Here is a 115,343-nt window from a genome sequence, read left to right on the forward strand (position 1 = left end):
GGAAAAATTTGAACGTAATAAACCCCACGTAAACGTGGGAACCATTGGCCACGTTGACCATGGTAAAACCACCCTGACTGCGGCCATGTGTACCGTATTGTCCAAGAAATTTGGCGGTGCAGCGAAAAACTTCGCAGAAATCGACAATGCGCCAGAAGAGAAAGAGCGTGGTATCACCATCTCTACATCACACGTAGAGTACGAAACAGAAGCGCGTCACTACGCCCACGTTGATTGCCCGGGCCACGCCGATTATGTAAAAAACATGATCACCGGTGCGGCACAGATGGACGGCGCAATCCTTGTTTGTTCAGCGGCGGATGGCCCAATGCCACAAACCCGTGAGCACATCCTGTTATCACGTCAGGTAGGTGTACCAAAAATCGTTGTATTCTTAAACAAATGCGACATGGTAGACGACGAAGAGCTGTTAGAGCTGGTTGAAATGGAAGTGCGTGAGTTATTAGACGCTTACGAATTCCCAGGCGACGACACACCTGTTATTCAAGGTTCAGCGCTTAAAGCGTTAGAAGGCGACGCCGCTTACGAAGAAAAAATCGTAGAATTAGCGTTAGCGCTTGACGAGTACATTCCAGAGCCAGAGCGTGCGGTAGACCAACCGTTCTTGTTACCCATCGAAGACGTCTTCTCAATCTCAGGTCGTGGAACGGTTGTGACCGGACGTGTTGAGAGCGGTATCGTAAAAGTTGGCGAAGAAATCGAAATCGTGGGCATGAAAGACACCACCAAAACAACGGTAACCGGTGTTGAAATGTTCCGTAAACTTCTTGACGAAGGCCGTGCTGGCGACAACGTAGGTGTACTTTTACGTGGAACCAAGCGTGAAGACGTAGAGCGTGGTCAGGTATTGGCGCACACAGGTACCATTACGCCACACACCAAGTTCGAATCAGAAGTTTATGTATTATCAAAAGATGAAGGTGGTCGTCACACACCATTCTTCAAAGGGTATCGTCCACAGTTCTACTTCCGTACAACGGATGTGACTGGTGCGGTAGAATTACCCGAAGGCGTTGAAATGGTAATGCCTGGTGATAACATCAAAATGGTTGTTGAGCTTATTGCTCCAATCGCAATGGACGAAGGTCTTCGCTTTGCAATTCGCGAAGGTGGTCGTACTGTTGGTGCTGGTGTTGTTGCTAAAATTCTCGATTAAGACGTTTTAGTAAGACCTTCCGGTACTTGTGCCGGAAACAACAGGCCAGTAGCTCAATTGGCAGAGCAGCGGTCTCCAAAACCGCAGGTTGGGGGTTCGATTCCCTCCTGGCCTGCCAAATTCGCAAGGCTTAGTCTGAACCTTGAAAGAGGTGAAACAGACTACGGCCTTGCTTTGTATATATTAAAGGTAAATCAGACGTGAGTACTGAAGCAAATAATACATCATCTGGATTAGACGGAATAAAGTGGCTAGTTACGGTTCTACTGATTGGTGGAGCGATTTATGGTAACCACTATTTATCCCAGTTAGACTCAGTTTCTCTAATAATCCGAGTGGCTGTGGTTCTTGCTGCAATGATCCTTGCGTTAGTGGTTGCATCTACAACCGGAAAAGGCAAAACAGCGGTTAATTTTGCACGTGAGTCTCGAATGGAAATTCGAAAGGTTGTTTGGCCGACTCGTCAGGAAGCCATACAAACCACTTTGGTGATCGTGTTGTTTGTTGTTGTTGTCTCATTGTTTCTCTGGGGTGTTGATGCATTACTCGCCTGGGGCGTTAATTCAGTTATGAGCCTTTAGGGAGTTATCTATGTCAAAGCGATGGTATGTGGTTCAAGCGTATTCTGGCTATGAGTCTAAAGTTAAGATCATGCTTGAAGAACGGATCAAATTACACGAACTGGAAGATCGGTTTGGTGAGATTTTGGTTCCGACCGAAGAAGTCGTTGAGATGCGCGCTGGGCAAAAACGTAAGAGTGAACGTAAGTTTTTTCCAGGCTATGTTCTGGTTGAAATGGATATGGATGATGACTCTTGGCACTTGGTTCGTGAAACGCCTCGCGTCATGGGCTTTATCGGTGGAACATCGGATCGTCCTGCGCCTATTTCTGAGCGTGAAGCAAACGCAATATTACAACGCGTTGAAGACAGCAGTGATAAGCCTAAGCCTAAAACATTATTTGAGCCAGGTGAAGTTATCCGTGTGACTGACGGACCTTTTGCCGACTTTAATGCAACGGTTGAGTCGGTTAATTATGAAAAAAGCCGTCTTCAGGTATCCGTATTGATTTTTGGTCGTTCTACACCGGTCGAACTGGAGTTTGGTCAGGTCGAGAAAGGCTAGTAATTCGTTGGTTGGCCGTTTGAAATAAGCGGCGAGCAACAATGTGAACTAAACGGGGAGCCGAAAGGCGCTATTACCCAAATTGAGGTGAAACATGGCAAAGAAAGTACAAGCTTATATTAAGCTACAGGTTGCTGCCGGCATGGCCAACCCTAGTCCACCAGTTGGTCCTGCTTTGGGTCAACATGGTGTAAACATCATGGAATTTTGTAAAGCGTTCAACGCCGAAACAGACAAAGTTGAAAAAGGCTTACCTATTCCAGTTGTTATCACTGTTTATAACGATCGTAGTTTTACATTCGTTACTAAAACTCCACCAGCATCAGTGCTTATCAAGAAAGCATTGAACCTGAAATCTGGTAGTTCTCGTCCAAACACTGAAAAAGTGGGCAAGATCACTCGTGCGCAATTAGAAGAAATTGCCAAAATGAAAGAACCAGATCTAACGGCTGCCGATATGGACGCCGCCGTCAATACAATTGCTGGTACTGCGCGCTCAATGGGCGTAGATGTGGAGGGTTAGATAATGACTAAGTTAACAAAACGCGCTCGTTTGATTAAAGATAAAGTCGATAGCACTAAAATCTACGCAATAGAAGAAGCGATTGATTTATTAAAAGACGTTTCCAGTGTTAAGTTTGCTGAAAGTGTTGAAATTGCGATTAATCTTGGTATCGATCCTCGTAAATCGGATCAGGTAGTACGTGGTGCAACAGTACTTCCAAATGGTACGGGTAAAGATGTTCGTGTTGCAGTATTTACTCAGGGTGCAAACGCTGACGCTGCTAAAGAAGCCGGTGCTGACATCGTTGGTATGGATGATCTTGCTGACGAAGTTAAAAAAGGCAACATGGATTTTGACGTTGTTATTGCAAGCCCCGACGCCATGCGAGTGGTTGGTCAGTTAGGTCAAATCTTAGGCCCACGTGGTTTAATGCCAAATCCTAAAGTTGGAACGGTAACCCCAGATGTCGCGACTGCTGTTCAAAACGCAAAAGCGGGTCAGGTTCAGTATCGTGCCGACAAAAACGGTATCGTTCATGCGGCTATCGGTAAAATCAGTTTTGAAACCAATGCGATTAAAGAGAATATCGGTACTTTGATTTCTGCATTGAAAAAGGCTAAGCCTGCTTCGGCAAAAGGCACCTACATGAAGAAAATTTCATTATCTTCAACCATGGGCCCAGGCTTAACCATCGACCAAGCAACGATTGAAGTTGCGAAAGATTAAGCTTTTGACTCGCGAGAGCGAGACGGAGCTTGGGTTTCGGTCTTTTAATACGAAAGTTTAAAAGTCCGGAACCGTCAAAGACCGTAGGTGAGTATCAACAATTTGTTGTTTATTCTTAATCTTCCTGCGTAGACGGTGTAACCCGACTCAGACTTCTGGGACGGTTCATCGTATCGAATTTCAATTATTGATGTTTAATAATTGAAAAAATGTTAACCCTGACTTTTGCAGTTTAAAAGACAGGAAACACTGGAGGTGAACGAAAGTGGCACTTGGACTTGAAGGCAAAAAAGCGATAGTGGAAGAAGTAAGTGAAGTTGCTTCTAAAGCTTTATCTGCTGTTACTGCCGAGTACCGCGGAATGACAGTTGAGCAAATGACTGCATTACGTGTAAAAGCCCGTGAAACTAACGTCTATCTGAAAGTTATCAGAAATACGTTAGCAAAACGCGCTATTGAAGGTACCGAGTTCGCCTGCATGACTGATTCTTTAGTTGGTCCGGTAATTTGTGCATTTTCTTTGGAAGAACCTGGTGCTGCGGCACGATTAATTCATGAGTTCTCTAAAGAAGCGGACGCTTTAGTGGCTACATCTGTAGCTATTGGCGGACAATTACACGGTGCTGAGCAGCTTGAAGCTGTATCTAAACTACCAACCAAAGACGAAGCAATTGCTTCACTGATGCTCGTAATGAACGGACCAGTTACCAAACTGGCACGTACTTTAAACGAGTTCCCATCGCGCATTACTCGAGTAATCGCAGCGGTGAAAGATCAGAAGCAAGCGGCGTAATTTTTCGGTATTTCGAAAAGATTTGTTTTAAATTCAATTTTACCCAGGAGAAAGAGTCATGGCTCTATCTAAAGACGATATTTTAAATGCAATTGCTGACATGAGCGTAATGGAAGTTGTTGAGCTTGTTGAAGCAATGGAAGAGAAATTTGGCGTATCTGCGCAAGCGGCTGTTGCTGCTGCTCCAGCTGCTGGCGGTGACGCTGGTGCGGCTGCTGAAGAACAAACTGAGTTCGACGTAGTAATGAAAAGCTTTGGCGGTAACAAAGTTGCTGTTATCAAAGCTGTTCGTGGTGCGACTGGTCTTGGTCTTAAAGAAGCGAAAGATATGGTTGAAGGCGCGCCTGCAACTATTAAAGAAGCCGCTTCTAAAGAAGAAGCTGAAGAACTTAAAAAGCAGCTTGAAGAAGCAGGTGCTGAAGTCGAACTTAAGTAATTTAAGTTTGGCTATGGCGAGTTAAAGTCGCCAGACATTATCGGCTGAGTGCTGTTTTAGCGCTCGGCCGTTTTGCCGTTTTAAAAAAAGGCAATTTTTCAGATTGATACGGGCTTTACTAAAGGCACAAGATCTGAATTCATGCAGTCGACATCTTCGTATCAAATGTTGATTGATTGTATTACCCATGTAAGCTAACTGAGGAACCCAGATGGCGTATTCATACACAGAGAAAAAGCGTATCCGTAAGGATTTCGGGACTCGTAAGAAAATTCTTGATGTCCCTTACTTGCTTGCCACTCAGCTGGACTCTTATCGCTCATTTATAAATGAAGCGGATAAGACGGCCGACTCCGGACTGGATCAGGCGTTTAGATCTGTTTTTCCTATCGCTTCTTACTCCGGCTCTGCCGCACTAGAGTATGTAAGCTATCGACTAGGTGAACCTGTTTTTGATGTTAAAGAATGTCAGGTTCGAGGTGTTACTTACGCAGCACCATTGCGCGTAAAAATTCGCCTGGTTATTTATGATAAAGAATCAAAGACCGGTGCTGTAAAAGACATTCGTGAACAGGAAGTTTACATGGGCGAAATGCCGTTAATGACAGAAAACGGTACTTTTGTCATCAATGGCACCGAGCGAGTAATTGTATCTCAATTACATCGCTCTCCTGGTGTGTTCTTTGATTCCGATAAAGGAAAAACTCACTCTTCTGGTAAGTTACTGTATAACGCGCGTGTTATTCCTTATCGTGGGTCATGGTTAGATTTTGAGTTTGATCCAAAAGACGCGGTATTTGTTCGAATTGATCGACGTCGTAAACTACCGGCAACCATTTTATTACGTGCACTTGGTTACAATACCGAAGAGATCCTTGATATCTTCTTTGAAACCGACACGGTTAAAATTGATAAAGAAGGCAATGCCAAACTGGAGTTGATACCCGAGCGTTTACGCGGTGAAACACCAAGTTTTGATATTAAAGACAAAAAAGGGAAAGTCATTGTTGAAGAAGGCCGTCGGATAACCGTACGCCATATCAAACAAATGGAAAAGCAGGGGCTTAAACACCTTGATGTACCGACTGACTTTTTACTCGGTAAAGCCATTGCTAAAAACATCATCGATAAAGAAACCGGTGAGTTAGTGGTTGAAGCGAATGCTGAAATCACCGAAGAGTTGTTGGCCACCTTGGTTGAAAATTCAATTGATACGATTGAAACCTTATACACCAATGATCTGGACAGAGGTTCCTATATTTCAGATACATTGCGTGTTGATCCAACTCGTGAGCCATTAGACGCACTGGTTGAGATTTATCGAATGATGCGTCCTGGTGAGCCGCCTACAAAAGAAGCCGCTGAAGCATTATTCCATAATTTATTCTTCACCGAAGATCGATACGACCTGTCATCAGTCGGTCGAATGAAATTCAATCGTCGTGTGGATCGCGATGAGCTGGTTGGTCCGGGTGTGCTGTTTGACGGCAAATATTTCTCGGGCTTGAAAGATCAGTTTTCAAAAGAGTTAGTAGAAAAGCATAAAGATGAGTCTGACATCATCGAAGTTATTAAGACTTTGGTAGATATCCGAAACGGTATCGGTGTGGTCGATGATATCGATCATCTGGGCAACCGACGTATTCGAAGTGTTGGTGAGATGGCGGAGAATCAATTCCGTGTTGGTCTAGTTCGTGTTGAGCGTGCCGTTAAAGAGCGTTTGTCACAAGCTGAATCAGAAAACCTGATGCCACAAGACTTGATCAATGCAAAACCTGTGTCAGCCGCAATCAAAGAGTTCTTTGGTTCGTCTCAGTTGTCACAGTTTATGGATCAAAACAATCCTCTTTCTGAAGTGACCCATAAGCGTCGTGTCTCTGCATTAGGCCCTGGCGGTTTGACCCGTGAGCGAGCAGGCTTTGAAGTTCGTGACGTACATCCTACCCATTACGGTCGAGTTTGTCCTATCGAAACACCCGAAGGTCCAAACATTGGTTTGATTAACTCTCTGGCCTGTTATGCACGAACCAATGACTATGGTTTTCTTGAAAGTCCATATCGCCGAGTGGTTAACGGTAAGACAACAGAAGACGTTGATTATTTATCTGCCATCGACGAAGGCAAGTTTGTGGTTGCACAGGCTAATGCTAAAACCGATGACAAAGGCAATCTGAAAGACGATTTAGTGCCTTGCCGACATCAGGGTGAGTTTACTCTGACAACTCCGGACAAGGTTGAGTACATGGACGTTTCTCCGCAACAGATTGTTTCGGTTGCAGCGTCTATGATTCCGTTCCTTGAGCACGATGATGCGAACCGTGCATTGATGGGATCAAACATGCAACGTCAGGCTGTGCCAACGTTACGTGCTGAGAAACCATTAGTGGGTACCGGTATGGAACGTACCGTTGCCGTGGATTCCGGTGTGACCGTTAAAGCCAATCGTGGCGGCATCATCGACTCAGTTGATGCATCACGAATTGTTGTTCGCGTGCACGATGATGAAACTTCAACGGGTGATTCCGGTGTTGATATTTACAACCTGACCAAATACACCCGTTCAAATCAGAACACCTGTATCAATCAACGACCCATCGTTAGCCCGGGTGATGTGGTTGAGCGTGGCGATGTATTGGCCGATGGTCCATCAACCGACTTAGGTGAACTGGCTTTAGGTCAAAACCTTCTTGTGGCGTTTATGCCCTGGAATGGTTATAACTTTGAGGATTCCATCCTTATTTCTGAGCGTGTTGTTGAGGAAGACCGATTCACCAGCATTCACATTCAAGAACTGACCTGTATTGCTCGTGATACCAAACTTGGACCAGAAGAGATCACTGCTGACATTCCTAATGTTGGTGAGAGTGCTCTGTCTAAACTCGATGAAGCCGGTATCGTTTATATCGGTGCTGAAGTTAAGCCGGGCGATATTCTGGTGGGTAAAGTAACGCCTAAGGGTGAAACGCAATTAACCCCAGAAGAAAAACTTCTCAGAGCAATATTCGGTGAGAAAGCGAGTGATGTTAAAGATACGTCTTTACGCGTTTCTTCTGGCACCGTGGGTACTGTTATTGATGTACAGGTATTCACTCGTGACGGCGTTGATAAAGATTCTCGCGCCACAGAAATCGAAAACAGTGAAATCATTGCTGCGAAGAAAGATTTAAACGATCAGTTCCGTATCTTGGAAGGCAACATACATCAACGTGCTTATACTTTATTGGTTGGCGGCACGGTTGAAAAAGGACCTAACCGAATTAAGAAAGGTTCCAAGATCACCGAAGATTATTTGAAAGAGCTTGAAGCGTCACAGTGGTTAGAAGTTCAACTGCGTGATGAAGAGAAGCAACAGAAGCTTGAAGAGTTAACTCAGTACCTTGAAGAGCAACGCAAAGAGTTTGAAAAGAAACTTGAAATCAAGCGTATGAAAATCACTCAGGGTGATGATCTGGCTCCGGGCGTACTTAAGATAGTTAAAGTTTACATGGCGGTTAAACGTCGCGTACAACCCGGTGACAAAATGGCAGGACGTCATGGTAACAAAGGTGTTATCTCTAACATTGTTCCCGTAGAAGACATGCCATACCGTGACACGGGTGAGCCGGTTGATATTGTGCTTAACCCGTTGGGTGTACCGTCGCGTATGAACATCGGTCAGATTCTGGAAACCCACTTAGGTTGGGCTGCCAAAGGTCTTGGGCACAAAATTGGTGCGATGATGCAAGAAAAACAGGAAGTCGCAAAAATGCGCGAGTTCCTGGGTCAAGTGTACAACCATCGTGAAGAGCCGACAGTTGATCTGGACGCTATGACCGATGATGAAATTATGACCATGGCCAACAACCTGAAACTTGGTGTGCCAATGGCAACGCCGGTGTTCGATGGCGCAGCAGAAACCGAAATCAAGCACATGCTTGAACTGGCAGACTTGCCATCGTCGGGTCAAACCGATTTATACGACGGTCGAACTGGCGATAAGTTTGATCGCCCGGTTACCGTTGGCTATATGTACATGTTGAAACTGAATCATCTGGTTGATGACAAGATGCATGCGCGTTCAACGGGCTCTTACAGCCTGGTCACGCAGCAACCATTGGGCGGTAAAGCTCAGTTTGGTGGCCAGCGATTTGGTGAGATGGAAGTTTGGGCATTAGAAGCATACGGAGCGGCATATACGCTTCAGGAAATGCTTACGGTTAAATCCGATGATGTGAACGGTCGTACACGTATGTATAAAAACATCGTAGACGGTGATCATCGTATGGAGCCGGGAATGCCAGAATCCTTCAACGTACTGGTGAAGGAAATCCGCTCATTGGGTATCGACATTGAGCTCGAGGTCGAATAGGGAGTTTGAACTTTGATTGAGCCGCTAGAGCGGCTCACAACAAACTCTTAGTAACATTAACTCCCTAAAGGAGAATTGCTTTGAAAGACTTACTGAATTTCATTAAACAGCAAAACCAAACTCAAGAATTTGACCGAATTCGAATCGGTCTTGCGTCACCAGAAATGATCCGCAGCTGGTCATTTGGTGAGGTGAAAAAACCAGAAACCATCAACTACCGAACCTTCAAGCCGGAGCGTGATGGTTTATTCTGTGCCAAAATTTTTGGTCCAGTAAAAGATTACGAATGTTTGTGCGGTAAGTACAAACGAATGAAGCACCGCGGTGTGATCTGTGAAAAGTGTGGCGTTGAAGTCACCTTGGCAAAAGTTCGTCGTGATCGTATGGGTCATATTGAACTGGCGTGTCCGGTTGCACATATCTGGTTCTTAAAATCGTTACCATCTCGTATCGGTTTGTTAATGGACATGACCCTGCGCGATATCGAACGTGTGCTTTATTTTGAAGCCTTTGTGGTTATCGAACCCGGCATGACAACGCTTGAAAGCGGTCAGTTACTTACTGAAGAAGCCTACCTTGATGCGTTAGAAGAATTTGGTGATGAATTTGAAGCCAAAATGGGTGCCGAGGCGGTTCAAGAATTATTATCCAAGATTGATTTGGAAGAAGAAGCCGCATCACTGCGCGAAGAGATCCCGAATACCAATTCAGAAACCAAACTGAAAAAGTTAGGCAAGCGTCTGAAGTTACTGGAAGCCTTTCTGGATTCTGGCAACAATCCACAATGGATGATTATGACGGTTCTGCCAGTATTGCCACCTGATTTGCGTCCATTGGTTCCGCTGGAAGGTGGTCGATTTGCAACCTCTGATCTAAATGACTTGTATCGCCGGGTTATTAACCGTAATAACCGTTTGAAGCGTCTGTTGGACTTGAATGCACCAGACATCATTGTGCGCAATGAAAAGCGTATGCTGCAAGAAGCCGTGGATGCGTTACTGGATAATGGTCGTCGTGGCCGAGCCATCACCGGCTCCAATAAACGCCCATTAAAATCTTTGGCCGATATGATCAAAGGTAAACAGGGTCGTTTCCGTCAAAACTTGCTTGGTAAGCGTGTTGATTACTCAGGCCGTTCGGTAATCGTTGTTGGCCCAACCCTTAAATTGCATCAATGCGGTTTACCGAAAAAAATGGCGCTTGAATTATTCAAACCATTTATTTTTGGTAAGTTGGAATTGCGCGGTCTTGCGACAACGATCAAAGCAGCCAAGAAAATGGTTGAGCGCGAAGAAGCCGTGGTCTGGGATATTCTTGAAGAAGTCATCCGAGAGCATCCGGTGATGCTGAATCGTGCACCAACGCTTCACCGTTTAGGTATCCAGGCTTTTGAGCCGGTACTGATTGAAGGTAAAGCCATTCAGTTACACCCACTCGTATGTACGGCTTACAACGCCGACTTTGACGGTGACCAAATGGCGGTACACGTACCATTGACCATTGAAGCACAGCTTGAAGCGCGTGCGTTAATGATGTCCACCAACAATGTATTGTCACCCGCAAACGGTGAACCCATCATTGTTCCGACTCAGGACGTTGTACTTGGTTTGTACTTCATGACCCGTGACAAAGTTAATGTTACCGGTGAAGGGATGGTGTTTGCCGATACAGCCGAAGTATTGCGCGCCTATTCTTGTGGCAAAGCTGAATTGCACGCCAAAATTAAAGTACGCATTAACGAAACCACCATCGACGACGATGGCAATAAAACCACCGCTAATATACTGGTTGATACAACCGTTGGACGTTCTCTACTTTGGGAAATTGTACCGGCGGGCTTACCGTTTGAACTGATTAATCAGGCAATGACGAAAAAGACCATCTCTCGTCTGGTCAACGCTTGTTATCGTCAACTGGGTTTAAAAACCTCGGTTATCTTTGCCGATCACTTGATGTACACCGGTTATAAATACGCCACGCGTTCTGGTGCATCGGTTGGTATTAACGATATGGAAGTACCTGCTGTTAAAACTGAAATTATCGGAAAAGCAGAAGCCGAAGTTCGTGAAATTGAAGATCAATACGCCTCGGGTCTGGTAACACAGGGTGAGCGTTACAATAAAGTTGTTGATATCTGGTCTCACACCAATGAACAGGTCGCGAAAGCGATGATGGATAACCTTGCGATCGACAAAGTCGAAGACGCCGAAGGCAACATTGTTGACCAACCTTCGTTTAACTCCATCTTTATGATGGCGGACTCGGGCGCTCGTGGTAGTGCCGCACAGATTCGTCAGCTAGCGGGTATGCGTGGTTTGATGGCGAAACCGGATGGTTCCATCATCGAAAGTCCGATTAAAGCAAACTTCCGTGAAGGTCTTAACGTACTTGAATACTTCATCTCGACCCACGGTGCACGTAAAGGTTTGGCCGATACGGCATTGAAAACCGCTAACTCCGGTTATCTGACCCGTCGTCTGGTTGACGTGGCACAAGATCTGGTTATCACACAGGTTGACTGTGGCACCGAAGACGGTGTCGAAATGAAACCGCTTATTGAAGGCGGCGATGTTGTTGAGCCATTGCGTGAGCGTGTATTGGGACGAGTTGTTGCAGACCACGTTTACGTACCCGGTACCGATGACATCTTATGTGAAGCCAATACACTGCTTGATGAAGCCTGGGTTGAAGTGTTGGAAGAGCACAGTGTCGATCAGGTAAAAGTTCGCTCGGTCATCACCTGTGATACTCGCTACGGTGTTTGTGCCATGTGTTACGGTCGTGATTTGGCCCGTGGTCATATCATCAACCAGGGTGAGTCAGTCGGTGTTATTGCGGCACAGTCTATCGGTGAGCCAGGCACACAGTTAACCATGCGTACCTTCCACATTGGTGGAGCGGCTTCTCGGCAGTCAGCAGAGAATAACGTACAGGTTAAAAACGACGGTGTACTGAAACTGCACAATGCGAAAACCGTAACCCGTGACGATGGCCGACTGGTGATTGTATCGCGTTCCGCTGAGATCAATCTGATTGATGAATACGGTCGTGAGCGTGAGCGTTATAAAGTCCCTTATGGTGCTGTTTTAGAACATAAAGAAGGCAGCAAAGTCACCGGTGGTGAAGTTGTTGCTAACTGGGATCCGCATACGCACCCCATTATCACTGAGCTTAAAGGTAAAATTAAGTTCAAAGATTTGGTGGAAGGCGTCAACATGGATCGCCAGACCGATGAACTGACAGGCCTGAGCTCCATTGTGGTTACCGAGTCTAAAGCGCGTGGTAAAGGGGCCGATCTCAAGCCTATGATTTACCTGCTGGATACCGACGGCAACGAAATGAACTTGCCAAGCACGGACATTCCAGCGCAATACCTGTTACCGCCTAACTCTCTGGTTAACCTGGAAGATGGCGCTGAAGTAGGTATTGGTGATGCGATTGCCCGTATTCCTCAGGAAAGTTCTAAAACAAAAGATATTACCGGTGGTCTGCCACGGGTTGCTGACTTGTTCGAAGCGCGTAAGCCAAAAGAACCAGCTATTCTGGCGGAAATTTCCGGTACTGTGAGCTTTGGTAAAGAGACCAAAGGCAAGCGCCGTCTGGTGATTACACCACAAGAAGGCGATGTCTATGAAGAACTTATCCCGAAATGGCGTCACCTGAATGTGTTTGAAGGTGAAAAAGTCGAAAAAGGTGAGGTTGTGTCAGATGGCGCGGATAATCCTCATGACATTCTTCGTCTTAAAGGTATTCACGCTGTGGCAAACTATATCGTTAACGAAGTGCAGGAGGTTTACCGACTGCAAGGTGTTGGCATTAACGATAAACACATTGAAGTTATTATTCGTCAGATGCTGCGTAAATGTACCATTGCAGCACCGGGCGACAGTCGTTTCTTACAGGGCGAGCAATTAGAGTTTGTCCGTGTGCTTGAAGCAAATGATGCGCTAATCAAAGAAGGCAAAGAGCCTGCGGCGATCACCCGTGATCTGATGGGGATCACCAAAGCGTCATTGGCCACTGAGTCCTTTATTTCAGCGGCATCCTTCCAGGAAACCACACGGGTTCTTACGGAAGCGGCTGTAAGCGGAAAAGTCGATGACTTACGCGGTCTCAAAGAGAACGTTATCGTAGGTCGTCTGATTCCGGCGGGTACTGGTTTGAGTTATCACCAGGAACGTCGTAAACAATATCTGGAACAATCCTCTGACGATGCTCAGTCTTCGCTATCTGCTTCAGACGCAGAAAAAGCCCTGACTGAAGCGTTAAGCGGCAGCGATTCGGATATGTAATCGAGCAATGGGCGTGCTGCATTTGCGGCTCGCCTGATTGTTTATAAGACAGGGGCGGTCACTTTGTAACCGTATCGCCTTGACACAAATTGGCGCTCTCTATACAATGCCCGCCCTCAAAGGCAGGGCTCATAGGGGGTTTTGTCTTTTTGTAGTCTAGTTTTAAATCTAGGAGCTGGAGTTTAATTAATGGCAACTGTTAATCAGCTGGTACGCAAACCTCGTAAAAAGGTTATCAAGAAAAGTAACGTACCTGCACTTGAAGCTTGCCCGCAGAAGCGTGGTGTATGTACTCGTGTTTACACGACTACTCCGAAGAAACCAAATTCGGCACTTCGTAAAGTCGCTCGTGTGCGTTTAACAAACGGATACGAAGTAACGTCTTATATCGGCGGTGAAGGTCACAATTTGCAGGAACACAGTGTTGTAATGATCCGTGGTGGTCGTGTTAAAGACTTACCAGGTGTTCGTTATCACTGCGTACGTGGAACGCTTGACCTTGCAGGGGTTAAAGACCGCAAACAAGGTCGCTCGAAGTACGGAGCAAAACGACCTAAGTAATGCTTTGCATTATCTGGGACGTACCTAACTTATCCAGATTGTGAATCAATCTGAAACATAACATTCCATTCTTACAATTTGTTCGAATGTGAGTAAGGCCGGGCTAAACCGATATCCATCGTCAGTCCCGGGTTAACCTGAAGGAGCACATAAGATGCCAAGAAGACGCGTTATCGCAGCACGCGAAATCCTTCCTGATCCGAAGTTTGGATCACAGTTATTAGCAAAATTCATCAACATCATTATGGTTGACGGCAAGAAATCTGTTGCCGAGCGAATCGTATACGGTGCGATGGATATTATAGCTGAGAAGAAAAAAACGGAAGGACTGCCTGCTTTTGAAGAAGGTCTGGATAAAATCCGCCCTCTTGTTGAAGTTAAATCACGCCGTGTAGGTGGTTCCACCTATCAGGTGCCGGTTGAAGTTCGTCCAGCTCGTCAAACGGCGCTTGCAATGCGTTGGTTGGTTGAAGCTTCACGTAAGCGTGGCGAAAAATCCATGAAAGAGCGCTTAGCAAACGAATTGTTGGATGCGATGGAAAATCGTGGTTCAGCGGTTAAAAAGCGTGAAGATGTTCACCGTATGGCAGAAGCAAATAAAGCATTTGCTCACTACCGTTGGTAAGCGATCGCTTTTGCGATCGGTAATCGTTTTGGTTATTACCACTTTGATGACTATGGTTACAGCAGCACACATAATGACGAGAGGTTTCTGTCGTGGCGCGTAAAACTCCCATTGAGCGATATCGTAATATAGGAATTTGTGCCCACGTGGATGCGGGTAAAACCACCACCACTGAACGCGTTCTGTTTTATACCGGTCTGTCACATAAGATCGGTGAAGTCCATGATGGCGCTGCCACCATGGACTGGATGGAGCAAGAGCAGGAACGTGGTATTACCATTACCTCGGCAGCGACCACGACATTTTGGCGTGGTATGGATGCTCAGTACCCTGAACACCGCATCAATATTATTGATACTCCGGGACACGTTGACTTCACTATCGAAGTTGAACGTTCGTTGCGAGTACTCGATGGTGCGGTAGTGGTTTTCTGTGGCTCATCAGGTGTTGAGCCTCAGTCCGAAACGGTTTGGCGACAAGCCGATAAATACTCAGTTCCGCGCATGGTCTTTGTGAATAAGATGGACCGTGCCGGCGCTGATTTTTTGCGTGTGGTCGATCAAATAAAAAATCGATTAGGCGCACGTCCGGTTCCGGTGCAATTACCCATTGGCGCAGAAGATGAGTTTGAAGGGGTCGTAGACCTGCTGAAAATGAAAGCCATTTACTGGAGCGAAGACGACAAAGGCATGACCTTTGAATACCGTGACATTCCAGAAAACATGCAAAGTGAATGTGATGAGTGGCGTAGCCACATGGTTGAAGCTGCGGCTGAAGCCTCAGAAGAATTAATGGACAAATACCTGGACTCAGGCGAGCTGTCCGAAGATGAGATTAAAAAAGGATTGCGCATTCAAACATTGGCGAATGAGCTGGTGATTGCCATGTGCGGTTCTGCGTTTAAAAATAAAGGTGTGCAGGCGGTATTAGATGGCGTAATTGATTATATGCCCGCGCCTGTGGATGTAAAAGCAATAACCGGTGTGCTGGAAGATGGCGAAACCCTTGAAGAACGTCCGGCCGACGACAAGGCTCCTTTTGCTGCATTAGCGTTTAAAATAGCCACCGATCCGTTTGTTGGAACCTTAACCTTTTTCCGAGTGTATTCTGGTACGTTAAAAAGTGGCGATCAGGTTTTTAACTCCGTAAAAGAGAAAAAAGAGCGCATTGGCCGAATCGTTCAAATGCACTCCAACAGTCGAGAAGAATTAAAAGAAGTACTTGCCGGTGATATTGCCGCAGGCATTGGCTTAAAAGATGTCACCACCGGCGAAACTCTCTGCTCGATGGATCATAAAATTATCCTTGAGCGTATGGAGTTTCCTGAACCGGTAATATCGGTCGCCGTGGAACCTAAAACCATCGCCGATCAAGATAAAATGAGCATGGCGCTTAGCAAGTTAGCGCAAGAAGATCCATCATTCCGTGTCGAGACCGATGAAGAGTCCGGGCAAACGATTATTTCTGGCATGGGTGAGTTACATCTGGATATTATCGTTGATCGAATGAAGCGAGAATTTAATGTTGTTGCCAATATCGGTAAGCCTCAAGTGGCGTACCGGGAATGTTTGCGACAAGCGGTCGAACAAGAAGGCAAGTTTGTTCGTCAGTCAGGCGGTCGTGGTCAGTACGGTCATGTCTGGTTGAAAATAGAGCCACAAGAATCTGGCTTTGGTTACGAATTTGTTAATGAAATTGTGGGTGGTTCGGTACCCAAAGAATACATTCCGGCTGTCGATAAAGGCATTCAGGAACAAATGCAAAACGGCGTGCTGGCCGGTTATCCCGTGCTGGACGTAAAAGTTACCTTATTTGACGGCTCCTATCACGATGTCGACTCGAATGAAATGGCATTTAAAATAGCAGGCTCCATGGGGTTCCGGGCGGGTGCGTTAAAAGCAAAACCAGCATTGCTCGAACCGATGATGAAAGTTGAAGTGGTTTCCCCAGAAGATTACATGGGAGACGTTATGGGCGACTTAAACCGTCGTCGTGGAATGGTGCAAGGTATGGACGACGGTGTCGGCGGCATAAAAATAATCCGTGCTGAAGTGCCCTTGTCAGAAATGTTCGGCTACGCCACTGATTTACGCAGTGCGACACAGGGGCGAGCCAGTTACTCGATGGAATTCTTCAAGTACGCAGAAGCGCCATCGAACATCGCAGAATCAATCATTAACGGTTAACTTTTACTTTTAATATTAAAACACACACAGAGGGTATCTCATGTCTAAAGAAAAATTTGAACGTAATAAACCCCACGTAAACGTGGGAACCATTGGCCACGTTGACCATGGTAAAACCACCCTGACTGCGGCCATGTGTACCGTATTGTCCAAGAAATTTGGCGGTGCAGCGAAAAACTTCGCAGAAATCGACAATGCGCCAGAAGAGAAAGAGCGTGGTATCACCATCTCTACATCACACGTAGAGTACGAAACAGAAGCGCGTCACTACGCCCACGTTGATTGCCCGGGCCACGCCGATTATGTAAAAAACATGATCACCGGTGCGGCACAGATGGACGGCGCAATCCTTGTTTGTTCAGCGGCGGATGGCCCAATGCCACAAACCCGTGAGCACATCCTGTTATCACGTCAGGTAGGTGTACCAAAAATCGTTGTATTCTTAAACAAATGCGACATGGTAGACGACGAAGAGTTGTTAGAGTTGGTTGAAATGGAAGTGCGTGAGTTATTAGACGCTTACGAATTCCCAGGCGACGACACACCTGTTATTCAAGGTTCAGCGCTTAAAGCGTTAGAAGGCGACGCCGCTTACGAAGAAAAAATCGTAGAATTAGCGTTAGCGCTTGACGAGTACATTCCAGAGCCAGAGCGTGCGGTAGACCAACCGTTCTTGTTACCCATCGAAGACGTCTTCTCAATCTCAGGTCGTGGAACGGTTGTGACCGGACGTGTTGAGAGCGGTATCGTAAAAGTTGGCGAAGAAATCGAAATCGTGGGCATGAAAGACACCACCAAAACAACGGTAACCGGTGTTGAAATGTTCCGTAAACTTCTTGACGAAGGCCGTGCTGGCGACAACGTAGGTGTACTTCTACGTGGAACCAAGCGTGAAGACGTAGAGCGTGGTCAGGTATTGGCGCACACAGGTACGATTACGCCACACACCAAGTTCGAGTCAGAAGTTTATGTATTATCAAAAGATGAAGGTGGTCGTCACACACCATTCTTCAAAGGGTATCGTCCACAGTTCTACTTCCGTACAACGGATGTGACTGGTGCGGTAGAATTACCCGAAGGCGTTGAAATGGTAATGCCTGGTGATAACATCAAAATGGTTGTTGAGCTTATTGCTCCAATCGCAATGGACGAAGGTCTTCGCTTTGCAATTCGCGAAGGTGGTCGTACTGTTGGTGCTGGTGTTGTTGCTAAAATTCTGGACTAATTTATTTAGCTCGAAAATTTATCAGTATATAAAAGGGCGCTCATTGAGCGCCCTTTTTTATGGTTTGTATTAAGTCTGCTTTTTTAAACAGTAAATCTATAGTAATTAATAGTTAACCTTTCTTCGATCAAAGCTCTGGCCCTTTCTATTTGTAAAAATTACAGTTTCAGCAATTAAAACTTTAAATATCTCAAAAAGTAGGTATTATTGCGTTTTTTTGGACATCTATCTTATTTGAATGGAGTTATAAAAATATGAAACTAAAAATATTTATATCTATTGTTGCTATTGTCATTCTTTCTGGCTGCAGTACGTTAACACCGGAACAGCGTTTTCCAAACTTTGCCAAGCAAGTCGGTACAGTTAAATCTATCGATGTAGTCGTTGATGCGACAGTTTTATCTGATATTAATGGCGATAATATTGGTTTTAATTTAAAGAAAAATCAAATCGCGCGGGAGCAGGTTGCAACTTCAATTCGTTCAGAGTTTAACAAAAAGGGCATTGAGGCAAACATTATTTTTGCCAGTAGTGGACTATTTATAGAGCCCTCAAAAGAAGAAAGTGAGACAAAGTTTGTATTGTCTGATGATTGGAAAGAGACCGGAGAAGTATTTGTCGAACCTGTTGCAAGTAACAGTGAGTCAGTCTGGTTAACAGAGAAAGGGAAGAAGCTACTTAAAAAGATCAGCTCTCGTGGATTAGTTGAAAATAAGTCGGAGAAAAGCGACAAGGCGGAGAAGCGCTATAAAGAAAAAGTAGCGAGTACACCAAAGGTGACGGCTGCAGATATCCCAGAGTCAGTGAGCTTGCTATCTTCAGATTTATTAGCGGTTATTCGTTATTCTGCGAATGAAGTGAGTACAGGGAAAAGTGTAGGCGCTGGAATTGCGACAGGAATTTTAACGGCGGTTCTAACGGGTGGAATGTATGTAAGTGTCTCCATGCCAGTTTCATCGATGAATATTGATGCAACTCTGTTTGATCTGAGTAAGAGTGATGTTGTTTGGAGTAATAATCTCTATTTACAAGGTGCGCAAGTTGATACAGAAGTGGTAAGTCCAAATGTAGTTACTCTGTTAGGGCCATTACCTTCTGCAATTGCAGATACGGCATTAGAAAAAACTGATTTGGAAGCTAATCGCTAGAGTTCAAAGGGCAGGTTAAAAAGTCCTGATATTTTAAATTATGGAGTAAAATTTCATTAGTAGCTATTTTGCTCAATAGCTTAAAACAGGAAAGTAACAAAATAGCCCTCCCGAATAATATTAAGGTAGGGCTTATAATTCTACACTGTTATTACAAGTTTGAAATTTAAGTTAAGAAGAGAAAGGAAATGAGAAATATTGTTTTTGTTATATTAGCAACTGCTCTTGCTCAACCCGTGTTAGCAGAGAATTCGAGCTCGTTTAGCGCTGGCTGGTATGGTGATATTCACCTAGGGCAAACCGGCACGTCTTTAAAGCAAGGAGAGCAAAGCTTTGATTTTTTATCCATCGGTGGTTCCTATGGTTATCAATATAATGAGTATTTTGCCGCTGAATTTTTTGGTTCTTTTGCTACTGATGGCGAGCATGACGATATCATGAGTGCAATCCTCGGACAGGAAGCTAAGGTGAAATTCGATGCTATTGGTGCATACTTGGTGGGCAAAACTCATGGGAAATATTATTTAAAAGCTCGAGTTGGGTTAATTAATTCAAGATTCACATATTCCGCGGGAGGTTTTGAGGATGAAACTGGTAGTGATACCGGCTTTTCCTACGGATTTGGAGCCGGAGTAAGCCTAGAGAAGGTTAATATCGAGCTTAATTATCTTCAATTTCCGGATGTGGACGATCCTCTTTTTAACTCAACAAGCTATGAATCGGATCAGCTTACAATTTCTATCGGAACACAATTTTAAAATACAATAAATAAATTCTACTAGCTCAGATTTAAACCGACAGTTACCCGTTTCATTTATCGTTGTCTGTCATTTTAAATCTGAGCTAAATTTTTCTCATCCGAAATTTCTTCTCATCCTTTTGTATTTCAACAGCCATTCGATTGCAGTTCACTTACCTTGACGGGTGCGTTCATTATTGTAGTAGTTCATCCGGTCGCCCAGATCCTTTTGTAATTCTTTTAATATACCGTAAGCTTTTTATGTAATGAGACTGGATAGGACTCATTTAGGATTGTTTTATGGAAACGCTCATATATATCATTGATTTGCGGTGACATAACCTTCGTCTTTGTGTGTTCGATATCATTGATTGTCAAATGAAGCTGGTAATCAAAAGGAATAATAGAAAAGTGGGGGCTATTTGTCCCTACAGGTTCTTGCTGGCTAAATAGCTGTGCACTATTCACACTTAATCAACACCATCATCTGATAAAGTAGTCTTATCATCGAAAACAGGAGTTAATGGATGAAACTTTTCAGTCTGGTGGCGTTAATGTGTTTCAGCTATTCTTGGGCACAAGCTAAAAACATTAGGCAGTTAATATCAGTTGAGCAGCAGGGCTGGCAGAATCTGGTACAGGTACAAGCCAAAAGTAAAGAAGACTTTTTTAAACTCAGTATTTCGCATCACGGTGAATTACTGGAAAGTAATAAAGATGCGCTAACGGTTACCTTAAATCTTACCGACGCACAGCTCGAAAAACTTAACAATCTGGGCTTTGATATCACCGTCGCCGACAGTTGGAAGCAACAGCGTAAAGCGCAGCTGAACCAATTGCTTGACCGTAAGCTTACCAAGCAACTAACAGGTATTCCCAACTACCCATGTTATCCGACGGTGGAAGAAACCTATGCTGATGCCGAACAGTTGGCGACAGACCACAGTACTCTAACGGAGTGGATAGACGTAGGCGATTCCTGGAGCAAAACGCGAGAGCGCGGTGGTTATGATTTAAGGGTATTAAAAATTACCAATCAGTCTGTTACAGATGAAAAGCCCGTATTGTTTGTACACAGCGCTATGCACGCCCGTGAATACACCACCGCAGCACTCAATCTGGCGTTTGCCAAACAACTACTCAACAGCTACGCTACCGATGCAGATACTCGATGGATTGTTGATCATCATGAAGTTCATTTAATGTTTCAGATGAATCCCGATGGTCGAAAGTACGCAGAAACCGGCGTGTTATGGCGCAAAAATGTCAACGATCTTCACTGTCAAAGCTCTCCGGGTATCGATTTGAACCGTAACTTCAGCTACTTTTGGAATTCAACCGATGGCGTTGGCTCCAGTGGCGATGCGTGTGCCAATACTTATCGCGGTCCTTTGGCTGCTTCAGAGCCCGAAACAGAGGTAGTTGAAGCTTATGTGCGCAGTATTTTTAGCGACAATCGGGGCGAAAGCGATTCTGACGCAGCACCTCTCGACACGCCGGGAATGCATATTGATTTACACAGCTACAGTGAGCTGGTTTTATGGCCCTGGGGTCACGATTACGATCCGGCACCTAATGGCCCGCAACTACAAACACTCGGTCGCAAGCTCGCAAGTTTTAATGACTATTATCCAACGCAAAGTACCGGGCTGTATCCGACCGATGGTACCAGCGACGATGTTAGTTATGGTGAGTTGGGTGTTGCGGCGATTACTTTTGAGCTGGGTACTGCGTTTTTTCAATCTTGCGAGGTGTACAACACACAAGTAAAGCCAGATAATCTGGAGGCATTAAAATATGCGGCCAAAGTTGTTCGGGCGCCATATAAGTTGCCTGCTGGCCCCGACCTATTACAGCTGCGAGGAAATACCAGTTCACATCCGCAAATACTTCCTGGTGATACATTATCGATCACGGCAACTGCAGACGACACACGATTCAACAACAGCAATGGTGATGAGCCGACGCAAGATATTACTGCGGTATCGCTTTTTGTCAACACGCCACCTTGGCAGATGGGGACAACCCCGATTCCCATGACCGCCAGTGATAGCAGTTTTAATAGCGGCGTTGAAGCGGTCAGTGCTGAAGTTAATACCACGGGGTGGGCACTTGGTGAGTATGTGATTTATATACAAGCACAAGACAGCGAAGGCAACAATGGACCCGTCAGTGCTTTACTGGTGACCGTTAATAGCAACCAAAGTCCTTTAGCTGATTTCAGTGTAACGTGTGACTCCCTCGATTGTCATTTCGATGCATCCAATAGTAGTGATGACTCATCTATCGAAAGTTACCAATGGCAACTCAGTGACGGCGCTCAGTTAACCGGTGTTACTGCTAATCACCGTTTTGTTGAATCAGGAAGTTACCAGATAACCTTAATAGTAACGGACGACCGAGGCGCAACCGGTGAGCAAAGCATGATGCTAGAAATAACAGCTCCAAATCAGAATCCTGAGGCTGAATTTAGTGTAAGTTGTGAACACCTAAGCTGCACATTGAATGCGTCCAGCAGTACCGATGACACTGCAATAAGCAGTTATGATTGGCAATTAAGCGATGGAGCGTCACTTAGCGGACAAACTGTCAGTCATAGTTTTTCTAATGCTGGTAGCTATTCTGTTGAACTAACCGTAACCGATGACGCAGGCGCAAACGATGTTCGCACACGAAGTATCACCGTTAAAGCAAAATCGTCTAGTGGTGGTGCATTAGTCTGGTTCAGCTTAATGTTTTTAACTTTAATTAGGTATCGAATAAAATACTAACCTTCTTTTTTAAAACGCGGCACAAGCCGCGTTTTAAAAGTTTATAGGTAACAGGGGCGAGCCATTAAAGCTTCATAGCGAATATTTAAAACATTTTTAGTAGGACTAAAAATTGGACACCTTAATCAAAGGAATTGTTAAGCACATCACTTAGCGTTATAGATCAACAGCGTATTAACATTAATTGAGACAGAGTGGTTGAATAACTGGAAATAACTTTTAAGCAAGGTTTTCCTTAATATTAATTGAAAATTAATATCTCAATATAAGAGCTGATTTCAACCGTTTTAGTTGATTTTTAAAACAAAAATACATCTATTGCGTCAATGTACGATACAGATAAGCCCTACCTTAAAGTCCACTTAATATGGCTGTTAATTTCTATCTTTATTAAAGCTTATAAGCAGTTTCAATCTTAGAATATTTTTATTTAACGCTTAGTGACTTTCTCAACGACAAACGTAATTGCGTCGCCTACGCTTTAATTAATAACCGTAGGAACAAGCGAAGTATTACTTTTCGATTAGCACTGAATTTAATGGAGTATTGAGATGATCGGTTCGGAGCGACTGGCGCAGCAATCACGCTTAGGCAATGTATTAATTGAAAAAGGCTGGATAAGTCAGGAGCAATTGGGTGAAGCGCTGGTTTATCAGCATCAACGAGAAACAAAACTCGGTGAGGCGTTAATTGAACTTGGCTTTATAAACCAATCTCAATTGAGTCAAGCGTTAAAGCGCCAAAGCTGGAGTCGTTCTACCATTGCCGGTTTGCTGTTAGCCGCCTCTCAAATGTTTATTGCTGCTTGCAGCAGTGATGGCAGTAAAGAAAACGCTGTTGAAATTACAGCCGTGGCTCACGCGAAACCATCGGTTGATATTACTTCTCCTACGGGTGGTTCCGAGTTTGATCAAAACACAACCGTTACCTTTACCGCAAACGCAAGCAATGCGAACGATGAAAATATTACCGGACAAGTTGTCTGGATTTCGGATATTGATGGTGAGCTGGGCACAGGAGGCTCCATCAGCAAAAGTTTATCGGCGGGCAATCATACCATTATTGCTGAAGTTACTGATTCTAACGGTGCCGAAGCGTCAGAGTCGATTACTATTTCGGTTTCATCGTCGGAAGATTCAGCGCCTGTGGTTTTAATTGGCTCGCCATCAAACAGGTCATCTTTCACTGAAGGTACGGTTATTGAATTTGTGGGGGAAGCAAGCGACTCTGAAGATGGTAATCTTGGCAGTGACATACGTTGGACGTCCAGCATTGATGGTGAGTTGGGCATTGGCGACAGTGTTAACACGACGTTGAGTGCGGGCAGTCATGTCGTTACAGCAAGGGTAACCGATTCAGCTGATAATGAACGATCTCATTCAATACATCTCTCTGTACAAAGTGCTCCCGATATGGCGCCAGTCGTTTCCATTACTTCACCTGGTAATGGTTCTAGCTTTAATGCTGGCGATAATATCGCTTTTACTGCGAATGCATCCGATAACGAAGACGGCAATCTGGGTGCATCGATACAATGGACTTCTAACATTGATGGTAATCTTGGCAGCGGATCCAGTATTACTTCGGCTCTCAGTACCGGCAGCCATGTCATTACTGCAAGCGTAGCGGACTCAAACGGGCAGCAAGTGTCTGAAACCATCAATGTAACCGTTAACAGTGCATCAGCCACTGCGCCTCAGCTTAGTATCACTTCGCCGTCCAGCGGTTCGGAATTTAATTCCGATGAAAGCATTTCGTTTTCTGCTAATGCTTCCGATAACGAAGACGGTAATTTGGGCAGCAGTATCCTTTGGTCATCGAATCTTGATGGTCAGCTGGGGAGTGGCGCCAACATCAGCTCTCAGCTCAGCGCCGGCAGTCATACTATCACCGCATCGGTAAATGACTCGGACGGTAATCAGGTGAATAAGGTGATTCAGTTGACTGTGAATGATGCCTCAAATGTGCCCCCAGAACTTGCTATCACATCACCTTCCAGTGGTGACAGCTTTAATGATGCTGAGGCGATCAGTTTTACCGCGACTGCCAACGATGAAGAAGAGGGCAATATTGGCCATGCCGTACAATGGAATTCGAGCATTGATGGCGATTTTGGCAATGGTGCGAATGTTTCTCATACATTAAGTAGTGGCAGTCATGTGATAACGGCAACTGTAAGCGACACTGAAGGTGAGGCCGTCTCACAAGTGATCAATATAAACGTAACAGAAGCAGAAGACGCTGCTCCTACGGTTGCCATTACTTCGCCTGCTGGCGGTTCCAGTATTCCGGAAAATGAAACGGTGACGTTAACGGCCACTGCTTCCGATGAGGAAGACGGTGATCTGGGAAGCAGTATCGTCTGGTATTCGGATATGGATGGTCAGATTGGCCAAGGCAGTGAAATAAGCCCTGATCTCACAACTGGAGAACATCAGATTACCGCTGAAGTTACCGACTCACAAGGTCAGTTCAGCCAGGCGCAAATTCAAATTACAGTAATCGTGGTTGACGGTGTTGCCGTTGTCAGTTGGCAGCCGCCTGTGTCAAACACCGATGAAACACCATTAAGTGGATTGGCCGGGTTTAAAATCTATTATGGTGATGACCAAAATAATTTAAACAATGTGTTAGTGATCAATGATCCATTGCAATTGTCTTATGATTTTGACTCGCTTATCCAGGGTAAAACTTATTATTTTGCTGTGACAGCCGTTGATATTTACGGAATTGAAAGCAGAAAGTCTGAGGTTGTTTCCAAACAACTTTAACTGAGTGACCATAACGTGCTAAGCAAAATAATGATGTTAATGAACAAAAACTCAAGAGCAATGAATCATAAATATCAATATTAGGTTCGGTTATTTCATTTGTAATGATATGTTACTAAAAATAAACTGTGTTTATATGCATCAATGTGTTCATTAAAAGATATTCTGTTAGCATCCTCATTCGTTTTTATAACATAGAGTTGTTTTATGAAATTTTTTATTGTTAGCTTAATTGTTGTTTTAAACTTTGCTATATCTGGCTGCGCAACGAATGATGTACAGAATTACCCTGACCAGGCGAAATCAGAGCAGCCTAAGCAGGATACAAAGGAAGAAAAAAAGCAGAGGAACTGTCAACCTAAACGTACTGGCTCTCGTATTGGCGGACGCTGTTAAATTAAGCAAAGGTTGTATTTCTATTAAAGCTGCACCTTTAATGAAGTAAAAAGGGCAGCTTTGTGTAGGTTCAAAACTTTAGAGTTTTTCAAATAATTCAAAGCAACTTGTCGATATGTAAAGCCTACAGTTTAATTCTATCTTAATGTTTAGCAATCGGCCGTCACCACAGATACGGTACAGTCTGGATTACCAAACGAATCATAAATTACATAACAGCCCTGATTGGTTGGCACGGAAAAGCCGGGAATGTCATAGCCGATTAATGTGTATTGATTGTTGATCTGACTGATGAGATTGGTGCCAGACAATTCGATAAAATCCAGCATGGTAAGTTGATCAGCAATTTCAGCAACGCTCTCGGGACATAAATTTCGCCAGTCCACTTCTGCTGATCCAAAAGGAAAATTAATAACATAAGCCTGTTGGCCTACGCCACCCGGATTGGTTGCGGCAACTGTCAGTCCTGAGGCCAATGCCTTGGCTTTGGTCATGCCTATGGTTGAACGGAGTCCCCCAGCAATGCCGTTAAGAGTGCTCGCACGAGCGGATGACTGTATATCGATAAATTTACTGGCTGCGACGGTTGAAAGAATGGCTAAGATAGTAATTACAACCACCAGTTCGATCAGGGTAAAACCCCTTGTTTTAACACTGATTCCTGCAAAGCTTTCATGCATTGTTTTTATTGTCCTTATTACTGCAGCACCTACTTAGTATAACCTTAATATAGCAATAGTGAATAGTGTCGAAAGATGTTCCGGTTTATTGCTGGCTCTCTTCGAACTGTCCAATGTTAACTCTCCATTGTTAATGGTTGGTGGCGTTTCCTCCGTTAACATTGAGATTACCGCTCATAACACAAATACTATTGTTTGCTGAACAAAGTTTAAACGGATTTTACCTTGAAATCAGATAGTTAGGTAAGGTTAAAGCGTCATTACTTTATAAAAAGTAGCGGAGAATAATAGACCTGTAAAGTAATTTTGCTCTGTAAACCTCGAGCGGTAATATCCATAGATAGGGCAGTTAGCGAGTGAACACTACAGGGTTGGATAGATAAAATATTAAAGTGTAAAAATTTAGACTTGCTCTTACAGTGCCAATCAAAAGAGTTCTAGACAAACAGACAATATTATTTCGTCATAATTGGCTCTTCTGGTTTTAGAGTGACTCTAATTAAGCTCAAAATCATTCATACCGCACACATCCACTGGCATGGACGCCAGTGGAAGTTATTGTCAGCCATGGAAGGCTGTCAATAACGGTGTGTTGACAGGTATGAGTGATTTTGAGGAACCCGCAGGGCTTAATTGTTGGAGCGTAGGGCCTTTTGCCTTCTTTTTGGCTCTTGAAAAAGAAGGTCGCCCATAAGGGCGAAACAGAGATAATGAAATAAAAGTAGGTGTTAATCTGTTTTTAAATTTATATTTTTAAAATATCGACTGTCCACTTAAATCGTGTTCTTTTCATTTTGCTGCCAGATTGAGTTATACCTTATGCAATTAAAGGAATAAAAAAAGGGACACTCATTTGAGTATCCCTTTTGACGAATGACTAAATGTCTAACTTAGAACTTTTGCTCTAAGCCAACGCCAAACCAGGAGTAGTCCTTGTTGTTTGCGTCATCGGAACTGGTGTAGAAGGTAAACAGTTTGGTTTGCTTGCCAAGCTTAATATCCCAACCCAGAGACGTTGTGTCGTTATCCCAGGTTAATTCATCGCTTTCACCGGTTTGAAGTTTTAATGTGTGGTCGCCAGTTTTATAAGCAATGCTCACCAGTACACCTTCTTCATCGTAAGTGCCGTTATCAAAGTCATTGTAGATAGCGCCGAACGTCCAGTTATCCATTTTATATTGTGTGGTAACACGGGTTGTTTTGGTGTCTTCACCGCTGACGTCATTGTCTTGAGCCAAAGCAACAAAGATATTGTCGTTAGCGTATTCAATTGACATGGAGCTGGCATCCGTTGCATCACGAGTCAAAAGAATATCTGGTGTATTTGGGTCATTGTCATCATCAACCAGAGTCGAATTTTCCAATTCGCCCTTCATTGTCATGGTGGCTAATTTAACTTTTAAACCGCCGGCAAATTTAGGTGAGGTGTATTGGAAAAAGTTATCTGCACGAACTTCACCTTGAAACAGGTTTTTAATGTCGCCTTCAAGGTCATTGAATAAGTCAACTTTACCTTGTGCTTTTTTTAATGGGGTGTCGTGACGCCCTGCAATCACTTCTCCAAAGCCGCCCGCTAAACCAATAAATTGATTACGCGCTTTGATGTTGTCTTTAGAGCCTTTTGATTGGTCGGTAGTGTCCACTTGCCACTCAAGCTTGTAGATTGCTTTTAACGAATCAGACAGCTTCGCTTTACCCTTAAGACCAAAACGCGAGGCATTGCTTTTTAACTCGTTGCCGTCAAGGCTAGCGTCTTCAGTTGATTGATAAGTCACATTGATTTTACCGTAAGGGGTAACGGTAACGTCGTTTGCCAGTGCACTTCCAGAGAAAGCAAGCGCGCCAAAAGTAACTGCCGCAGCAATTGTGTTTTTGTTGAAGTTCATGTTGTTCTCCCAGTTATAAGATTCAATAAAGCGTAATCAATATCGAATTGGCAGCTATACTAATTGAGTTTTGTGACAATTTTATTGCAACTGTCACTTTTTTGAAGCAAAACCATCAACTTGCTTTTTAAATGCCCAGATCCACGGCAGTGATTGCTCATTTCAATCAGCGAACAAGTGCTGTTAAAGACTGGATTGATGGGGTCGTTACTGTGTATGTCATATTTGTGACAGTGAGGCGCAAGGATAAACCAATCAAGAGGCTTTTTGAACCTTTTTAATCAAACAAAAATATCTTTAAAATCAATAAAATAGAGCGCTAATGTTGAGGCAGGCTAAAATTATGACAGACTGTCATATAACTGTCATTTTTTACCTCTACAATGGCCGGCAACTTTAAACAGGTCTGAGATTCATGAACGATTTAAACAACGAATATGACACCGTCAAAGATCGAGTACGTCAACTGCTCGATAAGCAAACCGATAGTGGCCATCACACATTCAGGAAAATCAAAGACTTAGCGGCAAAGCAGGGGATCGCCATTGGCGGTATCTCGGTGATTCTGGCCGTGGTGATGATCTTTTTCTATCTGCTGTATGTGGTGTTTCCAATTTTTAAAAGTGCGGAAATCCTTGAGCAGAAGACCTATCCTGTGGCGGTTGAGTCGTCGGTTTTATGGGGCATGGAAGAATACGGTGAAATTGGCTTTCAATTAAAAGCCGATGGTGTTTTTTCTTATTTTGATGCCCTGACCGGTGACAACCTGTCAACTCACACTCTGTCGCTTGAGCCGGGTGAAACAGTTACTGCTGCTCAGTTTGCCAGCCATGAAGAAAACCTGGTTATTCTGGGGTTATCGTCAGGTCGTATTTTATTGATTAAACAGGCTTTTCGCCTGAGCTACCCCGATGGTGTGCGTAAAATCACGCCGGATATTGAATACCCGTTTGGTCAGGACGGTTATGAGTTACATGATGGCCCGATTAAGAAAATATCTGCAGCAAAAAGCGAAGAGTATTTAAGTATTATCGCATCCGATGGTGATAAAACCATCCGCTACGTTCGTTATATGCTGGAAGAGTCATTCCTGACTGATGAAGTCACTTTATCTGAGCTGAATGATCAAACCATTGACAGCGAAATATCGGCCGATTACCTGTTGCATGATCCCACCGGATCATGGGCTTATGTTATTTCCTCCAAAGGAGAACTGCAGAGTTACTGGATGGAAGATGATGAGCTGGTGAGCAATGAACGCTTATCGTTAACCACTCAAAATGTACAGATTACCGATGTGAAATTTTTGCTGGGTGGTATTTCGTTACTGGTGGGTGATTCCAAAGGTGATATTCATCAATGGTTCCCGGTAAGGGATGAAACCAATACGTATCGGCTGCAAAATATTCGAACCTTTGAGTTCAGCGAACACCCCATCAAAACCATTTATCCTGAAATGCGCCGTAAAGGATTTTTAGCGCTGGACGGTAACAATCAACTGGGTATTTTTTACGCCACTTCTCATCGCACGGTGTTAACCCACACAATGGAAAATTTGACGCCGGAATCCGAGCTGACGATTAATTCAAGAGCCAACCATATTTTGATTTCGGGTAATGGGCAATTACAAAGCTGGCAGGTGGAAAATGAACACCCAGATTTATCCTGGTCGGCGCTTTGGGGCGAAGTCTGGTACGAGAGTTATCCAGAGCCACAATTCACTTGGCAGTCATCGGCTTCTACGACCGATTTTGAAGCCAAGTTTTCTCTGGTGCCGCTAAGTTTCGGTACGTTAAAAGCGGCGTTCTATGCCATGTTATTTGCTATGCCTTTGGCCATTTGTGGCGCAATTTTTACCGCTTATTTTATGGCGCCAAAAATGCGCACCATGGTGAAGCCGACGGTTGAAGTTATGGAAGCATTACCAACGGTTATTTTAGGGTTTATGGCCGGTTTGTGGCTTGCGCCGGTGATGGAAGACAATTTGCCGGGCGTGTTTATGATGCTAATGTTTTTGCCCATTTTTATAGTGGCGTTTGGTTTTGCCTGGCATTACATGCCCTCGGTTATTAAGCACAGCATTCCCGATGGTTGGCAAGCCGCGTTATTGATCCCGGTCATTTTGCTGGTGAGCTGGTTGTGTCTTGAGTTCAGTTATCCCATCGAAAAATTATTATTCGATGGCGACATGAGAGTCTGGCTTGAATCCATGGGGATTGATTATGATCAACGCAACTCATTGGTGGTCGGTATTGCCATGGGCTTTGCGGTTATTCCTACCATTTTTTCCATCGCGGAAGATGCCATCTTCAGTGTGCCACGTCACTTAACCAATGGTTCATTAGCGCTTGGTGCCAGTACCTGGCAGACACTGGTTCGTGTGGTGTTACCTACGGCAAGTCCGGGAATTTTTTCTGCGGTAATGATAGGGCTCGGTCGCGCCGTGGGTGAAACCATGATCGTACTGATGGCGACCGGTAATACGCCGATCATGGAAGCTAATATATTTGAAGGCATGCGAACTTTGTCGGCCAATATTGCGGTAGAGATGCCCGAGTCAGAAGTTGGCTCGTCACATTATCGTGTCTTGTTTTTAGCCGGTTTTGTCTTGTTTGTGTTTACCTTTGTATTTAACACATTGGCTGAAAACATCCGTCATCGTTTGCGTCGCAAATACGGTTCACTTTAACAAATTTCTAATCAGGCTATAAAAATGAGAGAAAAGTTTTTTAAATCAGGTGAACATTGGGTTTGGTTTAATGCCGGCGCAATAGCCATTTCTATCATAATGGTAGTGAGCTTGATCGCATTGATCGCGATTAGAGGTTTGAGCCATTTTTGGCCCGCCAATGTTCATGTGTATCAAACTCAACTGGATAATGGTACTCAGCAATTATCCATGGGTGAATTGTATGATGAAGAAGTGCCCAAGGGCGCTGATCCGGCGGTAGAAAAGCAAATACTGCTAAAAGTGGGCAATCGTGATCTTTATGGTCTGGACTTTCGCTGGTTAAAAGCACGTAACATCACCGATGTTTCCATGCGCGAAGATGTTATGGTGATTGAGCGTCGTGAGTGGGGCAACTTTTACGGGTTTGTTGAAAATGTTCGCTTCGATGGAAAAAACTATTCGGTTAACGATGAGACTTTTTATGAAAAGTTTCAGATGGCCATTGATCGGGCCAATGAGTTGCACGATACGGTAAAGGATTTGGAAAAAGGTGACATTGGCTCCATTAATTATCAGTTGGAGCAACTTCGGCTGGATCGTCGCCGATTAGAACTTGAAAACGAAGCCACCGATGAAGCGTTGGCGGATATTGCTCAACGCGAACAAGCATTAAAAGACGAGTTTGAAGTGTTGCAGGCAGAAATGTTTGCCATCTATGACAAGGCGAATCGCGACAGTGTTGATGTGGTGACCATTGATGGTAAGCCATTAACCATTAAAGCATCCAACATTGTTATGGCGTTGCAGCCAAATCAAATGAGCTGGATTGAAAAAGTAGGACACTATTTTATAAAAGTGGCCGAGTTTATTTTTGATGAGCCCCGTGAAGCGAATACCGAAGGTGGCGTTTTTCCTGCAATTTTTGGCACGGTCATGATGGTTATTTTAATGTCTATCATGGTGACACCTTTTGGTGTGGTCGCTGCAGTTTATTTGCATGAATACGCGAAACAGGGTTTCTTAACTCGTACCATTCGTATCGCGGTGAATAACCTGGCGGGGGTTCCTTCCATTGTTTATGGTGTGTTTGGTCTGGGCTTTTTTGTTTACTTTTTAGGTGGAAGTATTGATGAGCTGTTCTATCCGGAAGCAAAGCCTGCTCCAACGTTTGGCACCTCCGGCTTACTCTGGGCTTCTATTACATTAGCGTTGTTGACACTACCGGTTGTGATTGTTTCAACCGAAGAAGGCTTATCCCGTATTCCCAAATCGATTCGTGAAGGATCATTGGCGTTAGGCGCAACCAAAGTTGAAACTTTATGGCGTACCGTTTTACCCATGGCAAGTCCCGCGATGATGACGGGATTAATTCTTGCCATTGCACGTGCTGCAGGTGAAGTTGCTCCGTTAATGCTGGTCGGTGTGGTAAAGCTGGCACCAACGTTGCCGCTCGATGGTAATGCGCCTTTCATTCATCTGGAACGAAAGTTTATGCATCTGGGCTTTCACATTTATGATGTGGGTTTTCAAAGTCCTAATGTCGAGGCGGCACGGCCATTGGTTTATGCCACCGCATTTTTATTGGTATTGGTAATTATTTTATTGAACATAACCGCAATTAAAATTCGAAATCGATTGCGCGAAAAATACAAGTCACTGGAGCATTAAGTTTGGTTTTTGGAGCAATGGTAACTTGGGCAATTAATTTTGAATCAAAGCAGGTGAAAAGATGACTACAGACGTAACACTCGATTTAACAAAAGAAAACTCTAATGATGGCGTTAATTTTGACGCGGTAAAAGATGAGACGATAGCGCTTAAAGTAGAAGATTTAAATCTTTACTATGATAAGAAACAGGCGCTGAATAATATCAATCTTCATATACCGGAGAAAAAAGTAACGGCGTTTATTGGGCCGAGTGGTTGTGGTAAGTCAACTTTGTTGCGTTGTTTTAACCGTATGAATGATCTGGTCGATATTGCCCGGGTTGAAGGCGCGATAAAACTTCACGATAACAACATCTACGGCAAAGACGTTAATGTGGCAGATTTGCGCCGAAACGTGGGTATGGTATTCCAGAAACCAAATCCATTTCCTAAATCAATTTATGAAAATGTTGCTTACGGATTAAGACTTCAAGGGATTAATAAACGCAGCGTATTGGATGAAGTGGTTGAGTGGGCATTAAAAGGTGCCGCGCTTTGGGACGAAGTAAAAGACCGTCTGGATGAAAACGCATTAGGATTATCCGGTGGTCAGCAACAACGACTGGTCATTGCGCGCTCCATTGCGGTACAACCGGAAGTATTATTGCTGGATGAGCCTGCGTCAGCACTGGATCCTATATCAACTCTTAAAATTGAAGAGTTGATCCATGATCTTAAAGATCAATACACCATTGTCATAGTGACACACAACATGCAGCAAGCGGCTCGTGTGTCTGACTATACGGCATTTATGTTTATGGGTGATCTGGTAGAGTTTGATGAAACCGATGTGATTTTTACCAATCCTCGTAAAAAGAAAACCGAAGATTATATTACCGGACGTTATGGTTAGTGGTTATGTTGTCTATCAGCCATATTAAAAATTTAAACACTGCTATTAAAGGTGGTTAGTAACATGGATAAAAGTCTATTTACCAAACATATATCGCAAAAGTTCAATCAGGAACTGGAAAACGTGCGACAACGCGTGTTAACCATGGGCGGTATGGTTGAAGAACAAATTGGCGACTCACTGGAAGCTTTGGCATCGCTTGATTCAAATTTATGTAAAAAAGTTATTGAGCGTGATGAAAAAGTGAATGCTTACGAAGTGAGCATTGATGAAGAGTGTGCTCGCATATTGGCTAAACGACAACCGGCAGCCGGTGATTTGCGATTGGTGGTTGCCATTATTAAAACCATCACAGACCTGGAACGTATTGGTGATGAAGCGGAAAAAATTGCCCACATGGCAAATCACATTGCTTTATCGCTTGAAGATTCCATGCCATCGAAAAAACAGTTTGGTGCGGTTATGCATTTGGGCAGCCATGTAAAAACCATGTTAAATGAAGCGCTAGATGCGTTTGCTCGACTCGACGTGGAAGCAGCGTTAAAAGTTGCGCAAAAAGAAACAACGGCGGATAAAGAATATAACGCAATCACTCGCCAACTGATCACTTATATGATGGAAGATCCTCGCAGCATAACTTCGGCTCTGGATGTTATGTGGTCGGCCCGTGCACTGGAACGAATTGGTGATCACGCGCGAAATATTTGTGAGTACGTAATTTATCTGGTTGAAGGTAAAGATGTACGTCATGTAAGTCTTGAAGAAATGGAAAAGCTGGCGCAAGGGCGTCAGGAGTAATACTGAAATTTAGGGTTGTGATGTTCTAATTTATATTAATGGAAAGTGACAATTAAAGGTTAAGTTATGAGTGCAACAATAATGGTTGTAGAAGACGAGCGCGACATTCGAGAGATGCTGGTTTTCTCACTCGAGCAAGCTGGATATTCAACACTTCAGGCAGGAACGGCTGAAAAAGCCTTATCACTGCTGCAGGAAGAAACTATTCCTGATTTGTTACTGGTAGACTGGATGTTGCCTGGTGCATCAGGCATTGAAATGACCCGTAAGGTTAAAAAAAATAATCAGTTTAAAGAAGTGCCGGTGATTATGTTAACGGCACGAGGGGAAGAAGACGACCGAATTAAAGGGCTGGATGCCGGTGCTGACGATTACGTAATAAAACCTTTTTCACCTCGAGAATTAATGGCGCGTATTCGAGCAGTACTCAGAAGAACCGACCCCAGCGTTTCTGAAGAAAAAGTCATTGAGTCAGGACGATTAAAAGTGGATACCGCCAGCTACCGGGTATCCGTTGAAGGGCAAACCGTTAAAATGGGGCCAACCGAATACAAACTGATGTTGTTTTTTCTGGAGCATCAAGAACGTGTCTTTACCCGTGGTCAATTACTTGATTCCGTTTGGGGGCATCAGGTGATAGTCGAAGAACGTACGGTGGATGTTCACATACGACGTTTACGTAAAGCGCTTGCGCCCTACGGTATTGAGAATTATGTGCAAACTGTGCGTGGTGCTGGGTATCGCTTTTCACATCGTAGTTAATCGCTAAGTCGATGAATAAGTGGCAACAAAGGAGACGTAATGAGTAGCTTTCGCTATTGGGGTGTCGAGATTTGGTTTGTCTCTTTAATTTCATCGGTTGCGATTTTAATTGGTCTGTTTACAGGCTATACCGGCGAGATTTTATTTTTGCTGGTAGCCGCTTATCTGGCCTGGCATTTACGACAAATTTATCGATTAAAATATTGGCTCACCAAGTCCCGTGATCTTTACCCGCCAGATTCGCAAGGGATCTGGAGTGATATTTTTCACAGCATTTACTTATTACAAAAACGCAATCGTAAATCGAGAAAGCGTTTAACCAACATACTCAGTGAATTTCGAGCGTCAACGGCAGCCTTGCCTGATGGTGCCATTGTGTTGGGGAAGCTGAGCGACATTATCTGGTTTAACCGCTCCGCTGAACTGCTGCTTGGTTTTAATACGAAACAGGATATTGGTCAACGCATTAGTAACTTGATCCGAAACCCTCGGTTTGTGAATTATTTAAACAGTGGTGATTACAGCCTGCCCATTGAAATGACCTCGCCAATTGACGATGACGTTAAATTGAGTTTTCGGTTAACCACCTATAATAAAAATCAACGATTACTGATTGTTCGTAACATCAGTCGAATTTATCAACTGGAAAAAATTCGTCAGGACTTTGTGGCCAATGTATCCCATGAACTTAGAACGCCATTAACGGTGGTTAATGGCTACGTTGAAATCTTCGCTGACTCCAAAGATCAATTGCCAGCATTTTTTGGTCGCCCTATCGATCAAATGGGGCAGCAGGTTTTGCGTATGCGTTCACTGGTGGATGATTTATTAACCTTATCGAAACTGGAGTCGGGCGATGATGCCTCGCGAAACGATAAAGTTAAGCCTCATATTGTGCTTAAACGAATTGCCGAAGAAGCACGGGCTTTAAGTGATAGTAAACACACCATTGAGTTTAAGTGTGATACCGAATCTGCCATTCTTGGTAACGAAAAAGAGCTGCACAGTGCTTTCTCTAACTTGGTGTTTAATGCCGTTAGGTACACTCCAGAAGGCGGCACGATTACTATCGGCTGGCAACAGGATCATCAGGGTTTAAAAATGTCGGTACAGGACACCGGGCCCGGAATTGATGCTGTACATATCCCAAGACTCACCGAACGTTTTTATCGTGTGGATGATGGCCGAGATCGCGAAGTGGGCGGAACTGGGCTTGGCCTTGCTATTGTGAAACATATACTGGAAGGGCATGGTTCTGAGCTGCGCATTGAAAGCGAGCTGGGTCGTGGCAGTTGTTTTTATTGTTACTTTATTGCTGCTGACTGAGTATAAGAATCAAAAGTTGATTGTTAAAGTTATTTGAAAAACTTTTAATCCACAGTAAAAGCGTTAAAAAAGCGCGATAAAAGTGTCACATAAGGCTTAATAACATCAAGCAATAGTCTTCTAACCTGTTGATAAATCAATTAAATTATATTTTTTCTAATCTGTCATAAAAACGAAATATAACCACCTTACTATGGACGCATCCAAGTTAAGGGTACAACAAATTAAATTTTGGGAGAGTATGATGAAATTATTTAAAAATATTGCCATTGCTGCCGGTATGTCGGCTGCTCTGGTTAGCACATCAGTTAACGCTGGTGCAGAAGTTGATAAGAACTTGCCAACTTACGAAAAAACCAGTGGTATTTCTGGTAACTTATCGTCGGTTGGTTCCGATACATTAGCAAATCTTATGACCTTCTGGGCAGAAGAATATAAGCGCATGTATCCGAATGTGAACATTCAAATTCAGGCGGCTGGATCCTCTACGGCACCTCCTGCGTTAACGCAAGGAACCTCTAATTTTGGCCCAATGAGCCGTCAAATGAAATCTAAAGAATCGGCTGCGTTTGAGAAAAAGCACGGTTATAAGCCGATGGCTATACCGGTTGCGATTGACGCCCTGGCGGTTTACGTCAACAAAGATAACCCAATTGAAGGGTTAACCATTCCACAGGTTGACGCTATTTTTTCTTCAACCCGTAAATGTAAAGCCGATGCTGACATTTCCAACTGGGACGCATTAGGTATTAAAGATTTGGGTGATATTCAATTATTTGGTCGTAACTCAGTGTCAGGTACTTACGGTTACTTCAAAAAGAAAGCGCTTTGTAAGGGCGATTTTAAAAACAGTGTTAATGAACAGCCAGGTTCCGCTGCTGTTGTACAGGCCATCAGTCAGTCTAAAAATGGCATTGGCTACTCAGGTATTGGTTACATCACTTCCGGTGTTCGACTGGTGCCTCTTGCGAAAAAAGAAGGTCAACCGTTTGTTGCAGCAACCCCTGAGAATGCATTAAATGGAAAATTCCCTCTGAGCCGTTACTTGTATATGTACGTGAACAAGCATCCTAATAAACCATTGCAGCCACTTGAGCGTGAGTTTATTAAAATGGTGTTGTCGAAAGTTGGTCAGGAAATCGTTGTTAAAGATGGTTATGTACCTTTACCTGCCAATGTTGCAGAAAAGATTTTGAATCAAATTTAAATAACTTTCAGTCTGAATATCGTTCAGTCTAAAAAGACGTCCAGTCTGCAAAACGTTCGTCAATAAAAAGTTGTATGTTAAGCCCGCCTTATGGCGGGCTTTTTTATGGATGAACGAATGATCATAAATTCAGTTTAAGAATAAAAACTCGGCAAAGCCTGACATATTTTGTAATAAATAGCGCAGAGCGATGACTAGGGAGTTATTAATAATGCAAGGAGAGTTTTATGGTTTTAGCAATCATTTCGATTATTTTATTAGTAGTTGGTATCGGATCTGTCTTTTTTAATAAGGCGATTCCTGGAATAAAAGGATCCGCTGATAATCAGGGGAGGGCTTTAGCCGGCCGATTATTAGGTATTGTATTACTATTACTTGGCGGACTTGGTTTCTTTACCCGTTCGTTCTTAATCATTGACTCCAATGAAATTGGTCATTTAAAAAAGATATATCTGGGCAGCGACTTACCGGTGGGGAAAATTATTGCAACCGATGGTGAAAAAGGGCCCCAGGCTGATATTTTAGGTCCCGGTTTTCACTTTAAATTTTTAGTTAATGTTTTATACGATTCTGATAAATTAGACGTAGTGGTTGTTCCTGATGGCTCTTATGCAGAGTTAATTGCCACTGATGGAGAACCATTGCGTCCCGGGCAGTTTATTGCAGATGAATGGCCGGAAGAAAAATTTAAAAGTATGATGGATGCTACTTACTTTCTTACCGAAGGAAACGGACAAAAAGGGCCGCAGTTAACCATTTTGCCTCCGGGTAAATATCGTATTAATCGTTATTTGTTTGATATAAAAATGCACCGAGCGCTGGATGTTCCTGCCGGGCATGTGGCGGTAATCCGTTCCAATGTGGCTGAGCAAAATAAAAATTGCCCAGATGTTATTCAGGCGGCGGTAGGAGAGGCTAACTCTAAATTGGCAACGCCGATTGTTCCAAAAGGCTGTATTGGTGTTTGGAACGAGCCTTTGCCTCCCGGTAAATATTATCTGAATCAAAAAGCTTATGTGCCCACAATTATTCCAACGCGCATTCAAACCTGGACCTATAAAGGTGGGTATACCGAACGCGCGGTAAAGCTGGCATTAAACGATGATGGCAGCATTCTGCAAAAATTTACTGAAAAAGAAATTCCTATTCCAGATAGCGCTGCGGATAAAGCGATTAATGTTCGAGTTGAAGGCTGGGTTGTTCCGGTAGACGCCAGAATTCTGGTGTCCGTACAACCCAAGTTTGCGCCTATGGTGGTTGCAACGGTGGGTGACTTAACAGCCGTTGAGGATAAAATTATCACGCCAGCGATTCGGGATATTCTAAGAACCATTGGTGGCCATCCTGAACGCAAAGCGCTCGACTTTATTGAAAAGCGTGATGATTTGGCGAAAGCGGTTGAGGAATCCATCGTTAAAGAAGGTCTTAAAGCCGGTGTTTCGATACAGGAAGTTCGGTTGGGTGAGCCCTCAATTCCACCAGAGTTAATGGTGGCCCGATTGCGTGAACAGTTGGCGAACCAATTGAAAAAAACCTACCTTGAAGAGCAAAAAACGCAAAATGAGCGAATTAAAGTTGAGCGTGAACGTGCTTCTGCTAACCAGCAATCGGTATTAGTGGCGGCTGAAATTGCCAAGCAGGCGGCTGAGTTTAAGAAAGAACAGTTACGCTTAGAAGGTGAAGGTGAAAAGTTGCGACTGGTCGAAATTGCTCAGGGACAAAAAGCACAAGCCAAAGTACTGGGTGAAGATCGGGTACTTCAATTGCAGTTGCTAAAAGAAATTTTAGCCGTAGCGAAAGAAAATCCGGATATTATTAAAGTGCCGACGGTGCAAGTGTCTGGTGGAGCCAGTTCGTTAGAAGGCGCAGCAGCGGTATTGGGAGCGTCTAACTTTGGTCAGATGATGAAAACAAAGCCGAAAGGTAAATGAGTCTATTGAGCGACTGATAAAAATACGCCAATGCAGTATTTACTTTGACTGTATTGGCGCTTTTTCCTGACTACTAATATTTGTCTCGACGTTTATTTAAGCCGCTGTGCGATCAGCGGCTTTTTATCATCTTCACTAAAGGTTACTTCTAAAGGTTTATTTTGTTTTGTCATTTTAAATGACAACCCTTCTGTTTCACCCCAACCCAAAAATGTAAACTGGTGGTTATCTTTCGGGATCATTAACGACATAAAGTCATCTTTATGAAAGGCGTATAAATGAGTGCCATCAGAAAATATTTTTAACAAGCTGTCATCGGCAAACCGGTAGTCGCCAATATAGTTCTGTTGCTGTTGTGTCGTTAGTGTAGGGTAACTCGCTTGTTTGACCTTTATGGCCCAGTTTATTCTCGGTATCAGACGCTCTGTTGGTAGCCAGTCTGGGTATTTTCCACCGTGAAACCAGGTCAGTAGTGCAATCGATTTGGGGTGTTCGCTGATCTCTTTCGCGGTCTTTCCTTCATCGTTTAATGCGGTGACATGGGTTAACCATTCATCGACTTTTTTACGATAAGTTCTCACATGATTTATATCGGTGATGTCAACGTGGCCCGGTACAATGGCCGTATTGTCGTCTCCTAACTCGTTCAATAAATTAATTATTGAGCGGTGACTCCAAAGGCCCAGTACACCAATACTTGGTCCCCAATTGGTCGCATGGTTATCACCGGTAAAGATAACATTGCTGTTGTCGAGTTTGACGATAACGTCGTTCCAGGTATGTGATTTAACATGGTAAAGATCGAATTGTTCAGTTGCAGTGTTTAACTGGTAACGATCGTTAAATTGTAATTCACGTTCAGCACCTGCGTATTCGGTGTACTCGCCAATCAGGTAGGGTAAGTAGTTGGGATATATAATGGTTGCTCCTTCTTTGACAAAGGCTTCATTACCGCCTCTGTGATCCTTATGCTGATGTGTGTTGATAACGTACTTGATGGATTTGTTGGATAACTTGCGAATGGCGTTAATCAGCCGCTGGCCAGATTGCTGATTCATGGCATCAATAACCACAATGTAGTCGTTATCAATATACACTCCTGCGTTAGCGCCAAGTCCGTTGCCACCATGAAATACCCAAAGTCGTTCGTTTATCTGGGTGGTTGTAATATCTGTGACCTTGGCGATTAAATGGCCAGATGCACAAATAGCAACAAGGCACAGCAGTGCAATCATTTTGCTTCGAGTAAAGATATTCAAGGTATTGTCCTTTTGGTTATTAGATACAAGTTAAATAGTAAAGCTGGCAATGCTTCTTTTTTAAGTGGTAATGACCTACATACACTGGACGATAATTTTGGAGCTTACGATCGTCTCAACGGTCAGGATGTATGCAGTCAACACACAAATGCCAGCATTACGATTATTTCAGTCAGGTGCATGAATAATGGATGAAAAAAACCTGATTTTTTTCTGATTTAGTGAGGTTGTTGTTTGATAATCAGGCATTCACATTGGCCTGTATCGTTAGTGTGCCCGGCAACTGTGGTAAAGTTAAAACTTTATGGTGACTGTTAATCAAGCAACCGAGACAGACAATGAATAAATCTTTTTGGCTAGAGGATATTTGTGCCGACCCATCGAGGAATTTAATTATTCGTGATGGACAGCCTTATGCTCTACCACCAAAAACATTGGAAGTGTTACTTTATTTGGCTCAACGTCCGGGGCAGGTGTTGAGTCAGGATTTAATTCTGCAGGATGTCTGGCCAGGTCGGGTTGTGTCGAATAATTCATTGCAACGTTGCATTACTCAATTGCGAAAAGCTCTGGGTGACAATGGTAAGCATCAACGAATGATTAAAACTCATTCCAAAAGAGGTTACAGTCTTGAGGTACCAGTATACTGGGAGGCGCCTTCTCATGATGCGCCCAAAATGTCAGGCGACAACCAGCAAGATTGCTCTGCACAGATAGTTGATCCAAATCTAGATACTATAACCTCTAATCGCTCAGATAAGACGAAACAGTCGGCTTGGCAAACCTATAAGTTAAAAAGTGTGTACACCGCGGGCATTGCTGGTTTGCTGTTGTTTGCTATTTACTTTATGAACGGGCTCTTTAAGGGCGGTTTCACTGAACGAGCCGGTGAATTAGTTTTTTCTACAATGCAGCCGTTAACCTCCAGTGATGCCAAAGAGTTTGATGCCAATTACTCACCCAACGGTCAATACGCGGTTTTTCATCGTTATACCGGACAGTGTGTGAATAATCTTTGGGTGAAAGATTTAGCGACAGAAAAAGAGTGGTCTTTAACCAATGATTTTGGTCGTTACGGCAGTCACAGCTTTTCACCCGATGGCGAAAAACTGGTTTTTCTTGCGCGGGAAGAATGTGGTGAAAAGCCTTTAATAAATACTTGTTTTCATTTAATGACGTTAAATTTTAAAGCTGCGCTGTCCGAGCCTCAGTTTCCTGAAACACTATTGTCTTGTTCGGATGCAAAACTTTCGTCACCACATTGGTTAAAGGATAGCAGTGTTGTTTTTTTACAGAGCAAAGCGGGTGAATCGAGTCAAATTATCAAGTATATACCCGAACAAAATATCACCATTAATTTATATAAACCGACAAATAAGCGGTTGCTGCATTTAAGTTATTCCATTGATCATAATCTAATGGCCGCTATAGCGATCGATCAAAACAACCAATATGTTCTGGAGTTACTGGAACCGTCTGGTCAGGTGTTGTCTTCTTCACCGTTGATCTGGCCATCGAGTAACCCGTTACGTCAGGCGATTTATCCCAGATTTGATCCGGGAAAGGAGCAGTTACTGTTTTCAACGGGAACCCAGTTATTCATCTTAAGTTTTTATGGTCAAATAAAGCCGGTCACGGTGGCGTTGAATCAACACCTGTACCAGCCATTGTTGCATCCTGATGGACAGCGGTTATTGGCGAGTCATGGAGTGGTTGATGGCGATATTGCGTTACTTGACCTTCTAGAATCAAAACAGCCCAGCTCTGAAATGTTTTCTGATAAATCAAAGAATAGTGTTTTTCTGAATCAACCTCACCCAAGTTTTGAGCGATCAATTTACGACGATGCTGACGCTATTTTTCAGCCTAATGGCGACATGATTGCTTTTAGTTCTTTGCGTTCTGGAACTCGGCAAATTTGGCTACATCATAAAGAATCATCCTGGCCAGTGACACAATTTAATAGAGATAGTCATATTAATGGGTTTAGCTGGCATCCCGAGATTGAATGGTTATTGATTGCTGCCAATGGACAACTCTATCGTATGGATGTCGATGGTAATTACTTAACCATTGAGTCGGCGGGTATTGTTACTCAGTTGATGGGTTGGGTGAGTGAGGATATCGCTTTATTGTCAGAACTTTTTCAGGGTGAAGAACAATTAGTATTGTTCAATCTTAAAACCCAGGCACGAAAAATTATTGTTGAACAAGCTGTTTTATGGGCAGAGCAGTTGGTCAATGGTGACGTAATTTTTCAGGATGATCAGTATCAAATTTGGCGTCATCCGAAAGGATCGATAGAAGCTTACAAAATAGAGCGCTTGTCGGGTATGAATGATGCGCGCCGATTTACAGCAGAAGCAAACACTTTGTATGGCATCAGTGACGATGCCCGACTTTGGTCCTATCAGGTTGATACTGAACAGTTTCAGTACCACAGAAGGGTGAGTCATCTGGTTAACTATATTAGTGATAAACGTGATGATCAGATACTGGTGAAGCAGGCTATTTCAGCAAAAAAAGAAGTCATCGAGCTAATCGCGCCAGATTAATCCACTAAAGATCGCCTGAGTCGAATTAAACACTTCAGGCGATTTGATCGTTGATAAATTCTGCTGACAACTTAGCGGCTAACATCATATTTTCATTCAGAGTTAATCCTGAGGATTTTCGGGGTTTAAAGCTGTGATCGCCATCGGGGATCCAGTTTACATTGATTGATTGGCTTAATGGGTATTGGTCGACTTCGTGTTTGGTGCCAAAGGTGTCTCGTTCACCCTGAACAATTAAGCAAGGTTTGGTCATGGTCATTAAATGATCGGTGCGAAGTTTGTCGGGTTTTCCTGGCGGATGAAACGGGTAGCCCAGTGCCAGCGTCGCTAAAACTTTTGGGTGATCAGCACACAGTGTTGCTACCCGGCCGCCCATGGATTTACCGCCAATGATCAATGGCATATCGGGCAGCTCATCAATTAAACCATTCAAACTTTGAATAAGCTGTTTCACAGGGTTTGGCGGACGACGTTTGTTTTGTGATATCATCTCAACCATATAAGGGAAATTAAAGCGAACAATCTGGATGTTGTACTGACCGATGAAATCTTTCATCTGAGTCATAAACTCCGATTGCGCCGGCGCTCCGGCACCATGAGCCAGTAAAAGTGTGACTTTTTTACCTGGACTCAGATTATCAATTAACTGCATAATCACCACCGTTTTAATCTCTGATTGAAATATGCGTACAAATTAGGCCCTATTATCCGCGATAATTCACCGAATATCTCGGAAACTTTTGGAAAAAGCAGGGGATAAGGCTACAATGCCAAGGACTGTATGAATTTTAAACAAGTTTGTGCAGATAATCTTTTATTTAAAAGAGGTGGTAAACAATGAGTGATACACCAAAAGCATTTTTTGAAGAAATGGATGGTGAACGTTGCTACATTGGACCCGAGCGTCGTATTGATCGTCGCCGAACCAATAACAATCGTCGGCTGGAAAGTTTATTAAATGATTTTGGACTGGATCGCAGAGTTAGTCGTGAACGTCGAAATCGTAATACGTCATGGCTGATAATGTCGCAAGCCGCTAACCTCTAGTTGCTTGCATGGTTGAGATTGTATCGGCAAAAATTGCCGAGGTGGTTTCGACACTCTTAATTTGAGCCTCGTTACTCGAGGTCTTTAAGCCGATAGTCAATGCGAAGCATGAGTTGTAGTTGGCTCAATATTAAAATTCTTAGTTCCCTAGATCGTGTTTATCTTTACCAGTTGCGAGTTTGACTTGTTGCATTCTTTGTTGCACAAAATTATTCAGCCAACTTAAAAATTCAAGATGCTCAATGGAGTAATTGATAAATCTTCTCCGACTGATAAGATCATTGGCAGTTTTTCAACTCAGGATCTTGTCATCAGTGGCAATAAAACACCCTCAATACCCGAATGACTGGCAACTTCCTTCAGCAATTCAGTGTTTGCCTTCTCCAGACTGGGCTTCGCGTGTCAGCTTGTCGATTAAACGAGACGACACTATTCACCCTTTTATTTCTGGCAATAAAGCAAGAAAACTTTATTCACTGATACAGCGTTGGCAGGTAAGTCCTCCGCAGCAGGTGGTTACCATGGGGGGAAATCGCTCAAACTATCTGCATGCGTTAGGTTATTTATGTTATCAAAAATCGATTCCACTCTTAGCACTGGTTCGTGGTCACGAACCGGAACACTATCATTCAACGCTGTCTGATTTAAAACGTTGGCAGGTAAAGCTGACATTTGTGGATAAATTAACGTTTCGACAGTGTCGAGAAAACTTTGAAAATGTCCGGTTATTGGTTAAAGAAAAAGATTTGTTAAGTGAAGCTGAGTCATCGATTGAATGGCTGCCGGAAGGTGGTAGCAATGTCGAAGCGTTTAACGGCATTATGTTGGCGGTGGATGAATTAACACAGATCCCTGATGTGATTTTTGTACCGGCAGGCACCGGCTGTACCGCTTTAGGTATTGCTGCTGCCATCGATAAAAAGGGCTGGCATACACAGGTGATTGCCGTGGTGGTTTTAAAAGGAGCCGAGTCAATCAGCCAGTCATTAGGTAAATTGGCGAAGCAGGCGAATACCCCCTGGCCAAAATCGCTGACTTTAGAGCATCGATTTTGCGACAAAGGATTTGCAAAGATTACGCCTGAAATTAAAAAGCAGAAAGCCTATTATGAGCAGCTCTGGTCGTTGCCACTAGAACCTGTTTACTCCGTTAAAATGCTCAATGCGGTTAAGGCTTATTGTGACTCGGGCATGCTCGACAATAAACAGGTCCTGTTGTGGCATACCGGGGGGTTACAAGGTGACACCTGAGCAAAGAGCATTTTGTGTTTACATGGGCTGCTTTTTAAAGAGTACTCTTAAAATGCCTCTGGTATTAATAACCTTGCAGTTTGTTTGAGCTGGGTTAAGCTTATACTGATGAGCTGTTGTATTCGAATAATCAAAAGGGGTTGAACAAGTGTGAGTAACTGTACAGCACCTTATAATATCAAGTCTATTGCTGCACTTCTTTGCGGTTTATTTTTGCTGGCAAGTGTCAACAGTTTTGCCAGTAGCCCTATCTATCATCAGCTTGAAACCATTGATGTGGAGTCTGGATTACCTCAGTCGACAGTTAGAGCGATTACTCAGGATCAATTTGGGTTCATTTATTTTGCCACCGATGAAGGGATCTCTCAGTTTGATGGCATTAGTCACAAAAATATCCAGTCGACTGCTAAAGAACTACAGTCTCTGTTTAGCTTTTCTTCATTATGTGACTCCGAAAATGGATTATGGGCGGGCTCTCTGGATGGCGGTGTGCTTTATTACTCAGCTTCGAGCCGGCAGTGGAAAGAATTTTTACTCAGTGACATATTTGGTGCCGAAGCTGGCAAACAAGTGATTGGTTGCAGCAAAGATATTGATAACAATATCTGGTTTATTACTGAGCGGGGCTTATTTTCACTGGGTGTCGATGAAAATATTGAGTTAATCAGAAAAGATTCATTCTGGATTGAAGGCAACAATCAGGTGAATCATTTAATGATCACGGAAGAAAATCGTTTTTATATTGCTACTGAGCAAGGGCTGTATACATTGAACTATGGCAGGTTTACGAAACTGGCATCGTATAGTCAGCCTGCGACACGAGTCGTGCAAACATTACTGGATGCTCGAGGTCGGCTTTGGGTACTTAATGAATCCTCCGTATCGGTATACAACAATAACAAAGGCGAGTGGGAAATAATTGCTTCTTCGCTTATTGGCCAGCTTAATCGAAAAGTTGCTCATGAACGGTTAATTGATATTTTTCAGGATTCGGCCGGGCGCACATGGATTGGAACCGAAACACAGGGAATACTGATAATTGATGAAAACAATCAGTCGTTGCATCATTTGAAAAAAAATCCCTCATACGGAAATTTACCGGATAACCATATTACTTCTATATATCAGTCACGAGACAATGTTATGTGGCTAGGTACCTGGTTAAGTGGGGCGATAAAACTAATCCCGTCATTGCAAGGTATAGACACCACCCGAGTTTTTTCAACCAACAATGGAGAGATTGTTGAGCCCAGCATTCGATCCATTTATCGTTCCGAGACAGGTGAGCTATGGGTAGGTACTGATAATGCTGGCGTATTGCTTTCTGATGGTAATGGTAAGTCTTATACTCAATATAAGCGAGTGAGTGACGCGAGTGGGCTTGCAATGAGTGCTGAAAATTATTACCAAAAGCAACCCAGTTTTACGTTACCCAGTAATACGGTTCGAAACTTTTATCAGCGCAATAATGGTGATTTTTTGATTGGTACTGATCGAGGATTATTAAAGCTTACCGATCAAGGTTTTGAATACTTGGGACAAAATATTGAAGCAGCTCTAAGTACTGGTGACTTAATTCGCGGTGTGCTTGAAGACTCAAAAAATACACTTTGGGTTGGCACTTATGATAAAGGCTTGTTCTGGTTTAATGATGAAACAGGACAATATAATCGAATATCATTATCACAAAATTCACTGATTGATAGAGTGGCGCAGGTGCATCTTTCGATGGATGGGATGCTCTGGGTGGGCACGGATACACAAGGCTATTTTATTGTAGATCCGATACAAAAAAGCGTAGTTGAACATATCCATTTTAATATGCCGAACCGACTGAGAGCTCCCGGTAATTCAATATGGAGTTTTTATCAGCCTAACTCGCAGACCATGTGGGTGGGTTCTTATGGACAGGGCTTAGGGCAATTAAATCTTCAGTCAAGAGTATTCACTTATTTTCGCGAGTCGGATGGATTACCAAACGATGTAATCTATAGCATTACGCAAGATCAGCAAGGTTGGTTTTGGGTTTCTACCAATCAGGGATTAGCTCGATTTTCTCCAGGCAAAAAAAAGTTTATCAGCTTAAATAAAGTACATGGCTTGCCACATTCTGAGTTTAATTCGGGGGCGTATTTTAAGGATGATTCCGGACGACTTTATTATGGCTCACTAAAAGGATTGGTGATTATTGACCCTTCCAAGTTAATGCCCAATACGGGTGAGCATCAAGTCTACTTAAGTGACTTAAGAGTCAATAACCAGTCAGTTGAGCAAGCGACTAATCATTTAAGTATGCAAGGTGATGTTTTTTCACCAAAACAACTTACGTTTGAAAAGGATTACGAACAGTTGTTTTTTTCTTTTGCAGTAAGTGACTATTTGGCACCTGATAAAAATATTTTTGCTTATCGATTGTTGGGGTATCAGGATGATTGGGTATTCAATGAAGGAAAAGTAAGAAGCGCCAGCTTTAATAGTTTACCGGCTGGGTATTATCGGTTAGAAGTAAAAGCAAAAAATAGTTATGGCGTATGGAGCGATAAGCTTTTAAAAATTGATATACAGTTACAGCCTCCCTGGTGGCTTAGTGGCTGGGCATATTTTTCTTATTTAATTTTAATTATGTCTGTAATCTGGGGCAGCTTTGAACTTTGGCGTCGCTATCGCAGACAACATAAGTTAATGCTTGAACGATTGCATTATCTGGTTGAGCACCGAACGCAGGAGTTAAAAAATAAAAATGAGCAACTGAAGTCATTAAACAGTGAATTGCAACATGCTAACGAAAAACTTGAAAAGGTCAGTATGACCGATAGCCTGACAGGGCTGGGCAATCGACGTATGATGTACCAGTATCTTGAAAAAGATGTCGGCCGTGTTAATCGGGCTTATATTAGCCTGGAGACCGATCTTCTTAATTTGCCGGACATCCAAAAGCATGACCTACAATTTTATCTGGTTGATATTGATGATTTTAAAAGCATCAATGATCGTTATGGTCATACTGTTGGCGACAAAGTGCTTATTCAAATAAGTCAAATACTCACCGCTGTTAGTCGTGAAGGTGATTATGTGGTGCGTTATGGTGGAGAGGAGTTTTTACTGGTGATGCGTGATACACCTCGTAGTGAATCCGCTCTCATCGCAGAAAGGATACAGCAAGCATTCCATAGCGAAGAGATAAATATTAGTGCTGACTTAACGATTCCCTTGCGTTGCTCCATTGGTTTTGCACCTTACCCTTTTTCCAGTCTTTGTCCGGCTCAATTGTTACCTGAACAGGTGATTCAAATTGCAGATATTGCTCTTTATTGTGCAAAAGCCAGTGGGAAAAATTGCTGGATAGGTTTGAATGGTCATTACAAAAAAGACGAAGTGATAGTTTCGGATGTACTGAATAACACAGAGCAACTTATAGAGCAGGGATTAGTCGAAGTCATTACTTCTGATAATGTTTCTAAGCTAAACTGGACGCAAGGAAGGCATTAAATAGCCGTCGTCCAGTTTTTTGTAAATCAGAATGATTAAACCTGTTTTTTAGCCAAAGTTAATTTGGCATCAGTAAGGTGTAGTCGAGCTCAAGAACGCATTGCTTTGATATTCGTAATTGTTCAGGTTCCATCATTAGCTCATTGATTGTCTCTTCATCGATATTCTTAAAGCCATAGGTTTTTAGACGCAGCCAACCAATATCTTCACGGTTATCAAAATGGCCTTTATCCAGAATTATGGATGCGGCATAAACCGTATCACCAGCAAAACTTGGATTTAAATGAGCGCCACCATTTATGGCCGTTAACCATAGACCATTTGCCAGACCACTGTGAGTGATGGCACGGCAAAGGGACATAATATGACCGCCATACACCAGTCTTTTCCCGGCAGCAGACTGCGACATCATATGCTGATCAAAATGAACACGGGCATTATTCTGGTATAGACGTGTGGCGAGTGAGTGATCGGAATCGTTTATCGTCATGCCCTGACGATGATTGATGATTTCGCCAACTTGATAATGAGTTAAACGGTGTTTACAAGCTGTCCAGTCACTGGAAAAGTTATCAAAATTTAAATCATCAGGTATTAGATTCTGATTAATTGTGACCGATGATTCAAGATCCGGTATATGGTCAATACCCATTGGTGCTGAGGGTGTTTTTTTATGCACCATCACCCAACGTTTCCATTCAACTACGGTTGTGTCGTGTTGATTTTTAGCGATTGAATGAACGTAAACAATACCCGTTTTTCCGTTACTGTTTTCTTTTAATCCGATAACCTTTGAAGTAACACTGATGGTATCGCCTGCAAAAATCGGAGATGAAAAGCGGCAGTTGGCATAACCGAGATTGGCTACGGCGTTTAATGAAATATCCGGAACGGTTTTACCAAAGGCAATATGAAACAGCAGCAGGTTATCAATCGGTAGTCGCTTAAACCCACAGGCCTGCGCCACCGTTTCGGCGCAATTGAGTAGGTGCTGACTTCCGGTTAATGCAATGTAGAGGCTGATGTCGCCAGAAGTAATGGTTCGCGGCGTACCATGAATTAGCTGTTGATTGATTTCAAAGTCTTCAAAAAAATAACCCTGAAAGGTTTTTTCCGTCAAAAACCGCTTAGGTAATTTGGAATTGGTTGTTTGGTTCATGTTACTTCTCCGGACCACAGAGCTCGCTTTGACCAATTTTATGAACCGTTTTATACACCGCAAGTACTCTTTCTGCCCACTCGGCCAGTGAAGGCTCTACCAGTCGATCATCAATGACTGCCATTGATCGATCGTTTTTATTCGCCTGTTCAATAGCGTCTAATATCTTTTTTGCTCGATTAATTTCATCACGCTTTGGGGTAAAGGCATCGTTGGTGTAATCCAGTTGAATTGGATGTATAACGGTTTTGCCATCAAAGCCCAGATCACGTGCCTGTCGACAGGAAAACTCACAGGCTTCTACATTTTTAAGATTAAAGTGGGGTCCATCAATGACACATTTTTTATAAGCTCTTGCGGCTAAAATAACCAGCGATAAACTGGTGATTAAACCACTGCGATCGGGTGTTGGATTAAGCTTCAATTCATTGGCAAGATCCGTCGTTCCCATAACAATGACTTCCAGCCTTGGGTTGGCTGCAATCTCTTTAGCGTTTAGTACACCTAATGGACTTTCAATATTGACCATGACTTTTAAGTGTTGACCACCGGCTTGATCAAGATGATAGATGGCTTCTTCAAGTTGTTGCTGGCTTTCCATTCGTGGAAACGTAACGGCATCAACATTCAGTGTCACCAGAGTTTTTAAGTCATCAAAACCCCAGGGGGAATTTAACGGATTGATGCGAACTATTTTTTCCGAATGACCAAACTCACCCTGTTTTAAATATTGCTTTAGGTTTTCACGAGCTTGCTCTTTTTGTTGCGGTGGAACCGATTCCTGTTGATCAAAAATAATTGAATCGGCATCGAGAGTGCGTGACTTTTCAATGTGTCGTTCAATATGAGCCGGAACATACAGCATGGTCCGTCTTGGTCGATAGTTAAAAGGCATGGACGATGTTTCGGTTAAAACCTGTTGTGATGAATTCATGCCGTTTGCTCCCTGTTTAATTGTTGGACGAGTTGTTTGCGCAACACTTTTCCATTTTTTGTGCGTGGAAACTCGCTCATAAAGTGTATCACTTTTGGTGCTTTATATTTCGCCAGATGTTCTGCACCAAATGCGAGTAAATCATCTTCGCTAACCTGGGCATCGGTATGAGTGATCACACACACCGAAACCAGTGTTTTATCTTTAGAAATGGTTTCTCCAAGCGCCACACAATCGGCAATGGCCGGATGGGTTTTCATAACGCGTTCCACTTCGTGAGGTGAGACCCGATAACCAAAGGTATTTATAATGTCGTCTTTGCGACCAATAAACCAGATATACCCCTCGGCATCTACCCGGGCGTAATCGCCAGTTAAAAAGTAGCCTTGTTGCTTGGCTTTATCGGTTTCTTCGGGCAGGTTCCAGTAACGAATGAATAATCCAGGATCGTTCAGCGGCAGGCAAATCATGCCTTCTTCTCCGGCAGCTACCGGATTCAGGTTTTCATCGCGCAAGCTGACTTGATGACCCGGTTGAGCAAAGCCTGCGGCACCCGGCCGGATAGGTTTACCTTTGTGCTGAGAAATATAATAGGACAGCTCGGACATGCCAATGGCTTCATACACATCCTGCCCGAATCTTGCGCGCCAGGCTAATAACATTTCATCGGAGAGGTGTTCGCCCGCGCTCATGCAGTGATTCAGTGACGGAACGTCTTTTTTGTCTAGATTGGTCTTCTGAATAATTTGCCGATAAATGGTCGGTACGCCTATAAAGGTAGTGCACTGGTGTTTTTTGATAAGACGCGGCCAGGTGGTGGCGTCATTCGGTCCTTCATACACCACGACGGTTTTGCCGTGAAACAGCGGATCCATCAGGGCGGAGCCCAGTACGTAAGTCCAGTTGAATTTACCGGAGTGAAGAATGCGATCCTTGCCCTGAAAATTAAACCAGAACTCAGAAGCTGGCAATCGACCAATCAGTGCCCGGTGAGCATGCAATACGCCTTTAGGAAACCCGGTGGTACCAGAGGTATAAACCAGATAAGCCGGATCATCGGCTCGTGTTTTATGGCAGCGAAAACTTTTACGTTGACTGTTTAACTCTGCGTCCAGATCAATCAACTGGATATTGCCGACGCTGGGCAGGTCGCGCAGATTTCCGTCACCTGTAAGCAGTACCTGTTTTAACTGGGGGCAATCGGCCAGTGAGTCAGCAAGCTCGCTCCACATGGCTTTATCCGTAACCAGTGCCCGTGCACCCGAATCTTTCGCCAGATAGGCCACTTCATCCGCGGACAGCAAGGTGGATGTCGGTACGGCAATGGCACCGTATTTTAAACAGCCAAAAAATGCAGTGGGGTATTCAAGCGAGTTGGGCAGTCGAATGAGTAATCGATCACTTACATCAAACTTAAGGCTGGCAAGCAGGTTAGCAAATGCGCATGTGCGTTGATAGAGTTGTTCGTAAGTCAGTGCCGAGGTGCCTCTATGGGCATCTTCCAGAATAAACGCCGTGCTGTCTGGCTGATGTTCAAGATGACGATCGATACAGGCTTCACCAATATTAAAATGGTCGGGCAGTTGCCATTCCCATTGTTCTGGTGCGGCAACATCGGATCTCAGGTATTGGTTTAATTCATTCATAATTAAATTTTCCCATACGGCCAGTTTTCACGGATCACATGCACGGGCAGTCGTTTCAGTACATCCATGGCAAAGGCTTTGTTGTCGTCGCTTAAGGCTTTTAACGCGTAGGCGCGTAACAAGGTTTGCAGTGCTTTACCAAACATGGGGGGATCCAGCATTTCGCCTTCAAACCGTATGGCACCACCTAACAGAGCATCGGCATCAATCGCCGCCTGTAAAACCTTCACGTTACGATTAATTTGCAGAGGGCTCGGCGTAAAGGCCACTTTACACAGGTGGATATGGTAGGGGTGAATAACCTGTTTTCCGGTAAGCCCCATTTGTGCTTCTTCCACGGCATGGCGATGCACTACATGGGAATTATGATCACCGTGCAAATCGAGCCAGCGTCTTACATCGTGCGGCTCAATAAAGTTTTCGGGCATCGCGGTTTCATTGATCAGAACTTCTACCCCACCAATTACGCCTTTACCGGCAATTCGGGCTTCAAGTAACAAGTTACGTAAATAAGTTCTTAATTCATCGATCCAGCCTTCTGGCGTTAAGTGGATCGCCATGGCTTTGGAAAAATCGTGTATACCGAATACCACATGAGTCACCGATGAAAACTGCATCAAATCGGGTGCCAGTTTCAGTGAGCGGGGGTGTTCGATGATCGGCTGAATTTCAATTTTTTCATTCACGCCAACCAGCCAGGAAGACAGATCGCGAATTTCAGCGGCGCCATAGACTTCACCGGCTTTGGCCAGAATAATCACATCAATGTGTTCTTTGACGGCTTTTATTAATTCCAGATCTTTTTCGTATTCTGGCGTACGAAAAGGGTTGATCCGCAGGGCAATCTGAAAGTCGCGCTCGGGAAATTTCGGCAGTTCCTGCTTGAGCAGTTCGCGACTCATTTCTTTTTGTCGGCAACCGTCTTCCAGATCAAAGAGCAGTGTGTGAGCCGGACAATGATGCGCGTGTCTGCGTATGCGATCTGCGGCCTGTTCCATGGTTTCATACTGACCTTGCGCGGGATTGTACTTAACCGGGGGATAATAAAGCTGTATCCCCGGCCAAAATCCGCCCAATACTAACTGTTCGTCGACATTGTCGAGAAATGCGTATTCGTAGTTCATGATCGGGTCCTATCCAATTGTACCTTGTGGCAGAGACGGCTTGGTAAGGGCTGACTCTGGTCTACCATTATTATGGTTTTATATTGCAGCGCAATAATACTAAAGCATAGTTAAACGCTCATTTCAATCACTTGTTTGAATTTTTTGTTGCCATAAAAATCCGACTTTAGTATGGTTGTATTCGGTTTATTGCGGTGCAAAAATTAATCAGGATCAACACCCGTAGCGGATATGGTATTTACAATACGGGGTCTGAAATCTTAAAAGTGCTTAACATTTAACAAGTTACAGGAGGTTGGCCATGAGCCAGACAGTGCACCCTAACGATGCATTATTTGAGGGAGAGAAGCCGTTTCCGGTGATCCCAAGCTGTGAACATTTTGCCGGAAGTGAAAAACTGATCCGCAAAGCCATGTCGCTGCAAGAGAAAATAGGCCCTGTGTTTGACATTACCTGCGATTGTGAAGACGGTGCGGCATCGGGTAAAGAAGTTGAGCACGCGGAAATGGTCGCCGCTGTCATCGGTTCGGACGATAACAAACACAATATGGCCGGGGTACGGATCCACGATTATTCTCACCCGGACTGGAAACAGGACGTGGATATTCTGGTGCCCAAAATAGGCGAGCGGGTGGCTTATATCACTATTCCCAAGGCAACCGAAGCCAGCCAGGTGGCTGAAATGGTTGACTATATTCAGCAGGTGGCGAAAAAGTCTGGCATTGAACGTGAAATCCCAATCCATGTATTAATCGAAACCCACGGTGCGCTAAAAGAGGTTTGGGATATTGCAAAAGTTCCCTGGTTGCAAGTTCTTGACTTTGGCATGATGGACTTTGTTTCGGCTCATCAGGGGGCCATACCGGCTTCGGCGATGCGTTCACCAGGACAATTTGATCACCCCATTCTGGCACGCGCTAAAGCCGAAATGACCGCTGCCGCTTTGGCCAATGGTATTGTTCCTGCGCACAACGTTACCCTTGATCTAAAAAATCCCTACCAGACTTATAAAGACGCGGAGCGCGCCCGAAATGAGTTTGGATTTCTACGCATGTGGAGCATTTACCCGACACAAATTAACGCCATCATCGATGCCATGAAACCGGATTATTCCGAAATAGAAGATGCCATTGGTATCCTGACGGCGGCGCAAGATTCTGAGTGGGGACCTATTCAGTTTAAAGGCGAGCTTCATGATCGGGCGACCTATCGTTATTACTGGCAACTATTGCAACGCGCCCATGTGATGGGGCAAACATTACCGGATGATGTTCGACAGCGCTTTTTCGAATGAAGTTTTTGACAGATGCTCTTTGATAGAAAAGTAAAGGGATGATGAGTTGTGCGACACTTACCTGGGGTAAGGTCGCACTTTTGGTCTTATTACTGCTTAAACCTCATAATGCCTTCCTGAGCGGTGCTGGCAACCAGCCGGCCCTGTTGATCATAGACCTTACCTAATACAAATCCTCGTTGATGCGATGATGATGGGCTATCTATAACGTACAGAAGCCAGTCATCAAAACGAAATTCACGGTGGAACCACATTGAGTGATCGATGGTGGCCATTTGCAGTTTGGGGGTTAAAAACGAAACGCCATGGGGCAACGCTGCGGTGGGTAAAAAGCCAAAGTCGGAAGCATAGGCGAGTATATATTTATGGATCCTTAAATCATCGGGCAGCTTGCCGTTGGTTTTCATCCAGATGTGGCGCTGCGGGGAGGCTTTTTCTGGTTTAAGTGGGTTGTGAAATTCAACCGGTCGCATTTCAATCGGTTTTTCACAAATAAAACGGGTGCGTAAATTTTCCGGAATATGTTCGGCGTATTGTCGGGCAATATCGAGTTCCGAAGGCAGATCATCGGGCAGAGTAACATTTGGCATGGACGCCTGATGATCGAAGCCATCGTTTGATATATGAAACGATGCCGTCATATAAAAGATGGTTTTGCCATTCTGGATGGCTTTTACCCGACGGGTAGAGATGCTGCGGCCATCACGGATGGATTCTACGTCGTAAACAACCGGTCTTGAGGAATCGCCTGGTAATAAAAAGTAGCTGTGGAAAGAGTGAGAGACTCGATCGACATCAAGTGTTTGTTTGGCTGCTGATAGAGCCTGACCAATAACTTGACCTCCAAACAGTTGTGGAAAGCCAAGATCCTGACTTTGCCCACGGAACAAGTTGGTTTCTATGGGTTCCAGCTGCAACAATTCAACCAGTTCTTCTAGCACTTGGCTCATAATAACTCTCTATTAATGTTTTGTAGTTACTATTGTAGGTGAATATTTTTTACAGGCAATAGCATTGACTCCGGAGTACGCACCGCAGAGAATGGCAATAGATTAAAGGTTTCAATTAATGCTGCTGTTGTTCAGGTAGATCTTTACTAAAGAGAGATTGATTTATGTTAAGTGATCGTTTTTTCATCCATGGAATAGTCAGGCTGTTTTGTTCAGTGATCATCGTTTGTTTGATCAGCAGTTGCGCCAACTTAACCTCAATGGAAAAAAGTATTGATACATTGACTAGCGAAGCCAATGAAGGTGATCTCAATGCCGCACATGCACTGTGCTTTCGTTTTAGTAATGGCGTAGGAGCAGAAATAGACGATGATGCTGCATTTAACTGGTGTCACCGAGCTTCGTCCACGCAAAATCCAAAGTCGATGACCTTACTGGCGGATCTTTATTATCATGGTCGTGGCACCGAGCAAGATTACCATCAAGCAGCCAAGCTGTATTATTTTGCCGCCCAGCGTGGCATCGATAAAGCCATGCTAATGCTTTATCATCACTATATTAATGGCTATGGCGTGGCCAAAGATGAAACGGAAGCGCGTTATTATTTAAATCGTGCCGCGCAGAGAAATTACGCGCCAGCAAAACAATTAAAACAACAATTACTATTACAACCTTAAGATATATTTTATGACATTACGTTTTCTATTATGCAGTGTACTCTACTCGTTAAGTCTTATTGTTTCAGCAAGCACTTTTGATATTAACGACTGGTTTTCTAACGATGGTATATCGCCCGTGGCATTATCGCCAAGCGGTGAGCGCATATTATGGCTCGAACAAGGAATTGAGCAGGCGCTTTTACTACAGGCGGTTAAGGATGATAAGCACTTACAAATAGAGCTGCCCATTGAGACTCAATTTGTCGATGCCAGGTTTTCTGGAAGCAATCGACTTTTATTTATTGTAAAAGCCAGCCAATGGCATTATGTGTATGAATTCGATATTGAGAATAAAAAGCAGACGTTGGTTCTTAAAAAACAATCCAGTGTTTCTTTTGTCAATGGTCAAAACAATAAAGGTGGCTACTGGTTACTGAGTCAACAGCAGCTTATATGGTTTGATTTTTTACGTCGTCAAATTACTCAAGTAATGCAAGTGCCCGAAGGCATTGTTTCATTAACCGTCGATAGTAATGATAATCCCTGTCTTGCGATAAAAAATAACGGACAAGTTTTATTGCATTCGCAGTTTTATAATGGAAATAACTCCAGCCATCAGTCGATAGAAAATTCCGAAGCATCGGAACAAGTTGATTCAGGTAAACAGTGGCACACTTTTGATAAACTCTCATCGGTTACAGGTGTTAAAGTTGATGCCAGCTGTCAAAAACTATGGGCTTTATCCTCCAATAATCTGAATACCGAGAGTTTACTGGCGTATTCAGTCAGTAATGGTTTATCAATCTTATTCAGTAACAACTCTTTTGATTTATCTGGCTTTACTCTGACAGCGAACGGCGAAGCTGTTGATTCTGTTTCTTATGACGGTCAAAAGCCAGAAGTCGTTACCTTTAGCCCCGCAATGGCGAAACTAAAAAGTATTCTTAATAAATATAATGATGATATTTATTGGAAAGTATTGGAAAGAAGTAATGATGACTCCGTTTTTCTGGTACATGCTGAGTCGCCGACTTTACCGCCACAAATTCTATGGGTGGCGATTAAATCGCGAACGTTGAAAGTTGTAAATCAATCCTTGGCTTACTATAAGGGCCATTCATGGCATCAAACCACTCCTTTTTCAATTAATCGTTTTCAAAGTGGGGAGCTTACCGGTTACCTGACAGTGCCAGCAAAACAGAAAACGGAAAATGATACAGAATCATTAACCATAAGCGATTCATCAGCCACAAAGTTTATCATTGTTAAACTGCATGGTGGTCCGTTTCAGGTTAGAGATAACTGGAGGTTTGATCCTGAGGCGCAGTGGTTTGCAGAACAGGGAATAGCAACCTTAACAGTAAACTATCGTGGCTCAGCAGGATTTGGAAAGCTGCATCAAGCAAAAGCATTTGGTCAGTTACGTGCAACACTGGAGCAAGATATTGATGACGCACTGGACTGGGCTCGTGAGCAGTACAGTGGAACGGAACATTCTATTTGTTTATACGGTTCAAGCTTTGGTGCTTTTGCCGTGTTATCGGAGTTGATTGAGAATCCTGATGATTATAGTTGTGGGATCATGTTGTCAGGCGTTAGCAGCTTACCCGAGATTTATCGCGAGCTGGATACACAGCAAGATAAGGAATTATTTAAACGGCAGTTTGGTGATCCTGAAAATATTGACTGGCACAATGAAAATAATTTATTAAAGCATATCGCCAGGTTATCCAAACCATTACTTGTGATTTACGGTAACCAAGATTCTGTTGTGTCACCGATGCAGAGTGAACGATTAGTTGAAAAACTTAAGGCACACAGTAAGATCTTTGAGCAACAGGTTTTTCCTGAAGGTCAGCATCAACTTGACACTGTAAGCACGAGGCATCTTATTAACGATAAAATCAAATCGTTTTTAATGAAGTATCTACGAAAATAATTGAGGCCTTAGCGGTTAATAGCTAAGGCTACAAAATTTTCAAGGACTAGTTTTGTCAGTCAATAGACTTAAATATCTTTTGCATTGACAAATAACAACACAATGCCGCTGGTTGCTGCAAAGACAAATGCATCTTTAAAAGAATTAGCGCCTATTGTTGTTTGCCACATTTGGAATAATGCACCACCAATCACAACAAAGCCTCCAAACCAAACAACTAAGGCCATACCAGAACCAAGAATCGCAAAACCTTTAGATGAGTTAAAGACATCTGAACTATCATGCCGAACCTTCCAGAGATCCCATGCTCCTTTAAGTGAAAATGCGCCAACCAGAAACTCACCAATAATAATACAAATAAATATTAAGGTTATTATTATTGGGTTGGTAATCGGGGGGAATATATGAGTGCTGTATACATTATGCTCCGCCATACCAGTAACATAGGCGATAGCTTCGAGACCTGTACTCCAGTTTGCAATATTACCGGCAACATAGAACCATCCCTGCAATCCAACGAAAGTGATTAATATGATTTTTAGTATGCGAATTGCCATGGGATACTCTCCTTATAATTAATTTAAATCCTCAAAAAGTATGATAATAAATATCAGATTTTACTTTGTATTGGTTACCATTCAAATAATAGTCTAGTTTAGCTGACAATCAAGATGTAAGCCTGATATCGGTAAAGGTGATAGAGACAAAGGGTGATAGCCATCAAAAGTTGTACGTGGGAAAGGGCGATGAACTTATATAATATCTATCGAATAGGCAATAAAAATGATGATCAGAAGTTTGTGGTCAACTGATACAGTTTTTCGCTGTGAGAAAGTGGACAGACAAAAGCAAGTTTAACAGCCATAAGCATTAAATCATCATCAAGTATCGTACTATCATAAAGACGATCACCAACTATTGGAAATCCCGACTCTGCAAGATGTCGCCTTATTTGATGTTTACGTCCTGTTTCAATGGATACTTCAAGTAGTGATGTTTCATTAACCTTATCGATTGTCAGGGGGATCACATGACTAACACTCGGCTTGCCATCTATTGGCTGATTGATTGTTTGAGAGGCTTCAAACGGCCATACACCTTCGACCATAGCGTGGTAGGTTTTGCTAATAGCGCGTGTTGCAAATAGGTGCGATAATTTTGCGGCAGCGGTTTTAGAATGAGCCACTAAAATAATGCCGCTGGCTGCTCTATCGAGTCGATGGACCACAAAACTATTTCGTTGTGGTGTTAAATGCTGTTCTGCCCATCGTGTAATGGTGCAATGATCACCCCATTTTGAGCCTTGAGACAATAGCCCTGACGGTTTATTCCAAACACTGTAGTCGCTTTCGTCGGCAATTAGCTCTGGTACAGAGGGCTCGGCTGAAAGTACCTTTTCATCATAATATATGTGTAAGGTTTGACCGCATTTTAATGTTTTTTTAGCACGACGAATGCGTTGTGTCTTTTTGCCAGCCGTAAGCCAGACGCAACCCTTATTCATAGCTTCTTTTAGTTTTTGTTTTGATAGTTCAGTATGTGAGGCAAGGCACTCGATCGCCAGTTGATTGTCAGTAGCAATCTTGATGTGTTGCTCGAACGACTTTAACATTATGAGGTTTGATGCTCATCATTGGATGACGAGTAAATCATACAACGATTTCTACCTGCATGTTTTGCGTCATAAAGCGCTTCATCGGAATGTTTCATTAGCGTATCAAAGTTATATCCGGAAATACGGCTTACGGTAATACCGAAGCTTGCGGTTATAGTGATTGCTTTATCGTTTACTTTTATATCCAGCTCTGAAATTTCTGTTCTTATTTTATCGGCAATTTCGGATGCTTTTTCTAACTCACATCCTGGAAGCAGTATTGCAAATTCCTCACCGCCAATACGGCCAAACAAGTCTACTTTTCTGGTGTGCTTTAAAACCGGTGTTTTTAACGACTGAAGAACTTGATCACCAATGGGATGACCATGGGTGTCATTAATAAATTTGAATTTATCCAGATCAAATAAGATAAAGCTAACCACTTGTCCTGTTGATTGATTGTGTAGCAACGCTGACTCGGATTCTTTTGTAAAGTGACGTCGATTGGATATACCGGTTAATGAGTCAAACTCTGCCAGTTGCTTCAGCTTTATGTGAGTTTGTTTTGTTCGATAAAGCCAAATAAAGATAAAGCTAATCACAAGAGTTAATAGTAGTATCACTAATGATTTATTGGTAGCTTCTTTTTTAGACAGTGAGCGTTGCAAGGTTAATGACTCATTTTCTTTATTAAGAATTTCGATCTCATTGTTTTTTTCATTAACTTTGTGTTTAATAGTTTGAACAGCCATACTCTTTAGCTTTGCTTGGTTTAGATTTTTTTTGTCGTAACTATGGTACTTTTCAAAATATTGAATGGCTTTTTTATAGTTATTATTTATAATCGAGACTTCATAAAGTGTTTTATAGGCTGCAACAAAAGGTTTATAAGGAATGTTGTCTTCACTCATGGATATGATTTTTTCGGCAAAACTTTTGGCACTCACCAAGTCATTTTTTTGAAGATAGATTTGGGCTAATAATTGGTAGTGTTCGGATATTAAATAGTTGTATTGAGTGTTTTCTGTACTTGCCAAATGCTTCTTAAGTAGTTTTTCAGCACCATCAAGGTTCCCTTTGTTAATATTATTTCTTGCGACAAAAGTAATTAAAAAGCTACTGTAGACAGGCTCATTGGCTTTGCTGCAGTTTTGCAAGACATTCTCTGCCCTTTTCAGTGAGCCGGTGAGATTAAATCGAGACTCAATGATAATGCTATTAGCGGCACAAATTGTTCTTTCGTTAGCATTAAACAACAAAGCTTTTTTGGCATTAATTTGACCAAGATCATATTCACCTAACTGGTTATAGAAAATAGCAATGGCCAGATAAGCTCTGCTTGAGACATTGCTTTGAGAGCTTGTTTCAAGGTGCTTGTTTAAGAACTCGATTTCAGATAAACCTTCCGTCCAATCTCTAGTTATAGCGTAAGTATTCAGTAAAAGAATGCTGGATTTTGTTTTAAGGTCAGAAGTAGATGCAGATTGTTTTACAAGCTTAACTTTTTGAATGGATGCTTTTGAATTTCCGAGAAGTAAATCCTCCATACCTCTTAAAAAACTTAAATAAATTTGCTCTTCTTTAGATAGTTTTTCAGACATTCTCTCTATTTGCTTAAGATCGTGAGAGAATTTTTTTAGATCAGATGTTCGTAGCTTTTCGGTTTTTTCAAGCTGCTTCCAAAAACTGCTTTTCTCTGTTTCTGAAAAGACATATAGGGATGTTAATAAAATGGAAAAGCACAAAAGGAACTTCATATTATTTTAAGCTCTCTATTTCGTCATTACTTTCTGTAGGAGGCATAGAGTATACGGTCGTTTTATTTCTACCACTGTGCTTCGATTCATAAAGCGCTAAGTCAGAGTGCTTCATTAGTGTATCAAAATTGTAGCCTGATATACGGCTGACAGTAACACCAAAGCTGGCTGTTACTGTGAACTCAAACCCTGACTCTTTAGTATTCAGTTGCATTAATCCTTTACGAATACCCTCTGCAATTTCTCTTGCTTGTTCTAGCTCACAGCCGGGTAATAATATAGCAAACTCTTCACCTCCCATACGGCCAAACAAATCAATCTTTCTTGTAGCATCTAAGACAGGTTTGGGTATGTTTTTTAATACCCAGTCACCTGTAGGGTGGCCGTAAGAGTCATTTATAGATTTAAATTTATCCAGGTCGAATAAGATTATGCTGACGGCTTGGCCGCTTGCTTTACAATGTATGAGACTCATTTTACATTTTTTTGCAAAGTGGCGTCGGTTATGAATTCCTGTTAATGAATCAAATTCTGCCAGGTGGCGAAGTTTTATTTGCGTCTTTTTAGTTCTATATGCCCAAAGAGATGTGAAAATAATTATTAGTATTAAAATTATAATCATTAATGATTTATTTTGAGCTTCTTCCTTTGCTAGCGATTGCTCTAAATTTAATGCTTTATTTTCTTTGTTAAGTAATTCAATCGTACTGTTTTTCTCAACTATTCTATGATTTGCTAACTGAACTGACATATTTCGAGCTTTTATATCATCGAGATAGAGCTTTTCATATAAGCTATACTTTTCAAGGAATAATAATGATTTCTGATAATTGCTCTTGATCTTTTCTATTTTATAAAGAACATTGAGAGCCGAAACTAAAGGCTTTAATGGTGTCTTAGAGTCAGTGTTATCAACAACTTTTGAAGCAAAAGAAGTTGAGCTTGAGTAATCTTTGAGTTGGAAAAAAGCTTCTGCAAGGAGTCTGTAATATTCTAAAATAAGTATTTTATAATTGGTTTTTTCTACACTGTTTAAACTGCGGGTTAAAATATCCACTACTTCACCATACTTATTTTGCTCCAGCAAATAAATTGCCAAATAGGTATTGTTTAAATTTTCCCATATATGCTCATTTAAAGAGTGACATAAGTTAATTGTATCTTTTAGTGTATTAGTACGTTGTAAAGTATTAAGATAAATAGATGACTCATTAACCAGTGTCCTTGAAATGCATATATTGCGGTTGCTGTTACTGCTTTTCAATACCCGTGATGCATACTCTTGACCGAGATTAAACTCTTCAACTTGATTGTAAAAGATAGCGGCGGTAATAATCCCTCTTTCAAATAAATCCGGATCATTATTGACCTGAGAACTAATACTAAATAATTCTTCAATGAGTATAAGTCCTTTTGTCCATTCTCTTTGTATTGCGTATATATTGATTAAAACAATAAGTGATTTGTTTTTTAATACAGGAACGCTTGATTTTTCACGTATAAACTCTAATGTATTTATGGCAGGTAATAGCTGCCCAGATTTCATCTGTTTCAGAGATTTTAAAAACAAAAGGAAATATAGTTCTTCTTGATTAAGCTTATCTGCTTTTTCTTCGAATCTGGCTATTTTAAAATTGAATTCAGTTGGATCTGAGCTTCTTAGAGCTTCTATTCTTTCGAGTTCAGCCCATGCTTCTGAGCCATCATACGCATTACAAATACGTATGATGGCTAATATGACCAAAAGTAATAGCTTTACTTTCATAGCTTAAGCTGTTTTTTCAGTCTCTTTTGGCTCTTCTTGAGGCTCTTCTTGAGGCTCTTCATTTGGTTCATCATCTTCAGCAGGCGCTAAACCACATATGATATTTTGAGGAGCATTCAAAAGGGATATTAATGTATCTTCATCTTTCTCCCTAATTGCCGAGCAAACTTGTTCCTCAAGACTTTCTAGTCCATCAAGGTAAACACTACCTTTTTCACCGGACATTTCAAGATGCTTTATTATTGTACTCATCGCTTTCTCCTAGTTTATATTGGTTGTAGTAAATCAATATTTTTAAGTTGGTTGTGTATTAGATTATTTTTAGTTAACTCTCTAGCGGGTGGAATGATTAATGTTGATTTCATTGAGATTGTTTGCTCAACTAACTCGGCTAAAGGAATGGTTTTCTTTATTATTTCGTTAAGTTCATTTGTGGGTGCTTCATAAATAATAATATGATGTTGTGATGAATAATGCTCTAAAAGCAATGTCTTTAGAATTTCCAAGTACCGTTTATCTGACTTGGTAATAGTATGAGAGTTATCTCCTGCAAAGGCGAGTTGCCACAATATTAAGTATGCAGAAGTATCAACGATGCGTTTATAAAACATAAACTGACTGGCTTCGTAATGCTGGCAACCATATTTCCCAGGGTCAATGCCCAGGTCGGCGTATAAGCAGTCTTCGGCTGATATGCCCGGAAGCATTTTTGCCTCATAACCTTCATCACGAGCTTTTTTGATGGCTTTATGTGAAGGATTTACGAACACACCCGGATGTCCATAAAATGCACCAACCACTTTTTTGCCGTTACGGACTTCATTGAGAAGTGCATCAGCCATTTCTTGATAGGAAATCTTTCTTGATTTACCTGTGGCGTAATACTGTTGCAGTGAAACCACATTAGGGTGGATATCTTGTAGCCAGAGTTCGAACAAACCATCGGATGACGCTGCGAATACAACATCTGCCGATTGTATAGTGGTTCTTACAATAGGACTAATGTGAGCGCCGATAGAAATACCCACGCCAACACAGGTTAAACTTCCTTTTAATTTTTCTTCTGACATAGTTAAGGCTGAGGTTGCACAATATGCCTATAAGATACTGATGTGACCGTATATTGCAATAAAAATGTGAGCTAATTCAAAGCGTTTGTTTTGAAATAGTATAAGAGAAGTGAGGTGCGTTCTGACTTTTGTCTGTTTTTTGAACTCTACTAAATCCTATTCGTTCAACCAAACGCAAGATCGGTTTATTCATGGTTTGGAAGCTCGCTGAAACATGTTGGATGTTAAGCGTGTCGAGTAAATATTTCAGAGTGGCCATGGTGGCTTCATAAGGAATGTTTTTTCCCTGAGCGTGTCGTGTCAGGATTATTCCAATGTCAGCAGTAGATTGCGGATAATCAATATTATCAATTCCCATTACTCCCAAAGGAATGGATGACTGCTTTTGCTCTATTACGAACAGCTTGTATTTCGGCTTGGGCTTGTTGATGGCTTTAAGTGTGTTTTCAAAATAGCCTTCTACTTTTGAGTTTGCATTATCTATTTCTATGAATCGCATTAACTCATCGTCAGAATAGAGTGCGCAATAAAAGTCTTTATCATAATTGGTCAGGTTACGATAAGTTAGTCTTTCGGACTCGAATAGCATACTCTCTCCCGAGTATTCGATTTAAAATTTATTCGCTAAACGAATAGCGATTTTTGGAAAGGCTATTGAGAAAAGCCATTTTCCTCAGCGTTTCTCTATCTTGCTTAACAGGCGGGCCTCGCGTACTATTATGCCCCTTTTTTAGCGGCCTGTTTGGGCGCGCATCGTATCGCCAGAACAGGGTTCTGATGTTTGATATTTGACCGCTTTCTGGCTGTAAAATCAAGGCGTTATGGGAAAAGTTATGCGAAGTCATTATTGTGCTGATCTGGTTGCTCTGGAAGATGGGGCTGAAATATCCATTGCAGGATGGGTTCATCGTCGCCGGGATCTGGGCGGTTTGATTTTTTTACAGATACGGGATCGCAGCGGCATCGTTCAGGTGACAGTTGAGCCGGATCAGGGTGATGTGTTTGCCGCCGCCGACGAGTTACGTTCGGAATTTGTGGTGCAGGTCAGTGGAAAAATTCGTCAACGTCCCGAAAGCATGGTCAACAAAGACATGGCAACCGGTGCCATCGAAGTGGTTGCCGATGCCATTACTTGCTTGAATAAGTCGCAAACACCGGCGATTTTAGTGGATGGCCATGAAGACGTATCTGAAGAAACCCGTTTAAAGTATCGTTATCTGGATTTGCGTCGTCCGGAAATGACCAATAAGTTTTTATTCCGCACTCGCGTAACGCAATTGTTACGAAAGTATCTGGATGAGCAAGGTTTCCTTGATATGGAAACACCCATACTGACCAAAGCAACGCCAGAAGGCGCGCGCGATTACCTGGTGCCGAGTCGCACTCACAAGCAATCCTTCTTTGCTTTGCCTCAATCACCACAACTGTTTAAACAATTACTGATGATGAGCGGTTTTGATCGCTACTATCAGGTGGTGCGTTGTTTCCGCGACGAAGATTTACGCGCCGATCGCCAGCCAGAATTTACCCAGCTCGATATTGAAACTTCGTTTATGGACGAAGAGGGTATTATGGGGATGATGGAGAATATGATCCGCTCGGTGTTTAAAGAATTATTAAATGTTGAGCTGGCTAATCCTTTCCCTCGTATGCCTTATTCCGAAGCGATGGAAAAATACGGCTCAGATAAACCCGATTTACGCGTCGATATGCCCATTCACACGGTTGATGATCTGGTTAAAGATGTTGATTTTAAAGTATTCAGCGGACCGGCAAACGATGAAAAAGGGCGCGTTGGTGTACTGAATTTGAAAGGTGGTGCAGAAAAAGTCAGTCGTAAGAAGATTGATGAGTTCACCAAGTTTGTGGGCATTTATGGTGCGAAAGGATTGGCGTTTATTAAAGTTAACGACCGTGCTGCAGGACTGGAAGGCTTGCAGTCGCCAATCGTTAAGTTTTTATCAACCGACGTTGCCGAATCCATTTTACAACGAACGGACGCCGAGTCAGGCGATATTCTGTTTTTTGGTTCAGACAGTCAGTCGGTCGTGGCCGATGCACTGGGTGCGTTGCGACTTAAACTGGCCGGCGATTTTGAGTTATTTAGTAACGAATGGAAGCCTCTGTGGGTTGTGGATTTTCCAATGTTTGAAGACGATGATGGACAACTGCAAGCGTTGCACCATCCGTTTACGTCGCCCAAAGAACTTGATCCTGCTGCGTTAAAAGGTAACCCAACCGGCACGCTTTCACGGGCTTACGATATGGTATTAAACGGCTGTGAAGTGGGTGGTGGTTCCATTCGTATCCATGATACGGATTTGCAGCAAACCATTTTTGATATTCTTGGCATTGGTGAGCAGGAAGCGCGCGAAAAATTTGGCTTTCTGTTAGATGCCCTTAAATTTGGTTGCCCGCCACATGGCGGTATTGCCTTTGGACTGGACCGACTGGTAATGTTGATGGTGGGTGCGGACTCTATTAGAGACGTTATTGCATTCCCTAAAACAACCACTGCCGGTTGCCCATTGACCGAAGCGCCGGCAAAAGTTTCACAGGCGCAACTGGACGAGTTAGGTATTGCGATAAAACAAAAGCCAAGTGCTTAAATGATAGTGGTTAGTAACGAATTAATAATACTAGACAATAAAGATAAGTAGATACCGGAGACAACCATGGCTGGACACAGTAAATGGGCCAATATAAAGCATAGAAAAGCGGCACAAGACGCTAAGCGCGGTAAAATTTTTACCAAGATCATTCGTGAACTGGTGGTCGCTGCGAAAACAGGCGGACCCAATCCAGAAGACAATCCATCGCTACGGGCAACCATTGATAAAGCCTTGGGTGCCAATATGAAAAAGGATACGGTCGAAAAAGCGATTGCTCGGGGTGCCGGTAATAACGAAGGCGATAACTACGAAAACCTGTCTTATGAAGGTTATGGGCCAGGTGGTGTGGCTGTACTGGTTGATTGCCTGACGGATAATAAAAACCGTACCGTTGGTGAAGTGCGCCATGCCTTTACCAAACACGGTGGCAATCTGGGAACATCTGGCTCGGTAGCTTATTTATTCGATAAAAAAGGCCAGATGATTTTTGGCGACGATATTAACGAAGACGATTTAATGGAAGCTGCACTGGAAGCCGGTGCCGAAGATGTGGTCAATCATGATGATGGCAGTTTTGAAGTTTTGACCGCGCCGGATGAGTTTATTGCGGTAAAAGAAACCATAGTCGCCGCCGGATTTAAGCCTGAAAATGCCGAAGTGGCGATGCTGCCTTCCACACAGGCTGAACTCGACGCTGACGAAGGCGCAAAAGTATTACGATTGATTGAGCGACTGGAAGATCTGGATGATGTGCAAAATGTTTACACCAATGCAGATATTCCGGATGAGGCGTACGATCAGCTTTAATGGGAATAATTCCTGGCCTAGGCCAATGCTGATTGGTTGACCATTTGAATATTTATTCTTATGTATCGGGCCGCTTTATTCGAGCATCAATTGATTAAAGCATCATTTTATAACTATCGAGTAATCTTAACGAGGTGCCGTATTGGCGAGAATTTTAGGGATTGATCCCGGCTCCAGAATTACGGGCTTCGGTATTATTGAGTCAAGCGGTCGGCAACTGTCTTATGTCACCAGCGGTTGCATTCGCGTTAAAGATGGCTCTTTATCGGAACGCTTGCAGCAAATTTATGACAACCTTTCTGAAGTGATTCGAAAATACAATCCAACGGAAGCGGCTATTGAGCAGGTGTTTATGGCAAAAAATGCCGACTCGGCGCTTAAACTTGGTCAAGCCCGAGGTGTGGCGATTGTCGCCGCTTCATCACACGCTTTAGACGTTGCCGAATATTCTGCGCGACAAATTAAACAGGCGGTTGTAGGGCACGGTGGTGCCGATAAATCTCAAGTACAACACATGGTAACATCACTGCTTAAGTTATCCGCAACCCCACAGGCGGATGCAGCGGACGGTCTGGCCGTTGCCATTTGTCATTGCAACACCATGCAGTCCATGGTGTCACAACTTGGCGCCAATAAACGAAGAAGAGGGCGAGTGCGTTGATAGGTCGATTAAAAGGTACCATTGTTGAAAAGGCGCCACCGGAATTATTGATAGATGTGAATGGTGTTGGCTACGAAGTTCAGGCGCCCATGACCACCATTTTTAATCTGCCAGACGTTGGCCACACAGTGACTTTATTTACTCATCTGTCGGTGAGTGAAAACGCTCAAAACCTTTACGCCTTTGGCAGCAAAAAAGATCGTCAGATGTTTCGTGAGTTGATTAAAGTCAGTGGTGTTGGACCTAAGCTTGGGATTGCTATTTTATCGGGCATGACCGCCGATGAATTTGTTGCCAATGTCAATGAAGGGGAAAGCAGCGCACTGGTGAAACTGCCAGGCGTGGGCAAAAAAACCGCTGACAGATTGATCATAGAAATGCGTGACCGACTGAAAGGTTGGAGCAGTGCCACGGTAAGTGTTGGTGCAAACAATCAATCGACCGGTACTGGCTCATCACACAGTTTAAAACAGGAAGCCGAGAGCGCATTAATCGCTTTAGGCTACAAACCTCAGGATGCGTCCAAAGCCATCAGCCGAATTAAAGACGATGTGACTTCCAGTGGCGAATTGATTCGACTGGCACTAAAAAATATGGGTAAATAAGCCGTAGGTATAAGTTACTGTATAGGCCGTTGATGCAGCTGCCAGCTAAATACGCTCTTAGACGACTAATCCTTTTTAAACGGCTGTTCTTAATAGGCACAAGATGATCGAAGAAGACAGAATAATTGCCGGCTCCACTCAAACCATTGAAGAAGATCGCTTTGATCGGGCCATTCGACCAACACAGTTGAAAGATTATGTGGGCCAGCCGCAGGTTAAAGAGCAGATGGAGATTTTTCTTCAGGCGTCGAAAAACCGTAACGATGCGCTCGATCATGTGCTGATTTTTGGGCCTCCCGGACTTGGTAAGACCACCTTGGCGAATATCATTGCCAATGAAATGGGGGTCGCGATTAAATATACCTCCGGTCCGGTGCTTGAGAAAGCCGGTGATCTGGCGGCACTACTCACCAATCTTGAAGAAAACGATGTGTTGTTTATTGATGAAATACATCGGCTTAGTCCCATGGTGGAAGAGATTTTATACCCCGCCATGGAAGACTACCAGATTGATATTATGATTGGAGAAGGCCCAGCGGCACGATCCATCAAGCTCGACCTCCCTCCGTTTACTCTGGTGGGTGCAACCACCCGTGCAGGGTTGTTGACCTCGCCACTGCGCGATCGTTTTGGCATCGTGCAGCGACTCGAATTTTATAATATTGATGAGCTGAGCAGTATCGTTATGCGCAGCGCGTCGATTTTGGGCCTAAAAGCCGAAGCAGAAGGTGCCAGAGAAGTGGCCTGTCGCTCACGCGGCACCCCAAGGATCGCCAATCGGCTTTTGCGTCGAGTGCGTGATTACGCCGAAGTAAAAGCCGATGGAGTTATAAGCAATGATGTGGCCGCAAAAGCACTCAACATGCTGGAAGTGGATGAAAAGGGCTTCGATACCATGGATCGCAAACTGCTGCTGGCGATTATCGATAAGTTTTCCGGCGGTCCGGTAGGGCTTGATACCTTGGCTGCGGCAATCGGTGAAGAACGCGATACTATAGGTGATGTGATTGAACCTTTTTTAATTCAACAAGGGTATATTCAACGAACTCCCCGTGGACGCATTGCCACACAACACGCCTATCAGCACTTTGGTTTAACATCAAAGGCCGATCTATTCGATGGTTAAAATGGTCTGTGCATAAACGCTTAGACCCCATTCACACATTTATTCACGATTTTGTGGTTTCATTGCAAACTGAAAATTCGTTATAGTTGCGACCTTAAGCGTGAGTTCTCATATTGTGAACTCCATAATAAAATCAAAATGTTAGTGGTTAATTGATGGAATTTATATTTCCGGTAAGAGTCTATTACGAAGACACCGATGTAGCCGGTGTGGTGTATTACGCTAATTATTTAAAGTTTATGGAGCGTGGTCGCACTGAATGGATGAGAACGCTGGGCGCCGATCAAGATGTGTTGATCGATCAGGACGTGGCTTTCGCTGTCAGAAAAGCGGAAGTTGAGTATTACAAACCCGCCCGTTTTAACGATGCGTTAAATGTTATTACTTCGTTAGAACAGGTACGCGGTGCCAGTGTGGTGTTTCATCAAAAAATATGTCCGGCGGACGATCCAGAAACCGTATTTTGTGAAGGGCGAATAAAAGTCGTGTGTGTAACCATGAGCAGCATGCAGCCCAGAGCAATACCAGCGTCTTTATTAGAGGATATGCGACGTGACTCATAATCAACTTTCCGTAATCGATTTATTTCTCGATGCCAGCTTAATTGTTCAGCTGATCATGCTGACCCTGGTGGCGTTATCATTTATATCCTGGACCATGATTATTGACCGTATGCGCACGTTAAAACAGGTGTCGCAATCCAGTGGTGAGTTTGAAGACAAGTTCTGGTCAGGAGTCGATCTGAGCAAGCTTTACAATGATCTTGGCGCAAGACGTATACCGCCAACCGGTATGGAACTGGTGTTTATGTCGGGGTATCGGGAGTTTGTTCGGTTGCGTAATCAAAAAGGAACCGGACCAGGCGCTGTAATGGAAGGCGCTCATCGGGCCATGCGGGTGGCGCATTCGCGAGAAATCGACAAGCTCGAAACAAATCTGTCTTTTCTGGCAACAGTCGGATCAACCACTCCGTATATTGGTCTGTTTGGTACCGTGTGGGGCATTATGAATTCCTTTATCGCTCTGGGTTCGGTAAAGCAGGCGACACTAGCAATGGTTGCACCGGGTATTGCCGAAGCGCTGATTGCTACTGCCATGGGATTATTCGCCGCGATCCCGGCGGTCATTGCTTACAACAAGTTTAACCATTCGGTGCAAAAAATTGAGAATCAATACGACAACTTTGTTGAAGAGTTCTCGGGTATTTTGCATCGAAAAGCACACAGCTCAAGCGGAGCCTAAGCGATGAAACCGAATCGTCGTAAACCGGTGGCTGAAATTAATGTGGTGCCCTACATTGATGTGATGCTGGTGTTGCTGGTGATATTTATGATCACCGCGCCTCTTATCACCGCTGGGGTTAATGTTGACTTGCCACAAGCGGATGCCGATCCAATTTCTGCAAACGATGATCCGCCTCTAATTGCCAGTATTGATGCCAGTGGTAATTATTACCTGTCGCTTGGCGTTAACCCTGATCAAGCTCTGGAACCAGAAGAACTGGTTGCTCTGGTAGCAAAGCATCGTGAAACCAATCCGAAAGCGATGATTTATATTAATGCCGATAAAGCGGTTTCTCATGGCAGTGTCGTTCTGCTGATGAGCCTACTGCAAAAACAAGCCGGTGTGGCTAACGTTGGTATTATGACGGACCCTACCGGGTAACCGAGGTTGATGGTGAGTAAGCGCTTAACCATATCGCTGATAATTTCCGGCGTGGGGCATTTGATTGTTCTGCTGCTGTTAATTCTTAATTTAAATTTTGACACCATAGAAACGTCAAAAGAAAAGGTAGCGCCCAATATTAATGCAGTGGCGGTGGATGGCGAAGCAATTCGTAAGAAACTGCAAAAAACAACGGATAACCGACCTAAACCTACGCCACCAAAGCAACAGCCGGATAACAAAAAGCAGCCTAAAAAACAGCAGGAAAATGAGCGCCAGAAAAAATTAGCGGCGGATCAAGCGCGTAAAAAGAAACTGGCGCTTGAGAAAAAGAAGCAACAGGAGCAGGCCAGAAAACAAAAAGCGGAGGCGGAACGAAAACGCCAGGAAGCTGCCGAACGAAAGCGTAAAGAAGAAGAGAGAAAACGTAAAGAAGCCGAACGCAAAAAGCGCGAAGCGGAACTAAAAGCGCAACAGGAACTCGAAGAAAAACTGATGGCCGAGCAAATGGCGGCAGAGCAGCAGGCTTTGGCTGCAAGACGACAAGCGGTTCTGTCTGAAGTGCAAATTTTTGCCACCCGAATAGAAAGCAAAATAAAACGCTACTGGAATAAACCAGAGCGGGCAGGCGAATGCCGTTTTCGATTACGATTGGCTCCCGGAGGCCTGGTGATTGATATTATGGATGTTCGAGGTGACTCGATAACCTGTAACTCGGCTACCCTTGCGATTAAAAAGTCGGAACCCTTACCTGTTCCGAGTGATCCCGAAGTTTTTGATGAAATAAGAAACGTGAATTTATGTTTAGGAGAGTTATGCGAACAGTAAACAGACTGAGAAAGTCGTTTTTGGTACTGATAGCCATAGCGGCAAGCATTTCTGCGCAAGCCGATATTGATATTGTGATCACTGACGGCATGAACTTTGCTCGCCCCATTGCAATCGTCCCGTTTGAATACAAAGGTACCGTTTCGGCCAATCCTCCACATAATATTGCTTCTGTAGTAGCAGCTGACTTACGTCGTAGTGGACGATTTAATCCTATGGCGGTCAGTAATATGCCAGAACGACCTATTTCCTATGATGAAATCAATCTTGAAGCCTGGAAAGCAAAAGGCATAGAAGCCGTTGTAGTGGGAACCGTTGAAGAAACCGCTGCTGGGCAGTTTAAAATCAGTTATCAGCTGGTTGATGTGTTTAAACCAAAACAACAGATGGTTAATGGCGAGCTGGTAAGTTCCAATAACTATGTGTTGCTCGATCGCGTGGGCTCAGCGTCGGAGCAGAACTTTCGTTTTTATACCCATCAGGTTGCCGATAATATTTATGAAGCGCTAACCGGTGAAAAGGGCGCTTTTGCAACCCGAATTGCTTATGTGGTGGTGGATCGCAGTTTACCAAGGCCGTTTCAGTTGTATATGGCTGACTCAGACGGCTATAACCCGCAAAGAATCTACTCCAGTGAAGAAGCGATTATGTCCCCAGCATGGACACCCGATGGTCGCTCGCTGGTTTATGTTTCGTTTGAAAATGGTCGCTCGGAAATCTATCTGCAACAAATTTACACCGGTGAGCGTTCGATGATTGCGTCGTTTCCGGGGATAAACAGTGCGCCGGAAGTTTCTCCTGACAGCAAGCAGTTGGCTCTTACTCTGTCAAAAGACGGTAATGCTGAAATTTACCTGCTTGATCTGACCACCCGAAAGTTTCGTAGATTGACCAACACGGGTACCAATGTGATTGATACCGAGCCGACGTTTTCGCCCGATGGCAAATGGATTTTATTTACTTCCGATAGAGGTGGGCGGCCGCAGATATACCGAGTGTCAACGCGAGGTGGGCGGCCACAACGAATCACCTTTGAAGGTGAATATAATGCAAGCCCAAGCTATACTCCGGATGGAAAAAGCATTATTCTGGTGAATCGTACTAACGGTGTGTATCATATCGCAAAACAAGATATTGAGACGGGGATCATGCAGGTCCTCACAGATACACAGCTGGACGAATCACCCAGTTTAGCTCCGAACGGAAGCATGGTAATCTATGCAACGGTGTATAATGGTCGGCAAGTATTGGCGGCTGTATCTACCGATGGACGGTTCAAGGCGCGGTTACCGGCTAAACGCGGCGAGGTGAAAGCACCTGCGTGGTCGCCATTTTTATTTCAATAAGTGAACAATAAGATACTTTTTCAACTTTAACTGGTTTTACTTTAAAAATAACGATAGGAGCATCAAAAATGTCAATCAAAGGTTTGGGGAAAAGCCTCATTGTAACGTTACCTGCATTGTTTATGGTTGCCTGTACCAGTACCGATACTGACACTGGCCCTGCAACAACTGAAACAACTGAAACGTCAACCACTACTCAACAACCTGCACCAAAGACAGCTGAAGAGTTAGCGATGGAAGCCAATGAGCAAGCACGTGAACAACGTATTGTTTACTTCGACTTTGACGATTCAACAGTAAAAGCCCAGTACCAAGATCTGTTAAAAGCACACGCCTGGTACCTAAGCCGTAATCCTGCGACTCAAGTAGTATTAGAAGGTCACACCGATGAGCGCGGTACACCAGAGTACAACCTTGCGTTAGGTGAGCGTCGTGGTAATTCCGTTAAAGATATTTTAATCAGCTACGGTGTTAACTCTTCGCAAATCCGTGTTGTAAGCTACGGTGAAGAAAAACCAAAAAATCCTGCGCACAATGAAAGTGCATGGGAAGAAAACCGTCGAGCTGTTCTGAGCTATGAAGGTTAATTTAACGTCAATCGTTAAAAAGACAGCACTGATTTCAGTGCTGTCTTTGGTTTGGGGCGCAACCAATGCGGCTCAGTCGGTCGAGCAACGCCTTGAGCGTTTGGAACAAATGGCTGACTCAAGAGGTCAGTTGCAAGCGGATATCATGTTCCAGTTGAACTCTTTGCAACAGGAGTTACAGAAGCTGCGAGGACAGGTTGAAGAGCACGAGTATCAGCTTAAACAGTTGCAAGATCGTCAGCGTGATCTGTACCGCGATATAGAGCGACGTCTTTCGCAATTGCAAGGCGGTCAGTCGGCACAAAGCAATGAGCGACCAGCAACAACGACCCCTTCAACTTCCAGCAGTGGTTCATCGGTGAGTTCATCTGCTTCAGAGGACGTGCATTCTGCTTACAATAATATTTTTGCGAAAGTGCGTTCAAAAAAGTATCAAGAAGCCATTAACGACTATCAGGCATTTTTGAAGACTTACCCGAACAGTCAATATCAGGCCAGTGTGCATTATTGGCTGGGGCAAATTTATTATATTCAACAAAATTTTGAGCAAGCGCTAAAAGAATATCAGACGGTGACTAAAAATCATGCTGATTCAACCCGCGCGCCTGACTCGCTGTTCAAGCAGGGCAAAGTTTTGCTGTTATTGAATAAAACCAGTGAAGCGAAAGCCATTTTCAATCAGGTTATCGAGAAATACGACGGCACATCTGAACAGTTGGCAAAAACTGAACTGCAAAAGCTTAAATAAGATTTTTGTCGTAAGATTAAAAACCAGGTGAATTCACCTGGTTTTTTTATGCCTGAGATTGACTCATCTATCAGACATTAGCTTTCAGCGTAATTATTGGCCGGGTTGACGGCTCCCTTTTGACCTATTACCTGCAACTGATTAGAATGTGCGCCCTTTTGGCTATTCTTTGTGCTTACTGTGTCCAGACTCCGCATTACCGAAATTTTTTATTCATTACAGGGCGAAACTCGTACAATGGGCTTGCCCACCGTGTTTATTCGTCTGACCGGATGCCCATTACGCTGTCATTATTGCGATACTGAGTACGCCTTTACCGGTGGCGAATACATGTCACTGGATGAGATCCTGTCGAAAGTGGCCAGTTTTAATCCAAAGTACATAACTGTGACCGGCGGTGAACCCCTGGCACAAAAAGCGCCCTGTGAAGAGCTTATGACCCGGCTATGTGATAATGGTTATTCGGTGTCTATTGAAACCAGTGGTGCCATGGACATCAGCTTGGTGGATCCACGAGTTAATGTGGTACTCGACCTGAAAACCCCCGATTCTGGTGAAATGTCTAAAAACCTCTGGTCTAATATTGAACGGCTGAAACCGTCCGATGAAGTAAAGTTTGTAATCTGCTCACGCAAAGATTATGACTGGGCCAGAATGAAAGTGAATGAGTTGTGTTTGGCGCAAAAGTGCGATGTTTTGTTTTCACCGAGCTTTGGTCAACAAGCTGCTACTCAACTGGCTGACTGGATTGTCGCTGATAATCTGCCGGTTCGATTTCAGGTGCAGTTGCATAAAATCTTATGGAACGATGAGCCAGGGCATTAGTTTGAGTGTGATCTGCAAATCAGCCTGTGCATTAATGTGAGTCGAGAAATGAAAAAAGCCATTGTACTTCTGTCCGGAGGACTGGATTCCACAACCTGCCTGGCCATAGCAAAGGACGCGGGTTATGCCTGTTATGGGCTCAGCTTCTCTTATGGTCAGCGCCACAGTGCAGAGCTTGAAGCAGCAAAACGTATTGCCAAGCAGGCAAATGTTGCCAGTCACCGCATCATACCCATTGATTTGGGGGGCTTTGGCGGCTCAGCACTAACTGATGACAACATTGATGTGCCTGAGTCTGAAGCAGACGGTATTCCTGTGACCTATGTTCCAGCGCGGAATACCGTGTTTTTATCCATTGGACTTGCCTGGGCAGAAGTGTTGCAGGCCGATGCCATTTACGCCGGGGTCAATGCAGTGGACTATTCCGGGTATCCGGATTGTCGCCCAGAATATATTGATGCTTTTCAAAAGATGGCCGATCTGGCGACGAAAGCCGGAATAGAAGGGCAGGGCGCCAAGCTTGAAACCCCGTTAATCGATAAAACCAAAGTGGAAATTATTCAGTGGGGCAATCGTCTGAGTGTGGATTACAGTAAAACCGTGTCCTGCTATCAGGCGGACTCGAACGGCCGGGCCTGTGGCAGATGCGACAGTTGCCGGATCCGGGCCGAAGCCTTTAAACAAGCAAAGTTGCCGGATCCAACGGTGTATATCGATTAAACGACGCACTCTTTGACTGCGTAATACTTTGCGATAATTGACCAGTACATTGCTGATTTGCTGAAAAGATTGTTATCGACAGCTAATGTTTTAAGTTGGGTTTTTTACATCATGGCGTGTATAATATGTCGCCAATTTTGCTGGGTCAGATATTGTCGCTTTTAAGCACTAAAGGAAGTGATAAGTCTGACTTTGAATTTTTATATAACTAGTTGATTTATCTATTATTTCGGAGAATATAATGGCCGTTGAACGTACTTTTTCTATTGTTAAGCCTGACGCTGTTGCAAAAAATGTAATCGGCGAGATTTACAGCCGTTTTGAGCGTGCAGGACTTAAAATCATCGCTTCCAAGATGATGCACATGTCGCAAGAAAAAGCTGAAGGCTTTTATGCCGAGCACAAAGAGCGTCCATTTTTTGGTGCGCTGGTTGAATTTATGACATCTGGTCCTGTTATGGTTCAGGTGCTTGAAGGTGAAAATGCCATTAAAGCAAACCGTGAAATTATGGGCGCAACCAATCCAGCAGAAGCGTTACGCGGTACATTACGTGCTGACTATGCTGTAACCGTTGATGAAAATGCAGTACACGGTTCTGATGCACCTGAGTCAGCGGCACGTGAAATTGCTTATTTCTTCTCAGAAGACGAGCTTTGCCCTCGCACTCGCTAATTTGTATTTGTTAGCACCATAGTTTGTTAACTATGCTATGCCTCTTGCGAATGTTACCATTGCAAGAGGCTTTTGTTTTTTTAAGTCTTCAGTAAACTTTATTCTTGCTTACTTGTCACAATAGACTGTACTGCTGTAATTCAAAGGCAACTACTTGTCATAGATAAGACCAAGATCGCTAAAAGGTGAACGTAATGAGTAACGAAAAGACCAATTTACTCAACCTGAATCGCGATGGATTGACCCAGTTTTTTCAAGACATGGGTGAAAAACCGTTCCGCGCTACTCAGATTATGAAGTGGATCCACCATATGGGGGTGGATGATTTTGACGAAATGACCAATCTGAGTAAGTCATTGCGCGCAAAATTAAAAGAGGTGGCCTATATTCAGGGGCCAGAAGCCATTGCCGAACAAATCTCGGATGACGGCACCATCAAATGGGCATTAAGCCTAAATGGTGGGCAAGCCATCGAGGTTGTCTTTATTCCTGAAAAATCCCGCGGCACTTTGTGTGTCTCTACTCAAGTCGGTTGTGCACTTGAATGCAGCTTCTGCTCTACTGCCCAGCAAGGATTTAATCGAAATTTATCGGTGGCCGAAATAATTGGCCAGGTCTGGTATGCGGTTAAGAAACTTGGCAGTCAACATATGACGGGTGAACGTCGTGTTTCCAACGTTGTTATGATGGGAATGGGTGAGCCATTACTCAACTTTGACAGCACCATTACAGCCCTCGACTTAATGATGGACGATATGGCGTACGGTTTGTCAAAACGTCGTGTGACCATTAGTACTTCTGGTGTGGTACCTGCACTGAATAAGCTTATTGATCACATCGATGTGGCATTGGCTCTTTCGCTTCATGCGCCTAATAATGAACTTCGTGATGTATTAGTGCCACTGAACAAAAAATACCCCATTGAAGTGCTTATGCCATCGGTCAAAAATTATTTGTCACGCTCTAAGGCTGCTGAGAAAGTGACTATTGAATACGTGATGATTAAAGATGTTAATGATACGCCTGAGCACGCTCACGAGCTTGCAAAGCTGTTGAAAGATGTTCCGAGTAAGGTAAACTTGATACCGTTTAACCCATTTCCACAAACGCAATATGAAACATCGTCAAACCGTGTAATCGATAAGTTTACTAATATTTTGACGAGTTATAATCTAACCGTTATTACACGTCGAACACGTGGTGATGACATTGATGCCGCTTGTGGTCAATTGGTTGGAAAGGTCAACGATAAAACAAAAAGAAAACTTCGTAATCAAATACCGGTACAACAATTAGCGGGATAACTCTATGAAATACCTGGCCGTAATGTGGGTTCTATCTGTAGCTTTATTAACAGGTTGCACAACCCAAACCACCACTAATATTTCAAACTTTGAAGGCAGCTCAACTGTCACAAATAAATTTGATGAAACCAAAGCAGCGCAAAGTCGAGTGGAAGCGGCTAAATTGTATTTGCAAAAAAACAGTCTACAAAGGGCCAAGTTCCATCTTGATAAAGCCGCCTCGCACGATGACAGTTACCCCGATCTATATCTAACCTTAGGTTATTACTATCAATTGGCAAGAAACGAAAACGAAGCCAAACAAGCCTTTAAAAAAGCGTTACGACTGGATGGTGATAATCCGGAATACAAGAATGCATTTGGCCAGTTTTTGTGCCAGCAGGGTGAATATGAAGAAGCATTCGAATTACTTAACGAGGCAATCAATACACCTACTTACTCTAATGCTGCACAGGCCTATGTCAATGCTGGACAATGCAAAAGTAAGCAAGGAAAGTCTAATGAAGCTGTGGAATATTTTAGACAAGCCTTGAATTTAAATAAAAAAATGCCTGCAGCATTGATCGAACTTGCCGAGTATGAATTTCAGCAACAACGTTATGGTCGTACCGTTCAGTATATTGAACGGTATAAAGAAGAAGCCCGTCATACGCCTCGTTCAATTTGGTTGGCACTAAGAGCAGAGCATAAGCGTGGTAATTTAGACGCTGTGGCAAGTTACGCTCTGTTGCTTCAGAATATGTACCCTGATTCTGAAGAAACCATTTTGTTTCTTGACTCTAAGCAGCAGTGGCAATAATGGATACGGTTGTCGATGACAAGCCTCAATTTGGCGCTGTTTTAAAACAGGCTCGTGAAAGTCAAAAACTGAGCATCGAGGATGTTGCCAAACAATTAAATTTACCCGTTGCCAGAATTAAGGAAATTGAGCAGGGCGAATTATTATCAGAATTTTCTGTTGCATTTTATCGTGGTTATGTTCGCGCTTATGCCACTTTTTTAAAAATCGAACCTGCAACAGTCTTAGAGTTGTTTAATGAAACCGTAGATGCGGATATTGAAATTTCATCGAACCAGCGACTGCGTTCGTTTAGTAGTGCTCGAAAAGAATCCAATACCGGAAGTAAACTGTTTAAATGGTTTAGTTTTATTATCATTGTCGCGGTTCTGTTAATTGTGGGCTGGGGACTAAAACAGCGTTTTGTGTCCAACGATGGCGGAGAGTTGCTGGGTGAAGATGGTCTTGTCCCTATGACATCTTTTATTGACGCCGCTGATGACACTGAAACTAATTCCAGAACGACAACTAATTCTAATACGACAGCTGGTACAGGCCAAACGACAGAGTTCTCAAAAACTGAGACAGTTAATGATTCTTTGCAACCTGTAACATCACCGCAAGGTGCTCAGCTCGATGATGATGGCAATACATCGGATTCATTATTATCAAACGGTGTTACACAACCGAAAAAACAAACCGTGGCACAGCTGAAACAGCAGTTGGAAAGTGAAGCCGTGGAAGAGTCGCCATCTGTTGAAAAAATTAAAGAAGAGTCAGGCAGCTCGTCAACTCGTGTTAATGAAAATGACACGGCACAGTCACAATCAGCCGATACAAATGATATTACTGACAGCTCTTCAACGGATCCGCAGGCAGAGAGCATGCAGGCAGAAAGTATTGAACAACTGGTGTTTGCTTTTGTCGGTGAATGCTGGGTTGATATACAGGATGCAACTGGCGAACGACTGGCTTATGGTATTAAAAATAACGGAAAAGTTATGACGCTAAGAGGTGTTCCTCCTTTTGAAATAACTTTGGGCGATCCTTCCGTTGTAAGACTGCAGCATGAACAGCAAACTATTGACCTGTCGCATTATCGTGCGGGGCAAACAGCAAAAATTACCATCGAGTAAAATCGGTGGTTAACGAGTAGAACACATATGAAAGGCTTATCCTGGATTAAACGACGACCTTCCAAAAAAATATGGGTGGGTAATGTGGCGATTGGTGGTGATGCGCCCATCGCCGTACAAAGTATGACGAATACCGACACTTGTGATGTCAATGCAACCGTTGGACAAATAAAACAGCTGGAAGATGCGGGTGCTGATTTAGTCCGCGTGTCTGTGCCTACCATGGATGCTGCTGAAGCGTTTAAACGCATCAAGCAACAAGCCAATATACCTCTCATTGCTGATATTCATTTTGACTATCGTATTGCGTTAAAAGTGGCGGACTATGGCGTCGATTGTTTAAGGATCAACCCCGGTAATATTGGTAATGAAGATAGGGTGAAAGCCGTTATTGATTGTGCACGCGATAAAAACATTCCCATTCGAATTGGTGTAAATGCTGGATCGTTAGAAAAAGATTTACAGGTGAAATACGGTGAACCAACACCCGAAGCGCTTGTAGAGTCTGCCATGCGACACATTGATATTCTTGATCGTCACAACTTTGATAATTATAAGCTCAGTTTAAAAGCATCCGACGTATTTATGACCGTTTCTGCTTATCGTATTCTGGCGTCACAAATTGAGCAGCCACTGCATTTGGGTATTACCGAAGCGGGCGGTTTGCGTTCCGGATCGGTTAAGTCATCGGTTGGTTTAGGGCTGCTATTATCGGAAGGTATTGGCGATACCATTCGAGTGTCTCTGGCGGCTGATCCGGTTGAAGAAATTAAAGTCGGATACGATATTTTAAAATCTTTAGGGCTGCGCCAACGAGGTATTAACTTTATTGCTTGTCCTTCCTGTTCTCGTCAGCAGTTTGATGTGATTAAAACCGTTAATGAACTTGAAAGTCGACTGGAAGATGTTAGCGAGTCAATGGATGTGGCGATTATAGGTTGTGTGGTCAATGGACCTGGCGAAGCAAAAGAAGCGGATATTGGTTTAACAGGCGGCAGCGGTTCCAGTTTGCTTTATAAAGAAGGTGCCAAGGATCATAAGGTAAGTAACGAGCAGCTGGTGGATGAACTAGAAAAAGAAATTCGCCATAAAATTAAATTACGGGAGCAACAAATTAATGATAAAGCCGGTAATCAGCCTGTAATTCAAATGTCTCGTTAATTCATTATCCTATTGTTCAAATCTCTGAAGTATTCAAAAAGCCAGTTTAGATACAAAAACTGAATTACTGCAAATGGCAGACGTATTAATAAGGAAAGCTTTGATGTCACAAGAAAGTGTTGCAGTCATTACAGGAGCCAGTCGTGGATTAGGGCGTTCTATTGCCATCCATTTATCGCGGCAGGGATATCGGTTAGCACTTATTGCCCGAAATCAAAAAGAACTTGAACAATTAAAGCATGAGTTGAATAAGCCCGATGACAAGGTACAGTGCTTTCGTTTTGATCTGTCTAATTTTGCTGAAATAGCATCGTTAGTTGATCGTATTCATACCAGTTTTGGTTCGATTGATGTGCTTATCAATAATGCAGGCGTCGGATTTTATAAACCCTTATCTGAACACAGTACTGATGAAATTAACGCCATTATTAATGTTAATTTAACCGCACCGATCATCCTTTCCAAGTTTGTGTCAGAAATTATGCAGCAACAGAAGTTAGGGCACATTATCAATATTGGTTCTGATCTGGCTCAAAAGCCACTTGCCAATATGACGCCCTATGTAGCATCAAAACATGGTGTTCAGGGAATGAGTCAGTCCCTGTTAAGGGAAGTGAAAGAGGATGGTGTTAAAGTTACCGTGATTAATTCTGGTATTGTGGATACTTACTTTCATGGTGGTGTTCAAGGTGAACAGCCATCCGATAAATCGCTCAAGCCAGATGAACTTGCGCAGCTGGTGCTCCAGGTGCTTCAGCAGCCGGGTTATCAATTGATTGATCAAATAACCGTTCATCCATTGCATCAGGAATTTTAGACTTAACTTGAATCTTATTTACCTGTCAAAATTCAAGCCGTTATTTATACCTTAAAGGGTGTTTTTAAAAGCTCAAATGTTTGTTCTGACGATACCGGTTTGGAAAAATAATAACCCTGAACATATTGGGCTTTTAATTGTTTGATGAAGATTAATTGCTGCTCAGTTTCCACGCCTTCAACCACAGTTTTCAGATCAAGATAAGTTGATAACGATAAAATCGTTTCTATAATGGCTTCACTTTCGGGCTGCTTACCTAAGTTAGAGACAAAACTTCGATCAATTTTCAGTTTATGAATTGGGAGTTGATGCAGATATTTCAGTGATGAATAGCCAGTACCAAAGTCATCCAGTGCCAACTCAATACCAAGATTTTGTAATGAAGTGACTAGCGGCAATGATGTTTGAATATCGTCCATTAATAAGCTTTCTGTTAGCTCAAACTCCAATGCACCAGCTTTAAATTGATACTGTTTAAGTGCATTGTTCATAAAGGAAACCAGATCGTATTCTTTTAAATGGCGAGCCGATAAATTAATCGATAAGCCACAATCGAAACCAGCATCATGCCACTGTTGCAATTGTTGTAAACCAGAAACTATAAACTGCTCCGTCATGGGAATTATAAGACCAAGTTCTTCTGCCAAAGGTATAAAGTCTGTTGGTGGTATCATTTCTCCTTCTGCAGTTGTCCAACGGGCTAAGGCTTCGAATCCTTTTATTTTACCAGTGATTATGTCCACTTGAGGTTGATACACAAGATGAAACTCATTTTGTTTTACCGCTTTTCTTAACTGTGTTTCCAGCGACAATCGATCTTGTGCTTCATCGTTCATGGTCTGCTTAAAGAATTGAAAGTTATTGCGTCCTTTGTTTTTGGCGTGGTACATGGCCATATCAGCATGACGGATAATTTCTTGTGGGTTATTGCCATCTTCAGGATAAAAAGAAATCCCGATACTGGGCGAGGAGTTGACTTTATGTTGCTCCAGATATAATTCACCAGACATTTTGTCCAGTATCGACTGGGCTATTTTACTGGCGATATTAATTTGTTTAACATCTTCCAGCATAATGACAAATTCATCGCCTCCCAGTCGCGCAACGGTATCTTCGCTTCTTACTGAACTGCGAAGTATTTCTGAGACTTTTATTAATAGTAAGTCTCCAACTTCATGACCAAGTGTATCGTTAATTTGTTTGAATCGGTCAAGATCGATAAAAAATAAAGCTAACTTTTGATTACGACGTTTACTTTGTTCAATTGCATGGCTGACTCTATCAATCAGTAATGCTCGATTTGGTAACCCTGTGAGTGAATCATAATTGGCTAGTCGTTTTAGTTTATCTTGAGCTTTCTTTTGTTCGCTAATATCGGTTACTGCTAAAACATAATGAGTGCGATGATTGTCATTGGTAAACTTCGTTGCACTGACTAAAACAGGCAGTGGTGATTGATATTTTCGATTTATTAATGCTTCAGACTCACATTGATCTTGACTTTCCATAATGGTTTTTAACCCATATATTATGGGCTCTTCATTTTTTGACTTAATTAGTGCTGTAAGTGGTTTGTTCAATACATCATTAGTATCAAGTCCGCTGATTTTATTGAATGATTGATTGACAGCCGTTACCGAAAACCTACTGTCTAATATAATAATAATGTCTCGAGTATTATCAAAAGCTTGTGAAAACAAATTGACTTTATCATGCTCATCTTTTCGTTCGGTTATATCCGTGTAAGTACCGGTAATCCGAAGAGGTTTACTATCACTTGTGAATTCGGATATTCTTGCGAGATCTTTAAACCATCGATAACTATTGTTATCGGATTTTAATCGGTAGATATGTTCAAACACATCATGTTGTTGAGCGTTATCACTAAATTCTATCCACTTTGCAATGTAGTCTTTTTTGTCATCTCTATGAATAAGCTCGAGTCGTAAATCAAAGTCGATATATTGAGCGTTATTGGAATCGTAAAAAAGTAAAGCTCTAGGATCAAATACTTGGTTATCGTGTCTTTGCCAGTCCCAAAGGCCGCTATCACTACCTTCGAGTGCTAATTTTAACCGTTCTTCACTTTGTTGCAGATGGTTGTGTGATTTTAATAGTGCTAAACGGCGCTTATGTCGTTGATAATAAATACTTAGCAATAGACTACCAATAACAACAACATAGAGAGTATAGGCCCACCAGGATAAATAAGGGGCTGGATAAGCTGTGATATTTAGAAAAACCGGCTTCGACTCTTTACCCGTTTCATAATCAATTGCAGTAATCTTTACTTGGTTTTCGCCAGATTCAAGCATTGGTAAAAACAGTTCACTTTGTTCTATTTCTGTAGGTGAAATGTTGGTACTGCCTTCAATAGAGTATTTAAAGTTTATCTTTTTTGAGTTTGTGTAAAGTAGTGTTGAAAAGGCAACCTTCAAACCATAGTCAGTGTGATAAACTTCCAACTCCAGTGTATTTAGTGCACGATAACTTATCGGCAATTCTCGTGACATTAACTTAATGTCGGTGATGTGATTGCTAAACTCAATGTTTCCATAGTCTTGTTTCATTTTATTGGGGTCAACTCGCATCACCCCTTTAATTGTGCCTAATAACAGATCGCCGTTATTTGCAATGCCAGAAGCTCCGCCATTAAATTCATTGGTTGATAAGCCATCATTGGTGTCAAAAACACGGAAATGAAAGTTATTCTGATTAAATCTAATTAGCCCACTGTTGGACATTCCCCAAAGAGTGCCCTGTTTGTCTTCATGAAACTCAAATAAACTATTGTCGGGTAAACCATCAAGACTGCTGATATGCTTGACTTGCTCACCAGTTTCTCGATCAATAACATAAACGCCAAATCCAGAGTAAGCAATCCAAACGTATTTTTCACCGTAATGCGCATCGGCGGCAAATGTTCTTGGTTTGTCAGAAGGAGGAAGTGCGTGGAATGGGGTAGTTTGCCCTGTGGATAGATCAAACTCAACCACTTGGTCGACCATAGAGATTAATAGAGTGTTATTGTCATTTTTAGGCTGCTCAATGACTTGAAATAATTGATTAACAATATTGCCTTTAGGGTTAGTATTTTCTATGTAGCGATACTCTTTGGTTTGAGTATTAAATTGATGGGCGCCTTCCCGGTTTAAAATAAGCAGATTATCATTGTCGGTAAAGTGAAGTTGGTTATTGCCCATTTGCATAATTTTTTGCATCGGCTCGGGCAATACTGTGTTCTCAATTTTCTGCCCAGTTTTGGTGTCTACAATTTTGATATCTTCTGCGGTGGAAACCCAGAGCTGACTATTGTTGATTTCCATATCCGAAACAGTGGAGTCGGATACGGTAACTTTCTTATCTGGGTTAACAAAATATTGCTCCACAGTATTGTTATCGGCATTAATTTTATTCAAACCATTTCGTGTGCCAACCCAGATGTTATTTTGTTTATCTTGTCGAATACTCCAAATACGGTTGTTACTGATGGATTGCTGATCACTGCCTTGTTGGTAATAGGTGTAACGTTCAAAATTGGGGGTTAACTTGAAAGCGCCATCATTACGGCTGCCAAACCATAAATTGCCTTCTCGATCCTCTACCATTTCGATAATGTTGTTGTCTGCCGACTGGTAAGGTGTGTCGGAGTAACGGAAAATATGGGTTAAGGTGTTGTCTTTGCTTAGTTTGTACAGTCCATCGTTGGTTGCAAGCCAGTAACTGTTATTATTTTCAATAACTTTCCAGACATTTAATTCAGCAACCAAGGTTTCCATTTCGACTCTAGTGTCAGGTTGCTCAATGAGTGTTTTGAGCTGCTCAGGTGTCAGCTGATACAGACCTTCAACCGTTGAAATCAGGTAATTTCCCTGTTGATTTAAAGTTATGCCTTTTATATTGGTGCGATCATCTCTTTCGGGTACTTTGGATTTGTTTGGTAATGAATCGTGAAAATTTAGGGACTTGACGGTGTTGTTGTTTGTATCCAATGCGTATAAGCCATTGGAAATACCGATCAAAAGATAGTTTTCGAATCGATGCAGTGCGCGAATGATTTCCCGTTGTCCAGTCAGGGGTTTAAAGTCGAATACAAATTCAAGCGTTTCGGTTTCTTTATGAAACTTAAATATATCGAAATAGGTAGAAAGCCATATATAACTGTCATCTTCGTAAAAATTTTGTGCTGCAGAGCCAAGAATTTCAACGCTGTCAGGGTAGGGAAGCCTTACTTCAGAAATCTCATTTGACTGCTTGTTAAGGATAAACGTCTCGTTGGGTGGACTACCAATCCAGATTCGGTTAGCAGAGTCTTGAAACAGCTTGCTGGTGGCCTGTGTTTCCAGCAGCTGCCTTGGGCCACTTATAAGGCGTAAGCGGTAACCGTCGTATAAGTTGAGTCCCTGTTGTGTGCCAAACCAGAGAAAGCCCTGATTATCTTGAAGTATATTGGTTACTTCAGCCTGACTTAAGCCTTGATCCAGCGAAACCTGCTGCAAGCGGATCCGCTTGTCTGCGTTTGCCTCAGAAAAGGCTGCTGTCAGTACTAATGCTATTAGCAGTTGGCAAAAGTGTTTATAAATCATGCAGATAAATCAATTATTTAAAAGAAAAGTATAGCAGCTATATAAAATTGTGAGAGAAAGTTATTGGCGAGTTGATAATAAAACCGGCAGCTGTCTTATGGTCGACAAAAATACGCTCCAAATCTTGTTAAATTCAGCTATAATGCCGCGTTTATTTAACCAATACAGATGCAGCAGGACTACTTTTGAAAGCCAAATTTCAAGCCATTAAGGGCATGAATGACTTTTTACCGGAGCAAACCGCAATCTGGCAGACGCTGGAGGCATTGTTGCGCCGATTGACCAGACAATACGGTTACCATGAAATTCGTATGCCGATTGTTGAGAAGACTGCTTTGTTTAAGCGCTCGATTGGCGAAGTTACCGATATTGTTGAAAAGGAAATGTACACCTGGACCGATATTAGTGACGACAGTTTAACGCTGCGCCCTGAAGGGACCGCCAGTTGTGTTCGCGCCGGCATCGAACACGGCCTGCTTTATAATCAGCAACAAAAGTTGTGGTACATGGGGCCCATGTTTCGTCGTGAAAACCCGCAAAAGGGTCGTTATCGGCAATTTCATCAATTTGGTATAGAAGCCTTTGGTTATGAAGGTCCGGATATTGACGTTGAACAAATATTGCTCACTCATAGACTGTGGCAGGAAATTGGTATTGGCGATAGTGTTACGCTGCACATTAACTCTTTAGGCCAAGCGGACTCTCGAGCGGCTTATAAATCGCTGTTGGTTGAGTTTTTGACCGAGCATCAGTCGCAACTCGATGAAGACAGTTTACGCCGTTTGAAAACTAATCCATTGCGCATTCTGGACAGTAAGAATCCGGCGATGCAGGATTTAATTGAACAAGCGCCCAAGTTGAGTGAGCATCTTGATGAGGCTTCTGAGCAACATTTTTCCGAGTTGAAAAAACGTCTCGATGCCGTGGGAATTGAATATTGTGTTAATCCTCGTCTGGTCCGTGGTCTCGATTATTACAATCGAACCGTATTTGAATGGATGACCGATAAACTTGGCGCGCAGGGTACCATTTGTGCCGGTGGTCGTTACGATGGCTTAACCGAGCAACTTGGTGGTCAGTCGACTCAGGGTTGTGGGTTTGCCATGGGGCTTGAGCGGATCATTGCGCTTATGGAAGATAATGCTTCATTTAATAGCATCAATAGCATCGACAATCAGGCGCAGGTGTATATTATCGCCATGGGTGAAAAGGCTGAACTGGAATCGATGATATTATCGGAACAACTTCGAACTCATCGGCCTAATTTACGTCTAAGCCTCAATTGTGGCGGCGGCAACTTTAAAAAGCAGTTTAAAAAAGCCGATCGTTCCGGAGCCGAAATTGCCATAGTGCTCGGTGATGATGAGGTGGATAAACAAGTAGTGGGTATCAAGTTTTTGCGTGAGCGAAAAGATCAACTGGAAGTAAGCCGTGATCAGTTGATGCTAACGATTGAACAATTAGTGAATCAAGAATAAACAAGTGTGCCATTCATTGCAGTGGCCAATATTGAAATTGACTTAGAAATAGACATAGAAAACGTTGGGAGTTTCAGGTGGAAGTTTACAGCACAGAAGAAGAGCAAATTAAAGCACTGAAAGATTGGTGGAGTGAAAATGGTACCTCCATCATTGTGGGTGTGGTTATTGGTGTCGGTGGTTTTTTCGGTTACAACTGGTGGAAAAGCGAAAACATTGCTAAACAACAGCAAGGGTCAAATGAATATCAGACGTTTACCCAAATAGACGCTGCTAACGAGCAAGAGAGCTTTATTTCTGCGGCTAACCAGATAAAAGCGGATTACGCAGATTCAGGTTACGCGATTCTGGCCGCTTTGCACTTGGCGAAAAAGCAGGTGGATAATAATGACTACGCGGCGGCTGAAAAAGAATTGAACTGGGTTGTAACGCAAACCGAAGGGCATGACTTACAGCCATTGATGAAAATTCGTCTGGCTCGTGTGTTAAATGCTCAACAAAAATACCAGCAGGCTGAAACATTACTCACCTCAATTACTGCCGAATCTTATGCCGGGTTAAAACAACAAGTTTTAGGTGATACCTATTTGTTGATGGGGGATAAGGTTAAAGCGCGATCAGCTTATGCAACGGCAAAAGAATCAACTGAGTCTTACATTGCTAAAAATGAACTTGAAATGTTGGTGAATGATCTGGCGTCTTACGAGTCTGAAGCTGTTAAGGCGGATGATGCCGCTGCGCCAACTGAAGAGTCGACGACTCAACAATCCACCGACAAACAGGAATCCTAATGTTTGCACGTCACATAAAGCCGTTACTTTTTCTTTCTGTTGCTACCGCGGGACTGACATTTTTGTCTGGGTGTGGTGAAGAAGATACTTTAGAGCCTAATCCGCTGCCAATCATTGAAGAAACCAAAGTTAATTACGACGCAAAGTGGAGTGTGTCTTACGGTGAAGGTCAGGGCGAGCGTTTTTTAAAGCTTCGTCCGGGCGTGGGTTACAGCAAAATTTATATTGCCGATGTTTCTGGCGTGCTTAAAGCCCTGGATCCTGAAAATGGCGAAGTCATCTGGCGTGCAACCGTCAATGAGCCAATCAGTGCCGGTGTTGCCGTTGCTAATCGACTTGCGGTTATTGGCACTCGTGAAGGTGAAGTCATAGCCTTTGACGTGGAGTCTGGCGAATTAAAATGGCAATCGCAGGTGTCCAGTGAAGTGATTGCTTCTCCGGCAGTGGGTGATGGATTTGTTGTGGTTAATACCGTTGACGGTAATGTGGTTGCGCTCGACGCTGAATCGGGTGAGCGTAAATGGTTTTACGATCGTAATTTACCACCGCTAACGCTTCGCGGCACGTCATCTCCGGTGATTGCGCACGGTGCGGCCATTGCTGGCTTTGCTAACGGTAAAGTGGGTGTCTTTATTTTAGAAAGCGGTCAGCTTGCCTGGGAAAAACAGGTTACGGCACCCAGTGGTCGATCGGATCTGGAGCGTTTGGTTGATGTGGACGCACAACCCATCGTTTTCGGCCCTACCTTGTACGCATCGTCTTACAACGGTAATTTAATGGCGCTTGAACTGCAGTCTGGAGAACCTGTCTGGTCTCGTGAGTTATCGTCTTATCTCGACATGGGGATTGATAACCAGACCTTACTGGTTACCCATGATAATGGTTACGTTAGCAGTTTGAACCGCAATAATGGCAGTCTGTTATGGACGCAAAAAGCCTTGTTTTTACGTGATACCACATCACCCACGGCATTTAATGATCATATCGTAGTGGGCGATCAGGGCGGCTATCTGCATATGCTGGATAAGTCCGATGGTTCCTTAATTGGCCAGTTAAATATTAATCAGAACATCAATTATTCTGACTGTTACTACAGTGACGAAGCCTGTCGCTTCCACAATCACGATGAGTACGGTGTCGCATCCTCTCCTGTGGTGGTTGATGATCTGTTATTGGTGCAAACCAAAAACGGTCATTTGATTGCCTATCAACAACGAAAGTCTGAGAAAAAGCAGTAAACGTATGGTTCCTGTTGTCGCCCTGGTGGGGCGTCCCAATGTTGGGAAGTCCACCTTATTCAATCGATTAACGCGTTCTCGTGACGCGTTGGTAGCCGATTTGCCAGGGCTTACCCGCGATCGTCAGTACGGTCACGCCAAAATTGAAGGCCGGCCATTTATCATCATTGATACCGGAGGTATTACTGGCGGTGAAGTGGGCATTGACGGTCATATGGCCGAGCAATCAAAAGCGGCGGTTGAAGAAGCCGACATAGTTTTGTTTGTGGTGGACGCCCGCTCAGGATTAACCGCAGTGGATGAAAGTCTGGCGCGTGATTTACGGACATTCAGCAAGCCGGTTCATCTGGTGGTGAATAAAGTCGACGGCATTGATGTAGATGCCGCTCTGGCTGACTTTTATTCTCTTGGGTTTGAAAGTGTTAATCCCATTGCCGCAGCGCATGGGCGAGGCATGTCGGTGTTATCGGAAGAGGTGTTATTGCCGATAGCGCCTGATCTGGAACAGGTTGAAGAAGAAAACCAGAAACGGGCCAGACATCCTAAGTTTGCGATCGTTGGCCGGCCAAATGTGGGCAAATCGACGTTAGTGAACCGTATGCTCGGTGAAGATCGGGTAGTGGTGTTCGATATGCCGGGCACCACGCGCGACTCTATTTATATCGATATGGAGCGACGGGATAAACCTTATACCATCATCGATACGGCGGGGGTTCGTCGTCGTGGAAAAGTTCGAGAAACTGTCGAAAAGTTTTCGGTGTTAAAAACCTTGCAGGCCATTGAAGACGCCAATGTGGTGATCATGACCTTCGATGCCCGCGAAGGCATCGCTGAACAAGATCTCTCGTTACTGCGTTATATTATGGATGCGGGTCGTTCTCTGGTAATTGCCATCAATAAATGGGATGGCATGACCGAAGAGCAAAAAGACGAGGTGAAAAGCGAAATCAGTCGTCGCATGATGTTTGCCGATTTTGCTCGAATGCATTTTATTTCAGCTTTGCACGGCTCTGGCGTTGGCGATCTTTTTGAATCGGTGGATGAAGCTTTTAACAGCGCTAACGTAGAAATGAATGCTTCCAAACTAACTCGCGAGCTAGAAATTGCAGTCGCGAAACACGCGCCGCCTACCATTAAAGGCTTTCGCTGTAAGTTACGTTACGCACACCCTGGTGGTCACAATCCGCCGCGAATTGTTATTCATGGTAATCGCACCAGTAAGCTGCCGGAGTCTTATCAGCGTTATCTGATTAAGCACTTTATACGTGTATTAAAAATTGTCGGTACACCAATAAAGCTGGAATTGAAAGAAGGCGATAATCCTTATAAAGGCAAAAAGCAGGAAATGACCCGACGTCAACGACTCAAGCGCAAACGTACCATTAAAAAGTTTGGTAAAAAGAACTAATCCACTTTGCGATTTTTCCGCAGTATTTCATTCTAAAAGGCCAGCCATTGCTGGCCTTTTTTATGCTGTCTTAAATTTAGCCGATTCGGTTTGCAGCATTTTTGCTTAACCCTATATATTGACTAAACTTAGTTTGAGCAAAGGTATTAACTATAAGTGCTTTTGACTTAGGTTTAGAGAAGTATCACCAGCGATCAGTCAATTTAACGCGAATCATTTATGACACAAACCAGCAAAGATCACGAAAGCTTAATCAACAAACTTTCCATTCCACCACGGCCCGAAGCATTAATCGTGGTTAATGAGGAAAGTAAACATGAATATCCTGATATCGAAAAAATTGCCGAAGCTATAGGTAGTGATGTCAGTTTGTCGGCGGCGGTGTTTCAAATCATTAATTCTCCAGCATTTCGCGTCAGCCAGCCAATCACCAATATTCAGCAAGCCGTTAATCTATTGGGAGTAAGCCGTGTTGAACGAGTGGTCACGGTTGTGTCTTTGCGCAGTGAATTAAGTTCAGATTTGAATCTGGGACGTTTTTGGGACAGTGCCACGGAAATCGCCAATGTATCTAGCCAGTTAAGCGCTAAGTTAACGGGCGTGAGTAGCGATGATGCCTACACACTTGGTTTGTTTCATGGCGCAGGAATTCCTTTGATGATGCAGGCATTTGATGACTATAAAAGTACTTTAATAGAAATGAACAGCACCGAGCGATATCCGGTTACTGTGCTAGAAGAAGAGCGGTTTGGCGTTACCCACAATAAACTAACCTATTTATTACTCAAAAAATGGCATTTACCTGAGCACATTGGAAAAGCCGCTTACTTTCATCATTATCGATTTAGTGACATGCTGAAATCCGGTCAAATTGGTGACGACGCCTTGTCGTTATTGGCGATTCTAAAAATGGCAGAAGATGTCAGTGAAACTTATCGACAAGCCTGGCGACAAAATGAACAAGCGTCTGAATGGGAGCATGCAAAAGAAGATCTGACTTCTTTTTTAGGCATCGATCTAGAAGATTATCGTGAGATAAAAGATGACCTGCTGGAGTGGTTAAACCTTGAGTATCAGTAGTGGTTTTGAGTTTTCTTGTTTTAACTGTGAGGAAAGTAGAGTTCCATAGTTATATTGAGTGATGTTGCAAATAAGCGATAATTTTACCGGTTGCCTAGATCAATAAGCCTATATTCTAGCTTTGCTTTTTTACGCAATTGATATTGTTTATAAAACTCTACAGCTTGTTTATTTTGAAAGTATTCGATAGGAGGTATTTGACCACTTTCAAATAAATAGGCTTTTGACATGTGATACATACCTCTGCTCCAGAGTAATAATGAAGCCAAAGCAACACACCAGAATATTATTTCTATCTTCCTGAAAATGCCTAATTTTAATCTTGAATATATAAGTGAAATAAGCCAAAAGAAAAATGAGCATAGTATTGCAATTGTTAATTTAAATATGCTGTTTTGAGCTTCATCCTCAAAACCAAAAGCATCATTTAAACTAACTAAATTTCCAGTTACTGCGTAATTTATATAGTAGAGCTGAAATAGAGTCCAAGATATTAGAAGTACACTTCCAAATAGTATTAATTCAAAGTAATCGCTTTGTGTTTTTTTCATCTTGAGCTCTAGCAATAAATTTTATTCGCGGTAGTGAGATTAAACAAGAAACTTTCAAATATTAAGTGTCCGACTCCTTTTCCGAATTAACAGATAACACCTTGCTGGTCACCGTACCATCTTTAAAACGAGTGACCAGTGGATCTTCTTTATTAATATCAGCAGTGCTTTTGATCAGTTGTTCTTTCTGAAAGGCAATGGAGTATCCGCGCCCCAGTGTTGCCAGTGGGCTCACTGTGTTTAATTGTGCGCTGGTTAGCGCCAGTTGCTGTTGCTTTTTATTCAACAAGGTTTGAAACGAAAACAGAAGTCGTTTGCTTAATGACTGATTGCTCGATTCCGCTTGTGATAATTGCTTTTCCGGGTGTAACTGGATCAGTTTTAAGTGAGCGTTGCTTAATTGATGACGTTTGTCGCTGTAATTGTTTTGTATTTGTCGTTGCAGTCGGCTTAACAGATTGTCCAGTTTTGCTGCATGAGTTTGCAACAATGGTTCCGGATCGGTCAGTCGCAGTGACAATGAATGAAGCTGATGTTGATGCGCCTGCAGTTGCTGATTCATGGCACGGAGCAGTTGCGCATTTAATTCGTCCAGCGATTGCATAATGTCGTGTTGATCGGCCGACAATAATTCCGCTGCCGCAGAAGGTGTGGCAGCTCGTAAATCGGCAACAAAATCGCTGATGGTAAAATCGATTTCGTGCCCCACCGCTGAAACGGTCGGTAACTGACTTTCAGCAATGGCGTAAGCGAGAGCTTCTTCATTAAAACACCAGAGATCTTCGAGCGAACCACCGCCCCGGCTGATAAGCAGCACATCAACTTCATTGCGACGATTGGCCTGTTCTATGGCTTTAATTATTTGTTGATGGGCTGTTTTTCCCTGAACCTGAGCCTGGTAAATTATGATTTGGGTCATCGGGAAGCGCCGTTTTAATACACTGGTAATATCTTTGATGGCTGCGCCAGTCGGTGAGGTGACTATGCCAATTCGCGCCGGGTTAATGGGGATGGCTTTTTTACGTTCTGCCGAAAATAATCCAGCTGCCTGCAGTTTTTCTTTTAACTGTTCGAATTGAAGTTGCAGATTGCCAAGCCCGGCGGGCTCCATAAAGTCCACCGCCAGTTGGTAATCACCGCGTGCTTCATAAAGGGTTACCTTGGCTCTCAGATAAACTTGCATGCCATTTTCAGGGCGAAATTTAAGCTGTTGATTGCGCCCACGCCACATGGTGCATTTTATCTGGGCCTGCTCGTCTTTAAGGGTGAAATACCAATGGCCGGATGCAGCAGCGGTAAAGTTGCTGATTTCGCCTTCAATCAGCGTAGAGCCAACGTGAGTTTCCAGTATCTTTTTAACCCGACGATTCAGCTCGCTAACCGAAAGGTAGCGGCGCTCAACGGGTTTTCTGGGCTGCAAAACGGGTTTTAACATTCGACCTGCTCTAGTGTTATTCTGCGTTGTCGTTTTTAATGGATTGTCGCGGTTATTTAGCAGAAATGCTCATTATGGCTTTTGTAAACATTCCATGCATTGTAACTGGCTGATATTTATCACAATACTGTTTGTGAAATAGCGGCTTAACCCTGCTTGATCTACGTTTGTTGTGTCAGTTAAGCATTGCTTTAATCTGTTACCAGGCTTGGTGCAGTGTTTTATAACCAAACCGGTCGTCAGTTTATCATTTAGCGCCATGAGAAGCATTGTTCTAGCTTCTGGATAAATGTTATAATCCCGCTTTGGTTTTTCAACCGTTTCCCTGCAAGGTGACTCTTTATTATGCGAATTATTGAGGAAGCTCTTACTTTCGACGATGTTTTATTGGTTCCGGCGCATTCTACCGTATTGCCACATCTGGCTGAACTAAAAACTCAACTGACTCGCGACATTTCTCTGAATATTCCTTTGGTTTCTGCGGCCATGGACACTGTTACAGAATCCAGTTTGGCGATTGCTCTGGCGCAAGAAGGTGGCATGGGCTTTATTCATAAAAATATGAGTATCGAACAGCAGGCCAATGAAGTTCGCAAAGTGAAAAAATTTGAAAGCGGTGTGGTGAATGATCCCATTACCGTTACCCAGAACATTTCAATTGCCGAGTTAAAACAAATAACCGCCGAAAATGGTATTTCCGGTGTACCAGTTGTCGATGGCGACGAGCTGGTGGGTATTGTGACCAGCCGAGATGTTCGTTTTGAGACTCATCCGGATCGTGCCATTTCAACGGTTATGACGCCAAAAGAGCGATTGGTTACGGTTAAAGAAGGTGCTGAAACCGAAGAAGCTCTGGCACTGATGCACAAGCATCGTATTGAAAAAGTATTGATGGTGGACGATAAATTCCACCTGAAAGGTTTGATTACCGTTAAAGATATTCAAAAAGCCGAAGACAAGCCTCAGGCGTGCAAAGACAAATACGGTCATTTACGTGTTGGCGCGGCTGTTGGCACAGGCGCTGAAACCGAAGATCGCGTTGCGGCTTTGGTGGCTGCCGGTGTTGATGTGATTTTGGTCGATACCTCACACGGACACTCGCAAGGCGTATTGGATAAAGTAAAATGGGTAAAGCAGACTTACCCCGATGTGCAGGTGATTGGTGGCAATATAGCCACCGCAGATGGCGCGCTTGCCCTGGTTGAAGCGGGTGCCGATGGCGTAAAAGTTGGGATTGGCCCTGGTTCCATTTGTACAACCCGTATCGTAACCGGAGTTGGCGTACCACAAATTTCAGCCGTTGCCAGTGTGGCTGATGCACTCAAAGACAAAGGCGTACCACTGATTGCCGATGGTGGCATTCGTTATTCCGGTGATATGTGTAAAGCATTTGCTGCTGGCGCCTATGTGGTTATGGTGGGCAGTATGTTGGCCGGTACCGAAGAAGCGCCGGGTGAAGTGGAGTTGTATCAAGGTCGTTCTTACAAGTCGTACCGTGGTATGGGATCTCTGGGCGCTATGTCGCAGAAACAGGGATCCAGTGATCGCTACTTCCAGAGTACCAATGCCGCCGATAAATTAGTGCCAGAAGGCATCGAAGGTCGAGTCCCTTATAAGGGCTCTCTGGTGACCATCATTCATCAAATGATGGGCGGACTTCGTAGCTCAATGGGTCTTACCGGGTGTAAGAGCATGGACGAGATGCGAACCAAGGCGGCCTTTGTAAAAGTGACCGCAGCGGGTATGAGCGAGTCGCACGTACACGATGTGCAAATCACCAAAGAAGCGCCCAATTACCAAGTGGGCAAGTAGTCGCAAAAAGTAAACTATACTATGAGCCGAGGTTGCTGCCTCGGCTTTTCTATTTTAAACCCGAGCTCGCGTGACGTGAGTTAAGAAATGAATTGGCCTGTTTGGTTTTGTCCCATACGCGTTATAGAACTGGCGTTGATCGAAAGAGCACTGTCATTTTCTATTGAACAAGTTGGTCTGGCCAAATAAACGGTCTATCCCATAAAAGGTAATTGTTATGTCCAAAGACATTCATTCCAGTCGAATTCTAATTTTGGATTTTGGTTCTCAGTACACCCAGTTAATTGCCCGCCGGGTGCGTGAAATTGGTGTTTATTGTGAGCTTTACCCGTTTGACTTAAGTGATGAAGCGATCCGTGACTTTAAGCCGGATGGCATTATTTTATCGGGTGGACCAGAAAGTGTAACTCAGGAAACAACCCCGCGTGCGGCCAAGTCCGTGTTTGAGCTGGGTGTGCCGGTATTGGGGATCTGTTACGGCATGCAAACCATGGCGTCGCAACTGGGCGGTCAGGTATCGACATCCACCGAGCGCGAGTTTGGTTATGCGCAGGTTCAGCATGAAGGCGAGTCGGCATTATTTTCTGCCATAGAAGATCACACCAATGAGCAGGGCGTTGGTCTGCTGGATGTCTGGATGAGTCATGGCGATAAAGTCACCGCACTGCCTGATGGATTTAAGTGCATTGGCTCAAGCGGTAACGCTCCTCTGGCGGCCATGGCAAATGAAGAAAAAGGTTTTTATGGCGTTCAGTTTCATCCGGAAGTAACACACACGCACCAAGGCGGCCGAATTCTGGAACGCTTTGTGATGAAAATTTGTGGCTGCGATGGACTCTGGACGGCAGGCAATATTATTGAAGACGCGGTGGAGCAAATTAAAGCACAGGTGGGCGATGATGAAGTGGTACTGGGATTATCCGGTGGTGTGGATTCGTCGGTAACAGCAGCCTTGTTGCACAAAGCCATTGGCAAAAAATTGACCTGTGTATTTGTGGATAACGGTTTACTGCGTTTGAATGAAGCTGAGCAGGTGATGGCCATGTTTGCTAAAAACATGGGACTGAACGTGATTAAAGTTGACGCCGAAGATCGTTTTCTTGATGCCCTGAAAGGCGAAAATGATCCTGAGCGCAAACGCAAAATTATTGGCGGCGTATTTATTGATGTGTTTGAAGAAGAAGCCGGTAAATTAACCTCGGCCAAGTGGCTGGCTCAAGGCACCATTTATCCTGACGTTATTGAATCGGCGGGTGCCAAAACCGGTAAAGCACATGTTATCAAGTCGCATCATAATGTGGGCGGTTTACCAGAGGACATGCAATTAAAACTGGTCGAGCCGCTGCGTGAATTATTTAAAGATGAAGTGCGCAAAATTGGACTGGAGCTTGGTTTGCCTTACGACATGTTGTATCGCCACCCATTTCCGGGACCGGGTCTTGGCGTTCGAATACTCGGCGAAGTGAAAAAAGAGTACGCGGATTTATTGCGTCGTGCCGACGCGATTTACATTGAAGAACTGTATAAGCACGATCTTTACCACAAAACATCGCAGGCCTTTACTGTGTTTCTGCCCGTTAAATCCGTTGGTGTAATGGGCGATGCTCGTAAATACGATTACGTGGTGTCACTGCGAGCAGTTGAAACCATCGACTTTATGACGGCTCGTTGGGCGCACTTGCCTTATGAGTTTTTAGAGCATGTGTCGAATCGTATCATTAATGAAATCGATGGCATTTCGCGAGTGACTTACGATATTTCATCGAAGCCACCGGCTACCATTGAGTGGGAATAACGTCATAAGATTGATGCCGTTTAATATCTAAAAAGCCGAACATATGTTCGGCTTTTTAGTCTCGAATATTGAAACATATCAAAATATTATTTTATAAAAAGTAAGTGTTAAAAAATCGAATGTTTAAAAAATTATCAGCAATCTGCTTTTCGTTTTTCAGTAGTAGTGCTAGCAAAAAAGAATGCTCTGATAAAAATGTCTATAAAACTTTGCAGGAACCTTCCGGGTTTTCTGAGCAGGATCACGTCTTTATGCGGCAGGCGCTATTGATGGCGGATGAAGCTGAGCGTAATAATGAGATCCCGGTTGGGGCAGTGCTGGTTCAGAATAATAAAGTCATAGCGCGAGGCTGCAATCGGGTGATATCGCAACATGATCCTTCAGCCCATGCGGAGGTGGCTGTGTTACGTGAAGCGGGCCAGCAACAACAAAATTATCGTCTGCCGGAAACTACTTTATACGTCACTCTGGAACCCTGTGCCATGTGTGCCATGGCTTTGGTGCATGCGCGGGTTGAGCGAGTGGTGTTTGGTGCCAGCGACGGCAAAACCGGGGCTGCCGGCTCTGTTTACTCTCTATTGGACAATCCGCAGAACAACCACCGAATAAAAGTGGAAGGCGGGTTATTACAGCCGGACTGCAGTCACAAGTTATCGGCCTTTTTTAAGCGACGCCGACAAGAGCATAAGCAACGTAAGTTGTCGAAAAAACAGTCAAGTTGATGTTAATATTTGTTCTCGCACATGCTGACAAAGGGCGATTAAGCCTGTTCTGATCCGACCTCATCCGATAAATCCTCACTGAAATAACCAAAATGCTCGCTAAATTTTTATAAAAAATGCGATCAGTGGTAAAATTTGCCACCTTTTTATAATGAAGAGCGATGGGCTGTTGTCTTTAAATACCAATAATGAACAGCTAATCAATAAGTTACAGCTCTTACCTTGTTAAAAACACAGTACAGGTGGTGACGGTTATGGCCGATAAAGCAGTTCCTTATCAATCAAATAATAAAGTACGGGTGGTGACTGCTGCCTCATTATTTGACGGGCACGATGCCGCAATCAATATTATGCGTCGTATTATTCAGTCGACCGGCTGCGAAGTGATCCATCTGGGTCATAATCGTTCGGTTCAGGAAATTGTTGACTGTGCTATTCAGGAAGATGTGCAAGCCATTGCCATGACATCTTATCAGGGCGGTCATGTTGAATATTTAAAGTACATGCACGATCTGTTGAATGAACGAGGATGTGGTCATATTAAATTATTCGCCGGTGGCGGTGGGGTTATTTTACCGGAAGAAGTTAAAGAGCTGCATGATCACGGTATCACCAAAGTTTACTCACCCGACGATGGCCGTGAACTCGGTTTGCAGGGCATGATCAACGATCTGGTTAAGCGATCGGACTTTACCACAGGCGCAGAAATAAAAAATGAAGCCAAGCAATTAGAGCAACGGGAGCATTATTCCATTGCGCGCTTGATTTCAGCCGCAGAAAATCATCGGGATGATAATCTCGAATTATTTGAAACCATTAAGCAACAGGCGGATGCGTCAAAAACCCCAGTGCTGGGGATCACCGGTACTGGTGGCTCGGGCAAATCATCGCTGGTGGATGAACTGGTTCGCCGATTCTTACTCGACTTTGAAGACAAAAGCATTGCGATTATTTCGGTTGATCCGTCAAAACGAAAAACCGGTGGGGCATTGCTCGGTGATCGGATCCGTATGAACGCCATCAATCACGAGCGGGTGTATATGCGTTCATTGGCCACCCGTCAGTCGAATCTTGCGTTATCACCTCACGTTCAAGACGCTGTTAACATTGTAAAAGCGGCTAATTTTGATTTAGTGATTCTTGAAACTTCCGGTATTGGTCAATCCGACACAGAAATCATTGAACACTCCAATATGTCGATGTATGTAATGACACCGGAATTTGGTGCCGCTACTCAGCTTGAAAAAATAGATATGCTGGATTTTGCCGACATAGTGGCCATTAATAAATTTGATAAACGTGGTGCACTGGATGCATTACGGGATGTTAAAAAACAGTATCAGCGCAACAATCAATTGTTTGATCAGGACGCCGATACCATGCCGGTTTATGGCACCATCGCCAGTCAATTTAATGATCCGGGCACTAATGGTTTATATCGGGCGATCATGAATAAGCTGGTTGAAAAAACCGGTACCAATCTTAAATCAAATTTTGCGGTTACCGATGAAATGTCGGAAAAGATTTTTATTATTCCACCGAAACGCGTGCGTTATCTGGCAGAAATTGCCGAAAACAATCGTAAGTACGATGAGTGGGTGAATGAACAAGCCGAAGTTGCGGAAAAACTTTATGGCTTACACCAGTCTATCGAAACCATTAATGAAATGTCGGACAGCGAAGGCAATAACATCGTTTCTGAACTGAATAAAGTTTACGAAGATGTTGGGCTGAAACTTGATGGGCATAATCGAAAAATTATTGATGAGTGGAATGAGAAAAAAGCCAAGTACGAAAGTGATGAATTTATTTATCAAGTTCGAGGCAAAGATATAAAAGTAGAAACTAAATCACTATCCTTAGCGCAAAATAAAATTCCAAAAATTTCAGTTCCAAAATATCGCAGCTGGGGTGATATTTTAAAGTGGAACCTGCAAGAAAACTTTCCCGGTGAATTTCCTTACACGGCTGGTGTTTTTCCATTTAAACGCGAAGGTGAAGATCCTACTCGAATGTTTGCAGGTGAAGGCGGACCGGAACGAACCAATCGCCGCTTCCACTATGTTTCTTTAGGTATGCCAGCGAAACGTTTATCAACAGCATTCGATTCGGTCACACTGTACGGCGAAGATCCTGACTTCCGTCCCGATATTTACGGCAAAATTGGAAACTCTGGTGTGTCAATCTGCTGTCTGGATGATGCGAAAAAATTGTATTCGGGTTTTAATCTGGCGGATCCCAAGACCTCAGTGTCTATGACCATTAATGGTCCTGCGCCCATTTTGGTGGGTTTCTTTATGAACGCAGCTATCGATCAGCAGTGTGAAATTTACATTAAAGAAAATGGCCTGGAAGCGGATGTTAAAGCAAAAATTGAAGCTATCTATAAAGAAAAAGGCCAACCAGTACCAACCTATCAAGGTGAAGTGCCAGAAGGTCACGATCGTCTTGGTTTAATGTTATTGGGTGTGACGGGCGATCAAGTATTACCGGCTGATGTGTATCAGGGGATTAAAGAAAAAACCTTAAGTGCGGTACGCGGTACTGTTCAAGCGGATATCTTAAAAGAAGATCAGGCACAAAACACCTGTATTTTCTCTACGGAATTTGCCTTGCGTCTGATGGGAGATGTTCAGGAGTACTTTATTGAGAAGAATGTTCGAAATTTCTATTCGGTATCTATCTCCGGTTACCATATAGCCGAAGCTGGTGCGAATCCGATTTCACAGTTGGCCTTTACCTTGGCCAATGGTTTTACCTTTATCGAGTATTATCTGGCGCGTGGCATGGACATTGATAAGTTTGCGCCGAACTTCTCGTTCTTTTTCTCCAACGGTATGGATCCCGAGTACGCGGTGATGGGACGTGTGGCGCGTCGTATCTGGTCAAAAGCATTAAAAAATCTGTACAAAGCTAATCCTCGTGCGCAAATGTTGAAGTACCATATTCAAACGTCGGGTCGCTCACTGCACGCTCAGGAAATTGACTTCAACGATATTCGAACAACGCTTCAGGCGTTGTACGCGATCTACGATAACTGTAATTCACTGCACACCAATGCTTATGATGAAGCCATTACTACACCAACCGAAGAATCGGTTCGTCGGGCCATGGCGATACAGCTTATTATTAATCGTGAGTTGGGTTTGGCAACCAATCAAAACCCGCTGCAAGGTGCGTTTATTATTGAAGAGTTAACCGAACTGGTTGAAGAAGCCGTATTAATGGAGTTTGAAAGAATTTCTGAACGTGGTGGTGTATTAGGTGCTATGGAAACCATGTATCAACGCTCAAAAATTCAGGAAGAGTCATTGTACTATGAAACACTAAAGCACACAGGTGAGATGCCGATTATTGGTGTCAATACTTTCTTGTCTTCGAAAGGATCGCCAACCAATATTCCACAAGAAGTGATTCGTTCAACCAAAGAAGAACGTGAATATCAAATCAATACGGTTGAAAAACAACATCAACGGTTTGAAAGCGAAGGTGCAGATGTATTATCCGGCGTGCAAAATGCAGCATTGCATAACGATAATATTTTTGCGCAGCTGATGGAGGCCACCAAGTATTGTACGCTGGGGCAAATTTCAGCGGCACTGTATGAAGTAGGCGGTCAGTACCGACGCAATATGTAATCGACATACTCGAGCTATAAAAAAAGCGGCTTTGGCCGCTTTTTTTATAGCCAATTTTGTACAAAATATGCCAAGTTTATGTTGTTAATCCTATCCGCCAAATAATTTTGATATTGAGTTTTTCTATTACTTTGTCTATACCTTATTAAAATTTCACAACATTAAAAATACAGATATTAACAATATGCCTTCACCAACTGACTATCGTAAACTTGGCTGCCAGGAATGTGCCAATGGAAAAGCACTGGGTTTTGACTTTACAATGGCGTTTCAGCCAATTGTCGATGTTTCCAAACGTAAAATATTTGCTTCTGAAGCTTTAGCCAGAGGGCTAAACGGCGAAGGCGCAGGTGACGTTTTTACACGGGTAGACAAGTCTAATTTATATCGCTTTGATCAAACTTGTCGTACGAAAGCGATTAAACTTGCATCAGAATTAAATCTTTCATCCTTACTCAGCATTAATTTTATGCCCAATGCAGTATATCGACCGGAACTTTGTATTCGGACTACGTTAGCCGCCGCCGAGCAATACCAATTTCCAGTTGAAAAAATTATTTTCGAAATTACAGAGGGTGAAGAAATAGATGATATTTCTCATATGAAAGAGATTGTAAATTATTATCAAAAAACGGGTTTTAAAACAGCCATTGATGATTTTGGTGCCGGCTACGCAGGTCTTAATCTGCTGGCTGATATTCAGACCGACATAATAAAGCTGGATATGGCGCTCATACGCAATATTGATCAACGTAAAGCAAGCCAGGCAATTGTCAAAGGCATATATCGTGTTTGTGAAGAGTTAGATATTACGATTATCGCTGAAGGTATAGAAACTTCCGAAGAGTTTAAGGCGCTTGAATCCATTGGCATTAACTTGATGCAAGGTTACTATTTTGCTAAACCCGCCTTTGAAAGCATACCCCATGTAGATTTCGAAGTTTTACTTGATTAAATTTAACCCATGCTTTTTAACCGCGTTGTCGAAAGGCTCGCCATTTGGCATCGGCCCATTTTGCACTGCTAGACAGTTGTCGCTGAAATCGTCGCAACCATTTTTCTGCAATTGGATATTCGGTGGCAAGTAGGGCAAGTCCTAAAGGAATAATTAATACCGCTGGGCCGGGTAATACAATAAATACCACACCAACCAGTAAAATCAGTGTTCCTATCAATGTCACCAGCGTTTTTTTAATGATTTTCATAGGCCATCCGTCGAATACTATTGTTATCAAATACTACTATCTGTTTTAACAGTAAAGCTGTAGCAAACTATGAGCCAATAAATTTAATTAATAAAAACATAGGGTTAGACTGGTAACGTTGTTGTTAATAAGCATTCGTTGGTAAACTTAACCACCTGTTGGCCAGAACTACCATTGGCAGAACAATAAATTGTGATAAGGCTAGAATGGTTTTGTCACAGGTTCTATAACTCTTAAGCCAAACTGACGGTGAGTCGTTATTTCAATGATTAAACATATTTGCCTACTAATGGCGATGCGCGATGAAGCATTGCCGATTATATCGGAGCTGGCATTGAAGCCTGTTGAGTTGTTGCCAGATCATCTGCCTTTTCAAATGTTTCAGGGACAATTGGACGAGTTGATCGTAAGTCTGGTGGTTAGTGGGCGAGATCCCCGATACGACGTCGATAATATTGGTACTCAAGCAGCAACTTTAATGGCTTATGTGGCAATTGAACATTTGAAGCCGGATTTGGTAATAAGCGCCGGAACAGCAGGAGGATTTGCACGTCAGGGCGCCGACATTGGCACCGTTTATCTCAGTAGCGATCGTTTTGTTTATCATGATCGGCGAGTACCACTGCCGGGGTTCGATGAATCGGGTATTGGTCATTATCCGGCTATGGATGTGAGTAATATGGCCAGTGATTTGGAGCTGCCAGTGGGGGTGATTTCCACCGGCAGTTCGCTGGAAAAAAGTGAGCGCGATATAGAAGTGATAGAAGGTTACAACGCCGTGGCAAAAGAAATGGAAGCGGCGGCGATTGCCTGGGTTTGCTGGATCCGGCAACAGCCATTTTTGGCCATTAAGTCCATCACCAATTTGCTGGATCAACCGGGTGCTTCCGAGCAGCAGTTTGTACAAAATCTTAAATTTGCCTGTTCGCAATTACAACAACAGGTGATCCGTGTGTTGGATTATTGTCGCAATAAAACCATTGAACAGCTGGCGGAAGTCGATACAGCAAGGTCGTTATGACTGCCTTTGCCGTTATTGCCCTTTGTCTGCTGGCCGGTTTAGCTCTGGCGCGAGCCCGTGTGTTGCCTGAAAAAAGTGCCGAAACGCTCAACGGTTATGTAATTTGGGTGGCATTGCCCGCGTTAATTATTGCCAATGCACCGCAACTCTCGCTGAATGCTGATGCCCTGATACCCATGGCATTCGCTTGGGGAGCAGTACTCACTTCGGCTGTATTGGTGTGGCTATTGGCGCAGTTTTTTCGTTGGTCGAAACAAACACGATGCGTTCTTTTATTGCTGGTTCCGTTGGGCAATACATCCTTTGTTGGCATTCCGCTGGTTTCTGCATTACTGGGCAAAGAAGCGGTTTCTTATGCGATTTTATACGATCAACTCGGCAGCTTTTTGGCATTGGCCAGCTACGGTGCTCTGGTAATTGCCCTGAACAGTGAAAATTCTTTTTCAATCAAATCTGTTTTAGTAAAACTGATAACCTTTCCTCCATTTATCGCTTTGATCGTAGCTTTTGTGGTTTCCGGTTTGAACGTATCGAGCCAATTACTACTGCCGTTTGATGCGATAGGCGCTACTCTGGTGCCGGTTGTGATGGTGGCGGTTGGATTGCAGTGGCAATTCCGGTTGCCGAAGCAGGACGTGAGCGCAATGACCCTTGGGCTTGGCATTAAGCTAATACTGATGCCAGCGTTGGTCTGGATGATTTTAAAGTCACTCACCATAGAACCATTAATGCTCAAGGCAATAGTGTTGGAGTCTGCCATGGCGCCAATGATTTCAGCGGCGGCACTGGCAATTAATCAGGGACAAAACCCAAAACTTGCCGGAGCCATGGTTGGCTACGGGTTGCTGATGGTGTTTTTGACGGTGCCGCTCTGGCTATGGCTGATTCAATCAGTATAAATTAAACGCTATGCAGCACGCTCATTTGGCAAACGTTGGTTGTCGCTGCGTTCATCTTCACGCTGAATAAGCAGATCAAGGTAGGTGTTCATCACCTGAACGCTTTGTGAACTGGTCAGTGCCAGTTGCGGGATATTATCTTTCTTCAGTTCGCGTTCAATTAACTTAAGTAACTCAACTTGCCAGTCGATAGTATTCTGGCCTAGCGTCATGCGCAGAAACGATAAATTCAAATAATGTTCTGCAACAATGCAGCGCAGTAGCTCAATGGATTTCGCTTTATCCTCTGGCAGCATACCGGGCGTGATGGATAGATCACTGTTGATAGCGCATTCCAGCAGGTACTCGCTTTGCTGACGTGCTTTTTCCAGTTGTTGTTGACGATAGGATTCTGCCGTTGTCCGAACGAGCTGCAGTTTCTGCTTTTGATAGTGGATAAGTTTCATTTTTAATGCAGGCTGAAATTGACCCAGTAGGACTAGGCCTAACACAATGACGGCAGTCATTATTGCAAAGGCTGTAGGCAGTAACACCAATGTTGCACTGACAAGCAAGGCGGTAACAATAGCTGGAAATGGCTTCAATAATGTCATGATATCTTGTACTAATAATCTCGGGTGGCGATTATAAAGAAGGCGCCGTCACAAGTCAGCTTTAACGGGTAGTAAATATTTACTTTTTAGCTCAAAAACAGAGGGTTACTGGAGGATTTTATTTATTTGTACTCGCTGTTTATTAGATCGACACGCTCTATGCAACAAGTTTTAACCAAATTCGTATCTAAAGTAGCGTCTTTGAACTATAATAAGCCCCCTAATGAAAGATCCCACGCTGTTGTGATCGTCATCGTTTATCTTCACTATTTGGAAATTCCTTTTTATGTCTCAAGATCAATCGGTTAGCTTTGATCAGCTTTCCTTGCCTGAAACTATTGTAAGTGCAATAAAATCAATTGGTTACGAAAAACCATCACCAATACAGGCTACCTGTATTCCCCTATTACTGCAAGGCGGCGACTTGATCGGCCAGGCGCAAACCGGTACCGGTAAAACCGCGGCCTTTGCACTGCCCAGTCTTGCGAGAATCGATCTTGAGGTTAAAAAGCCACAAATTTGCGTCATTTGTCCAACCCGTGAGTTGGCGATACAGGTTGCTGAAGCCTTTAATGAATACGCCAAGCACTTAAAAGGCTTTCGAGTGTTGCCGATTTATGGTGGCCAGCCTTATCCACCGCAGTTGCGACAACTTGAGCGCGGTGTCCACGTAGTGGTGGGAACACCGGGCAGAATTATGGATCATATGCGTCGGGGCTCATTAAAGTGGGATGACTTAAAAACTTTGGTGCTTGATGAAGCGGATGAAATGCTGCGCATGGGCTTTATTGATGATGTGGAATGGATTTTAGAGCACACACCAGAGAAAAGACAGATTGCATTATTTTCCGCCACCATGCCAAAGCCGATTAAAAAAGTGGCGCAAACTTTTTTAACCGATCCAGAACATATTCAAATTGAAAGCAAGACTAAAACTGCCAGCACCATTGAACAAATGTTTATTACGGTTACTCAGAACTATAAGTTAGAAGCGCTAACCCGAGTTCTGGAAAGTGAAAATACCGACGCCACCATCATTTTTATGCGCACAAAAAGCAGTTGTGATGAGCTAACCAAACGATTGACGGCACGGGGCTTTTCTGCCGAAGCAATCCACGGTGATATGCAGCAGAAACAACGTGAACAAATGGTGCAGCAGTTAAAAGACAGTAAGATAGATATTATTATTGCTACCGATGTGGCTGCTCGTGGACTGGATGTTGAGCGTATTTCTCACGTTATCAATTATGATATACCGCATGACTCTGAGTCCTATGTGCACCGAATTGGTCGTACTGGACGGGCAGGGCGAAGCGGTAAGGCGATCCTGTTTATTACACCGCGAGAGCGCCATTTATTGCGTATGATCGAGCGCAATAACTCAACCAAAATAGAACGAATGAGTCTGCCTTCGGTTGAGGTCATCAATGACGAACGTTCACGCCGTTTTTTGGAAGACGTTCAGCAGCAAATTATGTCTGGTGAGCACAGTGACTACATCAGTATTATTGAAAAAATACAAAGTGAGCATAATCAATCCGGTGTAGAAATCGCTGCGGCTTTAGCCAGTATTATGTTTAAAGATAAACCGTTATTACTCGAGTCATTACCTGAGATCCCCGACTTTGAAAAAGGCGGTCAGGATCGTGGTGATAAACCTCGCAGTAAAGCACCCGTAAGAACTGAGGCTGAACCGTTAAAAGGCAAGCCGGATGTGAAACTGGATCGCTATGTGATTCATGTCGGTCGGGATCATGGTGTAACACCAAAAAATATTGTTGGTGCTATCGCCAATGAAGCGGATATGAGCAGTCAGTATATTGGTAACATTAAATTGTTCAACGATGTGACAACCGTGGACTTGCCTGAAAAAATGCCGACAGAAGTGTTGAGCGTGTTGAAGAAAGTTCGGGTTTGTGGTCAGGCACTTAATATTGAACTGGCAACCGATTATGTAAAATCTACCGGCGGCAGTTCAAAGCCTCGGGGTAAGAAAAACTTTAAACGTAAAGGTGGTGATAACCGCGGCAAAAGTTCTGCAAAAAAACGTCGTCCTTCTGCTGATAAATCATAACACATACATCAAAGTTTGACTTTAAACCGTGCTTAAAACGAGTGTTTAAGCACGGTATCTTCACCTGAAATATCTCAATAAACTATTTTCGTCTCGTCTTTTAAAATCGTCATTCATCAATGACTTTTCAATTATTTTTATAGTTACTTTTATAGTTACATTTATAGTTACTTTCACAATTGACTTAAAAGTTCTCTTAATGCCTACCAACGTCAATAAAAGATCCACAAAACAGCTAAAAAACGGGTATTGATTCTTCAAGAAAAATATCAGATTTGTTCTATACTTTTACGGACTATCGTTCTTAATTGTCTGCTTATGGAGTCAGAAAAAGACTTTAGTTTTATCAAAATGAATAAATATGGAGAAACGAATGAGCTGGAAAAATCTCAGTATTACCTGGAAACTGGCGATTCCTGTTGGCATTGTAGCCATTCTGATATTAGTGTTAACCAGCATTCAATTATCTTCCATGCGCATAGTCACTAATGACTTTATTTCTATTCATGAGAATTATAACCCGGCATTAAAGATGGTTTTAAATGCCGATCGTGATTTATATCAGGCCCGTCTGGCCGAGCGCAGCATTGCACTTGGGCTTCAAGATTCTGATCTAAACGCCAGTTATCAAGAAAATATCAAACAGGTTAGTGATCGTTTAACTCGGGTAAAAAGTCTTAACATTAATGACACTAGTAAAGCCGATGTTAACAATGCCTTAGAGGCATTCAAGCGTTGGCAACAGGGCGCCGATAATTTAATACAGGGATTACAGGCAGGAAATTTAACTCAGTCACAGGCGACTGCACTGAGTGCCGGGCCGTTAAAAGATGAGTTTGAAGCATTAAGAAATCAGCTTGATACTTTAGGTGAGCACTTATCTGACAAGTCGAGTGAGTACGCCCAAGAAGTGCATCAGGTCAGTGAAAACTCAACGACTCTTATAGTAATAGTGTCAGCCGTCACCATCGTATTAGCTTTATTGGTTGCATTTATTTTCCCAAGAATGATTACTTCTGGTTTACGAGCCATGTATAAAGCCTTGCAGCAAATGGCTAAAGGTCGTGGTGACCTGACCTATCGACTGCCAGAAAGCAGTGATGATGAAGTGGGTAAAATGAGCAAGTCATTTAATGTGTTTTTATCGTCGCAACAAGAAATGGTGGCGAATATTAAACAAGCGTCATCAAAAGTGGATGACTCTTCATTAACTATAAGCGACGCAATTAATAGCAGCCAACAAATTTTGCGAAATCAAGCGGACTCGGTATCTTTAGTGGCGACTGCCGTTACGCAAATGAGTTCGGCTATCAACGAAGTGTCTGGTAACAGTCAGCATGTGGCAGAAGAAACCGGTGAGGCGGATAAGAGTGCAAAAAATGCCGCTGCAATTTTCAGTCAGTCGATTTCAGAAATCAGTGAACTTGCTGATAATGTCAATAATTCTGCCGAAGTCATTCAACGATTAGAAGCCGAAGCATCGGGTATTGTTCTGGTACTTGATGTTATTAAAGGCATTGCCGAGCAGACTAACTTATTGGCGCTTAACGCTGCCATTGAGGCGGCAAGAGCTGGAGAACAAGGCCGTGGCTTTGCGGTTGTGGCTGATGAAGTAAGAACTTTGGCCAGCAAAACGCAAGAGTCTACAGAGCAGATTAATGAAATTATTGACCGGCTGTTAAACGGTGTTAAAGAAGCGGTTACTATTATGTCGAGCAGTCAGTCCCGAGCCAGTGCGACGGTTGATTCATCTCGAAAAGCTCAATCGACGCTGGAAGATGTCAATAATTATTTATCGTCAATTAATGAACGTATTATTCAGGTTGCAACAGCGGTTGAAGAACAGTCTGCGGTTGTTAATGATATTAATCAAAATGTTGAAAATATTAATGAAATATCTCAGGAAGCAACAGCTCAAGGAGAAAAGGTTGCCAGTGCCAGCCAGTCGTTAATTGAAGTATCCGGTGAGCTTAAACGGGAAGTCAGTAATTTTAAAGTGTAAACATCGAACATATTCCAGTTATTTTAATTATTATATTTTCTGAATGCTTCTATCGACGTTGAGCCGACTACTCGTCATGAATATCAAATATGCCTGACAGCATGAATCCGTCTAAAAAATGAAGAAACTATCTCTTCTAACGGTTGAATTTTATAAAACACACCTTAATATCCTATAGAGCAGCTTGTTGTTTTTATTATTGTTAGCTTATTTACGCTAGTTAAGGTATTGGTTTTTATGCCTTTGCAATAAGTACAATAAATAACTTTCATCTGCGAAGAGACAAGTCCAAAAACAATGTTAGACAAAATAGGTTTGACGAAGTGAGTAAGCAAGACAGCTTAGTCGCAATGACAATAGGAGTTCATTATGAGCAACTTATGGGTACTGGTCGCCGATTCTTCAAAAGCCCGATTTTTTCAAGGGATTTCTCCCCACAGTGAGTTAAAAGAGTTTCATGGAATGGTTAATCAGGAGGTTCGTTTAAAAGAACATGATTTAATTACCGACAAACCTGGGCGTTTTAAAGATGATCGGGGCAATACCAGAGCGTCAAATGAAACCAATGCAAAAGGTCATGAAACAGATAAGTTTGCTAAAGACATCACTTCTTATCTTGAAAAATTTGCTAACCAGAATAAATTTAAACATTTATCCATTGTTGCAGAACCTAAAATGATGGGGCGACTCAGAAGCAGTTTAGGTAATCAGACTAGTCAGCGTGTTTTAGAGCAAGTCAGCAAAAACTTAACGACATCTGATGAGCAGGCTATTCGTGAACATCTTGAGCGTATTCCTGTTCAGTAGAGTCTAACTTAAAATAGCTTACTCTCAGACAAAAGGGTGAGAGTAAAACTTAAAGCCATAGAATTATACAATTAATTCTATGGCTTTTTTATTTGGTAAGGCCTGCAGATTTTGAACCAAGAAAAGAATATCTAAAACATATTTTTATAATTAAAAACAATGGATTGTTTATAATGCTGGAAACCAAGATTAACATCTTTTGTATAAATCTTTTTTAATACGATTGTAAATGATAGTAGTTTATAGAAAAGTAATCAGAAACCTGCCTTTATACCCTATTTGTAAAGCTTTAAAGAACACTTCGCAGTAACCTGGTTATTTATCTCAATAATGAGAAGTTGGCATTTTTTATGTGTTTATTCTTTGAGGAAGATACCGTTGTAAATATTGGGGGACAGGCGACACAGTGAGTGAGAACCAACCCTTATAACGAGAAGTTGATGCTCCAGATTAAAAATAACTGCCGATAACTAGAGCAGTTGTTTAATTAATTGGTGAAGTATTAATGACCTCAAGGTTCTCAGTCTCTCTTACTAAAAAATCATGGGTTAAATTGTTTTTTATTCCTTTATTTTTAATTTTATCAGCGTGTAGTGAACAGGATGGAAACGAATACAGTGGAGACGGAGATTCAAGTTCTGGTGGTTCAGGATCAGGCGGCCCAGGTAACAGTGCTCCCCATATTTTGATTTCATCCCCTGCAAGTAATAGTATTTTCGACGATAATGAAAGTATTGTTTTAATTGCTTCTGCTGACGATACAGAAGACGGTGATTTAAGCGATAGCATTGAATGGCGTTCAAGTCTGGATGGTGATCTTGGAACTGGTGGTCAGCTTGGTGTTGATTTGTCGGTTGGCCAGCATGAGGTAACGGCCTCTATTACTGATAATGGTAATCAAGTAAATGAAACATCGATTGTGATTACTATCAATAAAGCTGAGGCTGAAAATACTGCACCCAGTTTAACAATCGAATCTCCGAGTAATCAGTCTCAAGCAGCTTATAATGAATCTGTTGAGTTAAGTGCAACGGCAAGTGATGCAGAAGACGGTGAGTTAAGTGCTGCGATCAATTGGCAGTCAAGTCGTGATGGTTTACTTGGTAATGGTGCATCGCTGAATATTAATCTATCGGTTGGTGAGCATACCATTACCGCATCGGTTGAAGATTCAGGAAGTTTAATGGCTGAGCAATCGATTAACATTATTGTGACACCGCCACCTGAAAATTCTGCCCCTGCTTTAGTCATTCACTCTCCTGCCAATAACGCCCAGGTTGATTTTGGTGAGTCGGTTTTATTTTCTGCATCAGCCAGTGATAACGAAGACGGAAGTTTAAGTCAGCAAATTAACTGGTCATCCAGCATCAGTGGTCAGTTGGGTGTTGGTGCAAGTGCTACTTTAACATTAGAAAGCGGCACACATACGATTACGGCATCGGTTATTGATTCCGGTAATCTTGTTAGTAGTCAGAATATTATGCTGGTCGTTTCAGAAGCACCGCCCGAAAACACAGCGCCTGTAGTTAGTATTGTTAATCCAACAAACGGTCATAGCGAGTACCAAGGTAGTAGTATAAGTTTTAACGGAAATACGATTGACCAGGAGCAAGGATCTTTAACCAGCTATCTTGTTTGGCAATCAAACATTGATGGTGTGTTGGGTTCTGGCGGTTCGATTTCTTCCGTGTTATCGCTGGGTACTCACACTATAACGGCAAGTGTTATGGATGAGCAGGGACTGCAAGGACAAAGCCAGATTACGGTGACCATTTTAGAAGCAAATAATACTGCTCCTGAAATTAGTATCAGCTCACCAACCAGTGGCAGCGAGTTTTTAGAAACCGATGCGGTAACATTAACTGCCACAGCAAACGATGATGAAGACGGTGATCTTTCCTCGTCAATTGAATGGTCGTCCAGTATCGCTGGTCAGTTAGGAACCGGAAGCAACTTATCAGTAAACTTGGCGGTGGGTGTGCACACCATTACTGCAAAAGTAACCGATTCTGATCAGGCGCAAAGTGTCACCACCACACAGATAACCATTAATGAAGTGGTGAACGTTGAGCCGGTCATTAATATCAGTTCACCAACCAGCGGCAGTGAGTTTTTAGAAACTGATGCGGTAACATTAACTGCCACAGCAAACGATGATGAAGACGGTGATCTTTCCTCGTCAATTGAATGGTCGTCCAGTATCGCCGGTCAGTTAGGTACCGGAAGCAACTTATCAGTAAACTTGGCGGTGGGTGTGCACACCATTACTGCAAAAGTAACCGATTCTGATCAGGCGCAAAGTGTCACCACCACACAGGTAACCATTAATGAAGTGGTGAACGTTGCTCCTGCAATCAATATTACATCACCAGTGAGTGGCAGTGAGTCTATGGAAAACGATGCGGTGACTTTAAACGCAGTCGCTAATGATGAAGAAGATGGTGTGTTAACCGATAGTATTGAGTGGCAGTCAAATATTGATGGCGCACTTGGAACTGGCGGTATCCTGATAGTGAATTTAACAGTAGGCGAGCATACCATTACAGCGACGGTTACTGACTCCGAAGGCGTATCCAATCAATCACAAATTATTCTGACGGTGAATCAAATTGTAAACACTGCGCCTGAAGTAACGATTGTTTCGCCGTCAACCGGCAGCTCTGCCTCAGAGAG

The 115,343-nt window shown here is 43.1% G+C and carries 91 protein-coding genes, 1 tRNA gene and 1 pseudogene (1 of these 93 only partly in view); 71 read left to right on the forward strand and 22 right to left on the reverse strand.

From position 1 onward, the window contains the following. The 16 genes from tuf (C8D97_RS00055) to C8D97_RS00130 all read left to right on the forward strand — a co-directional run. Nucleotides 1-1,177, forward strand: a 1,177-nt coding sequence (gene tuf, locus C8D97_RS00055) for an elongation factor Tu (RefSeq protein WP_109761293.1), incomplete at its 5' end; no start/stop codon positions are given. Nucleotides 1,178-1,219: 42 nt separating this feature from the next. After that, nucleotides 1,220-1,295: transfer RNA gene (locus tag C8D97_RS00060), tRNA-Trp, on the forward strand. Nucleotides 1,296-1,377: 82 nt separating this feature from the next. Beyond that, the gene (gene secE, locus C8D97_RS00065) at nt 1,378-1,758 is read left to right on the forward strand and encodes a preprotein translocase subunit SecE (RefSeq protein ID WP_109761294.1); all 381 of its coding nucleotides are present in this window, start codon (nt 1,378-1,380) and stop codon (nt 1,756-1,758) included. Nucleotides 1,759-1,768: 10 nt separating this feature from the next. Next, nucleotides 1,769-2,302: a transcription termination/antitermination protein NusG gene (gene nusG / locus C8D97_RS00070; protein WP_109761295.1), complete on the forward strand. Its 534-nt coding sequence runs from the start codon at nt 1,769-1,771 to the stop codon at nt 2,300-2,302. A 94-nt stretch (nt 2,303-2,396) separates the two neighbouring features. Beyond that, entirely contained in the window at nt 2,397-2,825 is a 429-nt protein-coding gene (gene rplK, locus C8D97_RS00075) for a 50S ribosomal protein L11 (RefSeq protein WP_109761296.1), read from the forward strand. A 3-nt stretch (nt 2,826-2,828) separates the two neighbouring features. Next, a complete protein-coding gene (rplA, locus tag C8D97_RS00080) occupies nt 2,829-3,533 on the forward strand; it encodes a 50S ribosomal protein L1 (protein WP_109761297.1) in 705 nt (234 codons plus the stop codon). A gap of 265 nt (nt 3,534-3,798) precedes the next feature. Beyond that, entirely contained in the window at nt 3,799-4,326 is a 528-nt protein-coding gene (rplJ, locus tag C8D97_RS00085; RefSeq protein ID WP_109761298.1) for a 50S ribosomal protein L10, read from the forward strand. A 58-nt stretch (nt 4,327-4,384) separates the two neighbouring features. Beyond that, nucleotides 4,385-4,762: a 50S ribosomal protein L7/L12 gene (gene rplL, locus C8D97_RS00090; RefSeq protein WP_109761299.1), complete on the forward strand. Its 378-nt coding sequence runs from the start codon at nt 4,385-4,387 to the stop codon at nt 4,760-4,762. Nucleotides 4,763-4,973: 211 nt separating this feature from the next. Further along, a complete protein-coding gene (rpoB, locus tag C8D97_RS00095; protein WP_109761300.1) occupies nt 4,974-9,110 on the forward strand; it encodes a DNA-directed RNA polymerase subunit beta in 4,137 nt (1,378 codons plus the stop codon). An 80-nt stretch (nt 9,111-9,190) separates the two neighbouring features. Continuing rightward, nucleotides 9,191-13,402 carry a DNA-directed RNA polymerase subunit beta' gene (gene rpoC / locus C8D97_RS00100; protein WP_109761301.1) on the forward strand — a complete coding sequence of 1,404 codons (4,212 nt, stop codon included), beginning with the start codon at nt 9,191-9,193 and terminating at the stop codon, nt 13,400-13,402. A 189-nt stretch (nt 13,403-13,591) separates the two neighbouring features. Further along, complete coding sequence (gene rpsL, locus C8D97_RS00105) at nt 13,592-13,963, forward strand: 30S ribosomal protein S12 (protein ID WP_109761302.1); 372 nt, start codon at nt 13,592-13,594, stop codon at nt 13,961-13,963. 154 nt (nt 13,964-14,117) lie between these two features. Beyond that, the gene (gene rpsG, locus C8D97_RS00110; RefSeq protein ID WP_109761303.1) at nt 14,118-14,588 is read left to right on the forward strand and encodes a 30S ribosomal protein S7; all 471 of its coding nucleotides are present in this window, start codon (nt 14,118-14,120) and stop codon (nt 14,586-14,588) included. A 92-nt stretch (nt 14,589-14,680) separates the two neighbouring features. Then, nucleotides 14,681-16,774, forward strand: coding sequence for an elongation factor G (gene fusA, locus C8D97_RS00115; RefSeq protein WP_109761304.1), 2,094 nt, complete (start codon nt 14,681-14,683; stop codon nt 16,772-16,774). Between the two features lie 40 nt (nt 16,775-16,814). Beyond that, on the forward strand, nt 16,815-17,999 hold the full coding sequence (tuf, locus tag C8D97_RS00120; RefSeq protein ID WP_109761305.1) for an elongation factor Tu: 1,185 nt from the start codon (nt 16,815-16,817) through the stop codon (nt 17,997-17,999). Between the two features lie 254 nt (nt 18,000-18,253). Beyond that, a complete protein-coding gene (locus C8D97_RS00125; protein WP_109761306.1) occupies nt 18,254-19,147 on the forward strand; it encodes a hypothetical protein in 894 nt (297 codons plus the stop codon). 188 nt (nt 19,148-19,335) lie between these two features. After that, complete coding sequence (locus C8D97_RS00130) at nt 19,336-19,905, forward strand: outer membrane beta-barrel protein (RefSeq protein WP_109761307.1); 570 nt, start codon at nt 19,336-19,338, stop codon at nt 19,903-19,905. Between the two features lie 74 nt (nt 19,906-19,979). On the opposite strand, the pseudogene C8D97_RS00135 reads toward C8D97_RS00130, so the two are convergent. Next, a pseudogene (locus tag C8D97_RS00135) lies at nt 19,980-20,279 on the reverse strand (IS481 family transposase); the annotation flags it as partial. Between the two features lie 134 nt (nt 20,280-20,413). On the opposite strand from C8D97_RS00135, the gene C8D97_RS00140 reads away from it, so the two are divergent. The 3 genes from C8D97_RS00140 to C8D97_RS00150 all read left to right on the forward strand — a co-directional run bounded on the left by C8D97_RS00140 (nt 20,414) and on the right by C8D97_RS00150 (nt 25,824). Then, complete coding sequence (locus C8D97_RS00140; protein WP_109761308.1) at nt 20,414-22,657, forward strand: M14 family zinc carboxypeptidase; 2,244 nt, start codon at nt 20,414-20,416, stop codon at nt 22,655-22,657. A gap of 551 nt (nt 22,658-23,208) precedes the next feature. Then, the gene (locus tag C8D97_RS00145; RefSeq protein ID WP_109761309.1) at nt 23,209-25,428 is read left to right on the forward strand and encodes an Ig-like domain-containing protein; all 2,220 of its coding nucleotides are present in this window, start codon (nt 23,209-23,211) and stop codon (nt 25,426-25,428) included. 207 nt (nt 25,429-25,635) lie between these two features. Then, nucleotides 25,636-25,824 carry a hypothetical protein gene (locus C8D97_RS00150; protein WP_109761310.1) on the forward strand — a complete coding sequence of 63 codons (189 nt, stop codon included), beginning with the start codon at nt 25,636-25,638 and terminating at the stop codon, nt 25,822-25,824. A gap of 149 nt (nt 25,825-25,973) precedes the next feature. Here C8D97_RS00150 and C8D97_RS00155 read toward each other — a convergent pair whose 3' ends face one another. Continuing rightward, complete coding sequence (locus tag C8D97_RS00155) at nt 25,974-26,504, reverse strand: pilus assembly FimT family protein (protein ID WP_109761311.1); 531 nt, start codon at nt 26,502-26,504, stop codon at nt 25,974-25,976. 538 nt (nt 26,505-27,042) lie between these two features. On the opposite strand from C8D97_RS00155, the gene C8D97_RS18075 reads away from it, so the two are divergent. After that, nucleotides 27,043-27,198, forward strand: coding sequence for a hypothetical protein (locus C8D97_RS18075; protein WP_170115089.1), 156 nt, complete (start codon nt 27,043-27,045; stop codon nt 27,196-27,198). Between the two features lie 196 nt (nt 27,199-27,394). Here C8D97_RS18075 and C8D97_RS00160 read toward each other — a convergent pair whose 3' ends face one another. Then, a complete protein-coding gene (locus C8D97_RS00160) occupies nt 27,395-28,390 on the reverse strand; it encodes a porin (protein ID WP_109761312.1) in 996 nt (331 codons plus the stop codon). 415 nt (nt 28,391-28,805) lie between these two features. Here C8D97_RS00160 and C8D97_RS00165 point away from each other — a divergent pair, with 415 nt between their 5' ends. From C8D97_RS00165 to C8D97_RS00200, 8 genes are all read left to right on the forward strand, one after another. Further along, nucleotides 28,806-31,079, forward strand: coding sequence for an ABC transporter permease subunit (locus tag C8D97_RS00165; RefSeq protein ID WP_109761313.1), 2,274 nt, complete (start codon nt 28,806-28,808; stop codon nt 31,077-31,079). Between the two features lie 24 nt (nt 31,080-31,103). Continuing rightward, nucleotides 31,104-32,729 carry a phosphate ABC transporter permease PstA gene (gene pstA, locus C8D97_RS00170; RefSeq protein ID WP_210204802.1) on the forward strand — a complete coding sequence of 542 codons (1,626 nt, stop codon included), beginning with the start codon at nt 31,104-31,106 and terminating at the stop codon, nt 32,727-32,729. Between the two features lie 61 nt (nt 32,730-32,790). Further along, the gene (pstB, locus tag C8D97_RS00175) at nt 32,791-33,621 is read left to right on the forward strand and encodes a phosphate ABC transporter ATP-binding protein PstB (RefSeq protein WP_109761315.1); all 831 of its coding nucleotides are present in this window, start codon (nt 32,791-32,793) and stop codon (nt 33,619-33,621) included. Between the two features lie 63 nt (nt 33,622-33,684). Then, complete coding sequence (phoU, locus tag C8D97_RS00180) at nt 33,685-34,419, forward strand: phosphate signaling complex protein PhoU (protein ID WP_109761316.1); 735 nt, start codon at nt 33,685-33,687, stop codon at nt 34,417-34,419. Nucleotides 34,420-34,485: 66 nt separating this feature from the next. Beyond that, entirely contained in the window at nt 34,486-35,181 is a 696-nt protein-coding gene (gene phoB / locus C8D97_RS00185; protein ID WP_109761317.1) for a phosphate regulon transcriptional regulator PhoB, read from the forward strand. A 39-nt stretch (nt 35,182-35,220) separates the two neighbouring features. Further along, the gene (phoR, locus tag C8D97_RS00190; protein ID WP_109761318.1) at nt 35,221-36,507 is read left to right on the forward strand and encodes a phosphate regulon sensor histidine kinase PhoR; all 1,287 of its coding nucleotides are present in this window, start codon (nt 35,221-35,223) and stop codon (nt 36,505-36,507) included. Between the two features lie 244 nt (nt 36,508-36,751). Further along, the gene (locus tag C8D97_RS00195) at nt 36,752-37,714 is read left to right on the forward strand and encodes a PstS family phosphate ABC transporter substrate-binding protein (RefSeq protein WP_109761319.1); all 963 of its coding nucleotides are present in this window, start codon (nt 36,752-36,754) and stop codon (nt 37,712-37,714) included. A 227-nt stretch (nt 37,715-37,941) separates the two neighbouring features. Then, nucleotides 37,942-39,645, forward strand: coding sequence for an SPFH domain-containing protein (locus C8D97_RS00200; RefSeq protein ID WP_109761320.1), 1,704 nt, complete (start codon nt 37,942-37,944; stop codon nt 39,643-39,645). A 92-nt stretch (nt 39,646-39,737) separates the two neighbouring features. Here C8D97_RS00200 and C8D97_RS00205 read toward each other — a convergent pair whose 3' ends face one another. Next, complete coding sequence (locus C8D97_RS00205) at nt 39,738-40,904, reverse strand: MBL fold metallo-hydrolase (RefSeq protein ID WP_146196050.1); 1,167 nt, start codon at nt 40,902-40,904, stop codon at nt 39,738-39,740. A 338-nt stretch (nt 40,905-41,242) separates the two neighbouring features. On the opposite strand from C8D97_RS00205, the gene C8D97_RS00210 reads away from it, so the two are divergent. Beyond that, on the forward strand, nt 41,243-43,459 hold the full coding sequence (locus C8D97_RS00210; protein WP_109761322.1) for a winged helix-turn-helix domain-containing protein: 2,217 nt from the start codon (nt 41,243-41,245) through the stop codon (nt 43,457-43,459). A 34-nt stretch (nt 43,460-43,493) separates the two neighbouring features. Here C8D97_RS00210 and C8D97_RS00215 read toward each other — a convergent pair whose 3' ends face one another. Further along, a complete protein-coding gene (locus C8D97_RS00215; protein WP_109761323.1) occupies nt 43,494-44,111 on the reverse strand; it encodes an alpha/beta family hydrolase in 618 nt (205 codons plus the stop codon). A gap of 185 nt (nt 44,112-44,296) precedes the next feature. Between C8D97_RS00215 and C8D97_RS00220 the strand changes: the two genes are divergently transcribed. The 3 genes from C8D97_RS00220 (at nt 44,297) to C8D97_RS00230 (ending at nt 49,245) form a co-directional block, all read left to right on the forward strand. After that, nucleotides 44,297-44,506 (forward strand): hypothetical protein, encoded by a 210-nt coding sequence (locus tag C8D97_RS00220; protein WP_109761324.1) that lies wholly within the window; start codon nt 44,297-44,299, stop codon nt 44,504-44,506. Nucleotides 44,507-44,820: 314 nt separating this feature from the next. Further along, nucleotides 44,821-45,756, forward strand: coding sequence for a 1-aminocyclopropane-1-carboxylate deaminase/D-cysteine desulfhydrase (locus C8D97_RS00225; RefSeq protein ID WP_170115090.1), 936 nt, complete (start codon nt 44,821-44,823; stop codon nt 45,754-45,756). 150 nt (nt 45,757-45,906) lie between these two features. After that, on the forward strand, nt 45,907-49,245 hold the full coding sequence (locus tag C8D97_RS00230; protein WP_109761326.1) for a ligand-binding sensor domain-containing protein: 3,339 nt from the start codon (nt 45,907-45,909) through the stop codon (nt 49,243-49,245). 58 nt (nt 49,246-49,303) lie between these two features. Here C8D97_RS00230 and C8D97_RS00235 read toward each other — a convergent pair whose 3' ends face one another. The 4 genes from C8D97_RS00235 to C8D97_RS00250 are packed head-to-tail and all read right to left on the reverse strand — an operon-like array spanning nt 49,304 to nt 54,108. Then, nucleotides 49,304-50,404: a MaoC family dehydratase gene (locus tag C8D97_RS00235; RefSeq protein WP_109761327.1), complete on the reverse strand. Its 1,101-nt coding sequence runs from the start codon at nt 50,402-50,404 to the stop codon at nt 49,304-49,306. Nucleotide 50,405: 1 nt separating this feature from the next. Continuing rightward, nucleotides 50,406-51,338: an HpcH/HpaI aldolase/citrate lyase family protein gene (locus C8D97_RS00240; protein ID WP_245411366.1), complete on the reverse strand. Its 933-nt coding sequence runs from the start codon at nt 51,336-51,338 to the stop codon at nt 50,406-50,408. Next, nucleotides 51,335-52,984, reverse strand: a complete 1,650-nt coding sequence (locus tag C8D97_RS00245) for an acetate--CoA ligase (RefSeq protein WP_109761328.1) — start codon at nt 52,982-52,984, stop codon at nt 51,335-51,337. The genes C8D97_RS00240 and C8D97_RS00245 overlap by 4 nt, the downstream gene beginning before the upstream one ends. A gap of 2 nt (nt 52,985-52,986) precedes the next feature. Continuing rightward, on the reverse strand, nt 52,987-54,108 hold the full coding sequence (locus C8D97_RS00250) for an HpcH/HpaI aldolase/citrate lyase family protein (RefSeq protein WP_109761329.1): 1,122 nt from the start codon (nt 54,106-54,108) through the stop codon (nt 52,987-52,989). 301 nt (nt 54,109-54,409) lie between these two features. Here C8D97_RS00250 and C8D97_RS00255 point away from each other — a divergent pair, with 301 nt between their 5' ends. Further along, nucleotides 54,410-55,402 carry an HpcH/HpaI aldolase/citrate lyase family protein gene (locus C8D97_RS00255; protein WP_109761330.1) on the forward strand — a complete coding sequence of 331 codons (993 nt, stop codon included), beginning with the start codon at nt 54,410-54,412 and terminating at the stop codon, nt 55,400-55,402. An 89-nt stretch (nt 55,403-55,491) separates the two neighbouring features. Here the strand turns inward: C8D97_RS00255 and tesB are convergent, their stop codons facing one another. Further along, nucleotides 55,492-56,352, reverse strand: coding sequence for an acyl-CoA thioesterase II (tesB, locus tag C8D97_RS00260; protein ID WP_109761331.1), 861 nt, complete (start codon nt 56,350-56,352; stop codon nt 55,492-55,494). A 164-nt stretch (nt 56,353-56,516) separates the two neighbouring features. Here tesB and C8D97_RS00265 point away from each other — a divergent pair, with 164 nt between their 5' ends. Further along, on the forward strand, nt 56,517-57,029 hold the full coding sequence (locus tag C8D97_RS00265; RefSeq protein ID WP_109761332.1) for a tetratricopeptide repeat protein: 513 nt from the start codon (nt 56,517-56,519) through the stop codon (nt 57,027-57,029). 10 nt (nt 57,030-57,039) lie between these two features. Continuing rightward, on the forward strand, nt 57,040-58,950 hold the full coding sequence (locus C8D97_RS00270; RefSeq protein ID WP_109761333.1) for an alpha/beta hydrolase family protein: 1,911 nt from the start codon (nt 57,040-57,042) through the stop codon (nt 58,948-58,950). Nucleotides 58,951-59,018: 68 nt separating this feature from the next. On the opposite strand, the gene C8D97_RS00275 is transcribed toward C8D97_RS00270, so the two are convergent. From C8D97_RS00275 to C8D97_RS00305, 7 genes are all read right to left on the reverse strand, one after another. After that, nucleotides 59,019-59,507: a DUF2165 family protein gene (locus tag C8D97_RS00275; RefSeq protein WP_109761334.1), complete on the reverse strand. Its 489-nt coding sequence runs from the start codon at nt 59,505-59,507 to the stop codon at nt 59,019-59,021. 233 nt (nt 59,508-59,740) lie between these two features. After that, complete coding sequence (locus tag C8D97_RS00280) at nt 59,741-60,562, reverse strand: RluA family pseudouridine synthase (protein WP_109761335.1); 822 nt, start codon at nt 60,560-60,562, stop codon at nt 59,741-59,743. Continuing rightward, a complete protein-coding gene (locus C8D97_RS00285; RefSeq protein WP_170115091.1) occupies nt 60,562-62,145 on the reverse strand; it encodes a tetratricopeptide repeat-containing diguanylate cyclase in 1,584 nt (527 codons plus the stop codon). Before C8D97_RS00285 ends, C8D97_RS00280 begins: the two co-directional genes overlap by 1 nt. A gap of 157 nt (nt 62,146-62,302) precedes the next feature. Further along, nucleotides 62,303-64,066, reverse strand: a complete 1,764-nt coding sequence (locus C8D97_RS00290; RefSeq protein WP_109761337.1) for a GGDEF domain-containing protein — start codon at nt 64,064-64,066, stop codon at nt 62,303-62,305. A gap of 3 nt (nt 64,067-64,069) precedes the next feature. After that, on the reverse strand, nt 64,070-64,318 hold the full coding sequence (locus C8D97_RS00295) for a hypothetical protein (RefSeq protein ID WP_109761338.1): 249 nt from the start codon (nt 64,316-64,318) through the stop codon (nt 64,070-64,072). Between the two features lie 14 nt (nt 64,319-64,332). After that, the gene (locus C8D97_RS00300) at nt 64,333-65,136 is read right to left on the reverse strand and encodes an SAM-dependent methyltransferase (protein ID WP_109761339.1); all 804 of its coding nucleotides are present in this window, start codon (nt 65,134-65,136) and stop codon (nt 64,333-64,335) included. Between the two features lie 76 nt (nt 65,137-65,212). Next, nucleotides 65,213-65,725: a GNAT family N-acetyltransferase gene (locus C8D97_RS00305; protein WP_109761340.1), complete on the reverse strand. Its 513-nt coding sequence runs from the start codon at nt 65,723-65,725 to the stop codon at nt 65,213-65,215. Nucleotides 65,726-65,969: 244 nt separating this feature from the next. On the opposite strand from C8D97_RS00305, the gene aspS reads away from it, so the two are divergent. The 20 genes from aspS (at nt 65,970) to C8D97_RS00405 (ending at nt 83,535) form a co-directional block, all read left to right on the forward strand. Beyond that, on the forward strand, nt 65,970-67,745 hold the full coding sequence (gene aspS / locus C8D97_RS00310) for an aspartate--tRNA ligase (RefSeq protein WP_109761671.1): 1,776 nt from the start codon (nt 65,970-65,972) through the stop codon (nt 67,743-67,745). 66 nt (nt 67,746-67,811) lie between these two features. Continuing rightward, the gene (locus C8D97_RS00315) at nt 67,812-68,555 is read left to right on the forward strand and encodes a YebC/PmpR family DNA-binding transcriptional regulator (RefSeq protein WP_109761341.1); all 744 of its coding nucleotides are present in this window, start codon (nt 67,812-67,814) and stop codon (nt 68,553-68,555) included. A gap of 142 nt (nt 68,556-68,697) precedes the next feature. Then, nucleotides 68,698-69,216 carry a crossover junction endodeoxyribonuclease RuvC gene (gene ruvC / locus C8D97_RS00320; protein ID WP_109761342.1) on the forward strand — a complete coding sequence of 173 codons (519 nt, stop codon included), beginning with the start codon at nt 68,698-68,700 and terminating at the stop codon, nt 69,214-69,216. Next, nucleotides 69,213-69,821, forward strand: a complete 609-nt coding sequence (ruvA, locus tag C8D97_RS00325; RefSeq protein ID WP_109761343.1) for a Holliday junction branch migration protein RuvA — start codon at nt 69,213-69,215, stop codon at nt 69,819-69,821. Before ruvC ends, ruvA begins: the two co-directional genes overlap by 4 nt. A gap of 103 nt (nt 69,822-69,924) precedes the next feature. Continuing rightward, a complete protein-coding gene (gene ruvB / locus C8D97_RS00330; protein WP_109761344.1) occupies nt 69,925-70,947 on the forward strand; it encodes a Holliday junction branch migration DNA helicase RuvB in 1,023 nt (340 codons plus the stop codon). Nucleotides 70,948-71,102: 155 nt separating this feature from the next. Next, entirely contained in the window at nt 71,103-71,510 is a 408-nt protein-coding gene (gene ybgC, locus C8D97_RS00335; protein WP_109761345.1) for a tol-pal system-associated acyl-CoA thioesterase, read from the forward strand. Further along, nucleotides 71,500-72,189: a protein TolQ gene (gene tolQ, locus C8D97_RS00340; protein WP_109761346.1), complete on the forward strand. Its 690-nt coding sequence runs from the start codon at nt 71,500-71,502 to the stop codon at nt 72,187-72,189. Before ybgC ends, tolQ begins: the two co-directional genes overlap by 11 nt. 3 nt (nt 72,190-72,192) lie before the next feature. Beyond that, the gene (gene tolR / locus C8D97_RS00345) at nt 72,193-72,612 is read left to right on the forward strand and encodes a protein TolR (protein WP_109761347.1); all 420 of its coding nucleotides are present in this window, start codon (nt 72,193-72,195) and stop codon (nt 72,610-72,612) included. Between the two features lie 9 nt (nt 72,613-72,621). Then, complete coding sequence (gene tolA, locus C8D97_RS00350; protein ID WP_109761348.1) at nt 72,622-73,440, forward strand: cell envelope integrity protein TolA; 819 nt, start codon at nt 72,622-72,624, stop codon at nt 73,438-73,440. Next, nucleotides 73,428-74,786, forward strand: a complete 1,359-nt coding sequence (gene tolB / locus C8D97_RS00355; RefSeq protein ID WP_109761349.1) for a Tol-Pal system beta propeller repeat protein TolB — start codon at nt 73,428-73,430, stop codon at nt 74,784-74,786. The genes tolA and tolB overlap by 13 nt, the downstream gene beginning before the upstream one ends. 68 nt (nt 74,787-74,854) lie before the next feature. Beyond that, on the forward strand, nt 74,855-75,373 hold the full coding sequence (pal, locus tag C8D97_RS00360) for a peptidoglycan-associated lipoprotein Pal (RefSeq protein ID WP_109761350.1): 519 nt from the start codon (nt 74,855-74,857) through the stop codon (nt 75,371-75,373). Further along, nucleotides 75,363-76,121 (forward strand): tol-pal system protein YbgF, encoded by a 759-nt coding sequence (gene ybgF, locus C8D97_RS00365; protein WP_109761351.1) that lies wholly within the window; start codon nt 75,363-75,365, stop codon nt 76,119-76,121. Before pal ends, ybgF begins: the two co-directional genes overlap by 11 nt. Nucleotides 76,122-76,301: 180 nt before the next feature. Next, on the forward strand, nt 76,302-76,946 hold the full coding sequence (gene queE, locus C8D97_RS00370; protein WP_109761672.1) for a 7-carboxy-7-deazaguanine synthase QueE: 645 nt from the start codon (nt 76,302-76,304) through the stop codon (nt 76,944-76,946). 48 nt (nt 76,947-76,994) lie between these two features. Next, on the forward strand, nt 76,995-77,666 hold the full coding sequence (queC, locus tag C8D97_RS00375; protein ID WP_109761352.1) for a 7-cyano-7-deazaguanine synthase QueC: 672 nt from the start codon (nt 76,995-76,997) through the stop codon (nt 77,664-77,666). 241 nt (nt 77,667-77,907) lie between these two features. After that, nucleotides 77,908-78,339, forward strand: a complete 432-nt coding sequence (ndk, locus tag C8D97_RS00380) for a nucleoside-diphosphate kinase (protein ID WP_109761353.1) — start codon at nt 77,908-77,910, stop codon at nt 78,337-78,339. Nucleotides 78,340-78,533: 194 nt separating this feature from the next. Beyond that, a complete protein-coding gene (gene rlmN / locus C8D97_RS00385) occupies nt 78,534-79,643 on the forward strand; it encodes a dual-specificity RNA methyltransferase RlmN (protein WP_109761354.1) in 1,110 nt (369 codons plus the stop codon). 4 nt (nt 79,644-79,647) lie between these two features. After that, nucleotides 79,648-80,442 (forward strand): type IV pilus biogenesis/stability protein PilW, encoded by a 795-nt coding sequence (pilW, locus tag C8D97_RS00390; protein ID WP_109761355.1) that lies wholly within the window; start codon nt 79,648-79,650, stop codon nt 80,440-80,442. Beyond that, nucleotides 80,442-81,557, forward strand: coding sequence for a RodZ domain-containing protein (locus C8D97_RS00395; protein ID WP_109761356.1), 1,116 nt, complete (start codon nt 80,442-80,444; stop codon nt 81,555-81,557). Before pilW ends, C8D97_RS00395 begins: the two co-directional genes overlap by 1 nt. A 27-nt stretch (nt 81,558-81,584) precedes the next feature. Next, complete coding sequence (gene ispG / locus C8D97_RS00400) at nt 81,585-82,718, forward strand: flavodoxin-dependent (E)-4-hydroxy-3-methylbut-2-enyl-diphosphate synthase (protein WP_109761357.1); 1,134 nt, start codon at nt 81,585-81,587, stop codon at nt 82,716-82,718. 103 nt (nt 82,719-82,821) lie between these two features. Continuing rightward, complete coding sequence (locus C8D97_RS00405) at nt 82,822-83,535, forward strand: SDR family NAD(P)-dependent oxidoreductase (RefSeq protein ID WP_170115092.1); 714 nt, start codon at nt 82,822-82,824, stop codon at nt 83,533-83,535. A 44-nt stretch (nt 83,536-83,579) separates the two neighbouring features. On the opposite strand, the gene C8D97_RS00410 is transcribed toward C8D97_RS00405, so the two are convergent. Beyond that, a complete protein-coding gene (locus tag C8D97_RS00410; protein WP_109761359.1) occupies nt 83,580-88,121 on the reverse strand; it encodes an EAL domain-containing protein in 4,542 nt (1,513 codons plus the stop codon). 185 nt (nt 88,122-88,306) lie between these two features. Here C8D97_RS00410 and hisS point away from each other — a divergent pair, with 185 nt between their 5' ends. The 5 genes from hisS to C8D97_RS00435 all read left to right on the forward strand — a co-directional run bounded on the left by hisS (nt 88,307) and on the right by C8D97_RS00435 (nt 94,116). Continuing rightward, nucleotides 88,307-89,599: a histidine--tRNA ligase gene (gene hisS, locus C8D97_RS00415; RefSeq protein WP_109761360.1), complete on the forward strand. Its 1,293-nt coding sequence runs from the start codon at nt 88,307-88,309 to the stop codon at nt 89,597-89,599. A 77-nt stretch (nt 89,600-89,676) separates the two neighbouring features. Then, the gene (locus tag C8D97_RS00420; protein ID WP_109761361.1) at nt 89,677-90,390 is read left to right on the forward strand and encodes a YfgM family protein; all 714 of its coding nucleotides are present in this window, start codon (nt 89,677-89,679) and stop codon (nt 90,388-90,390) included. After that, on the forward strand, nt 90,390-91,628 hold the full coding sequence (gene bamB, locus C8D97_RS00425) for an outer membrane protein assembly factor BamB (protein WP_109761362.1): 1,239 nt from the start codon (nt 90,390-90,392) through the stop codon (nt 91,626-91,628). The genes C8D97_RS00420 and bamB overlap by 1 nt, the downstream gene beginning before the upstream one ends. Before the next feature lie 4 nt (nt 91,629-91,632). After that, nucleotides 91,633-93,036 carry a ribosome biogenesis GTPase Der gene (gene der, locus C8D97_RS00430; protein WP_109761363.1) on the forward strand — a complete coding sequence of 468 codons (1,404 nt, stop codon included), beginning with the start codon at nt 91,633-91,635 and terminating at the stop codon, nt 93,034-93,036. A gap of 219 nt (nt 93,037-93,255) precedes the next feature. Beyond that, nucleotides 93,256-94,116, forward strand: coding sequence for an HDOD domain-containing protein (locus C8D97_RS00435; RefSeq protein WP_109761364.1), 861 nt, complete (start codon nt 93,256-93,258; stop codon nt 94,114-94,116). An 83-nt stretch (nt 94,117-94,199) separates the two neighbouring features. On the opposite strand, the gene C8D97_RS00440 is transcribed toward C8D97_RS00435, so the two are convergent. Both C8D97_RS00440 and xseA read right to left on the reverse strand, forming a co-directional pair. Next, the gene (locus C8D97_RS00440) at nt 94,200-94,667 is read right to left on the reverse strand and encodes a hypothetical protein (RefSeq protein ID WP_109761365.1); all 468 of its coding nucleotides are present in this window, start codon (nt 94,665-94,667) and stop codon (nt 94,200-94,202) included. A gap of 61 nt (nt 94,668-94,728) precedes the next feature. After that, nucleotides 94,729-96,102: an exodeoxyribonuclease VII large subunit gene (xseA, locus tag C8D97_RS00445; RefSeq protein ID WP_109761366.1), complete on the reverse strand. Its 1,374-nt coding sequence runs from the start codon at nt 96,100-96,102 to the stop codon at nt 94,729-94,731. A 342-nt stretch (nt 96,103-96,444) separates the two neighbouring features. Here xseA and guaB point away from each other — a divergent pair, with 342 nt between their 5' ends. From guaB to C8D97_RS00475, 5 genes are all read left to right on the forward strand, one after another. Beyond that, entirely contained in the window at nt 96,445-97,914 is a 1,470-nt protein-coding gene (guaB, locus tag C8D97_RS00455) for an IMP dehydrogenase (RefSeq protein WP_210204814.1), read from the forward strand. 217 nt (nt 97,915-98,131) lie between these two features. After that, the gene (gene guaA / locus C8D97_RS00460; RefSeq protein WP_109761369.1) at nt 98,132-99,709 is read left to right on the forward strand and encodes a glutamine-hydrolyzing GMP synthase; all 1,578 of its coding nucleotides are present in this window, start codon (nt 98,132-98,134) and stop codon (nt 99,707-99,709) included. 119 nt (nt 99,710-99,828) lie between these two features. Further along, nucleotides 99,829-100,431, forward strand: a complete 603-nt coding sequence (gene tadA / locus C8D97_RS00465) for a tRNA adenosine(34) deaminase TadA (protein WP_109761370.1) — start codon at nt 99,829-99,831, stop codon at nt 100,429-100,431. A 254-nt stretch (nt 100,432-100,685) separates the two neighbouring features. Beyond that, entirely contained in the window at nt 100,686-104,069 is a 3,384-nt protein-coding gene (locus C8D97_RS00470; RefSeq protein ID WP_109761371.1) for a methylmalonyl-CoA mutase family protein, read from the forward strand. A 184-nt stretch (nt 104,070-104,253) separates the two neighbouring features. Continuing rightward, nucleotides 104,254-105,024 carry an EAL domain-containing protein gene (locus C8D97_RS00475; RefSeq protein ID WP_109761372.1) on the forward strand — a complete coding sequence of 257 codons (771 nt, stop codon included), beginning with the start codon at nt 104,254-104,256 and terminating at the stop codon, nt 105,022-105,024. A 16-nt stretch (nt 105,025-105,040) separates the two neighbouring features. Here C8D97_RS00475 and C8D97_RS00480 read toward each other — a convergent pair whose 3' ends face one another. Beyond that, complete coding sequence (locus C8D97_RS00480) at nt 105,041-105,274, reverse strand: PGPGW domain-containing protein (protein ID WP_109761373.1); 234 nt, start codon at nt 105,272-105,274, stop codon at nt 105,041-105,043. A gap of 265 nt (nt 105,275-105,539) precedes the next feature. Here C8D97_RS00480 and C8D97_RS00485 point away from each other — a divergent pair, with 265 nt between their 5' ends. Next, nucleotides 105,540-106,295: a phosphorylase family protein gene (locus C8D97_RS00485; protein WP_109761374.1), complete on the forward strand. Its 756-nt coding sequence runs from the start codon at nt 105,540-105,542 to the stop codon at nt 106,293-106,295. Beyond that, nucleotides 106,292-107,194 carry an AEC family transporter gene (locus tag C8D97_RS00490; protein ID WP_109761375.1) on the forward strand — a complete coding sequence of 301 codons (903 nt, stop codon included), beginning with the start codon at nt 106,292-106,294 and terminating at the stop codon, nt 107,192-107,194. The genes C8D97_RS00485 and C8D97_RS00490 overlap by 4 nt, the downstream gene beginning before the upstream one ends. Before the next feature lie 8 nt (nt 107,195-107,202). Here C8D97_RS00490 and C8D97_RS00495 read toward each other — a convergent pair whose 3' ends face one another. Further along, nucleotides 107,203-107,787: a hypothetical protein gene (locus C8D97_RS00495; protein ID WP_109761376.1), complete on the reverse strand. Its 585-nt coding sequence runs from the start codon at nt 107,785-107,787 to the stop codon at nt 107,203-107,205. A gap of 286 nt (nt 107,788-108,073) precedes the next feature. Between C8D97_RS00495 and C8D97_RS00500 the strand changes: the two genes are divergently transcribed. From C8D97_RS00500 to C8D97_RS00515, 4 genes are all read left to right on the forward strand, one after another. Then, nucleotides 108,074-109,861, forward strand: a complete 1,788-nt coding sequence (locus C8D97_RS00500; RefSeq protein WP_109761377.1) for a DEAD/DEAH box helicase — start codon at nt 108,074-108,076, stop codon at nt 109,859-109,861. 373 nt (nt 109,862-110,234) lie between these two features. Further along, nucleotides 110,235-111,863 carry a methyl-accepting chemotaxis protein gene (locus tag C8D97_RS00505; protein ID WP_170115093.1) on the forward strand — a complete coding sequence of 543 codons (1,629 nt, stop codon included), beginning with the start codon at nt 110,235-110,237 and terminating at the stop codon, nt 111,861-111,863. A gap of 369 nt (nt 111,864-112,232) precedes the next feature. Continuing rightward, on the forward strand, nt 112,233-112,670 hold the full coding sequence (locus tag C8D97_RS00510) for a host attachment protein (protein WP_109761379.1): 438 nt from the start codon (nt 112,233-112,235) through the stop codon (nt 112,668-112,670). Nucleotides 112,671-113,175: 505 nt separating this feature from the next. Beyond that, nucleotides 113,176-115,343, forward strand: the 5' portion of a protein-coding gene (locus tag C8D97_RS00515; RefSeq protein ID WP_109761380.1) for a fibronectin type III domain-containing protein. The gene runs 478 nt beyond the window's last position; 2,168 of the gene's 2,646 nt are visible here — the first part of the coding sequence; it begins with the start codon at nt 113,176-113,178; its stop codon lies off the right edge, out of view.

Origin of the sequence: Pleionea mediterranea, from assembly GCF_003148745.1 — a bacterium.
GTDB lineage: Bacteria > Pseudomonadota > Gammaproteobacteria > Enterobacterales > Kangiellaceae > Pleionea > Pleionea mediterranea.

Bases quoted from the DNA above. Each gene is read 5' to 3' on its own strand.
- C8D97_RS00155 (WP_109761311.1), bottom strand. From the start codon at position 26,504: ATGCATGAAAGCTTTGCAGGAATCAGTGTTAAAACAAGGGGTTTTACC.
- rpsL (WP_109761302.1), top strand. From the start codon at position 13,592: ATGGCAACTGTTAATCAGCTGGTACGCAAACCTCGTAAAAAGGTTATC.
- C8D97_RS00250 (WP_109761329.1), bottom strand. From the start codon at position 54,108: ATGAACTACGAATACGCATTTCTCGACAATGTCGACGAACAGTTAGTA.
- C8D97_RS00235 (WP_109761327.1), bottom strand. From the start codon at position 50,404: ATGAACCAAACAACCAATTCCAAATTACCTAAGCGGTTTTTGACGGAA.
- C8D97_RS18075 (WP_170115089.1), top strand. From the start codon at position 27,043: ATGGACGCCAGTGGAAGTTATTGTCAGCCATGGAAGGCTGTCAATAAC.
- C8D97_RS00275 (WP_109761334.1), bottom strand. From the start codon at position 59,507: ATGGCAATTCGCATACTAAAAATCATATTAATCACTTTCGTTGGATTG.
- C8D97_RS00435 (WP_109761364.1), top strand. From the start codon at position 93,256: ATGACACAAACCAGCAAAGATCACGAAAGCTTAATCAACAAACTTTCC.
- C8D97_RS00395 (WP_109761356.1), top strand. From the start codon at position 80,442: ATGGATACGGTTGTCGATGACAAGCCTCAATTTGGCGCTGTTTTAAAA.
- C8D97_RS00200 (WP_109761320.1), top strand. From the start codon at position 37,942: ATGGTTTTAGCAATCATTTCGATTATTTTATTAGTAGTTGGTATCGGA.
- C8D97_RS00160 (WP_109761312.1), bottom strand. From the start codon at position 28,390: ATGAACTTCAACAAAAACACAATTGCTGCGGCAGTTACTTTTGGCGCG.
- C8D97_RS00495 (WP_109761376.1), bottom strand. From the start codon at position 107,787: ATGACATTATTGAAGCCATTTCCAGCTATTGTTACCGCCTTGCTTGTC.
- C8D97_RS00280 (WP_109761335.1), bottom strand. From the start codon at position 60,562: ATGTTAAAGTCGTTCGAGCAACACATCAAGATTGCTACTGACAATCAA.
- C8D97_RS00490 (WP_109761375.1), top strand. From the start codon at position 106,292: ATGACTGCCTTTGCCGTTATTGCCCTTTGTCTGCTGGCCGGTTTAGCT.
- ybgC (WP_109761345.1), top strand. From the start codon at position 71,103: ATGGAATTTATATTTCCGGTAAGAGTCTATTACGAAGACACCGATGTA.
- C8D97_RS00150 (WP_109761310.1), top strand. From the start codon at position 25,636: ATGAAATTTTTTATTGTTAGCTTAATTGTTGTTTTAAACTTTGCTATA.
- C8D97_RS00315 (WP_109761341.1), top strand. From the start codon at position 67,812: ATGGCTGGACACAGTAAATGGGCCAATATAAAGCATAGAAAAGCGGCA.
- C8D97_RS00125 (WP_109761306.1), top strand. From the start codon at position 18,254: ATGAAACTAAAAATATTTATATCTATTGTTGCTATTGTCATTCTTTCT.
- tolB (WP_109761349.1), top strand. From the start codon at position 73,428: ATGCGAACAGTAAACAGACTGAGAAAGTCGTTTTTGGTACTGATAGCC.
- pilW (WP_109761355.1), top strand. From the start codon at position 79,648: ATGAAATACCTGGCCGTAATGTGGGTTCTATCTGTAGCTTTATTAACA.
- C8D97_RS00410 (WP_109761359.1), bottom strand. From the start codon at position 88,121: ATGATTTATAAACACTTTTGCCAACTGCTAATAGCATTAGTACTGACA.
- bamB (WP_109761362.1), top strand. From the start codon at position 90,390: ATGTTTGCACGTCACATAAAGCCGTTACTTTTTCTTTCTGTTGCTACC.
- C8D97_RS00505 (WP_170115093.1), top strand. From the start codon at position 110,235: ATGAGCTGGAAAAATCTCAGTATTACCTGGAAACTGGCGATTCCTGTT.
- C8D97_RS00485 (WP_109761374.1), top strand. From the start codon at position 105,540: ATGATTAAACATATTTGCCTACTAATGGCGATGCGCGATGAAGCATTG.
- C8D97_RS00510 (WP_109761379.1), top strand. From the start codon at position 112,233: ATGAGCAACTTATGGGTACTGGTCGCCGATTCTTCAAAAGCCCGATTT.
- rplK (WP_109761296.1), top strand. From the start codon at position 2,397: ATGGCAAAGAAAGTACAAGCTTATATTAAGCTACAGGTTGCTGCCGGC.
- queC (WP_109761352.1), top strand. From the start codon at position 76,995: ATGAAAAAAGCCATTGTACTTCTGTCCGGAGGACTGGATTCCACAACC.
- C8D97_RS00215 (WP_109761323.1), bottom strand. From the start codon at position 44,111: ATGCAGTTAATTGATAATCTGAGTCCAGGTAAAAAAGTCACACTTTTA.
- rpsG (WP_109761303.1), top strand. From the start codon at position 14,118: ATGCCAAGAAGACGCGTTATCGCAGCACGCGAAATCCTTCCTGATCCG.
- tesB (WP_109761331.1), bottom strand. From the start codon at position 56,352: ATGAGCCAAGTGCTAGAAGAACTGGTTGAATTGTTGCAGCTGGAACCC.
- C8D97_RS00240 (WP_245411366.1), bottom strand. From the start codon at position 51,338: ATGAATTCATCACAACAGGTTTTAACCGAAACATCGTCCATGCCTTTT.
- C8D97_RS00265 (WP_109761332.1), top strand. From the start codon at position 56,517: ATGTTAAGTGATCGTTTTTTCATCCATGGAATAGTCAGGCTGTTTTGT.
- phoU (WP_109761316.1), top strand. From the start codon at position 33,685: ATGGATAAAAGTCTATTTACCAAACATATATCGCAAAAGTTCAATCAG.
- ndk (WP_109761353.1), top strand. From the start codon at position 77,908: ATGGCCGTTGAACGTACTTTTTCTATTGTTAAGCCTGACGCTGTTGCA.
- ispG (WP_109761357.1), top strand. From the start codon at position 81,585: ATGAAAGGCTTATCCTGGATTAAACGACGACCTTCCAAAAAAATATGG.
- C8D97_RS00500 (WP_109761377.1), top strand. From the start codon at position 108,074: ATGTCTCAAGATCAATCGGTTAGCTTTGATCAGCTTTCCTTGCCTGAA.
- aspS (WP_109761671.1), top strand. From the start codon at position 65,970: ATGCGAAGTCATTATTGTGCTGATCTGGTTGCTCTGGAAGATGGGGCT.
- C8D97_RS00305 (WP_109761340.1), bottom strand. From the start codon at position 65,725: ATGCTATTCGAGTCCGAAAGACTAACTTATCGTAACCTGACCAATTAT.
- pstB (WP_109761315.1), top strand. From the start codon at position 32,791: ATGACTACAGACGTAACACTCGATTTAACAAAAGAAAACTCTAATGAT.
- ruvB (WP_109761344.1), top strand. From the start codon at position 69,925: ATGATCGAAGAAGACAGAATAATTGCCGGCTCCACTCAAACCATTGAA.
- C8D97_RS00470 (WP_109761371.1), top strand. From the start codon at position 100,686: ATGGCCGATAAAGCAGTTCCTTATCAATCAAATAATAAAGTACGGGTG.
- ybgF (WP_109761351.1), top strand. From the start codon at position 75,363: ATGAAGGTTAATTTAACGTCAATCGTTAAAAAGACAGCACTGATTTCA.
- tolR (WP_109761347.1), top strand. From the start codon at position 72,193: ATGAAACCGAATCGTCGTAAACCGGTGGCTGAAATTAATGTGGTGCCC.
- nusG (WP_109761295.1), top strand. From the start codon at position 1,769: ATGTCAAAGCGATGGTATGTGGTTCAAGCGTATTCTGGCTATGAGTCT.
- C8D97_RS00270 (WP_109761333.1), top strand. From the start codon at position 57,040: ATGACATTACGTTTTCTATTATGCAGTGTACTCTACTCGTTAAGTCTT.
- C8D97_RS00130 (WP_109761307.1), top strand. From the start codon at position 19,336: ATGAGAAATATTGTTTTTGTTATATTAGCAACTGCTCTTGCTCAACCC.
- pstA (WP_210204802.1), top strand. From the start codon at position 31,104: ATGAGAGAAAAGTTTTTTAAATCAGGTGAACATTGGGTTTGGTTTAAT.
- C8D97_RS00245 (WP_109761328.1), bottom strand. From the start codon at position 52,984: ATGAATGAATTAAACCAATACCTGAGATCCGATGTTGCCGCACCAGAA.
- C8D97_RS00475 (WP_109761372.1), top strand. From the start codon at position 104,254: ATGCCTTCACCAACTGACTATCGTAAACTTGGCTGCCAGGAATGTGCC.
- C8D97_RS00210 (WP_109761322.1), top strand. From the start codon at position 41,243: ATGAATAAATCTTTTTGGCTAGAGGATATTTGTGCCGACCCATCGAGG.
- C8D97_RS00140 (WP_109761308.1), top strand. From the start codon at position 20,414: ATGAAACTTTTCAGTCTGGTGGCGTTAATGTGTTTCAGCTATTCTTGG.
- C8D97_RS00255 (WP_109761330.1), top strand. From the start codon at position 54,410: ATGAGCCAGACAGTGCACCCTAACGATGCATTATTTGAGGGAGAGAAG.
- C8D97_RS00195 (WP_109761319.1), top strand. From the start codon at position 36,752: ATGAAATTATTTAAAAATATTGCCATTGCTGCCGGTATGTCGGCTGCT.
- C8D97_RS00145 (WP_109761309.1), top strand. From the start codon at position 23,209: ATGATCGGTTCGGAGCGACTGGCGCAGCAATCACGCTTAGGCAATGTA.
- der (WP_109761363.1), top strand. From the start codon at position 91,633: ATGGTTCCTGTTGTCGCCCTGGTGGGGCGTCCCAATGTTGGGAAGTCC.
- C8D97_RS00440 (WP_109761365.1), bottom strand. From the start codon at position 94,667: ATGAAAAAAACACAAAGCGATTACTTTGAATTAATACTATTTGGAAGT.
- rlmN (WP_109761354.1), top strand. From the start codon at position 78,534: ATGAGTAACGAAAAGACCAATTTACTCAACCTGAATCGCGATGGATTG.
- C8D97_RS00405 (WP_170115092.1), top strand. From the start codon at position 82,822: ATGTCACAAGAAAGTGTTGCAGTCATTACAGGAGCCAGTCGTGGATTA.
- tadA (WP_109761370.1), top strand. From the start codon at position 99,829: ATGTTTAAAAAATTATCAGCAATCTGCTTTTCGTTTTTCAGTAGTAGT.
- C8D97_RS00165 (WP_109761313.1), top strand. From the start codon at position 28,806: ATGAACGATTTAAACAACGAATATGACACCGTCAAAGATCGAGTACGT.
- rplA (WP_109761297.1), top strand. From the start codon at position 2,829: ATGACTAAGTTAACAAAACGCGCTCGTTTGATTAAAGATAAAGTCGAT.
- tuf (WP_109761305.1), top strand. From the start codon at position 16,815: ATGTCTAAAGAAAAATTTGAACGTAATAAACCCCACGTAAACGTGGGA.
- C8D97_RS00300 (WP_109761339.1), bottom strand. From the start codon at position 65,136: ATGTCAGAAGAAAAATTAAAAGGAAGTTTAACCTGTGTTGGCGTGGGT.
- C8D97_RS00290 (WP_109761337.1), bottom strand. From the start codon at position 64,066: ATGAAAGTAAAGCTATTACTTTTGGTCATATTAGCCATCATACGTATT.
- rpoB (WP_109761300.1), top strand. From the start codon at position 4,974: ATGGCGTATTCATACACAGAGAAAAAGCGTATCCGTAAGGATTTCGGG.
- rplL (WP_109761299.1), top strand. From the start codon at position 4,385: ATGGCTCTATCTAAAGACGATATTTTAAATGCAATTGCTGACATGAGC.
- tolA (WP_109761348.1), top strand. From the start codon at position 72,622: ATGGTGAGTAAGCGCTTAACCATATCGCTGATAATTTCCGGCGTGGGG.
- phoB (WP_109761317.1), top strand. From the start codon at position 34,486: ATGAGTGCAACAATAATGGTTGTAGAAGACGAGCGCGACATTCGAGAG.
- C8D97_RS00295 (WP_109761338.1), bottom strand. From the start codon at position 64,318: ATGAGTACAATAATAAAGCATCTTGAAATGTCCGGTGAAAAAGGTAGT.
- guaA (WP_109761369.1), top strand. From the start codon at position 98,132: ATGTCCAAAGACATTCATTCCAGTCGAATTCTAATTTTGGATTTTGGT.
- xseA (WP_109761366.1), bottom strand. From the start codon at position 96,102: ATGTTAAAACCCGTTTTGCAGCCCAGAAAACCCGTTGAGCGCCGCTAC.
- C8D97_RS00480 (WP_109761373.1), bottom strand. From the start codon at position 105,274: ATGAAAATCATTAAAAAAACGCTGGTGACATTGATAGGAACACTGATT.
- pal (WP_109761350.1), top strand. From the start codon at position 74,855: ATGTCAATCAAAGGTTTGGGGAAAAGCCTCATTGTAACGTTACCTGCA.
- C8D97_RS00285 (WP_170115091.1), bottom strand. From the start codon at position 62,145: ATGTCTGAAAAACTATCTAAAGAAGAGCAAATTTATTTAAGTTTTTTA.
- C8D97_RS00220 (WP_109761324.1), top strand. From the start codon at position 44,297: ATGAGTGATACACCAAAAGCATTTTTTGAAGAAATGGATGGTGAACGT.
- phoR (WP_109761318.1), top strand. From the start codon at position 35,221: ATGAGTAGCTTTCGCTATTGGGGTGTCGAGATTTGGTTTGTCTCTTTA.